The 111702-nt window shown below is 72.8% G+C and carries 99 protein-coding genes, 4 pseudogenes and 1 riboswitch (1 of these 104 only partly in view); of the genes and pseudogenes, 45 read left to right on the plus strand and 58 right to left on the minus strand.

The window, feature by feature from the left end; genetic code table 11:
- Positions 1 to 65 precede the first annotated feature (65 nt).
- A complete protein-coding gene (locus AC5WAM_RS01800; protein WP_495521276.1) occupies positions 66 to 1796 on the plus strand; it encodes a sigma-70 family RNA polymerase sigma factor in 1731 nt (576 codons plus the stop codon).
- 347 nt (positions 1797 to 2143) lie between these two features.
- Positions 2144 to 4222, plus strand: coding sequence for a M6 family metalloprotease domain-containing protein (locus AC5WAM_RS01805; RefSeq protein WP_495521277.1), 2079 nt, complete (start codon positions 2144 to 2146; stop codon positions 4220 to 4222).
- A gap of 113 nt (positions 4223 to 4335) precedes the next feature.
- On the opposite strand, the gene AC5WAM_RS01810 is transcribed toward AC5WAM_RS01805, so the two are convergent.
- On the minus strand, positions 4336 to 4710 hold the full coding sequence (locus AC5WAM_RS01810) for a hypothetical protein (RefSeq protein WP_495521278.1): 375 nt from the start codon (positions 4708 to 4710) through the stop codon (positions 4336 to 4338).
- 256 nt (positions 4711 to 4966) lie between these two features.
- Here AC5WAM_RS01810 and AC5WAM_RS01815 point away from each other — a divergent pair, with 256 nt between their 5' ends.
- Positions 4967 to 6079: a PQQ-dependent sugar dehydrogenase gene (locus tag AC5WAM_RS01815; protein ID WP_366794510.1), complete on the plus strand. Its 1113-nt coding sequence runs from the start codon at positions 4967 to 4969 to the stop codon at positions 6077 to 6079.
- Positions 6080 to 6169: 90 nt separating this feature from the next.
- Here AC5WAM_RS01815 and AC5WAM_RS01820 read toward each other — a convergent pair whose 3' ends face one another.
- The 3 genes from AC5WAM_RS01820 to AC5WAM_RS01830 all read right to left on the minus strand — a co-directional run bounded on the left by AC5WAM_RS01820 (position 6170) and on the right by AC5WAM_RS01830 (position 8969).
- Positions 6170 to 6586, minus strand: coding sequence for a hypothetical protein (locus AC5WAM_RS01820; protein WP_495521279.1), 417 nt, complete (start codon positions 6584 to 6586; stop codon positions 6170 to 6172).
- A gap of 85 nt (positions 6587 to 6671) precedes the next feature.
- On the minus strand, positions 6672 to 8072 hold the full coding sequence (locus AC5WAM_RS01825) for a M28 family metallopeptidase (RefSeq protein ID WP_495521280.1): 1401 nt from the start codon (positions 8070 to 8072) through the stop codon (positions 6672 to 6674).
- 102 nt (positions 8073 to 8174) lie between these two features.
- Positions 8175 to 8969, minus strand: coding sequence for an SAM-dependent methyltransferase (locus AC5WAM_RS01830; RefSeq protein ID WP_495521281.1), 795 nt, complete (start codon positions 8967 to 8969; stop codon positions 8175 to 8177).
- A gap of 373 nt (positions 8970 to 9342) precedes the next feature.
- On the opposite strand from AC5WAM_RS01830, the gene AC5WAM_RS01835 reads away from it, so the two are divergent.
- A complete protein-coding gene (locus AC5WAM_RS01835) occupies positions 9343 to 10209 on the plus strand; it encodes an SAM-dependent methyltransferase (RefSeq protein WP_495521282.1) in 867 nt (288 codons plus the stop codon).
- A 12-nt stretch (positions 10210 to 10221) separates the two neighbouring features.
- On the opposite strand, the gene AC5WAM_RS01840 is transcribed toward AC5WAM_RS01835, so the two are convergent.
- From AC5WAM_RS01840 to uriH, 5 genes are all read right to left on the minus strand, one after another.
- Complete coding sequence (locus AC5WAM_RS01840) at positions 10222 to 10920, minus strand: alpha/beta hydrolase (RefSeq protein WP_366794514.1); 699 nt, start codon at positions 10918 to 10920, stop codon at positions 10222 to 10224.
- Positions 10921 to 11021: 101 nt separating this feature from the next.
- Positions 11022 to 11549 (minus strand): hypothetical protein, encoded by a 528-nt coding sequence (locus AC5WAM_RS01845; RefSeq protein WP_495521283.1) that lies wholly within the window; start codon positions 11547 to 11549, stop codon positions 11022 to 11024.
- Between the two features lie 80 nt (positions 11550 to 11629).
- Positions 11630 to 14446, minus strand: coding sequence for an AAA family ATPase (locus AC5WAM_RS01850; RefSeq protein WP_495521284.1), 2817 nt, complete (start codon positions 14444 to 14446; stop codon positions 11630 to 11632).
- A 160-nt stretch (positions 14447 to 14606) separates the two neighbouring features.
- Positions 14607 to 16052 (minus strand): uridine transporter UriT, encoded by a 1446-nt coding sequence (gene uriT, locus AC5WAM_RS01855; RefSeq protein ID WP_495521285.1) that lies wholly within the window; start codon positions 16050 to 16052, stop codon positions 14607 to 14609.
- Positions 16049 to 16996 (minus strand): uridine-preferring nucleoside hydrolase UriH, encoded by a 948-nt coding sequence (gene uriH / locus AC5WAM_RS01860; protein WP_366794519.1) that lies wholly within the window; start codon positions 16994 to 16996, stop codon positions 16049 to 16051. The genes uriT and uriH overlap by 4 nt, the downstream gene beginning before the upstream one ends.
- A 285-nt stretch (positions 16997 to 17281) precedes the next feature.
- Between uriH and AC5WAM_RS01865 the strand changes: the two genes are divergently transcribed.
- The 3 genes from AC5WAM_RS01865 (at position 17282) to AC5WAM_RS01875 (ending at position 21008) form a co-directional block, all read left to right on the plus strand.
- Entirely contained in the window at positions 17282 to 18286 is a 1005-nt protein-coding gene (locus AC5WAM_RS01865) for a LacI family DNA-binding transcriptional regulator (protein WP_495521286.1), read from the plus strand.
- 156 nt (positions 18287 to 18442) lie between these two features.
- Complete coding sequence (locus tag AC5WAM_RS01870; RefSeq protein WP_495521287.1) at positions 18443 to 20020, plus strand: FAD-dependent monooxygenase; 1578 nt, start codon at positions 18443 to 18445, stop codon at positions 20018 to 20020.
- A 169-nt stretch (positions 20021 to 20189) separates the two neighbouring features.
- Positions 20190 to 21008, plus strand: a complete 819-nt coding sequence (locus tag AC5WAM_RS01875; RefSeq protein WP_495521288.1) for an ATP nucleotide 3'-pyrophosphokinase — start codon at positions 20190 to 20192, stop codon at positions 21006 to 21008.
- Positions 21009 to 21034: 26 nt separating this feature from the next.
- On the opposite strand, the gene AC5WAM_RS01880 is transcribed toward AC5WAM_RS01875, so the two are convergent.
- The 6 genes from AC5WAM_RS01880 to AC5WAM_RS01905 form a co-directional block, all read right to left on the minus strand.
- The gene (locus AC5WAM_RS01880; RefSeq protein WP_495523782.1) at positions 21035 to 21604 is read right to left on the minus strand and encodes a GrpB family protein; all 570 of its coding nucleotides are present in this window, start codon (positions 21602 to 21604) and stop codon (positions 21035 to 21037) included.
- A 208-nt stretch (positions 21605 to 21812) separates the two neighbouring features.
- On the minus strand, positions 21813 to 22400 hold the full coding sequence (locus tag AC5WAM_RS01885; protein WP_495521289.1) for a DoxX family protein: 588 nt from the start codon (positions 22398 to 22400) through the stop codon (positions 21813 to 21815).
- A gap of 135 nt (positions 22401 to 22535) precedes the next feature.
- Complete coding sequence (locus tag AC5WAM_RS01890) at positions 22536 to 22943, minus strand: hypothetical protein (protein ID WP_495521290.1); 408 nt, start codon at positions 22941 to 22943, stop codon at positions 22536 to 22538.
- A gap of 67 nt (positions 22944 to 23010) precedes the next feature.
- On the minus strand, positions 23011 to 23517 hold the full coding sequence (locus AC5WAM_RS01895) for a GNAT family N-acetyltransferase (protein ID WP_495521291.1): 507 nt from the start codon (positions 23515 to 23517) through the stop codon (positions 23011 to 23013).
- Positions 23518 to 23852: 335 nt separating this feature from the next.
- Positions 23853 to 24614 (minus strand): VOC family protein, encoded by a 762-nt coding sequence (locus tag AC5WAM_RS01900; RefSeq protein ID WP_495521292.1) that lies wholly within the window; start codon positions 24612 to 24614, stop codon positions 23853 to 23855.
- Between the two features lie 518 nt (positions 24615 to 25132).
- A complete protein-coding gene (locus tag AC5WAM_RS01905) occupies positions 25133 to 27241 on the minus strand; it encodes an ATP-binding protein (RefSeq protein ID WP_495521293.1) in 2109 nt (702 codons plus the stop codon).
- 571 nt (positions 27242 to 27812) lie between these two features.
- Here AC5WAM_RS01905 and AC5WAM_RS01910 point away from each other — a divergent pair.
- Positions 27813 to 29990, plus strand: coding sequence for an MMPL family transporter (locus AC5WAM_RS01910; protein WP_495521294.1), 2178 nt, complete (start codon positions 27813 to 27815; stop codon positions 29988 to 29990).
- Positions 29991 to 30048: 58 nt separating this feature from the next.
- Here AC5WAM_RS01910 and AC5WAM_RS01915 read toward each other — a convergent pair.
- From AC5WAM_RS01915 to AC5WAM_RS01930, 4 genes and pseudogenes are all read right to left on the minus strand, one after another.
- Positions 30049 to 30693 (minus strand): annotated as a pseudogene (locus tag AC5WAM_RS01915) (transposase family protein); the annotation flags it as partial.
- Between the two features lie 418 nt (positions 30694 to 31111).
- Entirely contained in the window at positions 31112 to 31786 is a 675-nt protein-coding gene (locus AC5WAM_RS01920) for an ANTAR domain-containing protein (RefSeq protein ID WP_366794535.1), read from the minus strand.
- A gap of 70 nt (positions 31787 to 31856) precedes the next feature.
- Entirely contained in the window at positions 31857 to 32597 is a 741-nt protein-coding gene (locus AC5WAM_RS01925) for an ANTAR domain-containing protein (protein ID WP_366794536.1), read from the minus strand.
- Positions 32598 to 33086: 489 nt separating this feature from the next.
- A pseudogene (locus AC5WAM_RS01930) lies at positions 33087 to 34050 on the minus strand (IS701 family transposase).
- A 175-nt stretch (positions 34051 to 34225) separates the two neighbouring features.
- Between AC5WAM_RS01930 and AC5WAM_RS01935 the strand changes: the two are divergent.
- Positions 34226 to 34867: a gamma carbonic anhydrase family protein gene (locus AC5WAM_RS01935; RefSeq protein ID WP_495521295.1), complete on the plus strand. Its 642-nt coding sequence runs from the start codon at positions 34226 to 34228 to the stop codon at positions 34865 to 34867.
- Positions 34868 to 34979: 112 nt separating this feature from the next.
- Positions 34980 to 35153, plus strand: a pseudogene (locus tag AC5WAM_RS01940) (IS630 family transposase); the annotation flags it as partial.
- A 117-nt stretch (positions 35154 to 35270) separates the two neighbouring features.
- Here AC5WAM_RS01940 and nadC read toward each other — a convergent pair.
- Both nadC and AC5WAM_RS01950 read right to left on the minus strand, forming a co-directional pair.
- Positions 35271 to 36359 carry a carboxylating nicotinate-nucleotide diphosphorylase gene (gene nadC / locus AC5WAM_RS01945; protein WP_495521296.1) on the minus strand — a complete coding sequence of 363 codons (1089 nt, stop codon included), beginning with the start codon at positions 36357 to 36359 and terminating at the stop codon, positions 35271 to 35273.
- Between the two features lie 335 nt (positions 36360 to 36694).
- Entirely contained in the window at positions 36695 to 37279 is a 585-nt protein-coding gene (locus AC5WAM_RS01950; protein WP_495521297.1) for a carboxymuconolactone decarboxylase family protein, read from the minus strand.
- A gap of 148 nt (positions 37280 to 37427) precedes the next feature.
- On the opposite strand from AC5WAM_RS01950, the gene AC5WAM_RS01955 reads away from it, so the two are divergent.
- The 3 genes from AC5WAM_RS01955 (at position 37428) to AC5WAM_RS01965 (ending at position 40901) form a co-directional block, all read left to right on the plus strand.
- Entirely contained in the window at positions 37428 to 37724 is a 297-nt protein-coding gene (locus tag AC5WAM_RS01955) for a winged helix-turn-helix transcriptional regulator (RefSeq protein WP_495521298.1), read from the plus strand.
- Positions 37725 to 38967: 1243 nt separating this feature from the next.
- Positions 38968 to 39129: a hypothetical protein gene (locus tag AC5WAM_RS01960; RefSeq protein WP_366794542.1), complete on the plus strand. Its 162-nt coding sequence runs from the start codon at positions 38968 to 38970 to the stop codon at positions 39127 to 39129.
- Positions 39130 to 39779: 650 nt separating this feature from the next.
- On the plus strand, positions 39780 to 40901 hold the full coding sequence (locus AC5WAM_RS01965; RefSeq protein WP_495521299.1) for a hypothetical protein: 1122 nt from the start codon (positions 39780 to 39782) through the stop codon (positions 40899 to 40901).
- A 453-nt stretch (positions 40902 to 41354) separates the two neighbouring features.
- Here AC5WAM_RS01965 and AC5WAM_RS01970 read toward each other — a convergent pair whose 3' ends face one another.
- Both AC5WAM_RS01970 and AC5WAM_RS01975 read right to left on the minus strand, forming a co-directional pair.
- Positions 41355 to 41549, minus strand: a complete 195-nt coding sequence (locus AC5WAM_RS01970; protein ID WP_495521300.1) for a ferredoxin — start codon at positions 41547 to 41549, stop codon at positions 41355 to 41357.
- On the minus strand, positions 41549 to 42775 hold the full coding sequence (locus AC5WAM_RS01975) for a cytochrome P450 (RefSeq protein ID WP_495521301.1): 1227 nt from the start codon (positions 42773 to 42775) through the stop codon (positions 41549 to 41551). Before AC5WAM_RS01975 ends, AC5WAM_RS01970 begins: the two co-directional genes overlap by 1 nt.
- 342 nt (positions 42776 to 43117) lie before the next feature.
- On the opposite strand from AC5WAM_RS01975, the gene AC5WAM_RS01980 reads away from it, so the two are divergent.
- Positions 43118 to 43366, plus strand: coding sequence for a chaplin (locus AC5WAM_RS01980; RefSeq protein ID WP_495521302.1), 249 nt, complete (start codon positions 43118 to 43120; stop codon positions 43364 to 43366).
- 3 nt (positions 43367 to 43369) lie between these two features.
- Here the strand turns inward: AC5WAM_RS01980 and AC5WAM_RS01985 are convergent, their stop codons facing one another.
- Complete coding sequence (locus AC5WAM_RS01985) at positions 43370 to 43903, minus strand: GNAT family N-acetyltransferase (protein WP_399620538.1); 534 nt, start codon at positions 43901 to 43903, stop codon at positions 43370 to 43372.
- A gap of 89 nt (positions 43904 to 43992) precedes the next feature.
- The gene (locus AC5WAM_RS01990) at positions 43993 to 46257 is read right to left on the minus strand and encodes an ATP-binding cassette domain-containing protein (protein ID WP_495521303.1); all 2265 of its coding nucleotides are present in this window, start codon (positions 46255 to 46257) and stop codon (positions 43993 to 43995) included.
- 257 nt (positions 46258 to 46514) lie between these two features.
- On the opposite strand from AC5WAM_RS01990, the gene AC5WAM_RS01995 reads away from it, so the two are divergent.
- Positions 46515 to 46889: a hypothetical protein gene (locus AC5WAM_RS01995; protein ID WP_495521304.1), complete on the plus strand. Its 375-nt coding sequence runs from the start codon at positions 46515 to 46517 to the stop codon at positions 46887 to 46889.
- 83 nt (positions 46890 to 46972) lie between these two features.
- Entirely contained in the window at positions 46973 to 47386 is a 414-nt protein-coding gene (locus AC5WAM_RS02000; protein WP_495521305.1) for a peptidase inhibitor family I36 protein, read from the plus strand.
- A gap of 59 nt (positions 47387 to 47445) precedes the next feature.
- Here AC5WAM_RS02000 and AC5WAM_RS02005 read toward each other — a convergent pair whose 3' ends face one another.
- Positions 47446 to 48582, minus strand: coding sequence for an MFS transporter (locus AC5WAM_RS02005; protein ID WP_495521306.1), 1137 nt, complete (start codon positions 48580 to 48582; stop codon positions 47446 to 47448).
- Positions 48583 to 48769: 187 nt separating this feature from the next.
- A complete protein-coding gene (locus AC5WAM_RS02010; RefSeq protein WP_138965361.1) occupies positions 48770 to 48979 on the minus strand; it encodes a DUF2180 family protein in 210 nt (69 codons plus the stop codon).
- A 270-nt stretch (positions 48980 to 49249) separates the two neighbouring features.
- On the opposite strand from AC5WAM_RS02010, the gene AC5WAM_RS02015 reads away from it, so the two are divergent.
- The 4 genes from AC5WAM_RS02015 to AC5WAM_RS02030 all read left to right on the plus strand — a co-directional run bounded on the left by AC5WAM_RS02015 (position 49250) and on the right by AC5WAM_RS02030 (position 51356).
- On the plus strand, positions 49250 to 49690 hold the full coding sequence (locus tag AC5WAM_RS02015; RefSeq protein ID WP_366794617.1) for a Fur family transcriptional regulator: 441 nt from the start codon (positions 49250 to 49252) through the stop codon (positions 49688 to 49690).
- Between the two features lie 153 nt (positions 49691 to 49843).
- Positions 49844 to 50176: a hypothetical protein gene (locus AC5WAM_RS02020; protein ID WP_495521307.1), complete on the plus strand. Its 333-nt coding sequence runs from the start codon at positions 49844 to 49846 to the stop codon at positions 50174 to 50176.
- Between the two features lie 344 nt (positions 50177 to 50520).
- A complete protein-coding gene (locus tag AC5WAM_RS02025) occupies positions 50521 to 50901 on the plus strand; it encodes an RNHCP domain-containing protein (protein WP_366794615.1) in 381 nt (126 codons plus the stop codon).
- A 26-nt stretch (positions 50902 to 50927) separates the two neighbouring features.
- A complete protein-coding gene (locus AC5WAM_RS02030) occupies positions 50928 to 51356 on the plus strand; it encodes an RNHCP domain-containing protein (protein WP_366794614.1) in 429 nt (142 codons plus the stop codon).
- 59 nt (positions 51357 to 51415) lie between these two features.
- On the opposite strand, the gene AC5WAM_RS02035 is transcribed toward AC5WAM_RS02030, so the two are convergent.
- The 3 genes from AC5WAM_RS02035 to AC5WAM_RS02045 form a co-directional block, all read right to left on the minus strand.
- On the minus strand, positions 51416 to 53140 hold the full coding sequence (locus AC5WAM_RS02035; RefSeq protein WP_495521308.1) for an acyl-CoA dehydrogenase family protein: 1725 nt from the start codon (positions 53138 to 53140) through the stop codon (positions 51416 to 51418).
- Between the two features lie 67 nt (positions 53141 to 53207).
- Positions 53208 to 53765: a PadR family transcriptional regulator gene (locus tag AC5WAM_RS02040; RefSeq protein ID WP_138965352.1), complete on the minus strand. Its 558-nt coding sequence runs from the start codon at positions 53763 to 53765 to the stop codon at positions 53208 to 53210.
- Between the two features lie 102 nt (positions 53766 to 53867).
- Complete coding sequence (locus tag AC5WAM_RS02045) at positions 53868 to 54830, minus strand: SMP-30/gluconolactonase/LRE family protein (RefSeq protein WP_495521309.1); 963 nt, start codon at positions 54828 to 54830, stop codon at positions 53868 to 53870.
- A 136-nt stretch (positions 54831 to 54966) separates the two neighbouring features.
- Here AC5WAM_RS02045 and AC5WAM_RS02050 point away from each other — a divergent pair, with 136 nt between their 5' ends.
- Positions 54967 to 55881 carry a cobalamin-binding protein gene (locus AC5WAM_RS02050; RefSeq protein WP_495521310.1) on the plus strand — a complete coding sequence of 305 codons (915 nt, stop codon included), beginning with the start codon at positions 54967 to 54969 and terminating at the stop codon, positions 55879 to 55881.
- 28 nt (positions 55882 to 55909) lie between these two features.
- Here the strand turns inward: AC5WAM_RS02050 and AC5WAM_RS02055 are convergent, their stop codons facing one another.
- From AC5WAM_RS02055 to AC5WAM_RS02070, 4 genes are all read right to left on the minus strand, one after another.
- Positions 55910 to 56317, minus strand: coding sequence for a (2Fe-2S) ferredoxin domain-containing protein (locus tag AC5WAM_RS02055; protein ID WP_366794610.1), 408 nt, complete (start codon positions 56315 to 56317; stop codon positions 55910 to 55912).
- 63 nt (positions 56318 to 56380) lie between these two features.
- Positions 56381 to 56502, minus strand: a riboswitch (cobalamin riboswitch).
- 80 nt (positions 56503 to 56582) lie between these two features.
- Positions 56583 to 57803 (minus strand): cytochrome P450 family protein, encoded by a 1221-nt coding sequence (locus AC5WAM_RS02060; RefSeq protein WP_495521311.1) that lies wholly within the window; start codon positions 57801 to 57803, stop codon positions 56583 to 56585.
- Positions 57804 to 58058: 255 nt separating this feature from the next.
- Complete coding sequence (locus AC5WAM_RS02065; protein ID WP_495521312.1) at positions 58059 to 59300, minus strand: MFS transporter; 1242 nt, start codon at positions 59298 to 59300, stop codon at positions 58059 to 58061.
- A gap of 182 nt (positions 59301 to 59482) precedes the next feature.
- On the minus strand, positions 59483 to 62713 hold the full coding sequence (locus AC5WAM_RS02070; RefSeq protein WP_495521313.1) for a bifunctional cytochrome P450/NADPH--P450 reductase: 3231 nt from the start codon (positions 62711 to 62713) through the stop codon (positions 59483 to 59485).
- 310 nt (positions 62714 to 63023) lie between these two features.
- Here AC5WAM_RS02070 and AC5WAM_RS02075 point away from each other — a divergent pair, with 310 nt between their 5' ends.
- Both AC5WAM_RS02075 and AC5WAM_RS02080 read left to right on the plus strand, forming a co-directional pair.
- Positions 63024 to 63272: a hypothetical protein gene (locus tag AC5WAM_RS02075; RefSeq protein ID WP_495521314.1), complete on the plus strand. Its 249-nt coding sequence runs from the start codon at positions 63024 to 63026 to the stop codon at positions 63270 to 63272.
- Positions 63269 to 64018, plus strand: coding sequence for a hypothetical protein (locus AC5WAM_RS02080; protein ID WP_495521315.1), 750 nt, complete (start codon positions 63269 to 63271; stop codon positions 64016 to 64018). Before AC5WAM_RS02075 ends, AC5WAM_RS02080 begins: the two co-directional genes overlap by 4 nt.
- Here AC5WAM_RS02080 and AC5WAM_RS02085 read toward each other — a convergent pair.
- The 4 genes from AC5WAM_RS02085 to AC5WAM_RS02100 form a co-directional block, all read right to left on the minus strand.
- Positions 64015 to 65523 (minus strand): hypothetical protein, encoded by a 1509-nt coding sequence (locus AC5WAM_RS02085; protein WP_495521316.1) that lies wholly within the window; start codon positions 65521 to 65523, stop codon positions 64015 to 64017. The two genes, AC5WAM_RS02080 and AC5WAM_RS02085, sit on opposite strands and share 4 nt — an antisense overlap.
- Positions 65524 to 65650: 127 nt before the next feature.
- The gene (locus tag AC5WAM_RS02090; RefSeq protein ID WP_495521317.1) at positions 65651 to 66352 is read right to left on the minus strand and encodes a GNAT family N-acetyltransferase; all 702 of its coding nucleotides are present in this window, start codon (positions 66350 to 66352) and stop codon (positions 65651 to 65653) included.
- A gap of 212 nt (positions 66353 to 66564) precedes the next feature.
- Positions 66565 to 67506, minus strand: coding sequence for an SDR family NAD(P)-dependent oxidoreductase (locus tag AC5WAM_RS02095; RefSeq protein WP_495521318.1), 942 nt, complete (start codon positions 67504 to 67506; stop codon positions 66565 to 66567).
- Between the two features lie 189 nt (positions 67507 to 67695).
- The gene (locus AC5WAM_RS02100) at positions 67696 to 68361 is read right to left on the minus strand and encodes a TetR/AcrR family transcriptional regulator (protein ID WP_495521319.1); all 666 of its coding nucleotides are present in this window, start codon (positions 68359 to 68361) and stop codon (positions 67696 to 67698) included.
- A 279-nt stretch (positions 68362 to 68640) separates the two neighbouring features.
- Between AC5WAM_RS02100 and AC5WAM_RS02105 the strand changes: the two genes are divergently transcribed.
- The 4 genes from AC5WAM_RS02105 to AC5WAM_RS02120 all read left to right on the plus strand — a co-directional run bounded on the left by AC5WAM_RS02105 (position 68641) and on the right by AC5WAM_RS02120 (position 71357).
- On the plus strand, positions 68641 to 69480 hold the full coding sequence (locus tag AC5WAM_RS02105; protein ID WP_495521320.1) for an SDR family oxidoreductase: 840 nt from the start codon (positions 68641 to 68643) through the stop codon (positions 69478 to 69480).
- A 267-nt stretch (positions 69481 to 69747) separates the two neighbouring features.
- Complete coding sequence (locus AC5WAM_RS02110; RefSeq protein ID WP_495521321.1) at positions 69748 to 70503, plus strand: class I SAM-dependent methyltransferase; 756 nt, start codon at positions 69748 to 69750, stop codon at positions 70501 to 70503.
- Between the two features lie 138 nt (positions 70504 to 70641).
- Positions 70642 to 70803, plus strand: coding sequence for a hypothetical protein (locus tag AC5WAM_RS02115; protein WP_366794598.1), 162 nt, complete (start codon positions 70642 to 70644; stop codon positions 70801 to 70803).
- Between the two features lie 143 nt (positions 70804 to 70946).
- The gene (locus AC5WAM_RS02120; RefSeq protein WP_366794597.1) at positions 70947 to 71357 is read left to right on the plus strand and encodes a hypothetical protein; all 411 of its coding nucleotides are present in this window, start codon (positions 70947 to 70949) and stop codon (positions 71355 to 71357) included.
- A 57-nt stretch (positions 71358 to 71414) separates the two neighbouring features.
- Here AC5WAM_RS02120 and AC5WAM_RS02125 read toward each other — a convergent pair whose 3' ends face one another.
- The 7 genes from AC5WAM_RS02125 to AC5WAM_RS02155 all read right to left on the minus strand — a co-directional run bounded on the left by AC5WAM_RS02125 (position 71415) and on the right by AC5WAM_RS02155 (position 80413).
- A complete protein-coding gene (locus AC5WAM_RS02125; protein WP_495521322.1) occupies positions 71415 to 73385 on the minus strand; it encodes a GTP-binding protein in 1971 nt (656 codons plus the stop codon).
- A 164-nt stretch (positions 73386 to 73549) separates the two neighbouring features.
- Positions 73550 to 74203, minus strand: a complete 654-nt coding sequence (locus tag AC5WAM_RS02130) for a DUF5825 family protein (protein ID WP_495521323.1) — start codon at positions 74201 to 74203, stop codon at positions 73550 to 73552.
- Positions 74204 to 74234: 31 nt separating this feature from the next.
- Positions 74235 to 76157: a RiPP maturation radical SAM C-methyltransferase gene (locus tag AC5WAM_RS02135; protein WP_495521324.1), complete on the minus strand. Its 1923-nt coding sequence runs from the start codon at positions 76155 to 76157 to the stop codon at positions 74235 to 74237.
- A gap of 68 nt (positions 76158 to 76225) precedes the next feature.
- Complete coding sequence (locus AC5WAM_RS02140) at positions 76226 to 76354, minus strand: hypothetical protein (protein WP_264081221.1); 129 nt, start codon at positions 76352 to 76354, stop codon at positions 76226 to 76228.
- 12 nt (positions 76355 to 76366) lie between these two features.
- The gene (locus tag AC5WAM_RS02145) at positions 76367 to 78160 is read right to left on the minus strand and encodes an alpha/beta hydrolase family protein (protein WP_495521325.1); all 1794 of its coding nucleotides are present in this window, start codon (positions 78158 to 78160) and stop codon (positions 76367 to 76369) included.
- Positions 78157 to 79434: an MFS transporter gene (locus AC5WAM_RS02150; protein ID WP_495521326.1), complete on the minus strand. Its 1278-nt coding sequence runs from the start codon at positions 79432 to 79434 to the stop codon at positions 78157 to 78159. The genes AC5WAM_RS02145 and AC5WAM_RS02150 overlap by 4 nt, the downstream gene beginning before the upstream one ends.
- 484 nt (positions 79435 to 79918) lie before the next feature.
- Positions 79919 to 80413, minus strand: a complete 495-nt coding sequence (locus AC5WAM_RS02155) for a hypothetical protein (protein ID WP_495521327.1) — start codon at positions 80411 to 80413, stop codon at positions 79919 to 79921.
- A 131-nt stretch (positions 80414 to 80544) separates the two neighbouring features.
- Between AC5WAM_RS02155 and AC5WAM_RS02160 the strand changes: the two are divergent.
- Positions 80545 to 80922 (plus strand): annotated as a pseudogene (locus AC5WAM_RS02160) (transposase); the annotation flags it as partial.
- Positions 80923 to 80968: 46 nt separating this feature from the next.
- Here the strand turns inward: AC5WAM_RS02160 and AC5WAM_RS02165 are convergent.
- The 3 genes from AC5WAM_RS02165 to AC5WAM_RS02175 all read right to left on the minus strand — a co-directional run bounded on the left by AC5WAM_RS02165 (position 80969) and on the right by AC5WAM_RS02175 (position 85326).
- On the minus strand, positions 80969 to 82213 hold the full coding sequence (locus tag AC5WAM_RS02165; RefSeq protein WP_495521328.1) for a cytochrome P450 family protein: 1245 nt from the start codon (positions 82211 to 82213) through the stop codon (positions 80969 to 80971).
- A gap of 367 nt (positions 82214 to 82580) precedes the next feature.
- Positions 82581 to 84089, minus strand: coding sequence for an aspartate ammonia-lyase (aspA, locus tag AC5WAM_RS02170; RefSeq protein WP_366794589.1), 1509 nt, complete (start codon positions 84087 to 84089; stop codon positions 82581 to 82583).
- Positions 84090 to 84276: 187 nt separating this feature from the next.
- On the minus strand, positions 84277 to 85326 hold the full coding sequence (locus AC5WAM_RS02175; RefSeq protein WP_495521329.1) for an asparaginase: 1050 nt from the start codon (positions 85324 to 85326) through the stop codon (positions 84277 to 84279).
- A 180-nt stretch (positions 85327 to 85506) separates the two neighbouring features.
- Between AC5WAM_RS02175 and AC5WAM_RS02180 the strand changes: the two genes are divergently transcribed.
- On the plus strand, positions 85507 to 85974 hold the full coding sequence (locus AC5WAM_RS02180; RefSeq protein WP_366794587.1) for an Lrp/AsnC family transcriptional regulator: 468 nt from the start codon (positions 85507 to 85509) through the stop codon (positions 85972 to 85974).
- Positions 85975 to 86070: 96 nt separating this feature from the next.
- Here AC5WAM_RS02180 and AC5WAM_RS02185 read toward each other — a convergent pair whose 3' ends face one another.
- From AC5WAM_RS02185 to AC5WAM_RS02200, 4 genes are all read right to left on the minus strand, one after another.
- The gene (locus AC5WAM_RS02185) at positions 86071 to 86871 is read right to left on the minus strand and encodes a maleylpyruvate isomerase family mycothiol-dependent enzyme (RefSeq protein ID WP_366794586.1); all 801 of its coding nucleotides are present in this window, start codon (positions 86869 to 86871) and stop codon (positions 86071 to 86073) included.
- Between the two features lie 164 nt (positions 86872 to 87035).
- The gene (locus AC5WAM_RS02190) at positions 87036 to 88775 is read right to left on the minus strand and encodes an ABC transporter ATP-binding protein (protein ID WP_495523484.1); all 1740 of its coding nucleotides are present in this window, start codon (positions 88773 to 88775) and stop codon (positions 87036 to 87038) included.
- A gap of 256 nt (positions 88776 to 89031) precedes the next feature.
- Complete coding sequence (murJ, locus tag AC5WAM_RS02195) at positions 89032 to 90588, minus strand: murein biosynthesis integral membrane protein MurJ (RefSeq protein WP_495521330.1); 1557 nt, start codon at positions 90586 to 90588, stop codon at positions 89032 to 89034.
- Between the two features lie 307 nt (positions 90589 to 90895).
- Complete coding sequence (locus AC5WAM_RS02200) at positions 90896 to 91555, minus strand: NADPH-dependent F420 reductase (protein WP_366794584.1); 660 nt, start codon at positions 91553 to 91555, stop codon at positions 90896 to 90898.
- 225 nt (positions 91556 to 91780) lie between these two features.
- On the opposite strand from AC5WAM_RS02200, the gene AC5WAM_RS02205 reads away from it, so the two are divergent.
- Together AC5WAM_RS02205 and AC5WAM_RS02210 are read left to right on the plus strand one after the other, a co-directional pair.
- Positions 91781 to 92479 (plus strand): type 1 glutamine amidotransferase domain-containing protein, encoded by a 699-nt coding sequence (locus AC5WAM_RS02205; RefSeq protein ID WP_495521331.1) that lies wholly within the window; start codon positions 91781 to 91783, stop codon positions 92477 to 92479.
- Between the two features lie 237 nt (positions 92480 to 92716).
- Positions 92717 to 93589 (plus strand): aldo/keto reductase, encoded by an 873-nt coding sequence (locus AC5WAM_RS02210; protein WP_495521332.1) that lies wholly within the window; start codon positions 92717 to 92719, stop codon positions 93587 to 93589.
- Between the two features lie 9 nt (positions 93590 to 93598).
- Here the strand turns inward: AC5WAM_RS02210 and AC5WAM_RS02215 are convergent, their stop codons facing one another.
- Entirely contained in the window at positions 93599 to 94846 is a 1248-nt protein-coding gene (locus AC5WAM_RS02215) for an MFS transporter (protein WP_495521333.1), read from the minus strand.
- Between the two features lie 468 nt (positions 94847 to 95314).
- Between AC5WAM_RS02215 and AC5WAM_RS02220 the strand changes: the two genes are divergently transcribed.
- Both AC5WAM_RS02220 and AC5WAM_RS02225 read left to right on the plus strand, forming a co-directional pair.
- The gene (locus AC5WAM_RS02220) at positions 95315 to 96838 is read left to right on the plus strand and encodes a methionine--tRNA ligase (protein WP_495521334.1); all 1524 of its coding nucleotides are present in this window, start codon (positions 95315 to 95317) and stop codon (positions 96836 to 96838) included.
- Positions 96839 to 97107: 269 nt separating this feature from the next.
- Positions 97108 to 98460 (plus strand): phosphatase PAP2 family protein, encoded by a 1353-nt coding sequence (locus AC5WAM_RS02225; protein ID WP_495521335.1) that lies wholly within the window; start codon positions 97108 to 97110, stop codon positions 98458 to 98460.
- A 72-nt stretch (positions 98461 to 98532) separates the two neighbouring features.
- Here the strand turns inward: AC5WAM_RS02225 and AC5WAM_RS02230 are convergent, their stop codons facing one another.
- On the minus strand, positions 98533 to 98928 hold the full coding sequence (locus tag AC5WAM_RS02230) for a RidA family protein (RefSeq protein WP_495523485.1): 396 nt from the start codon (positions 98926 to 98928) through the stop codon (positions 98533 to 98535).
- A 111-nt stretch (positions 98929 to 99039) separates the two neighbouring features.
- On the opposite strand from AC5WAM_RS02230, the gene AC5WAM_RS02235 reads away from it, so the two are divergent.
- Complete coding sequence (locus AC5WAM_RS02235; protein WP_495521336.1) at positions 99040 to 99852, plus strand: helix-turn-helix transcriptional regulator; 813 nt, start codon at positions 99040 to 99042, stop codon at positions 99850 to 99852.
- 109 nt (positions 99853 to 99961) lie between these two features.
- Positions 99962 to 100678 carry an HD domain-containing protein gene (locus AC5WAM_RS02240; RefSeq protein WP_495521337.1) on the plus strand — a complete coding sequence of 239 codons (717 nt, stop codon included), beginning with the start codon at positions 99962 to 99964 and terminating at the stop codon, positions 100676 to 100678.
- A gap of 42 nt (positions 100679 to 100720) precedes the next feature.
- Here the strand turns inward: AC5WAM_RS02240 and AC5WAM_RS02245 are convergent, their stop codons facing one another.
- Positions 100721 to 101314, minus strand: coding sequence for a CGNR zinc finger domain-containing protein (locus tag AC5WAM_RS02245; RefSeq protein WP_495523486.1), 594 nt, complete (start codon positions 101312 to 101314; stop codon positions 100721 to 100723).
- Between the two features lie 104 nt (positions 101315 to 101418).
- On the opposite strand from AC5WAM_RS02245, the gene AC5WAM_RS02250 reads away from it, so the two are divergent.
- The 3 genes from AC5WAM_RS02250 to AC5WAM_RS02260 all read left to right on the plus strand — a co-directional run bounded on the left by AC5WAM_RS02250 (position 101419) and on the right by AC5WAM_RS02260 (position 103570).
- Entirely contained in the window at positions 101419 to 102633 is a 1215-nt protein-coding gene (locus AC5WAM_RS02250; RefSeq protein ID WP_495521338.1) for an MFS transporter, read from the plus strand.
- Between the two features lie 108 nt (positions 102634 to 102741).
- Positions 102742 to 103236: a hypothetical protein gene (locus AC5WAM_RS02255; protein ID WP_495521339.1), complete on the plus strand. Its 495-nt coding sequence runs from the start codon at positions 102742 to 102744 to the stop codon at positions 103234 to 103236.
- Positions 103237 to 103354: 118 nt separating this feature from the next.
- Positions 103355 to 103570: a DUF5999 family protein gene (locus tag AC5WAM_RS02260; RefSeq protein ID WP_172382540.1), complete on the plus strand. Its 216-nt coding sequence runs from the start codon at positions 103355 to 103357 to the stop codon at positions 103568 to 103570.
- A 46-nt stretch (positions 103571 to 103616) separates the two neighbouring features.
- On the opposite strand, the gene AC5WAM_RS02265 is transcribed toward AC5WAM_RS02260, so the two are convergent.
- Positions 103617 to 104234, minus strand: a complete 618-nt coding sequence (locus AC5WAM_RS02265; RefSeq protein WP_366794573.1) for a TetR/AcrR family transcriptional regulator — start codon at positions 104232 to 104234, stop codon at positions 103617 to 103619.
- 110 nt (positions 104235 to 104344) lie between these two features.
- Here AC5WAM_RS02265 and AC5WAM_RS02270 point away from each other — a divergent pair, with 110 nt between their 5' ends.
- The 5 genes from AC5WAM_RS02270 to AC5WAM_RS02290 all read left to right on the plus strand — a co-directional run bounded on the left by AC5WAM_RS02270 (position 104345) and on the right by AC5WAM_RS02290 (position 108505).
- Entirely contained in the window at positions 104345 to 105841 is a 1497-nt protein-coding gene (locus AC5WAM_RS02270) for a cytochrome P450 (protein WP_495521340.1), read from the plus strand.
- An 80-nt stretch (positions 105842 to 105921) separates the two neighbouring features.
- On the plus strand, positions 105922 to 106167 hold the full coding sequence (locus AC5WAM_RS02275; RefSeq protein ID WP_138965273.1) for a hypothetical protein: 246 nt from the start codon (positions 105922 to 105924) through the stop codon (positions 106165 to 106167).
- Positions 106164 to 107285 (plus strand): glutathione S-transferase family protein, encoded by a 1122-nt coding sequence (locus AC5WAM_RS02280; RefSeq protein WP_495521341.1) that lies wholly within the window; start codon positions 106164 to 106166, stop codon positions 107283 to 107285. Before AC5WAM_RS02275 ends, AC5WAM_RS02280 begins: the two co-directional genes overlap by 4 nt.
- Before the next feature lie 476 nt (positions 107286 to 107761).
- On the plus strand, positions 107762 to 107932 hold the full coding sequence (gene rpmF, locus AC5WAM_RS02285; protein ID WP_138965267.1) for a 50S ribosomal protein L32: 171 nt from the start codon (positions 107762 to 107764) through the stop codon (positions 107930 to 107932).
- 42 nt (positions 107933 to 107974) lie between these two features.
- The gene (locus AC5WAM_RS02290) at positions 107975 to 108505 is read left to right on the plus strand and encodes a GNAT family N-acetyltransferase (RefSeq protein WP_495521342.1); all 531 of its coding nucleotides are present in this window, start codon (positions 107975 to 107977) and stop codon (positions 108503 to 108505) included.
- A gap of 58 nt (positions 108506 to 108563) precedes the next feature.
- Here AC5WAM_RS02290 and AC5WAM_RS02295 read toward each other — a convergent pair whose 3' ends face one another.
- Positions 108564 to 108809: a hypothetical protein gene (locus AC5WAM_RS02295; RefSeq protein WP_366794569.1), complete on the minus strand. Its 246-nt coding sequence runs from the start codon at positions 108807 to 108809 to the stop codon at positions 108564 to 108566.
- Between the two features lie 19 nt (positions 108810 to 108828).
- Positions 108829 to 109515, minus strand: coding sequence for a TNT domain-containing protein (locus AC5WAM_RS02300; RefSeq protein ID WP_495523487.1), 687 nt, complete (start codon positions 109513 to 109515; stop codon positions 108829 to 108831).
- A gap of 490 nt (positions 109516 to 110005) precedes the next feature.
- On the opposite strand from AC5WAM_RS02300, the gene AC5WAM_RS02305 reads away from it, so the two are divergent.
- Positions 110006 to 110932: an NADP-dependent oxidoreductase gene (locus tag AC5WAM_RS02305; RefSeq protein WP_495521343.1), complete on the plus strand. Its 927-nt coding sequence runs from the start codon at positions 110006 to 110008 to the stop codon at positions 110930 to 110932.
- Positions 110933 to 110988: 56 nt separating this feature from the next.
- Positions 110989 to 111702: the 5' portion of an AraC family transcriptional regulator gene (locus AC5WAM_RS02310; RefSeq protein ID WP_366794567.1), read on the plus strand. 222 nt of this gene lie beyond the right edge of the window; the window shows 714 of its 936 coding nt (coding positions 1-714); its start codon is at positions 110989 to 110991; the stop codon falls past the right edge of the window.

Genomic DNA, 111702 nt, shown 5'->3' on the forward strand with positions numbered 1-111702 from the left:
CCACAGGATCTCCGATGCAGTGGGCGTACTCAGCACCACGCAGCGATCAGGACAGGAGATGTGCCGTGCAGCACGATCAGTGGGAGCCGCAGCAGGGGGACGGCACCGGCCTCACCGCTCTCGTCGTCGCGGGCCGGGCCGGGGACGCGCGGGCCCAGGACGAGCTGGTCGCCGCGTTCCTGCCGCTCGTGTACAACATCGTCGGCCGCGCCCTCAGCGGGCACGCCGACGTCGACGACCTGGTGCAGGACGTCATGGTGCGGATGCTCAGAGGGCTTCCCGGCCTGCGCGACCCGGACTCGTTCCGGTCCTGGCTCGTCGCCATCGCCATGAACGAGACCCGCCGCCACCAGCGGCCCGCGCCGGTCGACAGCGGCCTCCAGGACGCGTACGACGTCCCGGACCCGGGTGGGGACTTCACCGACGTGACGATCCTCAGGCTCGGCCTGTCCGGGGAGCGCAAGGAGGTCGCCCGGGCCACGCGCTGGATGGACGACGACCACCGGGAGCTGCTCGCGCTGTGGTGGCTGGAGGCCGCGGGTGAGCTGTCCCGCGGTGAGGTCGCCGCGGCCCTGGAGCTCACGCCGGAGCACACCGCCGTACGGATACAGCGCATGAAGGCCCAGCTGGAGGCGGCACGCGTGGTCGTGCGCGCCCTGGCCGCCGAGCCGCGCTGCCCCGTGCTCGCCCAGGCGGCGTCGGGCTGGGACGGCAGGCCCTCCGCGCTGTGGCGCAAGCGTCTGGTGCGGCACACCCGTGACTGCGCGGCCTGCGGGGGCCTCGGCGCGCGCCTCACGCCCGCGGAGGGGCTGCTCGCCGGGATCGCTCTCGTGCCGCCGCTGCTGGTCATGGGCGCCGGGCGCTTCTCCGGAACGGGCGCCGGGGCCGACACCACGGCATCCGTCGCGTACGCGGGAGAGGACAGGACGCATACACAAGCCATGTACCAGCACGAAGCGGGACCTTCGGGTGATGTCGGCGCTGGCGCCCCTGACGTGACTCCCCTCTCCCCAGCGGGCGCCCCGGGCTCCCGTGCGCGGCTGCGGCAGGGGCGGCGCAGCGTGCGTCGGCGGCGGCAGGCGGTCGGCGCGGGCGCTGGTGTGGCCGCGATCGCCGCGCTCGCCGGTGTCATGCAGCTCGCCGACGACGCGCCCGGCCCGTCGGACAAGGGCGCGGCGGTGGCGCTGGAGTCGAGCGGGCCCTCCGCGTCGCCGACGGTCACGAAGGAGCCGAGCCGGTCGCCGTCCCCGTCCGCGTCGCCGTCGAAGGCCAAGAAGACCAAGTCCCCCTCGCCGACCGCGAGTCCCTCGCGCGCCAGCAGGAAGAAGACGGCCGAGCCGCCGCGGCCCGCCCCCTCCCGGAAGGCGGCGCCCCGCCCCACGACCAAGAAGCCCGCGCCGCCCGCGCCCTCCGGGTCGAAGGCGCAGCAGGTCCTCAGCCTGGTCAACGCCGAGCGCGCCAAGGCCGGGTGCGGCCCCCTCACCCACAACAGCAAGCTGGCCACGGCCGCGCAGCGCCACTCCGCCGACATGCGGTCGCGCAACTACTTCGACCACACCTCGCCGGACGGCACCGACCCGGGGCAGCGCATCACGGCCGCAGGCTACAAGTGGAGCACGTACGGCGAGAACATCGCGCGCGGCCAGCAGACCGCCGCCTCGGTGATGGATGCCTGGATGAACAGCGAGGGCCACCGCGCCAACATCCTCAACTGCTCCTTCAAGGAGCTGGGCACGGGGGTCGAGGAGGGCGAGGGCGGCCCGTGGTGGACGCAGAACTTCGGGGCGCGGGGCTGATGGTCCGACCTGGCGAGCGGGCGGACGGGCCGCCCCGGCCCGGCGGGCGGTGCGTGGTGGGGCTCGACTGCGCCCACCGTCCCGCCCAGCCGCCCGGCCGGCCTCGGCCCCCTCCCGGCCGCCCTCAAGCCGCCCGGCAGGCCCCGGCCGCCCGGCCGCCCCGGCCGCCGGGCCGATCCGCCCCACCGGGCCTCTCCGCGCCCACGGCGCCCACGGCGCCCAACCGCCCCATCCCACCAGGCAAATCCGTCCCAAAAGACTGTTGACACCCCAAAGGTGCCCGGCGGAGGGTACCGCTGACCGGCTTGTCATGTTCTTGTCCACACCCACCAGGCAAGAGGTGAGCCTTGTTCCTCCGTCGCACCCGTCGTAGAAATGCGCTCGGCGCCAGCACGCGCCGCCTCCCGGTCCGCCGCCTCGGTCTCCTCACGGCGCTCCTGGGACTCACCGCGTCCGCCCTCGCCGTCGGCCCCGCCCGGGCGAACCCCGACCCCACGGGCCGCCCTCCCCTCGTCCAGCCCATCGACCCGCAGCGCTGGCAGAACCCCGACTCCATGACGTGGGCCGACCACAGGGCCGTGCCCGGCACCGACTGGGCCAACCCCGACCTCAAGCCCACCAAGCGCACCTTCAAGGGCGCCCTGGTGCTCCTGGACTACCCCGACGAGGAGTTCACGGTCAGTAAACCGGCCGGATCCAGCCTCTTCGGCAATCCACAGTCGAGCGCCTCCAACATCCCGCGCGCCCAACTGCCGACCTTCTACCGCGACTTCCTCAACAAGCCCGGCGCGCTCAACCGCGGCCACACCATCAACGAGTACTGGATGGAGGACTCCGGCGGCCGCATCGGCGTCGACCTGACCGCCTTCGGCGTCTACCGCATGCCGTACAAGTCCTTCCAGTACGGCATCGAGCCGCAGATGAACCCGGGCGCCTGTCCGCACGGCAGCACCTGCGGCAAGGACATCCGCGCCGACGGCAAGGCCGCCTGGACCGCGGACGTGGGCGGCGGCGAGACCGCCAAGTACGACTTCGTCTTCTTCCTGACCGCGGGGCAGGACGAGTCGTCCGTGTGGCAGGAGTTCGGGCAGATGAAGTTCGCCTCGCCGCAGAGCGTGCCGTCGGCGTGGGGCCCGCCCGCGCCCATCACCTCCGGCGGCAACTCCGCGAGCACCCGCTACGTGCCGTGGACGTCCTGGGCGGCCGCGGCCCGCATCTGGCCCAACGCGAGCGCCGGTTCGTCCACGCAGGCCGAGAGCTCCGGAATGGGCGTGTACGCGCACGAACTCAGCCACATCCTGGGGATCGGCGACAACTACAACAACCCGTACGGCAAACCGCTGCGCCGCGCCTACACCGGCATCTGGAGCATGCTCTCGCGCGGCTCCTTCAACGGCCCCGGCGGCCCGCACACCCGCTGGCAGATACCGGCCACCAGCGGCGGGTCGATGGGCTCCCAGCACATCCTGCGCGACAAGCTCAAGCTGGGCATCGTCGACGAGAAGAACGTGCTGCGCCTGGACCGCGACGCGCTCAAGGGCTCCGGCACCGTCGTGGCCCGGGTGACGGCCCGCTCCGCGCCGCCCGGCGCCAAGGGGCTCAGCGGCGTCAACATCAGCATGAGCCGTGACCTGTCGCGCGCCTGCGACCCGGCCACCGATCCCCTGTGCGACGGCGGCGGCTACCAGAACTACACCGTCGAGGTCGTCGACCGCATGGGCATGGACTCCTTCACTCCGGACAACGGCGTGCTGCTGTCCAAGACGAAGAACCAGGACCAGGCCCCGTTCGCGTGGGTGGTCGACGCGCACCCCGAGGACATCGACATGGTGGACTTCAAGCGCCCCGACGGCACCTCACAGAAGATCACCATGGGCGACTACCGGCAGCTCAGCGACGCCCTGCTGCACGCCGGCGCCGACTCCGGCAGCGAGTACGAGTACGTCGACGAGGCCAACCGGCTGCACTTCTACGTCCTCGACCTGGAGCGCACCCCGAGCGGTGTCCTGTCGTACACGATCGCCGTCAAGTCCCTGGACGGCGCGGGCCCGCAGCGCCGGGGCGTGGCCCTTGACCGCGGGCACGCCAAGGGCAGCGCGGAGCGCCGGGCCGTGTGCTCCTTCGACCTGGCCAACACCGGGCGCGGCACTCCCCCGCGTCCGGGGCACCCCGAGAACGTGGACCGCTATCTGCGCTCCGACGTCTACCGGCTGTCCGCCAAGGCGTCCGGTGACGGCTGGTCCGCGTGGCTGCCCAACCGCCTCGCCACCGCGCGGTCCGGCCAGTCCGTCGAGGTCGACGTGGCCGTGAGCGCGCGGCGCGACGCCGACCGGCACGGCAAGGTGGTGCTCACCGCCCGCTCGGAGAGCGATCCGGGCAAGACCGCGAAGGCCGTCTGCAAGGTGAACAAGGGCGGACACCACTAGGTCCGCCAGGTCCGCTCCGGGTCCGGGGGCGCCGCCGCGTGCGGGGCACCGGAACGACGCGGCGGCCCCCGCACCGGTCCGGCGTCCGGTGCGGGGGCCGCTCGCGCGCGGCGTCAGTTCAGCGGGGCCTTCGGGGGCGTGCCGTAGAACGTCATGCGGGGCCAGCCGCGCTTGGCCGCGACCTCGTTGAGGGCCTCCGCGATCTCCGCGGGCGAGATGTCGTACTGGGCGGGCGACTCCTCGGTCCTGACCGTGAAGGTCATCGACAGCTCGGCGTAGCCGGTGCCGTGCTGGACCCGGCCGCTGAACTCCGTGCCCGGCGCGAAGGCGACCGCCGCCGCCTGCGTCCGCTCGGCGGACTTGCCGGTGTCGACGGCCTGCGCCGCCGTGCCGTCCTCCGCCTGCGCGGTACCGGCCGAGGCGAGCACCGCGCCCGCCGCGGCCGAACCCGAGTAGCCAAGCAGCGATCTTCTGGAGACTCCGGACATGTTTCCCCTCCTGACCATGGCGGCCTCCCCCCTGGAGGCCCGCGGTGATCATAAGGAACGCGGCGGGCCCATGGGGCGGAACAAGATCGTCCATATGGAAGAAGCGGGGCGGCGAGGAGCCTCATCCGAACCCCCGAGAACGGCCGATCGCCCGCGTTGACAGGTACATCACACGCTCCTACGGTGCCCCCACCCAACAGGAAAGCTTCCTGACTGCCAGGGACGTCAACTCCCCCCACTCCCCCTGGAGGACACCGTGTCACGCACCCGACGCCACCCGTCCCGGACCCTGGGCGCGCTGGTGGCCGCGGCCACCGCCGTCTCGCTCTGCGCGACCCTGACCACGGCCGACGCCGCGACGCGGGCCGAGCCGGGCACCCCCGACCCCGGCACCGTCACCCCCCTCGCCAGCGGCCTCGACGTGCCGTGGGGCCTGGCGTTCCTGCCGGACGGCGCCGCGATCTTCACCGAGCGCAACACCTTCAACGTCTACCGCCTGACGAAGACGGGCCAGAAGACGCTCCTCGGCAAGGTGCCCTACTCCCAGACCACCGGCCTCGAAGGCGGCCTGATGGGCCTGGAGATCTCGCCGACCTTCGCCACCGACCACTTCCTGTACTTCCTGCACACCTCGACCGACGGCAACCGCATCGCCCGCATGACGCTGGAGAACAACACCCTCACCGGGTACAAGGTGCTCCTCAGCGGCATGGCCAAGAACCGCGCCCACAACGGCGGAAGGCTGCGCTTCGGCCCCGACGGCAAGCTCTACGCGGGCATGGGCGACGCGCAGAACGGCGCGCTCGCACAGAACAAGAACTCCCTCAACGGCAAGATCCTGCGCATCAACCCCGATGGCTCGATCCCCGCCGACAACCCCTTCGGCAACGCCGTCTGGTCCCTGGGCCACCGCAACCCGCAGGGCCTCGACTTCGACTCCCAGGGACGCCTGTGGCAGGCCGAGTTCGGCAACAACGTGATGGACGAGGTCAACCTCGTCCAGAAGGGCGGCAACTACGGCTGGCCCAACTGCGAGGGCACCAGCGGCAGTTGCTCCGGCACCATCCCGCCGAAGAAGACCTGGCCGGTGGCCTCAGGATCGCCCAGCGGCCTGACCATCATCAACGACCACGTCTTCGTCGCCACCACCCGGGGCCAGCGGGTGTACCGGCTGCGCATCGACGCGAACTCCGGCCTGACCGACCAGCGGACGTACTTCCAGGGCACGTACAACCGGCTGCGCACCGTCGAGGTCGACCCCCAGGGCGACATCTGGCTGACCACGTCCATCGACAGGGACAACTCCCCGGGCAACGACCAGATCCTGCTCGTCGACATCGTGTACTCGGGCGCCGCCGGCCGCCGGTGAGGCGAGGGGCCGGGCCGCACACGCGCGGGGGGGGGCGCCCCGGAGCCGGGTCCGGGGCGCGCCCCCCCCGCGGGCACTTCTCGCGGGGCGCTACTTGCCGACCGGCGAGACCGCGATGCAGCCCGCCACGACGTTCTCGCCGGAGGCCTCCTTGATGACCTCGCCCTTGTAGATCACCTTGCAGGTAAGGTCCGCGCCCGTCGGGTCCGTGGAGATCGGCACGACGGTGGGCGGCATGATCCCGCGCAGCGTCACCGTCTTCTTCCACGGCAGCTCCGGCTTGGCGGCCTTCTCCAGCTCGGGGTTGGCGGCGGAACCCGCACCGGCGGCGAACTCGATCTCGTCGACGTTCTTGCCGGAGACCTCGTAGGTCACCTCGTACTTCTCGTTGACGGCCTTGTCGACGGCGTCGACGGCCTTCTTCTCGGCCTCGGAGCAGGCGCCGAGCGTCAGCGCGAGACCGGCGGCGGCGAGCGCGCACGCGGCGGTGCGGATCGTTCTCTTCATGTGCGCAGACAACAGTAAAGAGCACGCAAAGTCAATCCGCGCCGCCAGGAAACCCCCAGCTCAGCGCGGGGCCGCGGGACGCCCCCTAGCGTTGCGGAGCAGGAAAGGCCACCGGGCTGCGCAGCCCGGCCCGGTTCACCGCGCGCACGCCGAAGAACACGTTGTCCTTGGAGAGGTCGACGGTGTGGCGGGTGGTGTCGCCCACCCGGACCGCATGCGTCCACTCGGGCGAGGTCGTCTCGCGCCACACGACCTCGTACCCGGCCAGGTCCGGCTCGCCGCCGCGCTCCCAGACCAGCTCCGTCGCGTTCGTCAGGGCCGTGGTCACGATCTTCGCGCCGCGGGGCGTGCCCGGGGCCCGGGCCAGGCTCCACAGGGCCGCGGCGTTGACCCGGGCGACACGCGCGACGAACGGGAAGTCGCAGAACTCGGGCAGGTCCCCGTACTGCTTGCCGTCGACGACCCGTACGTCCTGGTGCTGGTGGGCGTAGTCCTCCGCGGGCTCGGTGAACCGGGCCGCGGGGTAGCCGCGTTCGAGGAACGGGATGTGGTCGCCGCCGCGCAGATAGCGGTCGCGGCGGTAGATCACACGGACCTTCATGCCGGTCGCGTCGGGGTGGGCGACCTCGCGCACGAAGCGGGCGAGCTGCCGCGCGGGAGAGTCGTTCTCGCCACCGACGGAGCGCCGCACTTCGGCCTCCTGCGGCGTCTCGGCGGTGGGCACGCCCTCGGCGAAGAGCCGGATGGTGTGCGGGTCGCGGCTGCCGTCGTCGGCGGTGGAGCTGCCCACGATGTCGTTGGTGAACATCCCCTGCACGTCGACCCGTTGATCTTTGTAGCTCTGCGCGAGGTGGGCGGCGCCGTACAGCCCCTGCTCCTCCCCGGCGACGGCGGCGAACACCAGCGTCGCCCCCGTGCGCCGGGTCGCGAGGACGCGGGCCAGCTCCATGACCACGGCGACCCCGGAGGCGTCGTCGTCGGCGCCCGGGGCGTCGCTGGTGTGGTCCATGGGGTCACTGGCACGGGAGTCGTAGTGGCCTGAGACGACGTAGACGCGGTCGGGGGACGTCGTGCCGCGCAGCGTGGCGACGACGTTCGAGATCCGGGTCGGCGCCGGGATGCGCGGCCCCGGCTGCTGCACGTAGGACTGGAGGTCGACGGTCATCCGGCCGCCGGACGCCCGGGCGTACTCCCGCATCCGGGCCAGGATCCAGTCGCGCGCGGCGCCGATGCCGCGCTCCGGGTCGTCCTGGGCGGAGAGGGTGTGCCGGGTGCCGAAGGCGACCAGGCGGCGTACGGTCGCCTCGATGCGGCGGTGGTCGATCTCGCGCAGCAGGGCGCGCAGTTCGCGTGAGGGCGGCTGTGGAGCGAGCCGGATCCGCTCGCCCGCGGCGGCCGGGGCCGCGGCCTGGACGGTGGCGGCGGCCGCGGTGGCGGCGGCGCCGGTGAGGAGGGTGCGCCGAGGGGTGCCCTTCGGATTCGCCATGGACGTATGGTCATGCACACTACAAGCGCCCCGCAAGACGCGCGTCTCCCCGGAAGCCACCCGGGCGCGGGCCCGGCCGCCCCACGACCGCGGCCGGAGACGTCAGGGCTTGCGCGCCACGCCCCCGAAGTCGTCGACCTCCGCGGGCAGCCGGCCCTTGTGCGGCTCGGGCCGCCAGCGCGAGACGGACACCAGGCCGGGCTCCAGGAGGTCCAGGCCCTCGAAGAAGCGGGCGAGCTGCTCGGGGCTGCGGTTGACGCGCGGGTTGTCGCTCGCCTCGTTCCACTGCTCGATCATCTCGCGCATCCGCTGGGGGTCGAGCACCTCGGTGTCGTCGCACAGGACCAGATAGCTGCCGGAGGGCAGGGCGTCCACCAGGCGGCCCACGATGGCGTAGACGGAGTCGTCGGTGATGTGCGCGGTGATCCCGAGCAGCATCAGGGCGACGGGCCGGGTGAAGTCCAGGGTCTCGGCGGCCTGCTCAAGGATCGCGTCCGGGTCGCGCAGGTCGGCGTCGATGTAGCCCGTCGCGCCCTGCGGGGTGCTGGTGAGCAGCGCCTCGGCGTGGGTGAGCACGATCGGGTCGTGGTCGACGTAGACGATCCGCGCGTCGGGGGCGAGGCGCTGGGCGACCTCGTGGGTGTTGTCGGCGGTGGGCAGGCCCGTGCCGACGTCCAGGAACTGGCGGACGCCCGCCTCCTCGACGAGGTGGCTCACGGCGCGCACGAGGAAGAGCCGCTGGGCGCGCGCGATCTCGATGATCCCCGGGTTGGCCGCGCAGATCTGGTCACCCACCTGCCGGTCGACCTCGTAGCAGTCCTTGCCGCCCAGCCAGTAGTTCCAAATGCGCGCGGAGTGCGGCACGTTGCTGTTGATCAGCGTGGGATCGTACGACATGAGGGCCCTCCCGGGGTCGACCGCTGCGGAGCTTAACGCAGCTCCCGGCAGCGGTCGGCGCCGGATACGGCCAGCGTGACGGCGGACTGGACGGGCCCCCGACCAGGCACGGCGGCGCAGTCCGTTCCGCGTCAAGGGCGTCGGCGAGGTCGGCCGGGCGGGCGCCGCCCCGGCCGTCGCCAACGCCGTCCACCACACGACGGGCAGGCCGCTGCGCAAGGCGCCCCTCACGGTCGAGGGCGTCATCGCCGAGCCGCCGTCGGACGGCGCATTCCTGGCTCGACTACGTCCTCACGAACCGCACGGGTGACAGGTGCAATGTCCTTGTACGTGCGGAGGATCGGCATCCGCACCCACCAGGAGGAGACGCACCATGGCAGCGGAGGCACACGGCACGGCTCCCACCCCCGACGAGGTCGGGGCGATGTACGACCAGTACGGCGAACTGCTGGCGCACCTGCTCGGGTCGAGCGCCGTGCACATCGGCATGTTCGTGCCGCACGGCACGCGCGCGCCCGCGACCTCGCTCGTCGACATGGCCGACGTCGCGCAGGACCGGCAGACCGAGTTCCTCATCGACACCTTCGCCCCGGTACCGGGCAGCCGTGTGCTCGACATCGGCTGCGGCACCGGCGCTCCGGCGCTGCGCCTCGCGGAGCGCACCGGGTGCCGCGTCACCGGCATCACGGTGAGCCGGAGCCAGCTGGAGCGGTGCCAGGAGCGGCGCACGGAGCATCCGGCCGCGGACCGCGTGGAGTTCGCGTACGGCAACGCCATGGCTCTGGAGCACGCCGACGCGTCGTTCGACGCCGCCTGGTCCATCGACTGCGTACCGCACCTGTCCGACCGCCCCCTGGGACTCCGGGAGGCCCGGCGCGTGCTGAAGCCGGGCGGCCGCTTCCTGCTGACCGAGTTCACGGTGCACGGCACGCCCAGCGAGGCGGAGATGTCCGCGTACACCACGCTGTGGGCGTGTCCGCCGCTGCGGCCCTTCGCCGCGCTGATCGGCGAGGTCGAGGAGGCCGGGTTCCAGGTGGAGCTGGTGCGGGACATGACCACCAACGCCGTGCTGTGCGCCGAGCTGATGGGCGTGCTCTACCAGGACCGGCGCGAGGAGATCGAGCAGCGGTTCGGCAAGGAGGCGCTCACCCACACCGACCCGCTGATCGGTCCCTTCCGTTCCTTCACCCGCCGGCACACGGACTACCACCTCCTGGTGCTCCGCAAGCCGGCGGACTGAGCGGGCCGGGTCTCAGGCCGCGCCGACCTCGTTGGCCGCCGCCTCGATGAGGTCGGTGACCGGGCCCGGCTGGGAGGCCAGGGAGGCGTGGCTGGCGTCGAGCTCGATGGTCTTGCGCGGGTTCATGCGCTGGGCCATGCGGCGCTCGTTGTCGGGGTGGATCATGCGGTCGGCGGTGGAGACCTGGTACCAGCTCGGCTTGGCGCGCCAGGCCGGTGCGGTGACCGTGTCGCCGAACGTCGAGCCGAGCGGCGCCTTCTGCGTGACGGCCATGACCAGCGCCTCCTCGGGCGTGAGGTCCTGGGCGAAGCTCTCGTGGAAGGCGTCCTGCTTGATCCACAGATAGCCGTCGGAGTCCGGGGCGATGTTGTCGAAGGCGGCCGGGGGCTTCTCCTGGCTGATCTGCCCCGGGCTCTCCCCGGCGTCCGGCGCGAACGCCGCGATGTAGACGAGTCCGGCGACGTTGGGCAGGTCGCCCGCCTCCGTGATGACAGCGCCGCCGTAGGAGTGGCCCACCAGGAGCACGGGGCCGTCGATCTGTCCGACCATCTTGCGGGTGCGCTCGGCGTCGTCGGCGAGGGAGGTCAGCGGGTTCTCCACCGCGTGCAGATCGTCGAAGCCGCGCTTGTTCAGCTCCACGATGACGTTCGCCCAGTGGGCGGCGCCGCCCCAGAACCCGTGCACGAGGACTACGGCCGGTTTGCCTGCCATGGCGATTCCACCTGTTCGTTCCGCGCCCCCCGGTGAGTGATGTGCGCTCTCACGCTAGACAGGCCGTCCCCGGCCCGCGACCGGAGGCGGGACCGCGCGGTTCAGCCGCCGACGGCGGTCAGCTCGTCGACGGCCGCGAGCAGGTCCAGGAACGGGGCCTCGCCCCAGGCGGCGACCGCGAGGGCCGCCGCGAGCACCGCCGTGCCGTGCGCGCCCCCCGCCTCGTCCTGCCAGGAGGTGCGCAGCGCCGCCTCGTCGCGGCCGACCCAGGCCCGGACCGCCCGGGTGGCGGCCGGCTCGTGGTGGGGCGGGCCCGCGGCGGCGAGCCGGTCGGCGGTGCGGACCACGTCGGCCGGGGTGAGGGTGCGCGGGCCCGACAGGACGACGCCGACGACGAGCCGCAGGACGTCACCGGTGACGGACGGCAGCTGGGACCGCACGGCCGGGTCCGGGGTGTCGAGGGCCGCGGCGATCGTCGCGGAGTCGCCTCGGGCGTAGGCACGGACCAGTGCGATGCCCCTGCGCGTCGCCTCCCGGCCCGCGCGGTCGGCGGGTTCGGCGCGCCGCCGGGCCCGGTCGGCCTCCACGAGCGACCCGTGGGAACCGTGCGGTGCGGGGTACGAGGTCATGCCCCGGCTCCTTTCGCGAGACGTGCCGCGATCCTCCGACCTCAAGTGCGGTTGAAGTCAAGCCCAGGGGGCCGCACCGGTCACTCCGGCTTCGGGTAGGTCCCGTCGGCCTTCGGGTACGTCCCGTCGGTCTTCACGTGCGTCCCGTCAGCCTTCGGGTACGTCCCGTCGGTCTCCGCGTACGTCCCGTCGGTGAAGTCCACGCGCGCGAGGTCGGTGCGGGCCGCGACGCCGAGGCGCGCGAGCGCGTCGGTCACGAGGTGGTGGACCGTGCGCGGGCCGAGCAGCAGCTGGGCCGCGATCTCGGCGTCGGTGAGGCCTTCGGCGGCGAGGCGGGCCGCCTGCCACGCGCGCGGCGTGAGCACCGGCCCGCCGCTGGGCTCCGGCGCGGGGCGGCGGATCCCCTCCCCGGCCCGCTCCTGCTCGGCCAGGGCGCGGTCGAGCAGGGGCACGGCGCCGAGCCTGTGGAAGGTCTCGGCCGCCTCCGCGAGCTGCACGAGGGCGTCCGTGCGCCGTCGGGCCCGGCCGAGCCACGCGCCGTACAGCAGACGCGCACGGGCGTGGTCGAACGGGCGCCGGGCCGCGCCGGAGGCCTCCAGGGCCCGGCGGAAGAGCGCCTCGGCCTCGTCCGGGTCCGTGGTGAGGAGTGCGGCGGTGCTGTCGGCCGCGGCCCGCGCCCAGGCCGCGCCGGTGCCGTCGGCCCAGGCGCGCAGCGTCCGCAGGGCGGCTCGCGCGTCGGCCTTGGCACCGGCGCGGAGTGCCGCCTCCGCGGTGTCGGGCGCGGCGAGCAGCGCGAGGGTGGGGTGCGCGGCGGCGTGGCCGGGCTCGGTGAGGCGGCGCAGCCACGCCAGCGCCTCGGTGTCCCGGCCCGCGAACAGAGCGGCCTGGCCCCGGGCCCAGTACGCGGTGGCCGTCAGGTCGCGCGTGCCGCACGGCACCGACCGTTCCAGAACGCGGTCGGTGAGCGCGGTGACGGCGGGCGTCTCGCCGCGCAGCGCGGCGAGGCGGGCGAGGGCGGCGCGGCACAGGGACGCGGCGTGGTCGGCACCGGTCTCCTCCGCGACGCGCAGGGCCTCGGTGGCGTCGGCGGTGGCCTCCGTCCAGTGGCCCCGGGCGATGTCGAGGGGGGCGGTCTGCGGGGCGGTGCGCACGAGCGCGCCGGTGGGGTCGGTCGCGCGCAGGGCGGTGAGCCGGGCGCGCAGGGCGTCGGCGAGGGCGGTCTCCGCGCCCCGGGCCAGGGCGAGCGGGGCGGGCGGGAGCAGCGGCCAGGAGCCGCTGCCGAGCCGGGCGACGGCGTCGCCGGTGAGGGGCGCGGCGGCGGACGTCTCGCGGTCGGTGTCCCACCACTGGTTGAGCGCGGGCAACAGCGCGGCCTCGGGCAGGTCGCCGTCGGTGGCGAGGCCCGCCAGGACGCGCAGGGCCTCGGTCTGCCGGTCGCCGGCGCCCGCGGACCAGGCCGCGCGCACGGCGACGCAGGCCAGCTCGACGGCGCGGCCCCGGTCGGCGACGGCGCGCAGGTCCCGCAGGAGCAGCCGGTGCGCGCTCTCCTGGTCGCCGTGGGCGTGGGCGATGAGGCCGCGCAGGCCACCGCTGATCCCGGCGACGACCTCCTCGGAGGCGTGCCGTTCGGCCTGGTCGAGGAGGTCGCGTGCGGCGGGGACCTGCCCGGCCTCCCAGGCGGCGCGGGCGGCGAGGGCGAGGCGTCGGCCCTTGCCGTGGGGCGCGGTGGTGAGGTCGGCGGCCCGGCGCAGCCCGGCGACGGCCGAGGCGTGGCCGCCGCGCCGTCCGCTCCGCCGGGCGCAGTCCTCCAGTTGGGCGGCGACGTCGTCGTCGGGGCCTTCGGCGGCGGCCGCGCGGTGCCAGGCGCGCAGGTCGGCGCGGTCCTCGCCGGTCAGGACGTCCGCGAGGGCGCGGTGGGCCCGGCGGCACTCGGCGGGCGGAGCGTGGTCGTGGACGACCGTACGGACCGATGGCGCGTGGAAGCGGACGCGGTCGCCCTCGACGTCGAGGAGGCCGGAGTCCAGGGCCTCCTGCCAGGCGGGTTCGGTGGCGCCGAGCAGGGCGGCGGCGGCGCGGACGGCACGCTGGTCGCCTCGGTCCTCGGCGGCGGCGACCAGGAGGAGGCTGCGGGTGGGCGCGGCGAGCTGTGCGACGCGCGCGGCGATGGCCCGGCGCAGCGGCGGACCGGGGGCCGTCTGTCCTTCCGGCCCGTCGACCGCGCCGGAGCCGGGCAGCTCGCGCAGGGCAAGGGGGTTGCCGCCCGCCGCGCACAGGGTGCGGCGGACGGTCTCGGCGTCGGCGTGCGGCGAGGCCTCGCGGACGACGACCGCGGCGGCGGTGTCGTCGAGCCCGCCGATCTCCAGGGCGGTGCCGCCGTCCCAGGGGCCGCCGGGCGTGGGCGCTTCCTGACCCGTGGCGACGAGCAGGGCGACCGGTTCGTTGTCCAGGCGGCGGGCGACGTGGGCGAGGCACGCGGTGGTCGGCCCGTCGAGCCACTGGGCGTCGTCGACGGTGACCAGGAGGGGCCGTTCCGCGGCGAGTTCGGACAGCAGGGTGAGGGTGGCGGCGGCGATGAGGAAGCGGTCGGGGCGCGCGCCGCCGCGGCCGAGCGCCGCGCCCAGGGCCGCCGCCTGGGCCGTGGGCAGTGCGTCGATCCGGTCGGCCACCGGCCGCAGCAGTGCGTGCAGCGCGGCGAAGGCGAGGGGCTCCTCCACGCGGGTGCCGCGACAGGAGAGCGTGGTGAACCCGGTCGCCGTGGCGGCTGCGTGCTCCAGGAGTGCCGTCTTGCCGGAGCCGGGTTCCCCCCACAGCGTGAGCGTCGCGCCGCTGCCCTCGCGCGCTCCTCGCAGGACGCGGGCGAACGTGGCCTTCTCGAAGTCCCGTCCGTGCACGTTCATTTGGTCGAGATCCTAGGGCAGACACAGTCCGTCCTGACAAAGAGTCTCGCTCTTGCCCTTCTCCGGACTGTGTTCGACCGTTTCCCGTCCGTCCACCGTCTCCCGTGCGTCGACCTCGCCGCGCTGTGGGGGGGGTGCCGCCCCTGAGGGGCGCGGGCGGCTAGGCGTGCTCCTCCGCCGTCACCGGCTTCGGGATCAGGAAGGACGTCACGAACGCCGCCGCGATGAGGACGACTCCGGCGATCATGCCCGCCGAGTAGCCCGCCACCGACGTCTTGTCCGCGGGCGCCGCCGCGGTCTGCACGGCGAACAGGACGGCGAAGCTCAGGCCCGCGCCCAGGTTGAACGCGCCCGCATTCAGGCCGGGCAGGACGCCGGGGCCCTCCTTCGGGGACAGGACGATGCCGAGCCCGTTGAGGACGATGTTGGCGACGCCCGCGTACGTGACGCCGATGAGGATCGACGAGACGAGCAGCAGCGGGCGCGAGTCGGCCTGGAGCGTGAGGAGCATCAGGGCGACCGTCGCGGCCGAGCCGACGAGGCCGAAGCGCAGCACCCTGCCGTAGCCGAGGGTCGCGGCGAGGCGTCCCGCGAGGGGGCCCATGGCCAGGCCCGCGAGGGCGTAGGGGGTCAGGGTCCACCAGGCGGACTGCTCGGCGCTCATGCCGAATCCGGCGTCCGCGTTCTGCGCGAACGCGGGGATCATGCCGTTCATCACGGCGAAGACGCCGGTCATGGTGAGCACGGTCGTCAGGAGCAGCGCCCAGGTGGAGCGCTGGCGCAGGTGCCGGGTCGCCACCAGCGGGTGGCTGCTGCGGTCCTCCGCGCGCCAGAACACGGCGAAGGCGGCAGCGGCGACGACGGCGAGGGCGGCCACGAGAGGCCAGTTGGCGGCGCCGAGCTTCCCTGCTTCGTTGAGGGCGATCAGGGCCGCGCCGACGGAGACGACCAGGATGGCCACGCCGGGCCAGTCCATGCGGGTCTCGGCGGCGTTGTCGGCGGTCGACTCGGGGGTGAGCACGGCGACCAGGACGGCGGCGAGAGCGGCGACGACGGCCATCACCCAGAAGACCGAGTGGAAGCCGTAGTGGTCGGCGAGCTTGCCGCCCGCGATGGAGTCGACGCCCGCGATGCCGCCGTTGACGGCGGTGATGACGCCCAGCAGCGTCCCGTACCGCTTGGGCTCGTGGACCTCGTTGCGCAGCATGATCAGGCAGAGCGGGACCGTCGGCCCGGACACGCCCTGGATGACACGCCCTGCGAACAGCATCGGCACGCTCTGCGCGAGCGCGGCCACGACACAGCCCACGGCCATCAGGACCATCATCGCGGCGAGCACCCGGCGGCGGCCGACGAGGTCGCCCAGGCGCGGGAGGAACAGCGAGAACAGCGCGGCCGAGGTGAAGAACGCCGTCTGGGTCAGACCGACCTCGGCGGTGGTCGCGCCGAGGGAGTCCTCGACGTTCTTCAGCGCCGGGCTGAGCATGCTCGCGTTCAGCTGGAAGGCGAAGCACGCCACGAGGAGGGCGGTGACGAGGACCCAGATCCGCACCGGGCGGCTGCCCGGCGCGGTCGCGGTCGCGGACTCGGTGGAGGAGGCGTTCACGCGGGCACCTCGCCGATGCGCTCCAGGGCGTCGACGACGAGGTCCCAGAACCTGCCGTGGTCCAGGTCGACGGCGACCTGGGTGTGGCAGTCGGCGGGGGCGGGCGCGCGGAAGTCGGCCACGGTCATGCCGAGGGTGAGGGTGCCGGTCAGCTCGATGTCCACGGGGGCCTTGCGCACCGTCATGACGCTCGGGTCGATGACGTACGCGACGGCGCACGGGTCGTGCACCGGCGGGTGCTCGAAGCCCTGCTCCCGCAGGTACATGGAGCCGAAGAAGTCCAGGAGCTCGTTCACGAACGCGGCGGGCCGCGTGCCCACGGCGGCGATGCGCTCGACGACCTCGGGGGTGGCGAGCGCCTGGTGCGTCAGGTCGAGGCCGACCATGGTGAGGGGCCAGCGCTCGTTGAAGACGATGTGCGCGGCCTCCGGGTCGATCTTGATGTTGAACTCGGCGACGGCGCTCCAGTTGCCGGTGTGGTAGCCGCCGCCCATGAGGACGACCTCGCGGACGCGCTCGGCGATCCGCGGCTCCTTGCGCACGGCCAGGGCGATGTTGGTCAGACCGGCCGTCGGGACGATGGTGATCTCGCCGGGCTCGTGGGACATCACCGTGTCGATGATGAGGTCGACGGCGTGGCGGCGGTCGAGCTCCAGGGTCGGCTCGGGCAGGACGGGGCCGTCCAGGCCGCTCTCGCCGTGGATCGACTCGGCGACCTCGACCTCGCGCACCAGGGGCCGGGGGCAGCCCGCCGCGAAGGGCACGCCGGTGATGTCGGCGATGCGGGCCACCGACAGGGCGTTGCGGGTGACCTTCTCCAGGGTCTGGTTGCCGACGACGGTGGTGACCGCGACCAGCTCGACGTCCGGATTGCCGTGCGCCAGCAGCATGGCGATCGCGTCGTCATGCCCGGGGTCGCAGTCGAGGATGATCTTTCTGGCCATCGCGGAACCTCTTTGTTCGGCTGAGGCGGCGCTGGCGGGCGTCACCTCGGGAAAACGTTCTCCGAAGACTTTGTGCACGGGTGCGCATTATGTCAACGATCCGGAGCGTCCCCGTCCAGGTGCCCGTCCAAAGCCTCTGAGCTGGTACGACGTCAGGCCTGTACGAGGCGGTACGGGACCCTGCCCCTCTGCGGCACCTCCGGGCGAGCCCTGTGGCCGTTGATAACGTTCTCCGAAACATTGCCGAGAAGGTTCTCCGGACTTTGCCGAGAAGGGGGCACGGGCGTGGCCGACGTGACGCTCCGGGACGTGGCGCGGGCCTCCGGCTGCTCCGTCGCCACCGTCTCGCGGGTCCTCGCCGGAACCCGGCCCGTGGGCGCCGACACCGCCCGCCGCGTCCGGGCGGCCGCGGCGAGCCTCGGCTACCGGCCCAACCACGCGGCCCGCGCCCTGCGCAGCCGCGCCACCGGCACGGTCGGCCTCGTCCTGCCGCAGATCACCAACCCCTTCTACCCGGCCCTGGTCCGCGAGCTGACGCACGCGCTGCAGGCCGAGGGGCGCGCCGTGCTGCTCGCCGACTGCGACGACGACCCCGTGGCGGAGGCGGAGCGCATCGACGACCTGCTCAGCCGCCGTGTCGACGCGCTCCTGGTGATCCCGGCCGACGAGCGGCGCAGCCGGGACGCGGTGGCCGCGGCGGCCGCGCGGGTGCCGCTGGTCCTCCTGGACCGCCGGTGCGGCCCCGGCGTCGCCGACTCCGTGGCCGTGGACAACGCCACGGGCATGGCCCTCGTCCTGGACCACCTCGCGGCCACCGGGCGCCGACGGCCCTGCTTCGTCGGCGCGCACGGCACGGCGTCGGCGGCGGCCGAACGGCGCGCGGCGTACGCGGCCGGTGCCGGCGCGCTCGACCCCCGGGCGCCGCAGCGGGTGGCGCTCGGCGACTTCTCCGTGGCGTGGGGGCGGGCCGCCGTCGACGCCCTGGGGGAAACGCGCCCCGACGCCGTGGTCTGCGCGAACGACCTCATCGCGATCGGGGTGCTCCAGCGGCTGCGGGAGCTGGGCGCGGACGTGCCCGGCGAGGTCGCCGTGACCGGGTTCGACGACATCCCGATGGCGGAGCTCGCGGCCCCCGGCATCACCACGGTCCGCCAGCCGGTCGCCGAACTCGCCGCCGAGGCGACGCGGTTGCTCGGCCACCGCCTCGGCACCGACGGAGCCGGACCGCGGCGGGCCATACGTCTGGCCCCCGACCTGGTGGTACGAGGCTCCAGCCGCTCCCTCTCCTGAGCGGACTCCCGGTCGGCCCGGCCGCCTGGACACGTTCGGGCGCAATCGGCGGCACGGGCGTTGCGGCCCGCCACCGGGTCCGGGAAATTGACCTCATGCCGGCCCGGCCGCCGCCCAGGCCGCCCGCACCGCCGCACCGCCGCCTGAGGAGCCGACATGCCCGCAGTGGACGCCGAGACGGCGGTACTGATCGTCGGAGGCGGCCCCGTCGGGCTCACCGCCCGGGCGCTGCTCGCGCGCTGGGGCGTGCGGACGCTGCTCGTCGAGAAGCGCACCGGCCTCTCGCCCTTCCCCCGGTCCCGGCTCGTCAACGTGCGCTCGATGGAGATCTACCGGGGGCTCGGCCTCGCCGCCCGGATCACGGACCGCGCGTTCGCGCCCGAGTACGGCCGCATCCGCTTCCGCGACACCCTGTACGACCGGGACTTCGCCACGGCCGCGATGGTCGGGGTCGACGCGCCGGTGCCCGAGAGCCCCGTGATCGGCGTGCTCACCTCGCAGGACCGCCTGGAACCCACCCTGCTGGCGGCCGCCGACGCACCGGTGCGCTTCGGGGTCGAACTCGTCGACCTGGTGGAAGAGGCCCAGAGTGTCGTGGCCGTGCTCGCCGCCCACGGCAGCGGCGAGCGGACCCGGGTCCGTGCCCGGTACGTCCTCGCCGCCGACGGCGCGCGCTCCACCCTCCGGGCGCTCCTGGGCATCGCCACCACCGGCCCTGGTGAACTGGGCCGTTTCACCACCGTCGTGTTCGACGCCGACCTCGGCCGCTGGAGCGCCGACCAGCCCGCCGGGGTCTACTTCACCGCGCACGGCTCGTTCGGTCCCGTCCATCCCGAGGGCGGCTGGCTCTGGTTCGGGCTCACACCGGACGACGCCGCGCACACCGACTGGCCCGACCTCGTCTCCCGTGCGCTCGGGCCGCGTGCCGAGGTGCAGCCCGAGGTGCTGCGGGTGCAGCACTGGGTGATGAACGCGTTCGTCGCCGAGCGCCTCCGGCAGGGGCGCGTGGTGCTCGCCGGTGACGCCGTGCACGCGCTGCCCATCACCGGTGGCCTGGGCATGAACACCGGGGTCGCCGACGTGCACAACCTCTGCTGGAAGCTGGCGGGCGTCCTGCGCGGATGGGCGGGACCGGGCCTGCTCGACACCTACGGCACGGAACGCCTGCCCGTCGCCCATCGGACGCTCGACCAGACGGTGGCCGCCACCCGGCTCATGGTCCAGGTGCAGACGCGCCGCAACGAGCAGCTCCGGTCCGGCGCGGCGGCAGCGGACCCGGTCGAACTCCCCTGGTCGGACCGGTACTTCGCGCAGCTCGGCCTGGTGCTCGGCGTCGCCTACCGCTCCGGGGCGGTCCTCGCCGACGCCCCGGCCCCGCCGGCAGCGCCCGACTCCTCCGCGGGGGGCACGGACTACGCCCCCACCCCGGAGCCGGGCCACCGCATGCCCCACCTCTGGCTCGCCCCGGGCCGCTCCACGCTCGACGCCTGCGGCGAGTGGTTCACCCTGCTCACGCCGGACCCGGCCCGGTGGGAGCACCTGCCCACCGCTCCCTGGCCGGTGCGGGTCGAGGCCCTCCCCCGCGCGCACACGGAGCCCTGCGGCCTGGGCCCGCACGGGGCGCTGCTCGTCCGGCCCGACGGCCACATCGCCGCTCGCTGGCCCGCCGCCCCGCCGAGCGACGCCACGCTCCGCCAGGCCCTCGCGGCGGTCACCGGCTCGCCGACCTCCTGACGGCCCCGCGCGATCCGGCCGCCGGGCGGCGCCATCAGGCCATGTTCCACCGCCGGGGCCGCCGCACGGTACTTCTGCCGCGCTCGTCCGTTGTCCCCCTCGACGATCACCGCCCGCCCCGCTCCCCCGGGCGGGCGGTGCCACGCGCGAGAAGGGACACCACCTCCGCATGACCACGCAGCACCGCCTGGGCCGGACGGCCGCCGTACTGGCCGCCGCCCTCACCCTGTCCACGGCCGCCACCGGGCTCACCGCGTACGCCGCCGACTCCTCCGGCAAGACGGGCAAGCACGCCGCCGCCCCGCACGACGGCGCGGCGCAGCGCGACGGCGGGGACGGCTGGGAGCGCGACGGCCTGCGCCTCGACGCCGCGGACAACCGCAAGGTCGACGCGTACGTCGCCCGCGCGCGTGCGGCGGAACCGGCGATCAGCCGCGACGTGCGGGCCGCCGCCGACCTCAGCCGGGCCGAGCTGGTCGGCTTCGACCACCGCCTCAAGTCCCCCGACTCCCTCAAGCGGAAGGTCGCCACGGACCTCAAGGACCATCCGGAGCGGAACGTCGACGACGCCCTGGCCCGGCTGAGCGACGCGGTGCGCTACACCCTCCAGTGGCCCGACGACCGCTACGTCACCGGTGTCACCATCGCCGCGGAGGTGCTGTCCGCCTGGGGCAGCGACACCACGAAGTGGTCCAACACCTGGGGCCGCGAGAAGGGCTACAAAGGACTCAACTCCGGCTGGAGCGCACCCGATTCGCGGCAGCGGTTCGAGGTGCAGTTCCACACCCCGGCGAGCAAGTACGCCCAGGAGGAGACGCACAAGCTGTACGAGGAGCTGCGGCTGCCCTCGACCACCCCTGAGCGCAAGAAGGAGCTGCAGGACCAGCAGGACGCGATCTTCGCCGCGGTGCCCGTCCCGGACGGCGCTCCGGCTCTCGCCGCACCCGCGCCGCTGCCCCGCCGCACGGATCTGACCCCGGCCGCCTGACTCCCGCAGCGCGGCCCCGGCCGTGCTCAGCCCTCCCGCGCCGCCCGCTCCATGATCTCCGCGACCACGTCCGACTTGGCGTCGGCGTAGTTCTGCGTATAGGTCCAGGTGCGGGCGGCGAGTGCTTGCTTGGTGCGGGCGTACAGGTCCCGGTCGCCGGGGTGGGCGCGCAGCCGGTCGCGGAACAGCAGCATGCGGGTCACCTCGGCGCAGCCGCGCGGGAACACGTGCAGGTTCGCCGAATCGGCGCCGGGCCCCAGGTCCTGCTTGCGCAGCACGCGGTGTTCGTACCACTCGGGTTCGCGGATGGCGAGCCGGAATCCGATCCGCTCCAGGGCCGGTACGTACGCCTCCTCGTCGCCGGGGTCGGCGACGGTGAGCACCATGTCGACGATCGGCTTGGCGGTCAGGCCCGGCACCGAGGTGGACCCCGCGTGCTCCAGCTCGTGCGGCGTCGCGTCGAGCGCGGCGCGGATGCGCGCCGCCTCCCGCGCGAAGGCCTCGGGCCAGCGCGGATCGTACTCCCTGAGCGTCACCTGCCCGTCGAGCCGGGGCACTTCGCCGACCGTGGCCGCCGCGATGCTCTCGGCGGTCATCGGCACGCGTGCCGACGCCTAGTCGTGGCTTTCCTGTGCGGACATGACGGCTCCTGGTCGAAGGCGAGGGGTCCGGCGGCGGGCCCCTCCACCCAAAGCGGAGACCGTTCCGCCGTCAAGTACGTTCTCCTCGCGCTGGCCGACGCCGGGGCGGCGCCCGCGGTCGTGTTCCCGCGGGCGCCGCCCCGGTCCTGCTGGGCGTACCGCCTCAGTCGCGCAGGACGACCAGGACGAACGCGGCCGAGAGCGCGCCGAGGGCGACCGCCGCGACGCCCCTGGTGAACCGGTGGTCGCGCAGCCCGGGCAGCAGGTGGTCGGCGGCGACGCGGCCGGGTCCGGTCAGGGCCAGGGCCACGGCGCCGACGAGCAGCACCAGGTCGTACTCGATGCCCTCGGGGGCGAAGAAGCCGCCGCCCCACTTGGTGGCGATGGCGTTGAGCATGATGCCGAGGATGCCCGCGCCCGCGAGCGGGGTGAGCAGGCCGATGGCGAGGCCGAGGCCGCAGAAGGTCTCGGTGAGGGCGGCGACCCAGGCCATCGCCTTGGCGGCCTTGTAACCGTCCGCGGCGAAGTGGTCGGCGGTGCCGTTCAAGCCGCCGCCGTCGAACCAGCCGAACAGCTTCTGCGTGCCGTGACCGGCCATGGTCAAGCCCACGGCGACGCGCAGGAGCAGCAGTCCGAGGTCGGTGCCGGGCTGGAGCGCGGGAGCGCCGGGGACGGCCCGGTACGCAGCCGGCGCGCCGGGCGTGCTCAGGTCCTCGGGCGGGGCGGGGGGACGCGAAGGGGACGAAGACATGCGGGAGCTCTCCTTTGGTGCACAAGGGATGCGGAGGGAGCCGCGCGGCTGGACACCGCGCGGGCGGGGGCGCCCGGTGGAGCGGTCGGACGCCGTGTCCGTGGCGGGGGAAGCGTCGAGGGAGGAGAGGGCCCTCTACGTTCTGATGACGCGGGTTCTGTAGAGATCGACGGTGGTGGCGTCCGCGCAGCCCTTCGGGCTCGGTGCGGTGGCGACGGGCATCGCGTCACCGCTCGTCGGTGCGGACCGGGGATCGGGCGCGCAGGGCTGGTCGGGCCGGGGCAATACCGCGCCACGGGGCGCGTCCTGGGCGTCCCCGTCCTGGCAGCCGCTGGTGTCGGGGCCCACCGAGGCCGCGACGGCCGGGCTGTAGGGGCCCGTCGTGCGCGCGTGGTCAGTCTTCTGTGTGCCCACAGAGGGCGACGCCGCGCCCGAGCCCCAGACGGTGAGCAGACAGACCACGAGCGCCAGCAGGCACAGGCCCGCGCCGCGCGCACCGGTGTGCCGCGCGCCGCGCCGGGTCCTGAGCCGTCGCCCGCTCATGCCGCCCGATCCTAGGCCCGGACCGCGGCGGTACTGAAGACTTCAATGAGCCTGTTGTGCCGCGGCTTCACACCGGGCGCCGCATGCACACCCTCGGCCACCGGTCCAGGCCGTGGGCGGCCTCGTTCCGCCGCACCGCCCGCAGCTGCGGGCCGATCGTCGCCTCGTCGACGGTCTCGAAGCCGCAGCGGGCGTAGTACGGCGCGTTCCACGGCACCTCGGCGAAGGTCGTGAGGGTCAGCGCGGGGAACCCGCCGGCCCTGGCGGTGTCGGCCAGGTGCTCGATGAGGGCACGGCCCACGCCACGCCGCGCGTGGTCGGGGTGCACGGACACCTGCTCGATGTGCAGATCGCCGTCGACGTGGTCCGCCAGGAGGTACGCGACGGGCCGGTCGGCGTCATCGGCCGCGACCCAGGCACGCCCTGCCCGCTGGTACCGCGCGAGCTCTTCGAGCGTGGGCGGCTCGTCATCGGCGATCTCCTGCATGCCGACGTCCCGGAAGGCGCGGCCCGCGGCCCTCTCGATGTCCTGGAGCAGGGGGAATTCGCTGGGATCGACCACTCGTATGTGCATGATCCAATTGTTCCCCAAGCGGTTCGGCCATGCGCCGGGAGGCACCGGGAGGCCAAACAACCTTTCGGAGGATGCCGCGCCCCGCGCGCGAGCGCGGGCCTTCGCCATCTCGAAGGCGTGACGCAGGGTGCTTTTGTTGAGTGGAGTCCAGCGTCGCCTGACCGTGACATCCCTTGCGGCGCTTCCATGCGCCGGTGCGGCAGTGCTGCTGGCCGCGCTGCTCTTCCAGCGGCAGTGAGAGATCACCGACACCCTGGTGGAGCTGCTGAACTCCAAGCGGCAGGTGTTCAAGTCCTCCTACATGGTGGTTACCCCGGCCTGCAGCGCCGGGGGTGTCAGTCGTTCACCACATCAGGCTTGAGGATGGCGAACGGGGCGCCGAACGGGTCGGCGATCCAGGCGATCCGGCCGACCTCCGGTACGTCTGCGGCGGGCGCCAGCACCGAGCCGCCGTGCTCCTGGGACACGGCGACGATCGCGTCAGCATCCTCCACGCCGAAGTACGGCACCCAGCGCGGCTCCTCCTCGTCCCCCTGGAACGGGACGAGGCCGCCGAACGATGCCTCTTGACGGTCACCCTCGGCCGCGGACAGGACACGGTAGGTCCTCTCCCCGACCTCCATCTCCTGGCTCCGCCACCCGAACAGCGAGCGGTAGAAGGCCAAGGCGGCCTCGGGGTCAGCGGTGTGCAGTTCGGCCCAGCACAGGCTGTGGGTCTCGGAGGCCCGCTCCAGCCCCTGGACCGCCCCGGGCTGCCAGACAGCGAACTCGGCGCCGCCCGGGTCGGTGAGACAGGACATCCGCCCCGCGTCCATCACGTCGAACGGCTCCACCCGGACCCTGCCGCCGCCCTGCTTCACGCCCCTGGCCGTGGCCTCGGCGTCGGGCGTCTGGAAGTACACCGTCCAAGTTGGGCTCGCACCCTCCTCGGCCAGCGGGCCCAGGCCCGCCACGGTCCTGCCGTCCAGCTGGAAGAAGCCGTAGCCGCCCGCGTCCGGCCCGGCGGACTGGAGATCCCAACCGAACACCGCGCCGTAGAACTCCGCGGACGCAGCGGTTCGGTATCCCGGGTCGGCTCCCACTCTTCCACCCAGCACCCGCAACTGCCCGCATCACGCCCCCCCCCGGTGTGCTGAGGCACGCAGGAGCGGCCAGGAGCAGGCCGTCAGCCAGTCACCTGGCCGCGGACGGTAACGCCGTGTCATTGCTTTGAGGCAACCGACAGGTCCGCAACCAGTACGATCGCGCTGCCACAACCAGCGCGCATACGTACACGGCGAATGCGGTCAGGCCGATCCAGCCGACCACGAAGACGTCGTCCGGAGAGTGGAAATCGCCGCTCCGCATAGTCACCACGCCCACCGTGGCCAGCGCCGTATAGCCGAGACCGAGCACCCCGTACGGGGCGAGGGTGGCCGCACCGATCAGGGCCGGAGTCAGAGGGAGCCGGCACGGAACGCGCCGACCGCACAAGAACAGCGTCCAACGGGGAAGGCAGCCGTGCCGGCCCAGGCGGCGGGCTGAACCGGCCGGGGTGCAGCGGAGGGGGCCGGGGCGGCGGCCACGGCAGGCGGGGGCGGACGGGGGTCGTGGATGGCCTGTGGTGGGTGCCGCGTCAAGGAGGCGGTGGGGAGGTGGAGTTGAGGACGTGTGCGATGCCGGTGTTCAAGTGGATGGCGCGGCCGTCGTCGAAGGCGTGCCGGTAGGCGTCCTGCCCGAGGGCTTCGAGGGTCCTGCGCTCGCACAGCTCGTGGGCGGCCACCACGGCGGGGATGCCTGCCTGTGGTTGCCCGAGCGTCTCCCACAGCTGCGCGGCGAGGCCGAGGAGCCACGCGGCCTCCGTGCTCCGGCCCGTCGCGAGAGCGGCGCGGGCCAGCGACTCCAGGGCCATACCGGTGCCCACGCCGTCGCGCAGCCGGTGTTTGACCAACAGGGCGGCCCTGGCGTGCTCGCGCGCCTCCTCGCAGCGGCCGAGGGCCAGCTCGGCCTGGGAGCGGACGAAGTCGCCCCAGGCGCGCATGCTGCGCTCGCCGTTCCGCTGGCAGGTGGCACTCAGCTCGTCCAGCCAGACGATGGCCTCCTCGAAGCGTCCCGCGGCGACGAGGTAGTACGTGCCGAAGACCAGGGCGGCCAGAGGGAGCAGGGTGAGGGGCTTCTCGCGCCAGTCCGTGGCGAGTTGAGCTTCGACCCGGGAGACCACCTGTGTCAGCTCGCCGCGCAGTACCGACACCCGCAGCTCGGTGGCGGCCGCGTAACTGCGTTCGGTGGCGCCGAAGCGTGCGGCCAGAGCGGTGCACTCGGCGGCCCGTTCCTCCAGGGCAGGCAGATCGCCGAGGTAGACCAGCACGGGACCGCTGGCGTACAGGGCCTTCACCCGGGCCGGGGTGGGGGCGGTGTCGGCGGCCAGGGCCTGGTCCAGGTAGTGCCGGCCCTCCTTCAGGAACCCGCACCCGTACCAGAAGAACCACAGGGCCGCCGTCATTTCCAGCGCGGCATGGCCCTCGGCTTCGGTCAGGCTGTACTCCAGCGCGGCGCGGAGGTTGTCGTGCTCGGCGGTCATCCGGTCGTACCAGGCGAACTGGTCGGGCCCGATCCAGGCGGCGTCGCCTCTGCGGGCCAAGTCCAGGTAGTGGTCATGGTGGCGGCGCCGCAGTGTGTCGTCCTCGCCGAGGCCGCGCAGCCAGTGGGCTCCGTATTCGCGGATGGTGTCCAGCATCCGATAGCGCTCGCCGGCTCCGGTGGGCTCCCAGATCAGGATCGACTTCTCCACCAGCGCGTGCAGGAGACCGGGGACCCGCTCACCGGAGACGAGCTCGTCGGCGCACAGCTGGCGGGCCCCTTCGATGTCGAAGGGGCCGGCGAAGACCGAAAGGCGGGCCCAGACCAGGCGTTCGGTGGGAGTGCACAGCTGGTGGCTCCAGCCGATCGCGGTACTCAACGCTTGGTGCCAGGGCGGGTCGGCCTCGTAGTCCGTGCCTTCGGTGTTGCCGAGGATGGTGTACCGGTCGTCCAGGCGTTGGTTCAGCTCGGCCACCGGGAGTTCGCGCAGCCGGGCCGCGGCGAGTTCCAGGGCCAGGGGCAGCCCTTCCAGGCGGCGGCACAGGGCGGTCAGATCGGCGCGGTTGGCGTCGGTGACGGCGAACCCGGGCACCACCTTCGCGGCCCGGTCGGCCAGCAGCACTACCGAGTCGGCCATCTCATCCCCGTCGGCATCGTCGGTCCCGGGCACCGGGAGAGGGTCGAGGCCGAGCACCTCCTCCAAGTGCAGGCCGAGCGGGCGGCGACTGGTGGCCAGGATTCGCAGGCCCGGCGCGACGGACAGCAGCATCGACGCCACCTCCCTGCACTCCTCGAAGAGGTGCTCGCAGGTGTCCCACACGAGCAGTGTCTCGCGCCCGGCCAGGTACTCGGCGATCACCTCCAGCATCGGCCGGGTGGTCTGGTCGGCCACCGGCAGCGCCTCGGCGATCGCATACGGCAGCACTCCCCAGGCGGCGGTGAGCGGGGACAGTTCCACCCACCAGGCCCCGTCCGCGAAGCCGGGCTGCAACTCGCTCGCCGCCTGCCGGGCCAGCCGCGTCTTGCCCACTCCCCCGACTCCGGTCACGGTCACCAGCCGCGACCGCCCGCACAGCCGGGCCATCTCGTCGAGCTCGCCCCGCCGCCCGACCAGGCGGCTGGATTCTCCGGGCAGGTTGCCCACCCGCCGCTCCGCCGCCACCATGACAGCCCCTTTCCTGATCCCGCCGCGGCTCTGCGCACGCGGTGACTCGGTGCTATCAACATGCCGGGCCCGCCCGCAGCACTTCGGCTGCTCTGCCCACCGTCCGTCACCCGGAAGTAAAAGCGGGCGTCGCGTCCTGTTACCCGTGCGATCTGGAGGCGAGCCGTGCTCGCCCCTGGAGAAGGAATGTGGTGAGCGGACATGCGGGCCCTACTCAGGCGCTGCCGCCATATCGGAAGGGTACGCAGGGCCCGTACCGCCCAGGCTCGAAGACCGGGAACAGCCGACTTCGGGCAACGACTGAACGTAGCCATTGCTCGCGATCACGCGAAATGCTCGAAGGGTGCTCATGATCGGGTCGGCAACAAGAACTCGCGCACGGAGATCGGGCCGTACCACTTCTTTTTGTACGTGTCCTTCTGCAGGGGGCGAGGGGCGATGCCGCCCGGACAGAGAGTCCCGGAGGCTGCCTCTGTACGCGGCCCCACCACAGGACTGGCCCAGCATGCGCGATTCTAACCGTTTTGAGATATTCATCAGGATATGCATGACTTGATGACCGGAGCATGCCATGGCCACCTTTCTCTACCGTCTCGGAAAGCTCGCGTTCCGGCGCCGCAGGCTGGTTCTCGCGCTGTGGGCGGCGGTGATTGCCGCGGTCGTGGCCGGTCTCGGCGTGGCCGGTGAGGACACCGACGACACGTTCACGATTCCTGGATCGGAGTCCCAGCAGGCCCTCGACACGCTCGGCCGGGTCCATCCGGCGGCCGGGGGCACCAGCGCGCAGATCGTGTTCACCGCCCCCGCAGGAGAGCAGGTCACCGCGCAGAAGTACCAGGCGGGGATCGCCGCGACACTCAAGGAGGCCGCGGCCGCCCCAGAGGTGGCCGGGGTCCTCTCGCCCGAGCAGACCAGGGCCGTGTCCAAGGACGGCCGCGCCGCCCTCGCCCAGGTCCAGTACTCCGTCCCCAACGCGGACCTCAAGGACGGCTCGCTGGGCTCGCTTGAGGACACGATTGCCCCGGCCGAGAAGGCCGGGCTCACGGTGTCGGTGGGCGGTCAGGCGTACAACAGCACCGGTGTCGACATCAGCGCCAAGGAAGTCGTCGGTGTCGTCATCGCCCTGATCATCCTGGTGATCACGTTCGGCTCGCTGCTCGCGGCCGGGATGCCGGTGCTCACCGCCGTCATCGGCGTCGTGATCGGCGCGGGCGGGCTGCTCCTGGTGAGCCATCTGACCGCGATCTCCTCCACGGCACTGACCCTGACGGTCATGTTGGGCCTCGCGGTCGGCATCGACTACACGCTGTTCATCCTGTCCCGCCATCGCGACCAGCTCAAGGCGGGTATGGCGACCGACGAGTCGGCGGCCCGGGCGATCGGGACCTCCGGCAGCGCGGTCGCCTTCGCGGCGCTCACCGTGATCATCGCCATGGTCGGGCTCTCCGTCGTCGGCATTCCCTTCCTGACCGCGATGGGGCTGGCGGGCGCGGGGGGTGTGGCGATCGCCGCGCTCGTCGCCCTCACTCTGCTGCCCGCGCTGCTGGGATTCGCGGGCGAACGCCTGCGGCCCAAGCCGAAGAAGACGTCCGTGCCGGGCGAACGGGCCGAACCGAAGCAGACGCTGGGCGCCCGCTGGGTGCGGGCGGTGACTCGCGTCCCCGCCCTTACCGTCGTTCTGGTGACCGCTGGGCTGCTGGTCGTCGCCTGGCCCGCCCGCGATCTGCAACTGGCCCTGCCCGACAACGGCAGCGCCGCGAAGTCCACCACCCAGCGCGAGACCTACGACACCATCACCAAGGAGTTCGGCCCCGGACTCAACGGCCCGCTGCTGATCCTCATGAACACCGGCGGCGCCAAGGCTTCCTCCGCCCAGGAGCTGACCGGGCAGCTGACCACCGTACGCCAGGACCTGGCCGCCACCAAGGGTGTCGCCCTCGCCTCGGCGGCCCAGCAACTCAACCCCGAGTACGCCCTGTTGACCGTCGTGCCGACCACCGCCTCCGGGGACGAGGCCACCAGCGACCTGGTCAAGGCGCTGCGGGACAAGGAGTCCTCGATCCGGTCCGGCACCGGGGTCTCGTACCAGGTCACCGGGCAGACCGCCGTCAACGTCGACGTGTCCCAGAAGCTCAGCGACTCGCTACTGACCTTCGCCATCGTGGTCGTGGGCCTGTGCCTGCTGATCCTGCTGGTGGTCTTCCGCTCCCTCGTGGTCCCCATCAAGGCGACGGTCGGGTTCCTGCTCTCCGTCGCGGCCTCCTTCGGCGCGGTGGTCGCGGTCTTCCAGTGGGGCTGGGCCGCGGACTTCATCGATGTGGCGAAGACCGGGCCGGTCGTGTCCTTCCTGCCGATCATCCTCATGGCCGTGCTCTTCGGACTCGCCATGGACTACGAGGTGTTCGTCGTCTCCAGCATCCACGAGGAGTACGCGCACGGCGGTGATGCCCGCCGGGCCGTCCTGCAGGGCTCGCCCCTGGCGTTCCGGGTGGTCACCGCCGCCGCGCTGATCATGGTGGCGGTGTTCGCCGGCTTCGTCACGATGCAGGACGCCATCGTGAAGCCGATCGCCTTCGCCCTGGCCTTCGGGGTGCTCGTCGACGCCTTCCTCATCCGGATGACGTTCGTGCCCGCCGTGCTCATGTGGGTCGGCCAGGGCGGATGGTGGCTGCCTCGATGGCTGCGGAAGGTCCTGCCGAACGTCGACATCGAAGGACGCGATCTGCCCAAGTCGGCCACACAGCCCTAAAGCCTGTTCCAGAAGGCCGTGTTCGGGCAGGTCAGGGCCCTTCCTCGACTTGCTCTGATCATGTGGCCAGGGTGAGGTTGCGCAGGTGGGCGATGGCCCGGACGGCGTGGTGGAGGCCGTTGCCGCGTTGTCGGCAGTCACGCAGGATCTTGTAGTTCTTCAGCGCGGCGAAGGTGTGCTCCACCCGGGCCCGCACCCGTCGGTGCTCGGCGTTGTCCGCCTCCTCGCCGGGCAGCAGGGCACGTCGCTGGCGTTTGCGGTGCGGGACCACCAGGCCGGTGTTGACGTACGCGCCGTCGCCGAGCACGGTGACACCTTCGCAGTGCTCAGCAAGACCTGAGCTCCGCCAGATGTGGGCGTCGGCCTTGTCGCCCGGGGCCGGACGGGCGGTGGCCACCACCAGGGGCGTATCAGCGTCGATGATGACCTGCACGTTCGCGGCGAACCGGTAGGTACGGCTGGAGGCGGCAACCCGGTGGTCCCTCAGCGGGATCAAGGTGCCGTCCACGATCCACAGCCGGTCGACAGCGTCCGCCGGAGGCTTGAGCTGCTCCAGCGGCAGCAGCCGTCCCAGCTTCTTGATCACCCGGCAGACCGCTGCCGGCGAGACGCCGAACAGCGGCGCCAGCTGCCGCATCGTCAGGTTGGTGCGGTAGTACACCGCCACCAGCAGCACCCGCTCCGCCAGCGGCAGACACCACGGAGGCGGCCATGGCGGCGATCAAGCGTTGGAGGGTGCGGACGGTGAAGTTGGCCTGGGCTCGGGCGGTCTGTGAGCCGGGCCCCGTCCACAGGGCCACCACTTCGGTGTCAGGGCCGGTGCTGAGGACACCGAGGCTCGCTCCGGCCAGGAGGTCTGGGGAGATGTGAAGCGGTAAGCGGCTCGGACAGGGCGTTGGCTGCGCCTGCCCGTGGACAGGAAGTGCGCGCCTGGCGAGGGAGGAGCGGATCGATGGCTCGTGCCGTGCCGCCTCCCGGGTGTCCCGGAGGACCTTTCCCGCCATGCGGTGCGGCAGCAGGGGGTGCAAGGTGCGCAGGTGGATGTCTCAATCCAGTCCTCGTGTGAGGCGGGAGGTGGCGAGGCGGGCTCACCTGCTGGTGAAGGCGTCGTGGGGCACGCTCTAGTCGTCGAGGGTGAGGCGGCGGGTGAGGATGTCGTGGGCGACCTCGCGCAGGGGGCGGTTGTGGTGCCAGGCGTGGGAGCGCAGCCGCAGGAGGGCTTGGTCGACGGATACCTTGAGGCGGACGCTGAGGTGGCCGGCGGCCTGGTGGACCTCGGCGCGGTGCAGGTCGAGGCTGGCGGCGGAGGTGTGCAGCAGCAGGTCCAGGGCGATGCGGGCGAAGCGGTCGATGTCGTCTCGCTGGCCGGGCGGGAAGGGGCTGGCGCTGGTGCGGTAGCCGGTGAGGATGCCGGGGGTGGTGACGCCCATGCGCAGCGGGGTGGTGATGATGGCGCGGGCGGGGGTGCGGGCGGCGGCGGGGGTGAAGGCGGGCCAGCGGGACTGGGGGTGGCTGGCCAGGTCGGGGACGGTGATGGTGCGTCCGGTGTGGAGGGCGTCCCAGTTCGGTCCCTCGCCCAGGGTGTACTGCAGGTCGTCCAGGGTGGGGCCGAGGGCGTTGGCGGGATCGAACCAGAGCAGTTCGAGGCTGCCCTGGGCAGAGCGCATGCTCAGCGTCAGGGCGTTCAGGTCCAGCAGTGGTGCGACGGCCGCCGCTCGGGCGGCGGAGAGGTCCTGGCCGGCCAGGACCGCGCGGCGCAGGCGGGACAGGAGACGGGTGAGGTCGGTGTCGGACATCACGCACCGCCCAGGAGAGCACGCGAAAGGGCCCTCAGGCCGCAGGGTGCGGTGGTGAGCGGCGGATGCTTCACCGGGTCGGGTCGAGCTCGGTGGGCACGTCGCCCTGGGCGATCCGGGTGGCCAGGACGGTGATCTTCTGTTGCCGGTTGCGGGCGTGGGCGCGCAGCAGGGTGAAGGCCTCGTCGATGCCGATGCCCAGGCGGGCGGAGAGGATGCCTTTGGCCTGTTCGATGACGATGCGGCTGTCCAGCGCGGTCTGGAGCTGGGAGATGACCTTCTGCTTGTCGGCCAGTTCGTTGCGGTGGGACAGGGCGGTCGCGGTGGCGTTCGCGAGGATCTGCGCCAGGCGCAGGTCCTGGGTGCTGACGTAGGGCGGGCCGGTCATGAACAGGTTGAGGGCGCCGAGCTGGAGGTGCGGCAGGCGCAGACTCACCGCGGCCGCCGCCGTGATGCCCATGGCACGGGCGTGCGTCGTGAAGCGCGGCCAGCGCGCCTGGCCGGCTTGGGACAGCAGGGTCAGGGGCAGGAGCTGCTGGGAGCGGGAACTGTCCAGACACGGGCCCTCGTCCAGGTCGAGCTGGGTCTCCACCAGCTGGCGGCACTGTTCGTCGGAGGCGGTGACGTACAGGACCTGGTCGCTGCCGCCCATGGGGTCCAAGACCGTGACGCTGGTCCAGCGCACCGGCAACAGAGCGTGTGTCTGCGCGGTCAAGTCGTGCAGCAGTTCCAGGGGGTCGAAGTCGGTCGAGCGGTGGGCCAGGTCGAGGACGGTCGCGGCGATGCTCAGCTCGTGGTCGGTGGTGGGCATGGGAGCCTGCCGATCGGCTGGCTCCCGACTCCGTAACGGCAGCGGGGACCCGGGTGCGTCCGAAGACGGGAGGAAGGGCCGGCTGCAGGGCCGGAGGTCACGCCCGCTGACGGGAAACGCGTCTTCTCGCCCCACTTCCGGGATAGCCCGTCCAAGCCGCGGTGCTTGCCGGTTCCACCCGGCGACACGGCTTTGCGGTACCGCCGACGAGTACCCCACAGCAGTGCTTTACACGAGCCGCCCCCGAATGCGCCACCAGCACAAGGGAAAGCCTCCTGCCTCCCTCCTCAAGGGCAGCGGGGCCCAGAAGACGGACTCACAGCCGGACCGCCTGAGACCCCAGCAGCCAGCCCCGCACCTCCTTGCTCGATCCGACAGCGTGGCAACCCGTCGGGCACGTCCTAGTAGTACTTCGTCAGGTTCTGGCTCGAGTGAGGGGCTTGCCGCAGGTGGTGCAGGTTCCGGTCCAGCACCGCAGCAGGCCCTGGATCATGTCGAGGGCCTGGTAGAGGGACCGTCCGGCGCGCGGGCTTTGGGGTCGAGCCGCCTGAGGGTGAGGAAGGCCTGGGCGGCGGTGACGAGGGTGACGTGATGGTGCCAGCCGCGCCCGGTCCGGCCTTCGAAGTGGTCCGGTCCCAGGCCGTGTTTGAGTTCGCGGCAATCGTGTTCGATGCGCCGGCGCATCTTGGCCAGCCGCACCAGGTGTTCGATCGGGGTGCTGGCGGGCAGGTCGGAGATCCAGTAGCTGGCTGGCTCCGTCGCCTGTTCGGTCTGCTCAACCAGCAGGGTCCGCCGCGGCAGCGCTCCGTCCCAGGCGTAGTGACCACCACCGCGCTCCTGCGCGTGGCGCAAGGACTGCTTGCCTGCCGGCCGGATCTCCAGGACGGCGAAACGTGAACGCATGGCCCCCTGCTGCCTTGCCGCCAGGACACCTCGCTGAAACCGCCGTGCTCGCCGACCAGTTCAGGCAGTGATACCGGCCGGCTGCGGTACCGGGGCAGGGTCGGTGGACCCAGCCCGCCATAGGCCGGCTGATACGGCCGGGCACGGGCGGCATGGGCCACTTCCTTGGCCTCGACGGCCACCACATAGTCCAGGCCACGGTCTTCGAGTGCGAGACGAAAACCCACCGAGCGGCCACAACCGCAGTCGGCGACCACCACCGGCACAGTCAGATCCCAGGAGGCCAGCCAGTCCAGCAAGTCCAGCGCGAGCTGGGTCTTGGCCGCATAGGTGACGTCGAACGGGACGCCGGCTCTGCGGCGTCCTGCATGTTCCCGTCCCGCAGCCGCTCGGCCATCGGCTGGATCGGCTTACGGCGACCGTCCAGCATCAGACCCCGCAGATAGCACTCACTCCACCGCCGCTGGTCCCTCCGCGGCAAGGAACCGAACACCTCGGTAACGAACTCCGCCACATCACCACGAAGCCGTTCGACCTCACCCGCCCTCATACCGACACCATGCCTCTGGCCAGGCAAGATCGGCACACCTAACGAAGCACCACTAGGGCCGCATCAGGCAACGTTCGCCCTGTAGTGCCTCAGATCGCGGATGGCGAAAGCCCCGGCGAACGCGATGTCGGAAATCCGCCAGCATGCTCGCGGTCGGGCGAGCGAGAATCCGTTCATGATCACTGACGCGCAGGGAATCCGCATCCGGCACCGCGGGCATGAACCGCAGGTCCATCCCACCGCCTACGTCGCCCCGACGGCCACGCTCGTCGGTGATGTCCGCGTGGGGCCGAGGGCACGGGTGATGTACGGCGCGGTGCTCGATGCCGAGGGGTCTCGCATCGAGGTCGGGGAGGCGGCAGTGATCTGCGAGAACGCGGTGTTGCGCGGCTCTGCGGCCGCCGGCGATCAGCCGGTGCTTGTCGGTGACCACGTCTTCGTGGGGCCGCAGGCCACGCTCCTGGGCTGCGAGGTCGGCAGGTGCGTCTATGTGGCGACCGCGGCGACGGTCCTGCAGCGTGCGCGGTTGGGGGCCGGCTCGGTTGTCGCTGTCGGCGCGCTCGTCCATGCGCGCACCGTTCTGCCGGACGAGTACTTCGTGCCGCCGCACACCGTGGCGCTTGACGCGCCGGTGCGGCTGCTGGCCTCTGGCGACCCGGGCCTGGCCGAGGCCGTCGGCCGGGTGGGCTTTGCACAGGTGGCGTTCGGTGTCGACGCGGGGTGGACCGACCGGATCAACCGGTACGAGCACATCGCGGAGGTGCGCGTCGCCGAGTTCGGCGCGCACGCGGATGATGAGGTTCTGAATCTCGGCTAGCGCCGCATCAACGACCCTTGTGCTGTGGTGAGGTGACGCGCCGTCCGGATTCCACTCGGGCGCGCACGGCCGGCAAGCTGCGCCGATGGCAGAGCGAGTGCGCGTCCGTGAGATCGATGCGGACCGGGTCCGGGATGTGATCCACAACTTCACCATTGACGGTTTCGACTCCCTGTACCCGAAGTGCAAAGACGGGCGGCCGAGGACCTTCACCCTGCCGGAGCGCCGGGTGATCAAGAAGATCGCCGAGTCCAGACCAGCCGAGCACGGCCTGCCGTTCTTGACCTTGGGCCGCGCGGCGGCTTCACCGCCAGCCGCGCGGAGCTGACGCCGGGCGAGCGGGCCGCGGTCGAGGCCGTGCGGCGCTCGCTGGTGGACGACCCCTGGTGAGCGGCATCCGCCTCTACGCTTCCCTCTGCGCCGCCGGCGCTTGCGCGCGCAGGTCGAGGCCGATGTCCAGGATCGGGGCGGAGTGCGTGAGGGCCCCGACGGACAGGAAGTTCACGCCCGTCTCGGCGTACGCGCGGGCGGTGGCCAGGGTCAGCCGCCCGGAGGACTCCAGGAGGGCCCGGCCGGCGACGACGGCGACCGCCTCGGCGGTCTCCTCGGGCGTGAAGTTGTCCAGCAGGATCAGGTCCGCACCCGCGGCGAGCGCCTCCCGCAGCTGGTGCGGGGTGTCGACCTCGACCTCGACCGGCAGGTCCGGGAACTCCGCGCGGACCAGCGCGAACGCCCGGGCGACGCCACCGGCCGCGATCACGTGGTTGTCCTTGACCAGGGCGGCGTCCGAGAGCGACATCCGGTAGTTGACGCCGCCGCCGCAGCGCACCGCGTACTTCTCCAGCGACCGCAACCCCGGCGTGGTCTTGCGGGTGTCGCGCACCTGCGCCCTGGTGCCTTCGATCGCCAGCACCCACCTGTGGGTCGCGGTGGCGATGCCGGACAGTCGGCACAGCAGGTTCAACGCGCTGCGCTCGGCGGTCAGCAGGCCCCGGGTGCGGGCGGTGACCGTGAGCAGCCGCTGGCCGGCGGCCACCGGCTCGCCGTCGGCCACGTGCCGCTCGACCGCGAAGTCGTCGCCGCACACCGCCGACAGGACCGTCTCGGCCACTGGTAGCCCGGCCACCACACCGGCCTCGCGGGCGGTGAAGTCGCCCGTCGCGCGGGCGTCCACGGGCACGGTGGCCACCGTGGTCACGTCGGCGCCCTGGTCGAGGTCCTCCTCGATGGCCAGGTGCGCGACGTCCTCGACCGCCACGGGATCCAGCCCGGCAGCGGCCAGCAGCTCGGCCAGCTCCGGGTCCAGGCCGTGCTCCAGCGGGTCGAGCCTGTAGTCGTCGCCGTCGTCCAGTGCCCCGCCACTGCAGCCGCACCCCTCCCCGCACACCCCGGCGCCCCTGCCGTCCACTGCGACGGCGGCGGTCCGGTCCGGCGAGCCGAACTGCGGCAAGGGCAGGATCACGGACTGGGGCGGACGGTCGGGGGTGGTCACGGCTGCTGCTCCTTTGCGGTGGCGCTGTGGTGGGTGTGGGCCCGGGGGGGACCTCGGTGGGGTTGAACTCCGGCCCCGCGGTGGTGCGCAGGGCCAGCGTGCCCTGGGCGGTGAGGCGTCCCACGAGGCGACGGCGCCAGACCGGGCGGCACGGCCCGCAAGGTGATCTATCCGGTGGCCGGGGAGCCGACGCTGAAGGCCTTGGCGGCACGAGGCCCGCTACCGGGCCCGGGTGCGTACGGTGCTGCGGTTGTCGCACTCCAACCACCGCCGGCGGGCCCTAACGACACGCTGAGTCAGTTGTCACTTCGCGGCAGTTTCGGGAGAACGGGGCCTTATCGGTTGATCCCTTTTGTGATGGGGAGGAAGTCGGCGAAGCGAGGTGCGTCGGGCTCGTGCGGCAGGCGCGTGGCGCGCGCGGCGAAGCTGACGGCGTGGTACCACCCGCACAGCAGAAGCAGATCGAGCAGTTGGAGCTCGTCGAAGACCGACGCGAGCCGTGTCCACAGCGCGTCATCGATGTCGGAACGCTCGTGCAGCGCATCGACAGCGAGGATGAGCAGCCGTTCCTCCTCGGACGTCCAGCACTCGTCGGCGGGTCCGCCGTGCACCAGGGATGCCGCCTGCTGGCGGGTGAGTTGGACCCGCTCGGCGAACGTCATCATGTGCACGCCCCACTCGTACTCGCAGCCGCATTGCGCGCACGTCCGGTCGATGACGATCTCGCGTTCCCGCATGGAGAGGGTCAGCTGTCTGCCCAACTCGTAGCGACCCCACCGGTGCATGGCGCCAGCCATGGGGATGTTTCTGGCGAACATCCGGAACAGCCCGATCGGCGGGGCCTGCCCGGGCATCATGCGCGCGAGCAGAGTGCCGGCCTGGTCGGTGTACGGCGGGTCCAGCAGGGCTATCCGCGACATCGGCTCTCCCGTCGAGTTCGTTTCGAAATCAGAAACGCCGCCGAGTGGATGCTAGTGTTTCGAATAACGAAACGCAAGGATGAGGAGGGGCATGCCGACACCGCGCCCAGGAACACCGGTTCGCGGATCGACGACCGGCCGTCCCCTCATGGCCGCGATGGACCTCTTCGGCCGCCGGTGGGCGCTGCGCATTCTCTGGGAACTGCGCGGAGGTCCGCTCGGCGCCCGCGCGCTGCTGGCACGGTGCGAAGGGCTGTCGTCCAGCGTCCTCTACCAGCGGCTCCGTGAACTCGCATCGAGCGGGATCATCTCCCCCTCGGCCGATGGCTACGAACTCACTCGGCTGGGGACAGCACTCGGGGACGCCCTCCGTCCGCTCGACGAATGGGCGATCATCTGGGCGCAAGAGCAAGGACTCAACGACCAGGAGCCCACGGAGACGTGAAGGTCACGCCCGACCAGGTGGAGCGGTGACCTGACGGCCGACCACTCGGGACACGGACCCACGCGGCGTGCGAAAACCCCTCGGCCACCGGCTCCTCGCGCGCAGGGCCCGAGGCTGGACGTCGGCTTCACCTCGCGCGGGATGCCTGCCACCAACGACGATATTAGACCGACCCGAACACGCCACTGACCGCGTGAGATACGGCCCGTACGGCCCGTACAGGTGAGTCGCTCGACAACGCGGAACCGGACTCGGCACCCGGACGCGCGGAAACCAGCGTCCGGATCGCCGCGGTCTGCCGCTCCACCGCCTGCGCGATCGAGGGGTCGACGTGGCTCGCAGGTGCGACGGCCCGGTGCGCAGCGAGCGCCCGGTGGAAGCCGGGCGAGGCCACCTCGCGGGTCCTCACCGGCTCCTGCCATGCGGTCGCCGCAGTGGCCGGGACCTCCGCGGTGCGGGCTGGGGCGCAGGCACGGTGCCGACGGGCCAGGACCCGGATGGTGCGCACCAAGTCGGTACCAACCGTCTGGGCCCTGGAGCACGGCGGCGAAACCCGGACGGCTCCCGGCCGTCCCGTTGCACAGCCCGAGCCGAGTCCACCGCGGGCCCGGGGGCGCTCTGTCCGCGCCGTTTGGCGTCTTCACGAGCGGCGTGCAGCGGGCCCCGGGCGAAGCCGACGCCAGACAACTCCGGTCCGCCGTCAGCAGACCGCTCCGGCCGCCCGAGGGGCGTAGTCGCTCACGCATCTCGGTCTCCTACCGGTGTCCGTACGTCATCGGCGCGCTGGGGGTGCCGCCATCTGCTGCCCGCGGACGAGGCGGTGCCCGAGGCCGCTTCGGACGTGAAGCGGCTGCTCCCCTCCGGCGACGTGCGCCCCTCAGATCCGGTGACACGCCACCCCACTCAGGCGCTGAGGAGGAGGGCCCCGGCCTCCGGCACGCCGAGCTCGACGCCGACCGGCTCTGCCCCGAGCTCCAGGACCTCAAGGCGGCCACCAAGCTCTGACCATGCGTTTCGCCACCCGCGGGGAGCGCGGCAGACGGAGAGGTTCTCCGTTATCACCGATCATGGGAAGATTGTGATATCGCTTTGCTCTGGAAAGCCCAATCGCCTGCCAAGGCCCACCTCTCAAAGGAGAGGTGGGCCTTGCTGCGTGCTGCGGCGAGGTTCAGACAGCGGGCCCGCCGCGGACGCCTCCGTCAGATGCACCGCGGTGAGCCCTAGGACGCACCGGAGTGGCCCCATGGATCCTCGCACGTCGCTGTTGCTTCTCGTTGTTGCCGTCATCGTCGGCTACGCCGCGTACCGCAACCCGCCCCTGGGCTCCGCCGTCAGCGTTGCCGTCGTCGTCGTGGGACTGCTCTACGTCGTGCTCAAGGACGATGACGACAAGCCCACGAAGTAGCGCCGCGTGCGCGGGCCTGGACCGCGCACCGGGCCCACTCCGCATGACCGGCCACCGGCTCCGGCTCCGGGAGGCCGGCAAGCTCCGCGCTCGCATCGGTGCGGTCTGCCGCTCCACCGACTCCGCGATTGGCGGGTCGACTCGGCTCGGGGCGCGGGCGCGGCACCCGGGGGCAGGACCCGCACCGTGCGCACCACCAAGGTGCCGGGCCCTCGTTGGTCGCGGCGATGATCCGCGCGGTGATCAGGCGGAGCTGGGCGGCTTGGGCCAGAGGGTCTGGGCGCAGATCCAGCTGCCCGGTCTCCGGGTGGAACGCGGCGCCGCGACGCGGTGGGGAAGCTGCGGGGCGACGACCGCGGCGATGTCCGGTCAGGCCAGTCCAGGACGCCGCCGACGGCCGGGAGATCCCAGGCCCGGTCGACCGTCAGGCCCTGGAGCACGGCGGCTAACCCGGACGGCTCCCGCCCGTCACGCGGCACGGCCCCGGGCCTGGAGGTGCTGGGGGCAGGCCTCGCCGCTGGGCCCGCCCCGTCGCTCCGCTCAGGGCTGCCGAAGACATCCCGCCTGCCACGCTGCTACACGTGGCCAGTGGCGTTGTCAGTGCCGGGTCGCATACTGCCTTCCAATGAAGAGCGGACAAGGGGGCAGCTGTGCGGACGGTGTACGACGGTGAACTGAGAGTCCACTACGGGCAGTTCTACGTGGAGAGCCGCCTCTACATCTCGCGCGAGGAGGAGATCGCGCACTGCGCCGGTCAGAGCAACGGGCTGTGCGGGGCCGCCAGCCCCGGCAACCTGTTCCTGACCACGGGTCTGCACACAGGCCGTGTGGGCCTGACGGTGGAGGTCCACGAGACTGAGCCGCCCCTGGATGACCAGTGGGAGGAGATCGTCGAGGTCTCCTTCCGCCCGGCGTCCGCGGAGACCGCCGTCGTGCCGTGGGGCGACGGCGCGATCTGCTCGCTCGATCTGCCCGTCACCGACCACCGGGTCCGCTACTGCGGACGAGGCATGGATGTCACCCCGGACGACGAACTCTCCGTCCTGGAGGGCGGCCCTGTCATCGATCACTACCTGCTGCAGTTCTGGCCGGCCAAACCCGCCGCGGACCAGGTAGTCAAGCAGACGACGCGGAGCGCCGCCTACTGGCATGACCACGCCCGCACCCTGCCGCCCCCGCCCGGACCCGAGAAACGCGCCGAGGCCGAGCGCCTTCGACGCGAAGCGGAAGAGACTCTCGTCCGTGAAGCGGAGCGGCAGGCAAAAGCAGACGACTGGGGCGAGCGGGCGCCAAGCCCGACGCTGCGTGCGGTCGGCGGCAACAAATGGGGCCTCATTTCCCTGGACCGGGACCTGGCGGACGCTGTGGACAGCGCCGATGCGGCCACCCAACGAGCCATCGCCCGGTGGGCCGTCAGCTACGCCATGGCCAGGGCCGAGCTCGATACGTTCTCCACCTTCGCGCGCGCCCTCCAGGCCCTGCGGGTCGGCGAGGAATTACCAGTCCCCCTCAGCGACCGGACCCAGGCCTGGGAATGGTTCTTCGCCCAGAAGAACCTCCCGCGCACCTTCATACGCCCTCTTCACGATTCCGAGGGCGAGGTGTTGCAGCAGGCCATAGCGATGATCACGCTGTTCGCCGCCGCACAGGAGGACCCGCTGCGCGCCGCCCTGGACGCCCTGTTCGCGGCCGCCGCCACCTACGGCACCGCCTACCCACATCTCCTGGCAGCCGCGCGCGACGCATTCCCCGACCTGAACTGGCCATCCTGAGACGGTGCTCGCTCCCGCCGTCAGCCACCGGCTCCGGGCAGCGTGCTCACGAGAACCCCCTCCCCACAGCCAGGTCTCGGAGCGTGCCGCCACGGCCGCGACGCGGTCGGGCAGCTGTGGGGCGACGGCGGACGCGGTAGCAGCCTGCTTCGCAGCCGCCCCTGGCCTCGAACCACCAGCCGCACCACTCGACGGCCCAACAGCCACCTCACGTACACCTACGCCGCGGGAACAAGAGCACAACGCGTGCACACCCCCACGGGAACTCCCAAGGCGTGCCAGGTAGAGGCGGGACGTCCTCTTTCACCGACAGGCGCCCCGGAGCCGCCGAACCGCCAGGTCAGAGCCTCGGCAGCAGCCGGGTGAGCGAGAACCAATTGTTCCCGACGGCCCCGGCAGGCGCCGACCCCGCGCGAAGGGGCGGGGACCGCTACCGGTCCCCGCCCGTGTGCGTCACTCGCTCTCAAGGGTGATGGCCTGCACCGGACAGGCGCGTGCCGCCTCCTTCAGCATCGGGTCGTCCGCTCCGTCGGCGCTCTCGGGCAGCAGCGCGCTGAAGCCGTCGTCGTCCTGGGTGAAGACGCCGGGGGCGGTCAGGACGCACTGGCCCGCGCCGATGCAGCGGTCCGTGTCGATCGTGATCCGCATCAGCCGCGCCCCCAGCTGACGGGCAGTTCGATGAGGCCCTGGATGGTGTCGCCGGGCTTGATCGGGACCTCGTCCGGCGGGACGGCGAGCCGCAGGTCGGGGACCCGGGCGAGGAGGGAGGTGAAGGCGATCTCCAGTTCCAGGCGGGCGAGGTTCTGCCCGAGGCACTGGTGGATGCCGAAGCCGAAGGCCAGGTGGTGGCGGGCGCTTCTGCGGACGTCGAGGTCGTCCGGTTCGGGGTAGACGGCGGCGTCGCGGTTGATGGCCGAGGCGGCGAGGAAGACGCCCTCGCCCGCGCGGATGGTCTGCCCGGCCACCTCGATGTCGGCGGTGGCGACCCGCTGGAGCGCGTCGGCGATCGACAGGAAGCGCAGGAGTTCCTCCACCGCGTCGCGGACCAGCTCCGGCTCCGCGCGCAGGGCGTCGAGCTGTTCCGGGTGTTCGAGGAGGGTGAAGGTGCCGAGCGAGATCATGTTGGCGGTCGTCTCGTGCCCGGCCACCAGCAGGATCAGCGCGATCCGCGCCAGTTCCTCGCGGTCGACCTCGCCGGTGTGCAGCCGTTCCCGGACGAGGTCGTCGAGCAGGCCCTCGGTGGGCTCCGCCGCGTCCGCGGGGCGGCTCCCGGCGGCGCGGCTCTTGTGGTCGACCAGCCCCACGAGGTAGTCCATGAGGTCCAGGCGCGCCTCCTCGGCCTCGTCGGCCGTCTTGCCGCGCAGCAGGCGGCGCGAGGCCTCTTCGAAGAAGTCGTGGTCGGCGTACGGCACGCCGAGGAGCTCGCAGATCACCATGGACGGCACCGGAAGGGCGAACGCGGACACCAGGTCCACGGGCGGGCCCTGTTCGAGCATGGCGTCGAGGAGCTGGTCGACGAGGTGCTGGATGCGGGGCCGCATCGCCGCCACCCGTTTCACGCCGAACGGCGGTATGAGCATGCGGCGCTGTCTGTTGTGTTCGGGGTCGTCCACGCCGAGGAGCGCGGTCCGCACGCGGCGCGAGATCTCGAAGCGGGGGGCGATGGAGGGAAAGGCCGGATTCTGCCGGTTCGCGGAGAGCCGGTCGTCGGTGAGCAGCGCCTGGGCCTCGGCGTGCCCGGTGACGACCCAGGCCTCGGTGTGGTCGTAGAGGGTGATGCGGCTGAGCGGGCCCTGTTCGCTCAGCGGGCGGTAGCCGGCGGGCGGGTGGTAGGGACAGGTACGGTCCTGAGGAAAGGGAGCTGCTTGCGTCATGCTGTCTCCGGTTTCGGACGGGCGTGCAGGTCTGCCGGTCCCCCGAGGCGTTCCGCTCCCCACTACATGCCCTCTACAGCGATTTCGATGACGTGTGGTTCGGCCAACTTCGTCGCGCATGTCCCCCACCGTGATGATGAAGGCCGAAAACAGTGCCTTGCGGAGCCGCGCGATCCCGCCCCCACCCCCTCACCATCGATCGACTCCGGGCCCGGACGCCGCGTTCGGCCAACCGAATTGGCTGGTTGTCGCTGTTCATTCCATCGGACTACCAGGACTTTCTCCCGTACCGCACGGCGGCGAGGCTCGGGAGGAACCATTCCTTCGCACCAGGAGGTACCCATGCGCACTCGCCTGCTTCTCGCCTCGGCCGCACTCGCCGTGACGACGCTGGTCGGCGGCGCCACCTCGGCCGCCGCCGACGCCGACGCCGACGGCACGGTGGAGAACTCGCCCGGCGTTCTGAGCGGCAACCTCGTCCAAGTGCCGGTCGACATCCCCGTGAACCTCTGCGGCAACACCGTGAACGTCGTGGGCGTGCTCAACCCCGCCACGGGCAACGAGTGCTCGGACGGCTCCGGCGGGCGCTAGCTCCTACCGCGGCGCGGCGAGGCCCTTGAGGTCGCGGACGTACCAGTTGTGGCACGTCCCGTCCGCCTCCCGGACCTGCTTCATGTACGTGAAGCCCGCGCGCCGCGCCACCGCTTCCGACGCGGCGTTGGCGGGGTCGACCCGGATCACGCCGACGCGTGCGCCCTCGGTCGCCGTGTAGCGGCAGACCAGGTCGACCGCGCGGGTCGCGAGCCCCCGGCCCCGCCAGGCGGGGTAGAGCCCGTAGGCGATGTTGGCCGCGCCGGGGGCGAGGCCCGGGACGGTGAGCCGTACGTCGATGGTGCCCGCGAGGGTCAGCTCGTCACCGGCGCGCACGCCGAAGGCGCGCAGCGTCCCCTCGTCGGCCCACTGGTCCTGGCAGTGGCGCACGTACTCCTCCGTGCTCGCCCGGGTGCTGGGCTCGCCGTTGAGCCAGCGCACGAGGAGGTCGTCCTCGCCCGCCAGATGCGCGTCGACGTCCTCAAGGGTCAAGGGGGACAGGGTGACCACGCCGTCCGACAGCTCGATGTTTCGCACGGGGCGACTGTCGCCCTCCGCCGCCGCAAGGGCAAGCGAATATCGCGGGCGTGCCGTGGGGCGCGGGGCCCGCGCCCCACGGCACGGGTTCAGGAGGCCACGTACTCCCGCAGGTGACGCGCCGTCAGCGTGTCGGCGTCCGCCACTAGTTCGGCGGGCGTGCCGGTGAACACCACCTCGCCGCCGTCGTGTCCGCCGCCCGGGCCGAGGTCGATGATCCAGTCGGCGTGGGCCATGACCGCCTGATGGTGTTCGATGACGACCACCGAATTGCCGTCGTCGACGAGCCGGTCGAGGAGCGCGAGCAGTTTGTCCACGTCGGCGAGGTGCAGTCCGGTCGTCGGCTCGTCCAGGACGTACGTGGACGACTTCTCGGCCATGTGGAGGGCGAGCTTGAGGCGCTGCCGCTCGCCTCCGGAGAGGGTGTTGAGCGGCTGGCCGAGGCGCAGATAGCTCAGCCCGACGTCATCGAGGCGGCCGAGGATGGTGTGCGCCTGGCCCGACGGGAAGAAGGCGTACGCCTCCGCGACCGACATGCCGAGCACCTCGCTGATGTTCTTGCCGCGCAGCGTGTACGTCAGGACCTCGGGCGTGAACCGCTTGCCCGCGCACGCCTCGCACACCGAGGCGACCTGGGCCATCATCGCGAGGTCGGTGTAGACGAGGCCGATGCCGTTGCACTTCGGGCAGGCGCCTTCGGAGTTGGCGCTGAACAGCGCCGCCTTGACGCCGTTGGCCTTGGCGAAGGCGGCGCGGATGGGGCCGAGGAGGTTCGTGTACGTCGCCGGGTTCGAGCGGCGCGAGCCCCGTATCGGCGCCTGGTCGGCGACCACGACCCCGTCCTGCCCCGACAGATAGCCGTGGATCAGGGTGCTCTTGCCGGAGCCCGCGACGCCGGTGACCACGGTGAGCACCCCGAGCGGCACGTCGACCGTCACGTCCTTGAGGTTGTGCCGGTCGGCCCCCTTGATGGAGAGGTGCCCCTGGGGCGTACGGACGCGCGTGCGCAGCGCGGCGCGGTGACCGAGGTGTCGTCCGGTGAGCGTGCCGGACGCGCGCAGGCCCGCGACGTCGCCGGTGTAGCAGATCTCGCCGCCCGCCTCCCCCGCGCCGGGGCCGAGGTCCACGACGTGGTCGGCGATCGCGACGACCTCCGGCTTGTGCTCGACGACGAGCACGGTGTTGCCCTTGTCGCGCAGCCGCAGCAGCAGGCCGTTCATGCGCTGGATGTCGTGCGGGTGCAGGCCGATGGTCGGCTCGTCGAACACGTACGTCACGTCGGTGATGCTGGAGCCGAGGTGGCGCACCATCTTCACGCGCTGCGCCTCGCCGCCGGACAGCGTGCCCGAGGGCCGGTCCAGACTGAGGTAGCCGAGGCCGATCTCCACGAGGGAGTCGAGCAGGTCCCGCAGCCCGGCGAGCAACGGCGCCACGCCGGGCGCGTCGATGCCGCGGACGAACGCCGCCAGGTCGCTGATCTGCATCGCCGAACACTCGGCGATGTTCAGTCCGCCCACCTTCGAGGCGAGTGCGGCCCGGGTGAGGCGGCTGCCCTCGCAGAGCGGGCAGCGGGCGAAGACGACCGCCCGCTCGACGAAGCTCCTGATGTGCGGCTGGAGCGACTCGCGGTCCTTCGCCAGCCAGCTCCGCTGCATCTTGGAGACGAGGCCTTCGTAGGTGAACCCGTTGGCGCCCACCTTCACCTTGACCGGCGCCTTGTGCAGGAGGTCGTCCCACTCCCGCGCGGTGAAGTCCCGCAGCTTCTTGTCGGGGTCGTGGAAGCCGGAGTTGACCATGATCTGCCAGCTCCAGGAGTCCACCGCGTAGTAGGGGACGGTGATGGCGCCCTCGTTCAGCGAGAGGTCGCGGTCCACCAGCTGGTCGACGTCGACGGTGGAGACCTCGCCGGTGCCCTCGCAGTCCGGGCACATGCCCTCGGGCAGATTGAAGCTGAAGGCCCCCGCGGTGCCGATGCCCGGCTGCCCGAGGCGGCTGAAGATGATGCGCAGCATCGTGTAGGCGTCCGTGGCGGTGCCCACCGTGGAGCGCGAGTTGGCGCCCATCCGCTCCTGGTCGACGACGATGGCCGCGCTGAGGTTGCGCAGCTCGTCGACGTCGGGGCGGCCGACGCTCGGCATGAACGACTGGATGAACGCGGCGTACGTCTCGTTGATGAGGCGCTGCGACTCGGCGGCGATCGTGCCGAAGACCAGTGAGGACTTCCCCGAGCCCGAGACTCCGGTGAAGACGGTCAAGCGCCGTTTCGGCAGGTCGAGGGAGACGTTCCGCAAGTTGTTCGCCCGCGCGCTGCGGACCTGGATCACGGTGTGGCTGTCTGCGGGGGTGACGTTCACGAGCGCTCCTCGCACGTTGGTTCGACCGGAAGGATCAGCGTACACCGTACCCAGTCGTACCGAAGGGCTCTTCGCCGCACCCTCTCGACCGGGGCCTTCGCCAAGGCATCACACCCCGCGTCCGAAGAAAGGCTTCTCCTCTCCCATAGGCCCACCATTCGGGTGAATGACCGCATGCCGCCCTCACGCCGGGGGCAGTCTGGCGGTGCCCGCCCACGAGCCTTGGGCAGGGATCCCCCAGCGACGCGAAGGTGTCCATGCTCCGCAAACTCGCCCTGTCGACCGCTGCCCTGGTCACCGCCCTCACCCCCGTGCTCGCGACGGCCCCCGCGTCAGCGGCCGGGCCCGGCGTCGAGCGGGGCCCCGGCGAAGTGTGCTTCTGGACCCAGCCGGGCCAGCACGGCACGGGCTTCTGCTACAGGCCTCCGGGCTACCGGGACCTGCCCGAGTCCCACCACGACAAGACCGCGTCGTTCCGCTCGGACACCAACCAGCACCTGTACGCGATCGACTGGGGGCGGCACACCTGCTACTACCGCCTGATCCGGCCGTACGACTACAGCGACAACTGGTCCTGGGGATCGCGGATCGACGGCGTGTCCGACAAGAACGAGGGCTGCGAGGCGGCCTGACCGGCCCCGCGCCCGCCCCGCGCCAGCCATCCCGGAACACCGAAGCAGTACCGGAGAAGCGAACAGAAAGGCCCCTCCCGCCCATGAGCACGAAGCTCGTCCCCTCCGCCTCCAAGACCCCCGCCAAGCGCGGCCTCTTCGCCGCCGTCGCGGCAGCCGCCCTGCTGATGACGGGCGGTCTGGTCGCGGCCGCGCCCGCCGGTGCCGCCGACTGTCCCAGCGGCGAGTTCTGTACCTGGGAGCACTCCGACTACAAGGGCCAGCGCGCCAACTGGTCCGGTGACGACGGCTGGTGGGAGAGCTGGATCGCCGATAATGACTCCTCCTGGGCCAACCACGGCATCTCGGGCCCCGGCATCAAGGACCACGTCAAGGTGTACTCGCGGGCCTACCAGGGCGGCCACATGACCATCTGCCTCACGCCGGGCCAGGAGGTCAACTACAACGGCGCGGCCAACGACGACGGCGACTCCCACACCTGGGCCATGAGCTGCTAGACCCCGCTCCACGGCGCGGGCCCGCTCCCCTTACCCGGGGCGCGGGCCCGTTCCCGCGTTCAGCGCGGGCGCACGTGTCCGCCGCGCCCGGCGAGCACACCGGTGACGGCCATCGGTACGGCGATGACGACCAGGCCGACCAGGCCCGCGGTCCAGTGCCCGGTCAGGTCCCGCACGGCACCGAAGAGCGTGGGCCCGACGGCGGCCACCAGATAGCCGACGCACTGCGACATCGCCGAGAGCAGCCCGGCCTCCTCGGTGGTGCGGGCCCGCATCGACATATAGGCGATGCCCAGGCTGAGGACGGCCCCGAGGCCGAGGCCGAGCAGCGCGGCCCACAGGGTGGCGGCGCCGGTCGGCGCGGCGGCCAGCCCGAGCAGCGCCACGGCGCACAGCGCGCTGCCGAGCACGGCCAGGTGGCTCTGCCGCCGGGAGCGCTGCGCGGCCACGGGCACCAGCAGGGACGTGAGCATCGCGAAGCCCATGCAGACGGCGAGCAGCACGCCGGCCCGGCCCTCTGAGCAGCCGTGGGAGATGAAGAAGGAGGGCAGCCAGGTGGTGGCCGTGTAGTAGACGAGGGACTGGAACGCGTAGAACAGGGCCACGGCCCAGGCGAGCCGGTCGCGCCACAGCGATCCGCCCGCGCCCGGGGCGGCGTGGGGGCGCCGCACGGGACCGCGGCGCAGGCGCGGCGCCCACACCAGCACCGCGACGAGCGCGAGGACGCCCCACAGGGCGAGCCCTCCGGACCAGTCGAGGCCGAGTCCGTCGCGCAGCGGTACGGTCGCGGCGGCCGCCACGGCGCCGCCGCCGACGAGCATCGCGGAGTGCAGGCCGGACATCAGGCCCACGTGGCGGTGGAAGTCGCGTTTGATCAGTGCCGTCACGACGACGTTGGCCACGGCCACGGCCGCGCCGATCAGGAAGGTCCCGGCGAACAGCGGGGGCAGCGCGGGCACGAGGCGCACGGCGGCTCCGGCCAGGAGGAGCAGGAGCACGGCGACGAGGGTGCGCTCCATACCGTGGCGGCGGGCGAGGCGGGGCGCGAGCGGGGCGAAGACTCCGAAGCAGATCAGCGGCAGCGTGGACAGGACGCCCGCGGCGCCGTTGGACAGGCCGGTGGCGTGCCGGATGTCGTCCAGGAGGGCCGAGACGGCCACGATGACGGGCCGCATGTTCAGGCCGACCAGGAGCACGGCCAGGGCGTACGGGAGCAGGCGGCTGGCCGGGGGCGCTGACGTTCCGGCTGCGGTTGCGGTTAAGGAGTCGGGTCCGGAGGACGTGGTGGCTCCGGGCTCGGCGGAAGAGTTCACGACGCACTTCCTCGAGGGTGACGGGGCGGACCGCCCGGCAGGTCGGGAGGTGACGGCTGGTCAGGCCAGGTCAGGCGGACCGCTCCGCCGCGTAGCACGTGTGGCAGACGACGCGGCGGCCCGGCAGGTCCCGCGTCGCCTTGCCCATGCCGCCGGCCTGGTGGAGGACGAGCGGTGTGACGTGGCCGTGGTCGGTGCAGACGACCAGGTGGCAGCGGCTGCAGATGCCGATGCCCGCGGTGTCGCTCCTGCCGTCGAGGGCGCAGTCGTAGCACTTCATGGGGGTCTCCGTCGGGGTCGCGCGCCGATGGCCGCCCGGTTCGGGGCAGAGAAGTCCCGGGAAACCGGGGGACGGTGCGTCGGAAGAGGGGTGGGGGTCGCGTGCGGCAGCGGCGGTCGCACGCCGAGCCGCGGGGGTGCTCGGCGGTCCGTTGCCGTACGAGACAGTAGCCCGCTAGTTTGGACAGAGTCAATTCTAGGATCGGATCTCGCCTAGGGTGCCCGGGGTGATCCCGTTAGACTTCCGGGACGGAACTGGGGGTGCATCGTCATGGAGCAGCGAGCGGCCGACCTGCTCAGGGCCAAGGGGCTGCGCAGCACGGCGCAGCGTCGCGCGGTGCTGACCGCCCTGCACGGCCACCCGCACTCCACGGCGGCCGAGCTGGAGAGCCGCATCGGCGTCAGCGGCGGCCGGGCGCCCTCCTCCGGAGGCCTGTCCCGGCAGGGTCTGTACAACGTCCTCGAGGACCTCGCGCGAGCGGCGCTGATCCGCTGCATCGAACCGGCGGGCTCCCCCACCCGTTACGAACTCCGCGTCGGGGACAACCACCACCATCTGGTCTGCCGGTCCTGCGGCCGCATCGAGGACGTCGACTGCAGCGTCGGCCACGCCCCCTGCCTGGAGCCCGGGGACGACCGCGGCTTCGCAGTCGACGAGGCGGAGATCATCTGGTGGGGCCTGTGCGCGGACTGCCGACCGGCCCGCGGGTGACGCGGAGCCCCCTCTTCAGCGCTGCCCCCTCCATCGCCGCCCTTCCCGCCTGAACCGGGAACCTTTCCCGGTCCACCCCCGGCACTGCCCCCTATTGCTCGGGATCCTCCCGGCAGCACGCTCTAGAGGCTGTCAGAACAGGGAGGAAACGGCATGAAACCCTCGATCCGCAGGCTCACCACCGTCGGTACCGCGCTCGCCGCCGCCGTGCTGCTCATGGCACCCACCGCCTCCGCCGTCAAACCCGGCGAGACGTTCCGCTACGGCGACCTGGACTGCACCGCCGCGGCGGACCTGAACAAGAACGGCTCGCTGAGCTGTACCGGCACCATGAACGTCACCTGGCGGGCCCAGGTCAAGTGCAAGGCGGGCTTCACGTACTACGGCACGTGGCAGAACAACGCCCAGGGCGGCACCAAGGAGTCCAAGACCGAATCCAAGTGCGTCTTCGCCGTCGACGACGTCATCATCGACCCCATCGTCTGAAGCATCGGCCCCGTCCGGCCCGCATCCGACCGGCCCGCATCCGACCGGCCCGCATCCGACCGGCCCGCATCCGTCCGGCCCGATATTCGATGGCGCACGCCACCGCGCCGTCGCTAGCCTGGCGTTCGCACTGTTGATCGCCGACTGGGCCGTGCGCCCGTAGAGAGGGGTGTCTTGATGCCCCGGGTCGCGCCGAGCGCGCCTCGCCACACCGTCTGACCGTCCGCTTCGCCGCCGCCACGTCCGCGCGGCGGCCGGACACCGGTCGTCGGTGCCTTCCTTCGCCGAAGCCGCTCGGCCTGCTCTTGCTGTCGTTTCCCTTCCCTCAGCAAGGAGTATCCCGGGTGTCCCACACCACCGGAGCTCGTCAGAGCGACGCCCACAACACCCTCAGGATCGGCACGTTCACCTGTGCCTGGTGCGGACTCACCGTGTCCGCCACCGCCGACGGCGTCCCGCGCGACCACTGCCCGTCGTGCCTGCACTCGCAGCACGTCGTCGACCACGTCGAGGGCGGCCCGAGCGGGTGCCGGGGGCGGATGACCCCGATAGCCATCGCCGTCCTGCGGACCGGCGACTGGCGGGTCATCCACCGCTGCGTGCGCTGCGACGAGCTCACGTCGAGCCCCGTCCGCACGGACGACAACCAGCTCATCCTGATGCGCATGGCGGTGCGGCCACTGGCCCAACCGCCCTTCCCGCTCGAAGCGTTCGGCACCCTGTGAGCCGGGCCGAGGGGAAGGACACCACCATGCCGCGACGCAACCGCACCCGCGAGCCGTCATCGGCGCGCCGCCGCCCGCAACGGCACAAGGACGTCCTGCACGGTCGGGGCGGCCACCGCGCCCACGACTTCCGGTGCGTCGAGTGCCGTCTCGACGTACCCCTGGACGCGCCGGGCACCGGGCACCGCAACCACTGCCCGCACTGCCTGGCCAGCCTGCACGTCGACCACCGCGTGCCCGGCGACCGGGCCTCGCCCTGCCGCGGCCGCATGGCGGCGCTGACCATGACCGCGCGTCCGGACGGCGAGTGGATGCTCATCCACGAGTGCCTGACGTGCGGCGAGCTCAGCGCCAACCGTGTCGCGGGTGACGACAACGCACTCGCCCTGGTGCGGCTGGCCCTCAAGCCGCTCCAGGACACCGGGGTCGCTCGCCGGACGCTGCTCACCCTGTGACGACCGGGGCCGCCGTGGCGTCACGGCGGCCCCGCCGCCCCACTGCGTTCCCGAAAGGGTTACGGCGCCATCTCGTACGTCCCGGCCAGCGCCTCGACGCGGGCCCAGACGCGCGCCGAGCGGGCCTCGTCGACGACCGGGCGCCGGACCGCGCCGAGGGCCCAGTCCTGCTGCGCGGCGGTGGCGGAGTCCTTGCCGTGCAGCTCGACGGCGTACCCCGAGAAGTCCCGTACGAGGACGGCGAAGAGCTCGTCCAGCACGTCCTGCTCCAGGCCCGTCAGGCGCGCCTGCTCCAGGATGAGCTGGCCGTGCACGACGAGTGCGAAGAGCTGGCCGACGGCGAGGAGCAGATCGAGGTCGCGGCTCTGCTCCTCGTCCGGGGCGGCCGTGGTGACGAACGCGCAGAGCGCGTCGGCCTGTTCGCGGAAGCGAGCGACGTTGGGCACCTCGGCATACGCGTCGTAGGCGGCGCGCCAGTCGTGGAAGCGGATGGCGCCGAGGCCCCGGGCCGGTCCCTGCTGGAAGAGGAAGGCGTCGTCGGCCGCGTCCAGGCGGGTCGGCACGGGGGCGTACTCGGCCGGGTTCAGCAAGTGGTTGCCCATGAACTTCAGGATCAGGGCCAGGTTGACGTGGACCGTGCCCTCCAGCTTGGGCAGGCCCCGGATCTCGGTGGCGGCCTGGGCGAAGTAGGTGTCCTTCTCGAAGCCCTTGGCCGCGATGACGTCCCACATCAGGTCGATGACCTTCTCGCCCTCCGTGGTCACCTTCATCTTCGTCATCGGGTTGAAGAGGAGGTAGCGGCGGTCGTCGGGCCCGGCCGAGCGGAAGTAGTCCACGGCGCGGTCGCTGAACAGCTTCATCCCGACGAGGCGGACGTAGGCGTCGGTCAGCTCGCGGCGCACGTGCGGGAAGGCGGTGACCGGACGGCCGTACAGGATGCGGTTCTGCGCGTGCGTGACGGCCTCGTACATCGCGTGCTCGCAGATGCCGATCGCACCGGTGCACAGGTTGAACTTGCCGACGTTGACGGTGTTGAGCGCGGCGTCGAAGGCGGCACGGCCGGTGTGCAGGACGTCCTCGGCCCCGACCGGGTAGTCATCGAGGCGGAACTCGCTGACGTACTTCGAGGAGTCCACGACGTTCTTCACCAGGTGGTACGCCTCGTGGCGGCTGTCGGCGGCGAAGAAGACGTACGCGTCCGGGCCCTCCATGTCGGTGCGGCGGCCGAAGACGGAGACGAGGCCCGCGGCGTTGCCGTTGCCGATGTAGTACTTGGAGCCGCTGGCGCGGAAGCCGCCGTTCCCGTCGGGCTCCAGGAGCATGTCGGTGGAGTAGATGTCGGCGCCGTGGCTCTTCTCGGACAAGCCGAAGGCGAACACCTCGCCCTGCGCGAGGAGTTCGGCCGCGCGGGCGCGGGCGGCGGCGTTGTCGCTCTGCCAGACCGGGCCGAGGCCGAGGATGGTGACCTGCCACGCGTACCAGTAGTCGAGGCCGTAGAAGCCGAAGATCTCGTTGAGGGCGGCGATCCGGGCGGTGTCCCAGCGCTTGTCGCCCTCGCCCGCACCGGCGGCGGACGCCGGGGTGAGGAAGGTCGCGAACAGGCCCTCCTTGGCGGAGAACTCCAGGAAGTCCGCGAGCCAGGCGCGGGAGCGGTAGTCCTCGATCAGCCGGCGCTTGCCGCGCGCCTCGAACCAGTCGACGGTCGCACGCAGCAGCCTGCGGGTCTCGGGGTCGAAGTGGGTCGGGTCGTAGGTGTGGGGGTTGAACAGCAGCGCGTCGGCCATGGCCAGTCGCCTTTCCGGCTCGGGGGTCGGGGAGGTCGGGGAAGGGGGCGGGAGAGCTGGGGGTGCGTCAGCGCCGGGCGCCGAGCCGTTCGAGGGTGGCGATCACGTCGTCGAGCCAGGTGAGCGTCATCTGTTCGTACGCGATGCCGCCGCGCAGCACGACGTGCTGGAGCTCCTGCCCGTCGTCGAGCACCGCGGGTGCCTCGGGCCCGGTGAAGTCGCGCCGCTCCCCCGCGCGGTAGTGCGCGAGCCGGTCGGCGTGCGCCTCGCGGTAGCGCCGCACCTCGCGGATCAGCGCGGCCGGGTCGTCGAAGGCAGCGCCGCGGATCTTCACGGCGAGCTCGTGCCGGACGCTCTCGGGCTCGATCGGCTCGTGCAGCCAGCCCGAGAGCGCGGCGCGGCCGAGGGCCGCGACGGAGTACTCCTTCTTGTCGGGCCGGTCCTGCTGCGCCACCGCGCGGGCCTCGATCCAGGCGTCGCTCTCCATGCGCTTGAGGACGCGGTAGATCTGCTGGTGGGTGGCGGTCCAGAAGTATCCGATGGACCGGTCGAACCGCCGGGCCAGCTCATAGCCGGAGCCCGGCTGCTCCAGCAGGGAGACGAGGATCGCGTGCTCAAGCGCCATGCCCGAATCCTTCTATGCAACTCGTTGCATATACAAGCGACGCAGGGCAGGTGAGACACGGCTCACCCGGCCGCGCCGCGTTCCGCGCGGGCGGCGGGCGGGCTACGACGGGTCGGCGCCCGCGGGCACTTCGTAGATCTTCCCGTCGACACCTGCCCGGTAGAGCCTGCCCGCCGAGAAGCCGCGGTCGCCCTGGCCGTAGGTGACCTGGGTGGACAGGTGCAGGCCCGACTCCACGGCGCAGAGGCGGCCGTCCTCGACGCGCCAGATCTGGCCCGCGGCGTGCGTGGCGATCAGCGGTCGCCCCGTGCTGTCGAGGGTGAGCCCGTCCGGCAGGGCGAGGACGTCGGACGGGGCCACCGAGACCCAACGCCTCGGGTGGGCCGGGTCGTCGGCCGCGATGCGGTAGAGGCCGGGGGCCACGGTGGTCTGGATGACGTACACCTGCGTCCCGTCCGGGGACACGGCGATGCCGTTGGGCTGGGGCACCCGGGCCCAGGCGGGGTCGACCCTGCCGTCCGGCGAGACGCGGCCGATGTTCCGCCCGCCCAAGGTCGTGGTGTACACGGTGCCGTCGGGCGCGAGGGCCACGCCGTCGATGCCGCCGAGTCCGGCGGCGTACGTGGTGACCTCGCCGGTGTCCGGGTCCACCAGGAGGAGCTTCGAGGTGGGCAGCGCGTCGCCGGTGAGCGAGTGCACGAGGTCGTTGCCGGTGCCGACGAGGAGGCGGCCGTCCGCACGCACGACGATCCCGCCGTTCGCTCCCACGTCGCCGGTGAGGGGTACGGGGGTGCGGCCCGGCGCGTCGATCCGGTAGACGCGGCCGGTGAAGTACGCGGTGGCGAACATCCGCCCGCGCTCGTCCACGACGATCGACTCGACCCAGTCGGGGATGCGCGCCACCTGGACCGGCGCTCCCCGCCCCGGGGCGGCACAGGCCGGTGCCGCGGACGCGGGGGCGGGTGCGAGCACACCCGCGGCCGCGGCCAGCAGGGCCAGCGACGCGATGCCGCGGCCCGGCCCGCGCAACACTCCGCGCGGCCTCCGGCTCACCTTCAACGTCATCGGTTCTCCTCCGTCGTCGGGTCGTGTGCCGGGCGAAGTATCAGCTCCGGGAGCGGCGAGCACCACCGTCTGGAGGTGTCGGCTCGGGCACACCGGTGGCGGGCGCGGGCGGCGGCGCACGCCGTAGGGTCGGCACATGCGCATCGTGTCCCTGCTCCCCGCCGCCACCGACGTCGTCGCCGAACTCGGCCTGCTGGAGGGGCTCGTCGGGCGCACCCACGAGTGCGACTGGCCGCCCCGGGAGGCGGCGGCCGTCCCCGTGGTGACCGGTGCCGATCTGGACCAGGACGCCTTGAGCAGCCGTGAGATCTCCGACGCGGTGGGCGGGTCGGCGCACTCCGGGTCCTCGCTGTACTCCCTCGACACCGAGGCGCTCGCGGCCCTGCGCCCCGATGTGGTCCTCACCCAGGACCTGTGCGACGTCTGCGCGGTCTCGTACGAGCGGGTCAGCCGCACCGTGCGGCTCCTGGACGCGGACACCCGCGTCCTGAGCCTGGAGCCGCGCACCCTCGACGACGTGCTGGACTGTCTGGTCACGGTCGGGGCCGTGCTCGGGGTGCGGGGGCGCGCCGCGTCGCGCCGGGACGAGCTGCGCGCCCGCCTCGACCGGGTGCGCGCCCTGACCGCGGGGCGTGCGCGGCCCCGGGTGGTCGCGATCGAGTGGCTGGATCCGCTGTGGCCGGCCGGGCACTGGGTGCCCGAGCAGATCGCCGCCGCCGGGGGCGAGCCGCTCCTCGCCGGGCCCGGCGAGCACACCGGGCCCATGACGTGGGACGCGGTGCGCGCGGCCCGGCCCGACGTGCTGCTCGTGCTGCCCTGCGGCTTTCCGCCCGAGCGGACGCTGCGCGAGACGGGCCTGCTCACCCGGCTGCCCGGCTGGTCGAAACTGCTCGCCGTCCGGTCGGGGCGCGTCTGGGTCCTGGACGGGCCCGCGTACTTCAACCGGCCGGGGCCGCGCGTGGTCCGCGGGGCGGAGGTGCTGGCCCACGTCCTGCACGGGGTGGGCGCCGGGGCGGCGGTGACCGCGGGCGAGGCGCGCCCGCTGCCCTGACCCGGGCGCGCCGCCCCGGCGCGGTGGTTCAGGACACCGCGCGGCGTCGCGGCGGGGTGAAGGCGTACAGGTCGAGGATCTCCGGCCGCGGAGCGACGCCGGGGCCCCCGGCGCGGACCCAGGCGACGATGTCCTCGGTCGCGTCCGCGTCGTTGACCAGGCCGAGCCACACCGGCCGGGCACCGGCCGCCCGGCCCTCGGCAGAGGGCTGGACCACGATGACGTTGGCCTGGTCGCACACGTCCAGGCAGGCGGAGACGCGTACGGGTGCCTCGGCCCGCAGGCGCGCGGTCTGTGCGGCGTGGTCGACGCCGGTCACCTTCGGACTGCCGCAGCAGCAGTCTCGGCAGACGACGACCCGGCAGGGCGCCGGTCCTGTGGCCGTGTCATGACTTCCTGCGGTGCCGGACGACTTCCGGGCCGGTCTTGCGGGCATGCCGCGTCCTGCCTCTCTCCGGGGAGATCCGCCCCGGTGTTGTGCGGAGGAGGCGACCGCGTGAGTCTCCTGGCTCTCGGGTCGCCGCTCGTCCCGGCTTTCCCACCCCCTGCGGGGCGGTGGCCGGTCGGGACGCGCTCGCCGATCACAGTGGCGGGACCGCGCCGGATTCACACCGGCTTCCTCGGACCGCCGTCGCCTTGTCGTCCGTCATCATTCCATCCGACTGCCCTCAGCTGCCCGGGGGTCCCGCTCCGGGACCTCGTCAGCCGCCGTACAGGGTCACCGGCAGGGCCTGGACGCTGTTGCTGACGAAGGACGGCAACGGCACCAACTCCGCGCGCGGCACGGCGAGCTCCATGTCCGGGAACCGCCCGAACAGGCCCGGCAGCGCGATGCCCGCCTCCAGACGGGCCAGGCCCGCGCCCAGGCAGTAGTGCGGGCCGTGGCCGAAGGAGAGGTGCTTCGGACGGGGCCGGGCGATATCGAACTCCTCGGCGTCGGGGCCGAATCGGTCGGGGTCCCGGCCCGCGGCCGCGTACGAGGCGAGGATGGCCTCGCCGCGCGGGATCACCACGTTTCCGACGGGGATGTCGTCGAGGGCGTAGCGCAGCGGGAAGTGCGCGACGGGCGGGTCCCACCGCAGGGTCTCCTCCACCACGGCGTCCCACGGCCGTTGCCCGGTGGTGACGGCGGCGCGCTGCTCGGGGTGGGTGAGCAGCGCCGCCGTCGCGTTGGTGATCAGGTTGAGGGTGGTGCCGTGGCCCGCGACGAGGACCAGGGTCAGGGTGCCGATCAGCTCCGGCTCCGAGAGCCGGTCGCCGTCGTCGCGCGCGGCGATCAGATGGCTGGTCAGGTCCTCCCCCGACCGCTTCCGCCGGTCGGCGACGAGGTCGGCGAGGAGTGCGTGCAGGCGTTGTTGGGTGGCGAGGGTCTCTTCGGGCGGGGTGACGCTGCTGGTCAGGCTCGCGGAGAGGTTCCGGAAGTCGTCGAAGCGCTCGTCGGGCACGCCGAGGAGGTCGCCGATCACCGCCATGGGCAGCGGATAGGCGAAGTGGCGGCGCAGGTCCACGGGATCGGTGCCGCCCTCGGCGAGGGCGTCGAGGAGGCTCTGGGTGATCGCCTCGACGCGGGGCCGCATCGCGGTGACGCGCCGCGCGGTGAAGGCCTGCGCGACGAGGTCGCGCAGCCGGCGGTGTTCCTCTCCGTCGGCGGTGGTCATGCCGCGGTTGGTGACCATGCCGATCAGCGGCCAGCCCTCCGGCACCTCCCCCGCCCGCAACGCGGACCAGTGCGCCGGGTCCTTTGCCGTACGGGGGTCCGCCAGGAGTTCCTGGAGGAGTTGGTGGCGGGTGAGGACCCAGGCGGGCAGTCCACCGGGGAGCCGCACGCGCACGGCGGGGCCGATCGCGCGGAGCCTCCGGTTCTCGCCGTGGAGGTCACCGGCGCTCGCGTCGAGGCGGAAGGGAGGGGGTTGGCTGTCCACGGGTCACCTCTGGCTGGGTCGACGAGGGAGCGAGCGTGGAGCGTGTGCGGGGACGGGCGTGGCGCGGGCGTGTGCTGTGCGCACCGTGCGCCGCACGCGGTGTGCGCCGTGCACGGCGTACGCGGGCGCCGTGCGGGGCGGCGTACGCGGAGCGGCCACTGGATCGTACGGTTCCGCGCGAGCCCGGAGAAGAGCGCGCGCGACGCCCGTGCGACGGTCCGTGGGGGCGTGCCCGGCCCGGGGCCTGACGGGTGTTCAGCCCGACGTGGCCGCGGGAGCGGGCTCGGCCTCGGTCTCCGGTTCCGCCTGCCGTGCGCGGTCGGCCGTGGCGCTGGCGACCGTCATCCGCAACGGGGGCAGGGACGCGACGAAGGTGCCGAGGGCCAGCAGGACGCCGAGCACTCCGGCGCCCGCCGTGTCGAGGACGGCGCCGACGGCCAGCGGCCCGATGCCGGTGCCCAGCGCGCTCGCTCCGCTGAGGGAGGCCACCAGGCGTCCGCTCGGGTCGAGGAGCGCGGCGGCCGCGAGGGTCTGTACCAGGACGGCCAGTTGGCAGGCCTGCCACAGGACGGCCGCGACGATGAACAGCACCGGGTCGTGGGTGAGCACCAGGGCGGCCATCGACAGGGCCTGTGCCGTGATGAAGGCGGCCAGGGACCGCGTGCGGCCGAAGCGGCGGGCGGCGGCGGGGCCGAGCACGGCGCCGACGAGGGCCACGACACCGGAGACGGCGAGGACCACCGACACGGCCGAGGGCGACATGCCGGTGTGTTCGCGGCCGAAGACCGAGGCGTACGCCCAGGCCCCCTGGGTGACGGCCCACAGCAGCGCGATCCCGCCCAGCAGGACCCATGAGGGGGTGGCCGCGTCGTTCGGCGTGGCGGCCGGGGCGGGCGCCGCCGGGGCCGCCCCGGGCTGCGCGGTCCCGCTCGTGGTCGGCCCGTCGGGAAGGCCGCCCACCAGGGGCCAGGCGAGCAGGCAGCACAGCGCCATGACCAGGAAGCCGGTGCCCTCCCCCACGCTGTGGTTGGCCGCGGGCACCGCCATGATCAGCAGGGCGGTCACGGCCACCGTGCCCGCGATGGTGGCCGCGGACGCCTTGTCGGCGTCGTCGGTGGCGGCGATCGCCGCCGTGGCCGCGGCGTAGACCGCGCCGAGCCCGCCGCCGATGACGAGATTGGCCAGGATCAGCGTCGGCAGGTCGCTCGCGGCGGTCGCCCCGACGAAGCCCGCGAGGCCGACGGCGAGACCGGTGCGAGCCATGCGGACGCGGCCGGGGCGCGCGGCCCGCGCGGCGAGGCGCAGGGTGACGAGCGCGGTGGCCATGAGCTGGGTGGCGCCGACGAGTCCCGCGCCGGAGTCCCCGAGCGCGAACCGCGAGGAGAAGTCATCGACGAACAGGGGCATCAGATTCGCCCCGCCGTTGCCCAGGGTGGCTCCGGCGATCAGGGCGACGGCGACGCCGAGGGTCAGGGCGGCCGTCCCGCGCGCCTTCACCGACGCCCCCGCGGGGTGCGGTCGGCCACAGGTGCTCGGCGGGTGGTCGGGGGTGCGACAGCCATGGGGTTCCCATCGGTCGGAGGTGCGGGATGAAGGGGTGCGGCCCGGTGGTCACGGGTGCGCCGGGTGGGCGTGCGTGACCACGGAGCGGGGCGGGTGCGGCAGGTGGGGCGGCGGGCTCAGCCGGTCCAGACGTCCTCGACGTAGCGGCCGGACTCGGTGAGCCCGGTGAGCCAGGCGGCGGCCTCGGCGTCGGACGCGCCGGTGTGCTCGCGGTGGACGGCCATGAACGCCTCCCGCACGGCGGGGGCCATCCGGCGGCCGTCGCCGCAGACGTAGACCCGGCCGCCCGCCGTCAGCACGTCCCAGACCTCGGCGCTCTCCCGGGCGATGCGGTCCTGGACGTAGCGGGCGCCGTCCTCGGGAGCCTGGGAGAAGACGGGCCGCATGCTGACGGCGCCGACCGCCTCGGCCGTCTCGAACTCCTCGCGGTGCAGGTAGTCGACCTCGGGGTGGTCGCAGCCGAAGTAGCACAGCAGCGTGCCGGTGGACCCGGTGTGCAGGCGGTCGAGCACGGCTCCGCGGAACGGCGCGAGGCCGGTGCCCGCGCTGACCAGGATGACCGGGACCGCGTCGTCCTCCGGCAGCCGGAAGGACTCGCCGCACGGGAGCACCCTGGCCCGGACGGTGTCCCCGGCCCGCACGGTCTGGACGTAGTGCGAGCCGACGCCCTGGAAGGTGCCCTCGCCCGCGCGGTGGGGCGCGGCGAGCAGCGACACCATCAGGTCGATCTCGCCGGGCGCGGCCTGCGCGGAGGACGAGATGGAGTAGTGGCGCGGGCGCAGCACGGGGAGGAGCTCCAGGAAGCGCTCGAAGGGCAGCTCGCAGGCGCGGTAGCGCTCCAGCAGGTCCAGGACGCTGAGCCCGGTGGCGGTGACCCGCTCGCGGAAGGCGTCGGCGTCGAGTCCGGCGAGTTCGGCCAGGGGGCGGCGCTCGGGCGGGCAGGCGGTGTGCTCGGCGAGGACGGCGACCTGCTCGGGCGTGGCCGGGGTCTGGAGCTCCACGAAGTCGGTGAGCAGCCGGCGCAGGGTCAGCGGCCGGTCGACGGGCAGGGTGTTGCGGGCGCGGCGGCGGGCGCTCAGCCGCACGGTACGCTCCGGGTCGAGGCCGAAGCGGGCGGTGACCCGCTGGACGAGCGCGTCGGGGTTCTGCGGCAGGACGGCCAGGTGGTCGCCGGTGCGGTAGGTGACGCCCATGGGCAGCTGCAGCTTCAGAAAGCGCTTGGAGCGGCCCAGCTCGTGCTCCATGTCGACGAGTTCGTACGCGTCGAGCACGTCCATGGGCTGGACGCCGTGCCGGGCGGCGAGTTCACCGGTGACGCACGCGGTGGCGTCCTGAAGCTCGTACAGGCCCTGCGGCTCCGCGGCGTCGGGCTCGGGGCGCGCGGCCTCGCCGTCGGCGGCGCCGTAGCGGTCGAGCAGGGCCGTCCACAGGTCGGTGCTCCAGCGGTCCACGGTGCCGGCGAAGTCACCGGAGGCGTCCGCGGCGCCGCGCTCCAGGAGCGGGGTGGCACCGGCGGCGGTGAGCCGCTCCTCGATGAGGGTCGGTACGTGCTGGTAGGTGGCGGCCCAGTTGCGGTCGCCGACGCCGAGGACGGCGAACCGCAGGCCGTCGAGGGCGCCGGGCTCCAGGCCCTCCAGCCAGGTGACGAACTCGGCGGCGTCGTCGGTGGGACGGCCGTTGTAGGAGGCGGCGACGATCACCACGGGGCCGTCGGCGGGGCTGAGCCTGCCCGCGCGGTCGTTGAGGGGGGCGACCTCGGTGGTGAAGCCGTGGTCGTCGCCGTCGGCGGCGAGGTCGTGGGCGAGTCCGGCGCAGGTGCCCAGGTTGGAGCCGTGCAGCAGGGTCAGTGCGGTCGCGGTGGCGCGGCGGGCCGCGGGCCGGTCCTCGCTGACGGGCGCGCTGCTCGCGGCGGCGGGCAGGCGCCGCTCGTCGCTGGTGCGCCGGGCCAGCTTGAGGGTGAACGCGTCGGGCTTGAGGGTGAGGGTCTGCTTGATCTCCAGCTGGTAGTCGGTGTGGTCGAGCAGGCGGTAGCGGTGGACCAGCAGGCCGAGGAGCAGGGTGGCCTCGTGCAGGGCGAACTGGCGGCCGATGCAGGCCCGTTCACCGCTGCCGAACGGCTTGAAGAGGTGGACGGGGCGGGCCGCCTCGCGCTCGGGCGTGAACCGGTCGGGGTCGAAGAGGTCGACGTTCTCGCCCCAGGCGGGGTCGCGGTGCAGGGCCGGGGTGAGCACCATCAGTGTCTCGCCCTTGCGCACGGCGTACTTGCCGCCGATGACGGTGTCCTCGATCGGCTCCAGGGCGAAGGCGGGCGCGGTCGGCCACAGCCGCAGGCTCTCGTTGAGCACCTGGCGGAGGTAGCCGAGCTTGCCGATGTCGCCGTACTCGGGCGCGGGCGCGTCCGTGTCGCCCCACAGCGCGTCCACCTCCGCCTGCGCGCGGGCCAGGACCTCGGGGTGCTTGGTCAGGTAGTAGAGGGCGAACGACAGGGCGCCGCTGGTGGTCTCGTGTCCGGCGATGAGGAACGTGATCACCTGGTTGCGGATGTTCACGTCGTCCAGGGGTTCGCCGGTCCGTGCGTCGCGGGTGTGGAGCATGCGGCCCAGGAGGTCGTCCGTGCTGGTGTCGCCCGATGCCCTGCGCTGCCGGATCACCTCGTCGACGAGCTCCGTCATCAGCGCGGCGTCCTTGCGGAACTGCTCGGTCTGCCGCCAGCGGAAGACCTCCGTGCCCGGGATCGACTCGCCCTTGGTCTGGGTGTGGGCGAGCGCCCTGCTCATCGCGTCGACGAAGGGGTGCGCGTCGTCGCGCAGGAACGACTCGAAGTCGTAGCCGAATCCGCAGAGTCCGATGGTGTCGAAGGTCAGCCGGGTCATGTCCTCGGGCACGTCCACCGGGCCCTCGCCGGCCACCCGGTCCCACTTGGCGATCAGCGACCGGGCGACGTCCAGCATCGTCGCGTGGTAGCCGCGCATGGCTCCGAGCGAGAAGGCGGGCATCAGGATGTCGTGCGCCTTCTGCCAGTTGGCCTCGTGGCGGAAGGCCGTGAAGAGGCCGTCCCCGGCGATCTCCCTGATCTCGACGAGGTCACTGTGCACGTTCTTGCGGAACCGGGTCTCGTCCGCCAGCTCGGCCACCAGGTCCAGACCGCCGACCATCACGGTCTCGGAGCCGAAGGCGCGGATCCGGAACACCGGGCCGAACTCCTTGACCTCCTTCATCAGATGGACGAGGCCGTCGGCCCCGCTCGGGATGTCGAGGGCGTGGCCGATCAGGGGGAGCGCCGGACGCTCCGGGATCGCCTCGGCCGTCGCCGTGGAGGTGAGGTCGGGGGTGGACGCGTGAGTCATGAGGGGGCCTTTCGTTCCGCACCGGCAGTCGCTTGATCATTAAGATACACACGACTTTGTCATCTGACCATGTCGCTTGATTGTGTTGAGTGACACGGTCGCTCGGCTGAACTCGGCGGGCGTCGCGGGCGTCGAGGGGTCCTCGCCCGCGCCGGCCCACGCGTAGACCGGCCCGCCCGGGCGCAGGCACGACGTCCGGGCCGTCTGGCGTAGCCCGGTCGCCACCGCCTCCTTCGACTGTGGCGCCGCGCCTACGCTGGCCTCCCGGCGCACCGGCACTCGCGCGGTGCACGCCGGTCAAGGGGGCGCAATGGGGGGCAGGGGCGCGGTGGGCCTGATCGCGGCGGTGATCGGCGCGGTCGGCATGATCGTGGCGGCGTTCATCACGGTGTCGGGGCAGGACGGCGGCGAGCAGCGCGGTCCGGGGACGATCGTCCAGACCAATCAGAACGGCAACAACCAGGCGTGCATCGGCCAGCACGTCGCCTGCGACTCGGGAGCGACATCGAGCGTCTCGACCACGAACCGGCCCGCGTCTCAAGGGAGTTCCGGCGGATGACGGGAGCACCGCGCCGCACCGCCTCGGCGGTGCCGCTGCTCTGTCTGCTCGTCCTCCTCAGCGGCTGCGGCGGCGACCGAGGGGACGCGCAGGGCCAGAGCAACAAGAACGGCAACAACCTCGCCTGCAACGGCCACAACGTCCAGTGCGTCAACGGCACCCTCATCGTGTCGCCGCCGCCCGTGTCACCGTCGTCGTCGCCCTCGGCGTCGCCGTCCCCCTCGGACAGCGCGTCGTCGTCCGCTTCCCCGTCCCCCGACGAGCCCACTCCCAGCCGTACGCGTACGCCGTCGTCCACGGCGGACGACGGCGGGGGCGGCTCCGACGGCGTCGCCGCGCGCCTGGACCGCGCGCCCCGGGCCGTGTTGCAGGGGCCCGGTCTCGGCTCGCTGCGCATCGCCCTGCTCGACGTGGACGCGCCGCAGCCGCGGTGGAGCACCCTGGGCATCGGCGCCCGGCAGCTGCGTGCCGCCGGGGTGGGCGGGGTGCTGTTCCGGTTGCCGTTGCCGGTCCCGGCCACGGTGCACGTCGACACCTCGCAGGCCGCGGACGACGTGGAGTACGTCTTCTTCGACGGCAACGGCCTGCGCCTGGGCACGCAAACGGCCGCCGGGTGCGCGGTGCTGTGCCCCTCTTTGACGCAGAACCTCGTCACCGTCCCGCAGTACCAGCACCTCCTGGTGACGGACGCCGGGCGCAGCGCGGGCTGGCCGCTGGGTCAGCGGTACGTCTACACCAACGGCTAGGGCGTGCCCGCCCCTCCTGGCCTGAGCTCTGCCGCCTGGGTCAGGCCGCCCGCCGCACCGACCAGCCGGACGAGGTCCTCGTGGAACACGTCGTCGTGCGCGCCCCGGGGCGGGCCGCCCGCGCGGATCAGTTCGGACGCGTCGACACCGACGTACCCCGATGACGGCAGCACGCCCTCGGTGAGCGCGTCGGCGAGGGTGAGCGCGGGGCTGCTGTCAATGCCCTGGATCCCGTCGTAGCCGAGCGCGCCCCAGGTCCGGCCGGCGCCGGAGAGGAGGGCTCCGTCGCCGATCCTGCGGCAGGCGAGCGGGAAGAACAGGCCGAGTTCCAGGTCGTGGTGCGAGTAGCAGCACACGACGGGTCCCGTGACGCGCCGGTGCAGGCCCGCCAGCGCTCCCCCGCCGCTCAGTTGGGGCAGGTGCTCGGCGAACGCGAAGTGCGACAGGGCCGCCTGGAACAGGCACAGCGAGGCGACCCGCTCGTCCGGGCCGAGGCCCCGCACGGCGTAGGCCACCAGCCGCGCGCCCGCACCGTGGCCCACGAGGTGGATCCGGGTGTCGGGCAGGCCCTCGCCGAGGGTCCGCAGGAGCGGGGCGAGGGCGCGCTCGCCGATGAGTCCGGCGTGCCTCCTCATCGCGTACGACGTGACCTCGCACAGCAGTTGGTGGGCGCCGTCCCACACCCGGTCCGGCCTGCGCTCGGCGTGCGGGTCGCGCAGGGGGCGCTCGCTCGGCGCGAGGGACTCGGGCCGGGTCAGGCGCTCGGTGGGGTCGTCGGCGGGGCGCGGCCCTGCCGTGCCGGACTCGCTGAGCGTGCCGTGCTCGGAGACGTCGGGTGCGCCGGAGCCGGTGTGTGCCTCCTCGAACCGCTCCGGGCTGCGGTTCTCCACCCGCTCGGTCTCCTGCCGGGCCACGTCGAGGGCCTCGGCGAAGCCCTCGCACACCTGGGTGGGGCTGTCGATGAGCATGGCCGGGTCGGTCTGCGGCAGGACGTTCGCGCCCAGGTCGGTGCCGTAGGCGTGCAGCGGGGTGTCCAGGGGCTGTTCGACGAGGCGGCGCAGGGCGATCCCGACGTCGTCCAGGGCGCCGTTCCTCAGGGGCCGTTCGCCGAGGAGGCCGAGGAGCCCGGTGAGGGTGTCCCCGCCCTCGGGGAAGACGCGGTGCAGCCCGGCGACGTCGGTGTCGGTGAGCCGCCCCGCGCGGCCGTCCTCCGGCCGCGCGAAGCACATGCTGGGCCAGCGCACCCCCACGAGTCCCACGCCGTCCGTGACATCGGCCTGCGCGAACAGGGCGCGGCAGTGCGCGTCGACCCGCTCCGTCAGCTCGGGCTCGTGGTGGGCGGTGTGCGCGAGCACGACCAGGTGGCGCACGTCGGCCTCGCGGGCCGCGCCCGCCACCCGGTCGCCCTGTCGCTCGTCCACGGCGTCGCCGTGCGCGTCGAAGGCGACGTCCCACCACGGAGGCGCCGCTTTGGCCTTGCCCCGTGTCTCCCGCGCTTCCCGCATGGGCCCCCCTGCCGTCCCGCGCCACCGTGACGCGATGTCCCGTGCACGGCGGGTGCCCCTACGGGGCGGGGCTACGCACGGCTGCGCGGGGCGGCGGCGCGCTGGGGGCCGCGGCTCCGGCACCAGGTCACGGGGTGCGGAAGCCCTGGAAGGTCACGGGCCTGCGGGTCGCGAAGCCGAGCCGCTCGTACAGGGCGATCGCGCCGGAGTTCGCCTCCGCCACGTGCAGGAACGGCTGCTCGCCCCGGGCCAGGATGCGGGCGGCCAACGCCCTGACCAGGCGGGCCGCGTGGCCCTGGCCGCGGGCCTCGGGGGCCGTGCACACGGCGCTGATCTCGGTCCAGCCCGGGGGCCGCAGCCGCTCGCCCGCCATCGCCACCAGGGCTCCGTCCACGCGGATCCCCAGGTAGGTGCCGAGTTCGACGGTGCGGGTCCAGAACGGCCCCGGTTCGGTCCGCTTGACGAGGTCGAGCATGTCCGGCACGTCGTCCGGCCCCAGCTCCGCTATCGCGACGTCGGACGCGGCACCCGGCTCACCGGGCGGACGCCCGCCGGGCCAGACCATCTGCCGCCCCTCCAGGACGAAGACCGGCTCCCAGTCCGAGGGCGCGGGCGCCGCGTTGCTGAACATGTCGGCGAAGCCGTCGCTGCCGAGCAGCCGGGCCAGGTCGGCCCAGTCCGCCGGGTCGGGCTCGGTGGGCAGCGCGCAGAAGGTCGTGACCTCCGGCAGGTAGGTGGCGGCCTGCCCGAGCCGTCGGGCCAGATGCGCGTGCGTGCCGAGCAGCGACTCGGCGACGGGGTTGTCGAGCACGGTGGGATCACTGTTCACGCGCCTGATCCTTGCATCCCGGTGCCTCGCGGCCGCATCTAGGTGCTTTCCGGCCGCATGCGGGTGCCGCCTGGCCGCATGCAGCTGCCTCCCCTGTTGGTGCCTCCCGTCCGCGCCTGGGCGCTTCCCCACGCATCGAGGTGGCTCCCCGCCGCATCGAGCTGCCTTCCCGCCGCATCGAGGCCGGGAGCACGGCCCGCTCTCGCGTGCGCTCACGGGCCCGGGTCGACGCCGGTCAGGTCGCGGCTGGCGTCCCACAGCCCGGCCGCGACGGCGGTGTCGGCGAGTTGGCTCCACACCTCTTCCTGCCGAGGGGTGCCGCGCAGGCCGAAGCGGCGCGGCCCCCACAGCTGCCCTCCGCGCACGGCCGGGTCGAGGACCGCCCGCACCGCGGGCCAGGCACCGGCGTGCTTGCCCTGGACGAGCAGGGCGGCGGGCGCCGCGCCGAGGCGCGCCCCGAGGCCGCGCGCGTGGACCGGTGGGCGCGGCGGGGTGAGGGCGTCCAGGGCTCCGCCGGGGTGAACCACCACGCTGCGCACCGGGCTGCCGACGGCGCGCAGGCGCCGGTCGAGTTCGAGCCCGAAGTGCATCTGGGCCAGCTTGGACCGTCCGTAGGCGCGTGCGGCCCGGTAGTCCCGCCGGGACGGGAGGTCGTCCAGGTCGAGGCGTTCCGACTTCGCCGCGAAGCTGCCGACGGTCACGACGCGTGCCGCCGGGGCGGCCGAGAGGAGCGGCAGCAGTCGGCCCGTCAGCGCGAAGTGCCCGAGGTGGTTCGTGCCGAACATCAGCTCATGGCCGTCCGGCGTCTCGCGGCGCGGCGGGTGGTCGAGGGCGACGCCCGCGTTGTGGACCACCGCGTCGAGCGCTTCCACGTCCAGGGAGTCCGCCACCGCGCCGAGCGAGGACAGGTCGGCGAGGTCCAGCCGGACGGCGCGCACCGCCGCGCCGTGCACGCGCGAGCGGATCGAGGTGAGGGCCGCCTCCGCGCGTCGCGGGTCCCGGCTGCCCAGCACGACGGCGGCTCCGGTCGTGGCCAGTTGCTCCGCGATGAAGTACCCGATGCCCGCGTTGCCCCCGGTGACCAGGAAGACGCGGCCCTCGGCACGCGGCGGCCGGTGCACGTCCCAGGGCGGGGCGGAGGGTGTTCCGGTCATGGCGTGAGGCTCCCTGTCGGTCCGACGCGACGTGCTGGTCAGGGCCGTTCCCGAGGGAGTGGCCGACAGTCACCGTGCCAGCGGGCACCGACACATCGCCGACTCCGGCCCCGGGGGCACCGACATTCCGCCGACAGGCGGCGCTTCGGTTCCCGGGTCGGAGCGGCGCCGTGGGGGCGCCGGTGCGATTCAGCGGGTGGGGGTGTGCAGGATGCCGTTGATCAGGACCTCCAGGGCCCAGGTGTCGCGGTCTCCGGGAGAGAACAGGGCCTGCCGCAGGGAGGTGATCATCGGGTACCGGTCGGCGGGCAGGGCGGCGTAGCGGCGGTCGGCCGCGGCGATGGTGGACTCCTCGTCGGAGCCCTTGGTGTGGTACGCGCTCTCTTCGGTGGCGGCCGCGGCGGTGTGGAGCCAGAGGAGGTCGACGGCCCAGGCGGCGGCGGTGTCGTCGAGGCCGGCGTCCTTCAGGAGGGCGAGCATGCGGTCGAGGACCAGCAGGACGTTGTCGCCGGTGGGGATGGCGCCCAGGGCGACGGCGGCCAGGCCCTCGTGGCGGCTCATCGCCTCGACGGCCGCGGCGATCAGCGCCCGCAGCTGTTCCCGCCAGGTGCCCTCCCCGGGCGGCCGGACCTGTCCGAGGGCTTCGTCGAGCATGGCGGCCATGAGGTCGTCGCGGTGGGCGACGTAGACGTAGAGCGAGGCGGGGCCGGTGTCGAGCTCCTTGGCGACGCGGCGCATGGTCAGCGCCTCCAGGCCGTCGCGGTCGAGGATCTTCAGGCCCGTGCGCACGATGACGTCGCGGCTGAGAGGGGCCTTGGCGGGCCGCGCGCGGCGGCTGACGGGCTGCGTGCTCATGGGGAAACCCTAGCCCGAAACGAACACCGTTTGACACGAACGCCGTTCGTTACCTACCTTCGAAGCGAACGGTGTTCGTGACGAATGGCATTCGCCCCGTCTCTCCAGAGCCCCTGCCCTGAGGGCCGCCGCTTTCACCACGGCCTGCGTGCACACCCCCGGCAAGCCCATGGCCGCGATCACCCTGGCCCGCTGCGGCCTGGCGCCCCCGCTACCGCGCGCCGCCCGCCCCGCACACCCCTGACCCACCCCACGAACCAGTACGGAAAAGGCAGAACCATGTTCCTGATCACCGGAGGCCGCGGCGCGGTCGCCACCCATCTGACCACCCTGCTCCACCGCGACGGCCTGCCCGTCCGCGTCGGCTCCGCCCGCCCCGAGGACCTCACGCCGCCCGCCGGAGTCGAGACGGTCCGCCTGGACCTCACCGACCCGGCCACCTTCCCCGCCGCCCTGGAGGGCGTCACCGGCGTCTTCCTCTACGCCTCCGCCGACCGCGCCAGCGACTTCGCCGGCCTGGCCCACCGCGCGGGCGTCACCCACGTCGTGCTGCTCTCCTCCGCCAGCGTCCTCGGCCCCGACCCCGCGGGCGACCCGCTCGCCAAGTCCCACTTCGACGTCGAACAGGCCCTGCTGGCCTCGCCGATCACCACCACGATCCTGCGGCCCGGCTCCTTCGCCTCCAACGCCGGCGGCTGGGCCTGGGCCATCAAATCCGGCAAGCCCGTCAGCCTGCCCTACCCGCACGCCCACAACGACCCCATCCACGAGTACGACGTCGCCGAGGCCGCGCACGCCGTCCTGACCGATCCCCGCCACCGAGGCGGCCGGTTCACCCTCACCGGCCCCGCGTCCCTCACCTTCGCCGAGCAGATCGAGCAGCTCGCCGCCGTCATCGGCCGCCCGATCCCGGTCCACCACGCCACGCGCGAGGAGTGGAAGCGGGAGACAGCCGGCCACATCCCCGCCGTCTACGCCGACACCCTGCTGAACTGGTGGGCATCCCACGACGGCGAGCCCGTACCCCTCACCGACACGGTCGAGCACCTCACCGGCCACCCCGCCCGCCCCTTCACCACCTGGGCCACCGACCGCGCCGCCGCGTTCACCACCACCTGACCTTCCTCACCCTCCTCGACCTGCACAGCCGGAGCACAGGCCGCAGTGACGCCCCGTCACTGCGGCCTGGTGCCATGACGCCTCCGGGCCCGGCCCTCCGCCCCGACGGAACCTCCAAGATCGACAACATAAATGCCCACTAGGTTGGCCGATAAGCCAAGCATTCGCGAGGTTCCTAGGAACATCCATGCGGCATATGCAAGATGGAGGGAATTGTTCGAGGCGCGGACAGGACCGCCCCGGCAGGCCCGAGAAGCGAGGTCACCCATGGTCATGCGCACCTACGACGGCAGCGCCACCGGCCCCGGCCACGCGTCCTTCCGCCGCCCCGACGAGCGCATCGCCCGTGTCGTCGCCCGGGCCCTCGGTGACGCGCACAGCGTCCTCAACGTCGGCGCGGGCACCGGGTCGTACGAGGCAGCGGCCCGCACGGTCACCGCCGTCGAGCCCTCCCCGGCCCTGCGCGCGCGGCGCCCGGCGCGGCTGGCGACCGCCGTCGACGCCGTCGCCGAGGACCTCCCCTTCGCCGACGGGCAGTTCGACGCGGCGATGACCCTCTTCAGCGTCCACCAGTGGTCCGACCCCGAGGCCGGGCTGCGCGAGATGCGACGCGTGACCCGCGGCCCCGTCGTCGTACTGACCTGCGACCCCGCGCGCGTGTGTGACTTCTGGCTCTACGAGTACGCCCCTGACGTGCTGGAGGCCGAAGCCCGCCGCTACCCCGCGCTGCACCGCCTCACGGCCGCGCTCGGCGGGACCACCACCGTCCGGCCCGTGCCCATCCCGCTGGACTGCACCGACGGCTTCAACGAGGCGTACTACGGCCGCCCCGAACTCCTGTTGAACCCCGCCGCCCGTCAGGCCTGCTCCGCCTGGAGCTTCGTCGACGACCGCGCGCGGCAGGACTTCGACGTCTCCCTGCGCCGCGCCCTGGGGTCCGGCATGTGGGACGAAGCCTTCGGCGGGCTGCGCGGCCGCCCGACCTATGACGGATCGCTTGTGCTCCTGCGGGCCACCCCCTGACCAGGGCGAACGACGGAGGCTGACCTCTCTTTCGGACCGGCCCGCGCTGATCGCCGCGCCACCCCCCGCCGCCTCCTGCCGCCGGAGGCGCTTAGTAGGGTGTTGGCCGCGACGACCAGTAGAAACGGACCACAAGACGTGCATGCTCCAGAGACCACCGCGCCCATCTACGACCTGCTGATAGCCGAGCGGGGTGACGTGGTCGCCATCGCCGCCCGCACCGCCGAGGAGACCCAGCGCGAAGCCGACGCCATGCTGGACTTCGGTTCCGTGACCGGCCGCCGGAACGGCGAAGCGTAAGCAGAACCTCCCCGTCCGTCTCCACCTCTTTTGTCCGGCAGGACGTGAGGGGGCTGCCGGACAATTGCGCGGACGGTGGACTGCCGCTCACAGACCCACGGGGGCCTGTGCATGCCATATCGGCAGAACACCGAGGGGACATCATGCGAACCAAGAAGCGCCTCGTACTCGCGACCGGCCTCATCGCGCTCAGCGCGGGCCTCATCACCCCGGCGGCCGTCGCGACGCCGGAGCACCGGGCGCCCGCCGCCTCCTGCCTCGGCGGCGCCTGGAAGTACGACAAGGCACCCGGGGAGATCGACGCCCCGCCCGGCGCGGCCTACTACCGCACCACCAACCGGTGCGCGGACATCCAGGTCAAGCCGAGCAACGGCACGGTGCTCAAGCTGTGCTACCTCAAGAACCACGACCAGAACCAGGTGGTCTGCAAGGACGAGGTCAACGTGCCGGGCGGCAGCTGGAAGGTCCTCGGCACCGACTTCAAGGACGGCGTCGAGTTCTGGCTCCGCTTCAGCAACGCGGGCGCCCACAAGACCGGCCTCGTCGCCGCCTGACGTCTCCGTGACCCGGGAGCCCCACCCGTCTTCGGCGGGTGGGGCTCCCGGCGTCGCTCACATCCGCCGGTGCGCGTGCAGCAGGTACTCCTCCCGGTGCAGCGGGTTGTGGTCGGTCCTGGCCCGGACCCGTGGACGGGGCGTCGCGCGGTAGTGGCCGAAGGACGTCTCCAGGACGCCCTCGCCACCGGTGAGTTCGGGCAGCTCCCGCTCCAGGCCGTGCACGTGGTCGGCGGGCAGGTGACCCTCGACGACGAACGCGTCACCGCGTGCCGTCGGCGTTCCCGGCAGGGCCCGGTGGCGGGCCAGGGCGAGCACCACCTGCGCGTAAGCCTCCTGCGGGACCTCCAGGACGAAGCGGTGCATCGGCTCGTGCACGACCGTCCCGGCCCGGCGCAGCGCCGCCATCAGGACCAACGGCGTCAGCCTGCGGAACGCGCCCGCCGTGCTCGTGATGCTGCAGAAGCCCGAGTGGGTCATCGTGACCACGCAGTCGGGCACCCGCCAGCCGTACAGCCCCTGCTCCAGCGTGGCGTGGACGGTCTCCTCCACGGCCCGCACATAAGCGAGGGGCAGCGAACCCAGCTCGACCGCGAGGCGGAAGACGACACCGCCGCCGACCGGCCCCGGCTCCACCCGCAGCCCCACCGTCGCCCGGAAGGGGTTGTCCTCCTCGCCGAGGACCTCGTGGGCGGCGCCCGTGCCGGTGACGCGCTCGACGCAGATCGGCGTCGTCCGCCGGAAGTCGACCGCCAGGTGCTGTTCGGCCAGGCTCGCCGCGAGGACCTCCTTCTGCACCTCGCCGTAGAGGGACACGGACAGCTCCCGCCCGTCCGGGTCCTGGCGCAGTCCGATCAGGGGGTCCTGTTCGGCGAGCCGCGTCAGGGCCAGGTGCAGCGCGCCCAGATCGGCCGGGTCGACGGGCACCACGACGGTTTCGAGGGAGGGCGGCGCGAAGACGTGGTCGTAGGGGCGGCCGACCGGCGGCGTGCCGATCACGTCCCCGATGCGGACCGCCGCGAGCCCGCGCAGCGTGGCGATCTCCCCGGCGCACGCCGAGGCACGGCGCTCAAGCCCGCCCCGGTCGAAGACGGCCAGGTCCGTGACCTTGGCCGTGGCGGCGCCGACCGCGACGCGCTCGCGGACCGCGAGCCGCCCGGAGAACAGCCGGGCGTACGCGATCTTCTCGCCGCTCTCGCCGCGCTCCACCTTGAACACCCTCCCCGAGAGGGGCCCTTCGGTGTCGGGGTGCTCGGCGGGCAGCAGTTCCTGGATGCCCCGCACGAGTTCCTGGATGCCCGCGCCAGTGATCGCCGAGCCGACGTACACCGGATGCACCCAGCCCTTCCGGGCCTGTGCCACCAGGGCGTCGTGCAGGCGCTCGTACGGAACGGAGGCCTCGTCCGCCACGTACGCGGCGAGCAGGGCGTCGTCCCGGGCGGTCAGGACGTCGAGGAGTCCGCGTGCGAAGGGGCCGTCGTCCCCGGTGAAGGCCGTCACGCGGGCCGTGGGTGTGCCGAGGCCCGCGGTGACGCGCCCCATCGGGACGGTGGGCACGCCGAGCCTGCGCCCGGCCTCGCGCAGGACGCGCGCGTCGTCGGCGCCGCGCCGGTCGGCCTTGTTGATGAAGATAAGGGTGGGGATGCCGAGCCGCTTCAGCGTCCGCATCAGGACGCGCGTCTGCGGCTGTACGCCCTCCACGGCGGAGACGACGAGCACGGCGCCGTCGAGCACGCCGAGGACCCGCTCCACCTCGGCGATGAAGTCGGGGTGGCCGGGTGTGTCGATGAGGTTCACCGAGACGGCCGAACCACCGCTGCCGAGGCGGAAGTTCACCACCGCCGACTTGATGGTGATGCCGCGACGGCGCTCCAGGTCGAGCGAGTCCGTGTGGGTGCTGCCCGCGTCGACGCTGCCGATGGCGTCGATCGCCCCGGCCTCGTACAGGAGCCGCTCGGTCAGGCTCGTCTTGCCGGCGTCAACATGCGCCAGGATCCCCAGGTTCAGCGTGCGGTGCGTGGTGCGCACAGAGCGTCATGTCCTTCAGGTAGATGACTGTTCCTTTCGTCTGGGACATGGACGTTCCGCGCATCGCCGTCTCCTTGATCTCGTGGGCTGCTCCGGCGATGGTCGCACCACGGGCTCGGGGCCGTCGACCGGATTTTCCGGCGCGGCCCCTCCTCCGCTCTCGTTCAGATCGCGATCGACTGCTGCAGCCAGCGGCTCACGCGGTAGGGGATCCACCAGGCGTACGGACCCACGTCCAGGACGAGCTTCTCGCCCCGGAAGTCGTCGAGGGCCGCCCGCGGGACGCTGTCGGCGGGCGCGCCGTAGTCGAGGAGGTCGATGGCCGTCGCGTACTCGGGCTCGTCGGCGGTGAAGCGGCGCAGCTCGCCCCAGCGGCGGTCGCGGATCTGGATGAAGCCGGGCCCCTTGCGCCACAGGCATTTGCACAGGTAGTGGCCGCGCCGCCAGGTGCGCAGGGACGCCTCGGCGTCGGTGGGGCCGTGCAGGGAAGCGGGCGGCTGGAGGTGGCTGAGCACCCGCCAGCTCTCCCCCGCGTCCCGGTCGAGCAGCAGCTCCCACTCCACCATGACGGCGCGCGCGGTCAGGTCCCGCACGAGGCTGAGCCGGTGCAGGGCGGCCGCCGGGTCGGTGGCGGCGGTCAGGTCCACGGGGGCGGGCAGCCGCACCCGGCGCGCGCCCAGCTCCCACAGGCGCGCCGCCTCGCCGCGGGCCGGGCCCGGCAGCGGCACCTCGCCCAGGAACATGCCGGGCAGCGCGCACGCGTCCGGGTCGTAGTCGCGCCAGGCCAGGAGCGTGGGCGAGGTGAGGGTGGCGGTCATCGGGCTCCTCCTGGTCGGTCGTTTAGGCGGGTCAGGCCGGCTCGGGGACGGCTTCGGGGTCGGCCGCGCCGTCCTCCGCGTGGACGTGCCGCATGAAGTCGAGGCGCAGCAGGTCCTCGTTGACCGCGGCCGGGGCGATGTGGACGTACTGGCCGGCGTCCGCGAAGACGATGCCGAGGGCGAGCCAGGAGTCGAGCAGCCGCTGCAGCCGCTCCTCGTCGACGCCGCTTCCGGGGACGCGCGAGGCGGCCTTGCGGGTGAGCGCCTGGAGGGTGTGCGGCTGGTCCAGGAGGCGGAAGACGGCAAGCTCCAGGGGGTCGCTCAGCTCCATGGCGCGCCAGGCGAAGGCGCGCCTGCGGCTGACCAGGACGATGCGGTCGCCGTGGTCGTCGTGGGTGAGGCGGGCGTCCGTGTGGTGCTTCTTCCAGTCGGCGAGGGCCGCGTTGAGGGCGCTGACGGTCTGCTCGCCGATGCCGCGGGCCGGGGCCTCGAAGACGTACGCCATGCCGTACAGCTCTTCTTCGGGCAGGTCGTAGGTGAAGCGGTAGTGCGCCTCGGGGCGCAGGCCGGTGAAGCCGAGTTCGGGCCGCTCGAAGTAGGGGCTGAAGCGTTCGATGGCGATGCGGGCGGAGAGGTCGACCGGCGGGTCGAGGTGTTCCAGGGCGGGGATCTGCGCGACGACCGGGTCGTAGTCCTCGGCGCTCTCGCCGGGGAAGCCGTGCAGGTAGTTCCAGGCGACGGACAGGCCGGTCTCGGCGCCGTCGCGGAGCATCCGGACGTTCTGGCAGCCGCTGACGCCCTTGTCCATCAGGTCAAGGACGCGGCTGTTGAGGCTCTCGATGCCCGGCTGGACGTAGATGAGCCCGGCGTCGGCGAGGGTGCGCAGCTGGCTGCGCTTCATGTTGGCCTTGATCTCGATGTGCAGGCGCAGGTCGTAGCCGCTGTCGATGATGCGGGGCAGCACGGTGGTGAGGTAGCGCATGTCGAGGATGTTGTCGACGACGTACATGTCGAGCACCCGGTGGCGGCGGGCCAGTTCCATGATCTCTTCGTAGAAGGTGTCCGGGCTCTTGGAACGGAACTCCATGAACGAGCCGTTGAGCCCGCAGAAGGTGCAGTGGTGCTTCTCGCCCCACCAGCAGCCGCGGGCGCCCTCGACGACGAGCTTGGGCTCCACCCAGTTGCGGGCCACCGAGGCGGCGAGGCGCTCGAAGTAGCCGCTGTAGTCGGGCGGCAGGATGGCCGCGGGCGGCAGCGGCCGGGTGGCCATCGGGTTGGCGATGCTCGTGCCCGAGGCGTCGCGGCGGCACAGGCCGGGCACGTCGTCGACGGCGGCCTTCTCCTTGAGCGCGGTGAGCAGCTGCGGGAAGGCGCCCTCGCCCTCGCCGCGGACGACGTAGTCGACGAAGGCGAAGTTGCGGTGCACGGCGGCGCCCTGCTCGCCGTCGCAGTTGGCGCCGCCCATGACGGTCACGACGTGCGGGGCGAGTTCCTTGACCCGGCGGGCGGCGGCGAGCGCGGCGGTGTTCTGCTGGAAGGTGGAGGTGAAGCCGACGACGTCGGGCTCCTTCGCCACGATCTGCTGGGCGATCATCTCGACGAACTCGGGGACGACGCGGTGCAGTTCGCGCGTCATCTTCATCCGCGCGGCCTTGAGCTTGCCGGTCATGGTGGCCGTGAACTCCTCGTCCCGCCACTGCGGGTCGTCGTACAGGGCGGAGGAGAAGACCCAGTCTCCGCAGCCCATGAAGTACGAGGAGAGGGCGTAGTACTCGTAGTCGTCACCGGTGAACTCGGTGCGTTCGGTGATCCAGTCGGTGAAGGCGAGGTTGGCGTGCAGCACCTCGGCGGTGGCGCCGGGGACGCGCTCGTCCACGCTCCGTTTGAGGATGCCCAGGGCGAGGGACGGAAGGTCGATGGGCGACCAGGGCATGTTGACCAGCAGTACGCGCATGGGCGCTCCTCCGATGGTGGGGCCGACCGGCCCCCGGGGGGTGCTCCCGGGGGCCGGCCGGTTCGGGATCAGTCCTCGACGCTCTCGTCGCCGTCCTCGGCGTTGCGGAACGGAACGGTGACCGTGATGCCGATGCTCGGCTTCCGGTTCGTCTCGTCCTCCGCGAGCGGGTCGTTGTGGATGACGTCCTTCTGCATGGCTCTCTCCTCTCACTGATGGGCGGTGCGGTGCGCTGACCCCCTTCCGGGCGGAGGGGGGCGTCTGGGTGGGGTGGTGCCGCGGAGCTCCCGGTCGAGGAAGAGCACCGCGCGGCGCAGCACGGCCACGTGGTCGCCGCCGTCGTAGCCGTCGTGCCCGGAGTCCAGCCAGAGGGACTCGTGCCGGGCGCCGATGGCGTGGAGGACGCCGAGGTAGGAACGGACCTGTGCGGCGGGGCATTTGGTGTCGTGCGTGGCGGCCACGACCAGCAGCGGATCCTGTACGTGGACGGCGTACCGGATCGGGGAGCTGTGCGCGTAGCGTGCGGGCACCTGCTCGGGGGTGCCGCCGAACAGCCGCTCGTCCAGGGCGCGCAGGGCCGGGGTGGCCGAGGCGTGGGCGGCGGGGTAGTCGGCCACGGGCTTCACGGCGACGCCCGCCCGCCACAGGCCGGGCCGGGTGCCGAGGGCGAGCAGGACGAGGTAGCCGCCCCAGGAGGTGCCCCAGAGGCCGGTCGCGTCGGGGCGGATCAGGCCGCGCGCGACGAGGTCGGCCCGCACGGCGGTGAGGTCCGCGACCTGGGTGTGGCCGACGCCGTCGCCGAAGGCACGCTGCCAGCGGGGGCCGTAGCCGGTGGAGCCGCGGTAGTTGACCCGGGCGACGGCGAAGCCGGAGGCGACCAGGGAGTGCACGGTGCCGTCGTAGGCGTCGCGGTCGTGATCGGCGGGGCCGCCGTGCACCAGGAAGACGGCGGGGTAGGGGCCGGGGCCGTCCTCCGGGAGGCTGAGCAGGGTGTGCACCGGGCCGTCGGGGCCGGGCGTGCGGATGTCGCGCAGGGTGCCGGGGACGCGGCCCTCGACGGTGCCGAGGGGCGGCAGCGGTGTGCCGGCGGTGGAGGCCATCCGCGGCGGGTGCGACGTGTCGGTCCAGAGGGTGTGCAGGTCGCCGCCGGGGTGCGGGGCGGCGTCCAGGAGGGTGCCGGGTGGTGCGGGCACGGCGTCGAGGGTGCGCCGTTCGAGGTGGGCGCGGTGCAGCAGGGAGCGTCCGTGGCGGTCCTGGCGGATGAGGACGGAGCGTCCGTCGGGGTACCAGCGGGCGGTGATCTGGGTGTCGAAGGCGCACCAGTCGTGCGTCTCGGTGCCGGTGGCGGGGGTCCAGGTCTCCAGCAGATAGCGGTCGTCGCGCTCGCGGACGAGGAGCAGGGTGGCGTCCGGTCCCGCCGGTGCGAAGCCGAGGGCCCACAGCCTGCCGTGCGCGCCGTCCCCGGGCAGGACCGCGGCGTCGTCGCCTTCGGGGGTGAGGACCGTGACGGCGCGGGGCGAGTCGGCGCCGCGCGTGAGGACCAGCAGGTCGCCCGCCGGGGTGAGGCCGGCGAGCGCGGCGGGCCCCTCGACGCGCGTCACCTCGCGGCCGGGGCCGCCCCGGGACCCGATGTGGACGGCGGTGCTGTCGTCCAGGCCGACGCCGACGGCGGCGATGGCGCCGCCGGTCACGGCCAGGCCGCGCGCGGTGCCGTCGGGGACGCCGGCGAGTCCGGGCCGGTCGGGGCCGCCGGTGAAGGGCTGGAACCGCCAGTGGCCGACGCCCCGGGCGTCCTCGGCGAACCACCAGACGCGGGCGTCCCGGTCGATCGCGCCGTGCAGGGTGCCGCCCGGCCTGTCGGTGACCTGCCGGGCCCGGCGGGCGGCCGCGTCCCAGGTGAAGACCTCGCAGCGGCCGTCGGCGTCGGCGGTGAACACCATCCGGCGCGGGTCGGCGGCGCACACCTCGGGCAGCGCGGCCCGGTAGACCTGGAAGCGGCTCACGCGGCGGCCTCCGTGAGGGCGGCCCGCCGGGTGGTGTGCACGGCGAGGAGGGTGAGCAGGGCGGCGCAGCCGAGGGCGGGCGCGGCGGTGTCCACCCGGTCGGCGAACAGGCCCGCGAGGACCGGGGCGAGGGCGGCGGCCGCGCCGGACGCGGTGCCGAGGACCGCGCCGACGCGGGCCTGCACGGCGGGCTCGGCGACGAGCAGCACCCGGGCCTGGAGGACCACGGCGGCCAGCGGGATGACCAGGCAGACCGCGCCGAGCAGCGCGCCGTACTCCCACGGCCCTGTGGCGGTGGCAAGCGCCGCGGTCAGCGGGACGAGCAGCCAGGTCACGGCGATGACGAGCCGGGGGGCGCCGACGCGGACCGCGACCTTCGGCGCGGCGAGCGAACCGGCGAGCCCCGCGCCGCCGGAGACCGCGAGCACGACGCCGAGCGGCAGCGCCCCCGTGCCGGAGCGCTCGAGGGCGAAGACGGCGGCGTAGTAGAGCGCGACGGCGACGCCGTTGACGAGGGCGATCCAGATCAGGACCAGGCGCAGCAGCGGCTGTCGCCGCACCAGCCGAAGGCCCGCCGCGGCCTCGCGGAGCAGGCTGTCGCCGGAGGGCTCCGCCGCAGCCTTCAGGTCGGTGCGCATTCCGCGTACGCAGAGGGCGGCGACGGCGTAGGAGACCGCGTCGGCCAGGAAGGGCAGGGCGCGCGAGAGCTGGTAGGCGGCGCCGCCGAGGGCCGGGCCGAGGATCAGCGCGCCCTGGTCGGCGGCGGCGAGCCGGGCGACCGCGCGGGGCTGTTCGTCGGGCGGGCAGACCAGGGCGACGGTGCCGCGCGAGGCCGCCTCGTGGCAGGCGGTGGCGAACCGCTCGACCAGGACGGCGCCGAGGAGGTGGGCGAGCGTGAGGCGCCCGAGCGCGAGCGTCAGGGCGACGGACCCCATGGCGAGCGCGGAGACGGCGGCGGACCAGAACATGATCGTCTTGCGGGCACCCCGGTCGGCGGGGACCGCGGCGAGCGGGCCGAGCAGGATCCCGGCGGCCAGCGACAGCCCGGCCACGAGCCCGGCCGTCTGCGCGGAGTGGCCGAGTGCGAGGAGCAGCAGCGGCAGGACGACGCCGGAGGCCTGCGTGCCGAGTGCGTCGGCGGCGTTGGCCCACCAGAAGAGGCGGAAGTCGCGGGTGGAGAGCGCATCGGCAGCGGCGCGCGGATCCTGGGGCGGCCGGGGCCGCGATACGTCGCCGTGGCGGTCCGGTGTGTCCGCCTCCGTCTGTGGCTCCACGCAACCCCCTCACAACTGTGAACTACCTGTGCAGAGATGTGCAGAAAGTGAAACGAGAGCGGGATCGTAGCCAGCCTCCGGAGCGCGCTACAAGACGCCGGGGTCGCTGACTGAAAAGCACCGTGGAGGGGCTTACCGGGGGCACATCACCTCGTGAACCAAGGGGAGGAACGAGTTCCGTCAGGTTGCGGGGAACTATCGAGGCGCATGTGACACGAGTGACATGAGGGATGCCGCGGGGAACGTCAACGCCTGGGACGAACGGGGGCCGTGGGGTGTTCGCCGAACGCCAACTTTGCTACGCAGAAAGGCCGTTGATGGTTCCACTCGGTCGAGAGGATGGCCGGTTCCCGACGGTCGGGGAGGCTGCGCCGACGACCAGGAGGCACACCGCCCCTGCGCCCGGGAGGTGTGGAGAACTCGCCGGCTCCGCCAGGGATGGGCGTCGACGACGCAGTCGGCGAGGGTCCAGGAGGGCGACGGGTCAGGCGTCGGGCGGCACGGCCAGGGTCCGCGCGACGTCTTCGTAGGCCCGCAACGTGTCCAGGAAGGTCTCGCGGCCCCAGAGCGCGTGCCCGAGGAGCACGACGAGGACGGCGGTGACGTGGAGGTCGCCGAGCGGGTCGTCGGCGTGGGCGCTGCGGAACGCGTCCTGGTCGCCGCGCGCCCAGGCGCGGACGGCCTGCGTCACGGTGAACTCGTAGGCGGTGGGCGCGGCGGCGGCCACCTCGTCGGCGAGCCGCACCACTTCCCCGGTCCGCAGTTCCCGGCCCGTCACCGCGACGAGGGCCAGCGTGGACCGCAGCAGCCCGCCGAGCACCGCGTACGTCTGCTGCCGTTCGGCCTCGCCGAGGCGGGCCAGGGCCCGGGTCACCGCGGCGGCGTCGCGCGCCGCGTAGCCGCGGACCACGCCGAGGGCGCGGTCCGCGGCCGCGGCGGTCACGTCCCGCCCGTCTGCTCCCCGCTGCCCGTCGCTCATGTTCGCCACGCTAGTTCAGCGCGGTCCGAGCGGACTCCGTCCGGGGTCGTGGCCGGGCTCGGCCGAAAGCACTAGGCACTGTCCGATGGGCCGGGTGACCGGCTGGCGTTCGCGTCGTTCCGCCCGGTGTGGGGCGGGGCGGCAGGCGTCCGCTCGCGTTCGTCATCACGCCAGGCCGTGGGGGCGCTGCCCCACAGCTGATCCCCGTCCTCGAACGTATCCACGTCCCACGGCCCGGCGGCGGTCATCCGCGCCCACGTCCCGATCGCCTGGGCGGCGACAAAGCGTACTCGTCCCGCCGCGATTGCCGATAGCTGCGGCGCCGGCAGATCAAGCACACCGTCCCCGAACGCAAGGACGACCGGGCCAACCGCCGGTGCCGCGGCACAGCGGACGGCAGGCCCGCCGGTTTCGACAAAACGATCCATAAGCGTCACAACGAAGTCGAGCCAACGGTCAATGCCCTCAAGGGCTTCCGCGCCGCAGCCACCCGATTCGCCAAAAGGGCGGGCGCTTCAGTGGGCGGGCGGGGGCGGCCGGGTGCGCGGTCGGCGCTCAGGCCCAGCGGACCGGCAGGCGGCGCGGGCCGCGGAGGAGCATGCCGGTGCGCCACGAGAGCGCCCCGGCATCGGGGTCCAGGGCCAGACCGGGGCAGCGTTCCAGGAGGGCGCGCACGGCGACACGGCCCTCCAGCCGGGCCAGCGGGGCGCCCAGACAGTAGTGGATGCCATGGCCGAAGGCGATATGGCCGCGGCCGTCGCGGGTGATGTCGAAGCGGTTCGGGCCGGGGAAGCGGCCGGGGTCACGGTCCGCGGAGACCACGGAGATCAGCACGAACTGCCGGTCGGGGACGACCGTGCCGGCGATGTCCACAGGACCGTCCGTGAAGCGCCATGTGGCCGACTCGATCGGCCCGTCGTAGCGCAGCATCTCCTCCACGGCCCCCTCCAGAAGGCCGACGTCGGCCCGCAGGGCGGCCAGTTGGTCGGGGTGGTCAAGCAGCGCCCGGACACCGTTGGCGATGAGGCCGACGGTCGCCTCATGGCCGGCGACCAGCAACAGGGAGGCCATGCCGATCAGTTCTTGCCGCGAGAGCCGGTCTGGGGCCGGGCCGCTGCCGTCCCCGTCGCTGCTCCCGTCCCCGCCCCCGTCGCCGCTCCCGTCCGCGGTGTGGACCAGCGCGCTGAGGAGGTCGTCGCCCGGCTCCCGGCGCTTCCGCTCGATCAGGCCGTCGAGGTAGCCGACCATGCCCAGGACGGCGGCCTGGATCGCCTCCTCGCCCGTCGGGGTGACGAGCTCGTTGGACCAGCCGCGGAACTCGGCCCGGTCCATGTCCGGGACGCCCAGCAGCTCGCAGATGACGATGAGCGGGAGCGGGAAGGCGAGCGCCTCGACGAGGTCGGCACGCCCGTCGGGGGCGGCCAGCATCGCGTCCAGCAGCCCGTCGGTGATCTGCTGGACGCGGGGGCGCAGTGCCTCGACCCGGCGGGTGGTGAACTCCCGTGCCACCAGCTTGCGCAGGCGGGTGTGGTGCGGCGGGTCGAGCTCCAGCAGGTTGCTGGACAGCGGGGTCTGCTCCTCGCGCACGTCCCATATGCTGGTGGCACGCCAGTCCTTGGCGAGGCGGGGGTCGGCGAGCGCGGCCCGCGCCGCGTCGTGGCCGACCACCAGCCACACCTCCTTCCCGTCGGGCAGCCGCACTTGGTGCACCGGAGCGCGGTCGCGCAGCTTGGCGTAGTAGGGATACGGATCGGCCGTGAAGTCCTCGCCGTACGCGCCCAGATCAACGATGACGGCCATGCGCTGCCCGCCCTTCCGGCCCGGCCTCCGTCGCGGCGCGGGTCCGCTCTTCCGTCCGACTCGACCGTAACCACCCCGCGCCCGGGCTACATCGGCCGCCAGGAGGAGGCGAACCGCACACAGGACTCATCGCGCCGCCGTCATGATCACGGACGACATGAACACGGGCGACATGCTCACAGATGGCCGATCGGCGGACGGGGCTCAGCATGCGGTGCGCATACGGGACGCCGGGAAGCCGGACCCCGACGCCTCGGTGGAGTTGCGCACTCAGGCCCGGGCCCGGTACTGCGCGGCCGGGGCGTGCCCGCGACCGTGCTCTTCGACCGGTGGAACGTACCGTACTCGTCCGCTGCCGGGACAGCGCCTAGGACCGGCGCGCACGCTGGTCGGCGGCGCCCGCGAGGCGTTCGGGGGTGAGCAGCTCGGCCAGCCGCTCGGCGGGCAGCAGGCCCTTCTCCAAGGTGAGTTCGGCCACGCCCCGGCCCGTCCGCAGGGCCTCCTGGGCGATGGCAGTGGCGGCGGTGTAGCCGATGTGCGGGTTGAGGGCGGTGACCAGGCCGATGGAGTTCTCCACGGAGGCGCGCAGCGCTTCGGTGTTGGCGGTGATGCCGCCGTCAGGGCCCGCGACGCAGCGCTCGGCGAGGGTCAGACAGGCCGCCCGCAGGGACGTGACGCTCTTGGACAGGGCGTGCAGGATGACCGGCTCGAAGGCGTTGAGCTGGAGCTGACCGGCCTCGGCGGCCATCGTGACGGTGAGGTCGTTGCCGATGACCTCGAAGGCGACCTGGTTGACGACCTCGGGGATCACCGGGTTCACCTTGCCCGGCATGATGCTCGAACCGGCCTGGACCGGGGGCAGATTGATCTCGTTGAGCCCCGCGCGCGGCCCCGAGGAGAGCAGCCGCAGGTCGTTGCAGGTCTTGGAGAGCTTCACCGCGATCCGCTTGAGGACGCCGGAGAGCTGCACGAACGCGCCGCAGTCCTGGGTGGCCTCGATGAGGTTCGCGGAGGTCACCAGGGGCAGCCCGGTGATCTCGCACAGATGGCGGCGGGCCGTCTCGGCGTAGCCCGGCGGGGTGTTGAGGCCGGTGCCGATGGCGGTGGCGCCGAGGTTGATCTCGTGCATCAGCTCGACGGCCTCGGACAGGCGGCCCCGGTCCTCCTCCAGCATGACCGCGTACGTGGAGAACTCCTGGCCGAGCGTCATCGGCACGGCGTCCTGGAGCTGGGTGCGCCCCATCTTCAGGACGTCCCTGAACTCCACGGCCTTGGCGGCGAACGCGTCCTGGAGCACGGCCATGGCCTGGAGCAGTCCGTGCACCGCCGTGATCGTCGCGATGCGCAGGGCGGTCGGGTAGGCGTCGTTGGTGGACTGGCTGAGGTTGACGTCCTCGTTGGGGTGCAGGTGCGCGTACTCGCCCTTGGCGTGGCCGAGGAGTTCGAGGCCGCGGTTGGCGACGACCTCGTTGACGTTCATGTTCGTGGAGGTTCCGGCGCCGCCCTGGATGACGTCCACGACGAACTGGTCGTGCAGGTGCCCCGCGCGGATCTCCCGGCAGGCGGCCACGATGGCGCGGGTCTTGTCGGCGGACAGCAGGCCCCGTTCCTCGTTGGCCCGTGCCGCGGCCTCCTTGACGGCGGCGAGCGCGTCGACGAGCTGCGGGTACACGGAGATCGGGACGCCCGTGACGGGGAAGTTCTCCGTGGCGCGCAGCGAGTGGATGCCCCAGTACGCGTCCGCGGGCACCTCGCGCTCACCGAGCAGGTCGTGCTCGCGGCGGGTGCGCGGGGGCCCGGCCGGGGTGTGCGTGGCGACCTCGCCGATCGGACGGTCGGATGCGGCTTCGGCGGCGGGCCGGGCGGGGGCGGTCATGGGGTGGTCCTTTGTGTCCTGTGGTGCGAGGGGGTGGTGCAGGGAGCGTGCGCCAGAACGCGTGCGTGAGCGTGTGCGGGAACGCGTGCGACAACGCGTGCGGGAACGCGGAGGTTGCGAGACGGGAGCGGGGCCGCGTGCGGGGAGCGGGGAGCGCTCGGGGCGAGGGGGCGCGCGGGTTCGCGCGTCAGGCGGCTGAGGCCGACGCCCGGTCCTCGCCCTGGTCCGGGGCGTCCAGGAGCTGTCGCAGCAGCGCGCCCCGCCGCTGGGGTGCGGCGTCCGCGAGCAGCGCGGCGAGGACGGCGATGCGCGCCTGCCCGGCGCGGAGGGTGCCGGTGAGCACGGCGCCCGCGGCGACCAGGTCGACCGCGCCGCCGCCGGTGTAGATCTCGGCGACCGGGCCGGAGTGCACCCGGGTGGTGAGGGCCACCAGGACCCCGCGGTCCACGGCCGCCGCGACGGCATCGGCGAACCTCGGTGTCGCGTTGCCCGCTCCGGTGGCGACGAGCACGATGCCCCGGGCCCCGGCGGCGACCGCGGCGTCCAGGAGCAGCGGGTCGGCGTCGCAGTGGTGCATCACGATGTCGACGCGGGGCAGCGGGTCGGTGCCCACGGGCGCGGGCAGCGGCAGCGGCTCGGGCCGCTCGGGGCGCCGGTCGATGTCCACGCGCCCGAAGCCGAGCCGTCCCACGGGCTGCCCGGACGGGTCGGCGAACGGGTGCGCTGCCAGGGTGCGGGTCTTCACGGTGCCGCGCGCCGCGTGCATCGTGCCGTCGAAGACGACCAGGACCCCCATGTCCCGTACGGTCGCGGCGACTTGCAGGGCGTCGTACACATTGCCCGGGCCGTCGCCGTCGGCGGCGCCCAGCGGACGCTGGGCGCCGGTGAAGACCACCGGGCGCGGGTCGTCGTGGTGCAGGTCGACGAAGAAGGCCGACTCCTCCAGGGTGTCGGTGCCGTGCGTGACGACGACCCCGGCGACGCCGGGGTCACTGAGCGCCTCGTGCACCGCGCGCAGCAGCGTGAGCTGCCGGGCGGAGGTCATGCTGGAGCTGTTCACGTTGAACAGGTCGACGACCTCGACCGTGACGCCGTCCGGCACGGCGGCCTGGGCCAGGACCTCGCCGCCGGAGGCGTCGGCGGCGTACCCGGCGCCCTGCCAGCGGCTGGCGATGGTGCCACCGGTGCTGATGACGACGACCCGCCGCGGGGCCGTCGGGGATGCCAGCTGCGTCATCGGCGCGGGCCTGCCTCTCCATGAGTCCGGAGTACGGCCGGGCGCTGCTCGCCGCGCGGCCGCATCAATCGACGGCCCGAGGTTCACGGACAGTCACACCGCAAGAATAGGCGAGCAGCCGCGCAAGCCGATTGCGACATCAACCCGGAGATGCCGGTTTCAGTAGTGCAGAATTGCGCCATGGACCGAATTGACCTCGATATCTTGCGCGAGCTCCAGAAGGACGGCCGCCTCAGCAACCAGGAGCTGGCCCAGCGCATCGGCCTCAGCGCGTCGCCCTGCCTGCGGCGGGTGCGGCAGCTGGAGCAGGACGGGGTGATCCAGGGCTACCGCGCGGTCGTCGACCCGGAGGCGGTGGGCCGCGGCTTCGAGGTCCTGGTCTCCATCGAGGTCCGCCGGGACCGCGAGACGGTCGAGGCGTTCGAGGCGGCGCTCCAGGACATCCCCGACGTCATCGAGGCGTACCGCCTCTTCGGCAGCCCCGGCTGTCTGCTGCGCATCGCGGTCGCCGACCTGGCCGCCTACGAACGCCTGTGGATCGAGCGGCTCACGACCCTGGACGGGGTCACCGAGGTCAACTCCCAGATCATCATGAAGCGCATCAAGGAACCTCGCGGCCTTCCTGTGGACCGAGTGCCGAAGTCCTGAGCGCTCCCACGCGGAGCGCGAAGCTAAGGGACGCCGAAGGAGAGCGGGCCTCCCGTCGCCCGCCCTCCCCCTCCTGGCCCGTGGACGGGCTCTTCTTCACTTCCGCAGCCAGTGGCTCACCGTCTCGCGCCACTGCTCGAACAAGGCCCGGTCACCGATGACCTCCGGGCCTTCGGTGAGGACCGACTCGCGCTGGTAGAGGGCCAGCAGCAGGGCGGTGGCCGGGCCGCGGACCGCGACCGCGGCCTTCTCGTGCACGGGCCGGGTGGTGATGGCGTCACCGGTGAGGTCGACGAACCACTCCCCCGCGCTCGCGGGCTCGGCGTCGGTGGCGTGGAAGTGGACCGTGCGGCCGGGGCCGAGGAGGGCACGCAGGTGCTCCTCGGACTCGTAGACCTGCGGCAGGACGGTGAACTCCATCCACTCGCCGACGCCGATCAGCGCCACGTCCGGGGCGAGGGTGTACGGGCCGCCGACGGCGACGGCCGCGTCCGCCCGGTGCAGGACCGTCTCGAAGAGCATGCGCCGGGCCCAGAACTCCGGCGTGCCGCCGGGCGCGGGCGTCCACACCGGGGCGTCGGGTCCCGCCTCGCGCAGGGTGTCCGCGAGGCGCGCCGCGCCCTCGACCACCCAGTCCGCGAGCGCGGCGGCGTCGGCGCGGTCGTCCCCGGCGACGTCGTCGACCTGGTCGTGGGGCACCGGCCCGCTCGCCCGGGTGCGCACCACGGCCTCGGCCCAGCGGTGCGCGCCGCCCACGTGCCGCAGGAGGTTGCCGAGGCTCCAGCCGGGGCAGGTCCGCACCGGCACGGCGAGGTCGGCGTCCTTGACCTGGGCTCTCAAGTGCTCGGCCTGCGTGCTGATTTCGGATACGTGACGATCGAAGGTCACCTTGGTCATGGCCTCACGGTAGATCATGCCGTCGGGACGCGGCGCGGGCTTTAATCACGCCACTGGGCGGACCCGTTTCCGCCACCACCCGGGCCCGATCGCGCCATCGCCCCGATCCGGTCCCCGCCCCCGAACGGGCCCGGCCCCGTCGCGGCCCCGTCGCGGCCCGGGCCTCACGAGGCGGTCGCCAGGAACTGCGTGGCCGCGAGCTCGCCGTACAGCGGGTCCGCCGCCACGAGTTCGTCGTGCGTGCCCGTCGCGCGGACCCGGCCCGCGTCCATGACGACGATCTGGTCGGCCAACGTCACCGTCGACAGACGGTGGGCCACGACCAGGACGGTCACCTCGCGGGACACCTCGGCGACGACGTCGCGCAACGCGAGTTCGTTGACCGCGTCGAGCTGCGAGGTGGCCTCGTCCAGGAGCAGCAGCCGGGGCTTGCGCAGCAGGGCGCGGGCGATGGCCACGCGCTGGCGTTCGCCGCCGGAGAGCTTGGAGCCGCGGTGGCCGACCACGGTGTCGAGGCCGTCGGGCAGCCGCTCGACGAGGGCGTCGAGCCGGGCCCGTGCCAGGACGTCGCGCAGGTCGGCCTCAGTGGCGTCCGGGGCGGCGAAGACGAGGTTCTCGCGCAGCGTGCCCGCGAGGACGGGGGCGTCCTGCTCGACGTAGCCGATGGTGGCGCGCAGATCGGCGAGCGGCCAGTCCTGTACGTCTCTGCCGTCGACGAGGACGCGGCCGCCGGTGGCCTCGTAGAACCGCTCGACGAGTCCGAACACGGTGGTCTTGCCCGCGCCGGACGGGCCGACGAACGCGGTCATGCCGGGGCCGGGGACGGTGAAGGTCACACCGTGGTGGACCAGGGGAAGGCCGTCCTGGTAGCGGAAGGTGACGTCGTCGAAGGCCACGGCGGCGGGGGCGCCCCGCGCCCCGGCCAGGCGCGGCGAGGGCGCGGCGAGCTCCTCGGTCTCCATGTGCTCGGCCCGGACGATGCGGGCGACGGCGGCGGAGCCCACCTGGTACTGGGTGACCGCGTCGACGAGCCGGCTCACCGGGTCGATCAGGTAGAAGAGCAGCATCAAGAACGCCACCAGGGTGGCCACGGAGATCGCCTCGGAGGCGACGCGCGCGCCGCCGACGCCGAGCACCGCGAGGAACGACACCTGGATGGCGAAGCCCATGGAGCTCCACGCCACGGCCTGCCACTTGGCGGACTTCACGCCGTACCGCCAGGCCTCGTGGGCGGCCTCCTCCACGGCGGCCGTCTCGCGCCGCTCGGCACCGGAGGCCTTCAGGGTGCGGAAGGCGCCGAACGCGCGCTCCAGCGCGGTCGAGATCATGCCGACGGCTTCCTGGGAGCGCTCGGTCGCCTTGGAGATCTGCGGCATGACGAGGGCGGTGGCACCGCCGATGAGGACGATCACGCCGAGGGTGACGCCGAGGAGCACCGCGTCCATGAAGGCCATCATCACGATGGTCGCGATGACGGTGAGGGCGCCGGAGAACGCCGACACCACCGACTGCGTGGTGACGGCCTGGAGCAGCGTCGTGTCCGAGGTGACGCGGGACATCAGGTCGCCGGGCTGTACGCGCTCGATCTCGCTGACCTTCAGCCGCAGCAGCCGGCGTATCAGGGAGCGCCGGGAGTCCAGGACGACGGACTGGGCGGTGCGTTCCAGGATGTAGCTGCCGACGGACTCGACGGCGGTGCCGATGACGAGGAGCCCGGTCAGCAGGATCAGGATCGAGGAGATCGACTCGTCGTCGGACAGCCGGTTGACGAGTTCCTCGATGGCCACGGGCTGGGCGAGGCCGGTGGCCGCGCCGATGAGGGTGAACAGCGCGCCGAGCGCCACGGCGCCGCGGTGCGGCCGGAAGTGCCGGTAGAGCACGCTCCAGGTCTCCTTGGCGGGCAGCCGCTCGGGTCTGCCCGCCTCGCTCTCGCCCTTCGCCCGCTCCTCACTACTGTGTTCGGTCACGTTTTGCTCAGCCTTGGTCCGCTCGGTCGGGTCTCTCTCGGCAGGGGGCCGCTTGTCGAAGGAGGGGTCTGCACCAGTCACACCTGGCAGGACGCAGCACGGGGGCTCGTTGCCTGACACGCCGCGCCCCCCACCCGACCACCGCTTTCAAGCCACCAGAAGCGCCCCGAGCCACGGCCCGCCCGCACGCCCCTCAGCGCAGCCCCAGGCGCAGCTCACCGACCCGCAGCAGCCGGGCGAGCAGCAGATAGCCGAGGACCATCGCGGCGGCACCGGTGGCGAGCGCGAGCCCGGTCCGCAGCGTGCCCGCGGCCCCTCCGGACCCGAGGCCGTGCGCGACGGCCCAGGCCAGCGCGCCCGCCGGGGCGGCGGCGAGGCCGAGCTTGCCGTAGGTGCGCAGCAGGCGCCTGCCGTCCATGCGACCGCCGAGGCGCCTGCGCAACAGACGTGCGGTGAGCAGCAGTCCCACGGCGTACGACAGCGTGTACGCGCTGGCCATGCCGACGACGGCCCAGCGCGCCGGGAGGAGGAGGTGGCAGGCGGTGGCCAGGGCGATGTTCACGACGGCGATCCACGCGGCCATCCAGAACGGCGTGCGCGTGTCCTCGAAGGCGTAGAAGCCGCGCAGCAGCAGGTACTGGGCGGAGAAGGGGATGAGCCCGAGGCCGAAGGCCTGGAGCATCTGCCCGAGTGGCTGCGTGGCGGCGGCGGTGCCGTGCCCGAACAGCAGGGCCGCCGTCTGCGGGCCGAGCGCGAGGAAGAAGAACCCGGCGGGCACGATGACGACCCCGGTCAGCCGCAGCGCGCGCGACAGCTCACCGCGCAGGTCGTCGGTGCGGCCCTGCGCCGCCGCCGTGCTCAGCCGCGGAAGCAGCGCCGTGACCAGCGAGACCGTGACGATGGACTGCGGCAGCAGCCAGATGGTCTGCGCGTACGAGTACGCCGTGTACCCGGCGCCCGCGGTGGGCAGTCGCTGGTCGGCCGCGTTGGCGTAGTTCGTGACGACGGTGAGCGCGATCTGGTTGACCAGGACGAACAGCAGGGTCCAGCGGGCCGCCCGGGCGCTCTGGCGCAGGCCCGCCCCGCGCCAGTCGAACCGGGGCCGGAAGCGGAAGCCCGCCGCGCGGACGTACGGGACCAGGGCGAGGGCCTGGAGGGCGATGCCGCAGGTGGTGCCCGTACCGAGGAGCCGGACCTGGCTCGCGGTGATGTCCCCGACGCGGTCCGGCGCCGCCATGAGGCTCACATAGGCGCCGAACATGCCGATCAGGACGACGTTGTTGAGGACGGGCGTCCACATCATCGCGCCGAACTTCTCCCGGGCGTTGAGGACCTGCCCCAACATGCCGAACATCCCGTAGAAGAAGATCTGGGGCAGCAGGAACCGCGCGAAGACGACGGTGAGCTCGAACGCCTCGTGGGTGTCCGGGGTGTCCCGCATGTACAGGCCGACGATCTCGGGAGCCGCCCAGACCGCCAGGCCCGTGCCCGCGGCGAGCACGCACAGCACGAGGGTGACCAGGCGCTGCTCGTAGGCCCGGCCGCCGTCGGGGTGCGTCGTCCGGGCCCGGACGAGCTGCGGCACGAGCACGGCGTTGAGCGCGCCGCCGATCAGCAGGGTGTACAGGCCCGTCGGCACGGTGTTCGCCGTGTTGTACGTGCTGGCCAGCAGGCCGGTGCCGAGCGCGGCCGCCTGGAGGACCTGCCGGATGAGGCCCGTGGCGCGGGACACGACAGTGCCCAGCGCCATCAGGAGCGAGGACCGGGCGAGGCCCCCGCTCCTGTCCGGCCGGGCAGCATCCTTCCTCGCCTCGGCTGTGCCTCTCCCCGCCCTGGCTCCGCGCTTCGGCGCGGCGTGCCGTCCCCGTCCGCTGCCCCGTGCCCTTCGCCCGTCCCGCTGCTCGCCGGGCGATAAGTCCGCCGGGATGTTCGTCCTCTCCGTCATCGCGCCAATCTACCCATGGGTGATCATGCGGTGGAGAGCGGAAAGGGGACGCCGGACCGGACCGCCGCGCCTACGCGCGCGCGTACGTCCACGCCTGCCCCTGCACGTACGCCTACGCCCGGAAGTTCTCGGGCCGTTCCGGGCTCGCCGTCGCCAGGGCCTTGGTGACCTCCGCCGTGCCCGCTCGCAGGCCGTAGACGGGGGTGTCGGGCTGCTGGCGCCAGGAGTCGTCGATGCCGCCCGCGTCGACGGTGTCGAAGCCGAGGGCGTCGATGAGATCGCGAACGGTGCGCTTCGCCGTCTGGTCGTCGCCGGCCACGGGCAGGGCCAGGCGGTCGGGGTCGCCGGCGGGCCGGGGCCTGTCGAGGATGTCCTGGGCGTACGTGCCGTTGAACGCCTTGATGACCGGGTGGCCGATGTGCTGCTCGGTCCAGCGGCTCTCGGGCAGGCCGTTCTCGATGGCGTCGATCCTGCCGTCGCGCTCCTTCGGGTAGTAGTTGCCGGTGTCGATCACGGCGAAGCCGTCGGCGGCGCCGTCGAACAGGCCGGACGGCAGGTCGGGGATGTTCTTGAGCGGGATCGTCACGACGACGACCTCGGCGCCGCGCGCCGCCTCGGCCACCGTCACGGGCGTGGCCCCGGTCTCCTTCGCGAGGGCGGTGAGCGTGTGCGGGCCGCGGGAGTTCGCCACGGACACGTCGTGGCCGAGTGCGGTCAGACGGCGGGTGAGGTTCCCGCCGATGTTGCCCGCGCCGATGATGCCGATCCTCATGAGGTCCTCCAGGCCAGGACGCGTCACGGCCCGTTGCCGTCGACGCATGTGTGCCTCCAACCCCCAGGCCGGTCGGTCTATTTCCCTTGTGAACGGAGGATGAACCAGGGCTCGGGCCTACCGTCGCCCGGCGCCGGATATTCCCTTCCCACCCATTGAATGTCCTATGGCAGCGACTTGCTTCCCTATTGGTTTCCTATGGCCGGAGCGGCCTACCTTCGGGGCATGTCGAAGATTCTTTTCGTGATGACCGGCGCCGCCCACTGGACCCTCGCCGACGGCACCCCGCACCCGACGGGCTTCTGGGCCGAGGAGGCAGTGACGCCCTACGCGGCCCTCAAGGCCGCGGGCCACGAGATCGTGGTGGCCACGCCGGGCGGTGTCGTACCGCCCGTGGACCGGGCGAGCCTGGCGCCGGAGGCGAACGGCGGCGAGCAGGGCGCCGCTGACACCGCAGCCGCGCTCGCCGCGTTCACCGAACTCCGCTCCCCCGTCCCGCTGGAGGGCGTGGACCTGGACGCCTACGCCGCCGTCTTCTACCCGGGCGGCCACGGCCCCATGGAGGACCTGGCGGTCCACGCCGCCTCCGGCAGGCTGCTCGCCCGCGCGCTGGAGTCGGGCACCCCGCTCGCCACCGTGTGCCACGCCACGGCGGCGCTGCTCGCCGCCACCACGACCGACGGCGGCAACGCCTTCGCGGGCTACCGCCTCACCGGCTTCACCAACGCCGAGGAGACCCAGGCGGGTCTGGCGGACAAGGCGGCGTGGCTGCTCCAGGACCGCCTCGTCGAGGCGGGCGCCGCCTTCGAGGAGGGCGAACCGTGGGCCCCGTACGTGGTCGTCGACCGCAACCTGATCACCGGTCAGAACCCGGCGTCCTCCGGCGCGGTGGCCGCCGAGCTCCTGAAGCGCCTGGACGGCTGAGGGCCCCTGGCCCGCGGGCCCCGGACCAGGGGTGTCCTGTCCGACGTGACGCCCCACCAGCGCGTGAGGAGCGGTGGCCGGGCTCCGGCCGACGGGCTGCCGGTGCCCGGCCGAAGCCGCTCTTCACGCCTTCTTGCGCATAGGTTCGGTGATGCACACCTTGTGTCACCCATGCCGTGTCGTTCGTACGTTGTGATCCCCATGTCGCGATCCGTACGCCGTGAAAGGACCGCCCCCATGAGCACCCCGAACACCCCACGCCCCGCCGCCGCCTCGGGCACGTTCGCCCTCGGCGGCGACCTGCCCGTCCACCGCCTCGGCTACGGCGCCATGCAGCTGACCGGGCCCGGCGTCTGGGGCGAGCCCGAGGACCGCGACGAAGCCGTACGCGTGCTGCGCCGCGCCGTCGAGCTCGGTGTGACCTTCATCGACACCGCCGACTCCTACGGCCCCTTCGTCAACGAGGTCCTCATCAAGGAGGCGCTGCACCCCTACGCCGACGACCTGGTCATCGCGACCAAGGCCGGTTTCACCCGCTCGGGCCCGGGCGCCTGGCACGCGGTGGGGCGCCCCGAGTACCTGCGCCAGCAGGCCGAGCTGAGCCTGCGCCACCTCGGTCTGGAGCGCATCGACCTGTTCCAGCTGCACCGCATCGACCCGCAGGTGCCGCTCGCCGACCAGCTCGGCGAGCTCGTCCTGCTCCAGCAGGAAGGCAAGATCCGTCACATCGGCCTGTCCGAGGTCACCGTCGAGCAGCTCGTGGCGGCCCGTGAGATCGCGGAGATCGCCTCCGTGCAGAACAAGTACAACCTGGCCGACCGCGCCTCCGAGGACGTCCTGGAGTACGCCGAGCGCGAGAACATCGCGTTCATCCCCTGGTACCCGATGGCCACCGGCGAGCTCGCCCGCCCGGGCGGCCCGCTCGACGCCGCCGCGAAGGAACAGGGCGCGGCCCCCTCGCAGCTCGCCCTCGCCTGGCTGCTGCGCCGCTCCCCCGTGATGCTCCCCATCCCGGGTACGTCCCGGGTGGCGCACCTGGAGCAGAACACGGCGGCCGCCGAGATCACGCTGACCGACGCCCAGTTCGAGGCGCTCGCGGCCGCGGTCTGACCCCTGCCGTCACCGGTTCCGGCGCTCACCGGCCGCGGTGGGCGCCGGGCCGCCCGCCCGGCCCGCGCCCCACGCGAGCAGCACCGCCGCAGCGGCGACCAGACCGCCGCAGACCATCACCGCGGCCGCCGACGCCCGGTCCACCACGGCGCCGCCCGCCAGCGCGCCCAGCGAGAAGGTCGCCTGGAAGGAGGCCGTGAACAGGACCGAGGCCGCCTCCGGCGCGCCGGGCGCCGCGACAGCGAACCAGGTCTGCGAGCACACCGGCACGGCGCCGTACGCGACGCCCCACACGACGAGCAGCGCGACCGCACCGCCCGCCCACCGCCCGGCGACCGGAAGCGCCAGCGTGGCCAGGGCGATCAGCCCCGCAGCGACGGCGAACGCGGTACGCGGCCGACGGGCCGCCACCGCCCCGCCCACGAAGTTCCCGACGACCCCGGCCGCGCCGTACGCCAGCAGGAACAGGGTGACCAGGCCCGGGCTCACCCGCGTCACCTCGGCCAGGAAGGGCGCTACGTACGTATAGGCACCGAAATGCGCGAGCACGACGAGGAACGTCATGAGCAGCGCGAGCCGGGTGCCGGAGCGCCGCAGCAGCCCGCGCAGGACCCTCGGGTGGACGGCTTCGGCGGGCGGCAGCGGAGGCAGCAGCACCAGCATCGCCCCCCACACCGCCACGGTCAGGACCGCCATGGCGGCGAAGGCGGTCCGCCATCCGGCCACGTCCCCGACGAAGGTGGCGAGGGGCACGCCGAGGACCGAACCCAGGGGGACGGCCGAGAAGATGACCGCCTTGGCCCGCCCCACCGACTCCCGGGGCACGAGGCGTTCGGCCAGACCGGCCGCGATCGACCAGAAACCGCCGATGGTGACGCCCACGGCGACGCGGGAGACCAGCACGAGCCAGTAGCCGGGCGCGGCCGCAGCGAGGGCGCTCGCCGCGGCGAGCAGCAGCATGAAGGCGCCGAGCAGCGCGCGCCGGTCCACGCGCGCGGTCGCCACGGTCACGACGGGCGCGGACAGCGCCGCCAGCAGGCCGGGCACGGTCATCATCAGCCCGGCGGTGCCGTCCGTGACCCGGAAGTCACGGCCGATGGCGGGGAGCAGGCCGATGGGCAGGATCTCCACCGTCACGATGGCGAAGATCCCCATCGTGACGGTGACGACGGCGAGCCAGCGAACGAGCGGGGGCCGAGGGGCCGTGGTGGGTCCGTCAGGGGCGGGCAGGGCTGCTGCGGCGGTGGCGGAAGGCATGGGTCCGTCCTGGTGAGGGGCTGATCGCGAGCCTCAGTCCAGCAGGGGTGCGACCTGCGGTCTGGCAGGTACGCGACGCCATGGTCCACGGTCGGCGTCCGGCTGGTCCCGGCCGCACGCCGGGCACGCTGCGTTTCGCGCCCGGGAGTTCGCCGCGCGCCCCGCGCCCCCGCGCCCCGGGAGATCGCCGCGCGCCGCTCAGCCTGCGCGCCGCGTCCGCCCCCGCTCCCCGGGAAGCCGCCGCGCGCCCACCTGCCTGCCGCTCCCCCGCCCCGCCGGATATTCCCCGCCCCCGCCCCACGGCGGCTGCTACCATCCCCACCATGATCACGTCCGAGTATCTCTTCGCCATGATGCCCCCGCAACGGGGCTGCTGATACCGGACGTTCGCGTTTCCGAGGCCCCGAGTCGGGGCCTCGTTCCGTTTCCGAGCGGCTTCGGAGCCCCGCCTCTCCACCGGAGGTTCCGATGACCACACCCCGTACGTACGTCACGACGACGATCCCCTACGTCAACGCCCGCCCGCACCTGGGCTTCGCCCTCGAACTGGTCCAGGCGGACGTCCTCGCCCGCCACCGGCGCCATCGGGGCGACGAGGTCCGGCTCCTGACCGGGACGGACGACAACTCCCTGAAGAACGTCCTGGCCGCCGAGGCCGAGGGCGTGCCCGTGCAGGACTTCGTCGACGCCAACGCGGAGGCCTTCGAGGGGCTGCGCGAACCGCTCGCCCTGTCCTTCGACGACTTCATCCGCACCAGCCGCGACCCGCGCCACCGCGTGGGCGTGGAGCACCTGTGGCGCCAGTGCGCGGCCTCCGGGGATCTGTACCGCAAGCACTACGAGGGCCTGTACTGCGTCGGCTGCGAGCAGTTCTACACCCCGGCCGAACTCGTCGAGGGGCGCTGCGCCGAGCACGGCACCGAGCCGCAGCTCGTCGCGGAGGAGAACTGGTTCTTCCGTCTTTCCCGGTACGCGGACCGGCTGCGCGCGCTGATCTCCTCGGGCGAGCTGCGCGTCGAACCCGCGGCGCGCCGCAACGAGGTGCTCGCCCTCATCGACGGCGGCCTGCACGACTTCTCGGTCTCCCGCTCGCACACGCGCGCCCGAGGCTGGGGCATCCCCGTCCCGGACGACCCGAGCCAGGTCGTGTACGTCTGGTGGGACGCCCTCGGCAACTACGTCACCAGCCTCGGCCACGGCACCGACGATCCCGCGTACACCCGCTGGTGGGAGCGGAGCACCCGCCGCGTGCACCTCGTGGGCAAGGGCGTCGTGCGCTTCCACGCCGTCTACTGGCCGGCCATGCTCCTGTCGGCGGGGCTTCCGCTGCCCACGGACGTCCTCGTCCACGACTACCTCACCGTCGACGGCCGCAAGATCAGCAAGTCCAGCGGCACGACCGTCGACCCGGCGGAGCTGGCCGCGGCCTATGGCACGGACGCGGTGCGCTGGTGGCTGCTGCGGGACGTGCCCCGGGTCGGGGACGCGGACTTCACCCGGGAGCGGCTCGTCGCGCGGGCCGACGCCGACTTCGCCGGGGGCCTCGGGAACCTCGTCAACCGGGTCGTGACGATGGCCCACCGCTTCCGCGACGGCCGCGTCGCCCCCGCGCGGGCCGCCGTCGCGGGCACCGAACGGCTCGACGCGGCCTGTCGCCGCGTCCAGGACGAGGTCGACGCGGCCCTGGCGGACTTCGACTTCCGGCGGGCGACGGGGGCGGTGTGGCGGATCGTGGAGGAGGCCAACCGCTGCGTCGACGCGACGCGCCCCTGGGAGCTGGCCAAGGCCGAGCGCGCCGGGGACCGCCTTGCGGGCGACCGTCTCGATGCGGTGCTCGCCGCCCTGCTGCACGCCTGTCGCACGCTGTCCGACCAGCTCGCCCCCTTCGTCCCGGAGTCGGCGGCCCGCGTCGCGGCGCAGCTGGCCGAAACCGACGGCCGCGTCCCGAAGGCACGCCCCTTGTTCGCCCGGCTCGACGGGCCCGGGGACTGAGATCCGGGCGGACCCGGCTGACGCGTGGTGCTCTCGATGCCCGGGGGTGTCGAGAGTTTCACGATCACCGTTAGGCACTGGACTTTCGAGCACAGGATCGACTTACCTTCTTACAGCCCGTGACCAGGGAAACCCACCCGCGTCACTCCGATAGCATGATCGGACTCACGACCACCCGCTGCCCGCCCCGACCGGAAACCCGTGCCACGCGGCACAAAGAGCGAACCGTTTAGTCAACGTCTATCAAATCGGCCAAACAATTGATATCCATGGTATCGCGGTTGATCTCGCGAATTAACTGCAGAATTTCTTTCGCCGCGTGGCGTCAACCCCGGGTGATCCTGTGGGCCGCCGCGGGTGTGGTGACCCTCGGCTTCCTCATCGCCCTTGAAATCACCGCGCGCCGCTACGGCCTTCCGGGGCCGCTCACCAATCAGGTGCAAGAGGTGATATATCCGCCCGCGTCGGGGCCCCTGCTGTATGCCGGGATGGCTTTGATGATGGTGGTGCTCACCTGGCGGGAAAGGTTTGTCGCGCTCGGCATCGCTGTCGCGATCGATATTCCCTTCTTTCTGGTGCGATGGGCACTCGGCGAGAAGCTGACTTTCGGCAACGGCGCGCTGTGGGTCGTTCTCGGATATGCGGTCTTCGCGGTCACGCGCCGCACCGGCAAGGAGCGCATGCTGCTGCTGAAGGGCGTCGGCCTCGGCCTGCTCCTCGTGGCGGGCCGCAAGACCGGTGACGCCTGGCTGCTCATCACCTCGAAGACCCGGCCGACGGTCCTCGACCAGTACCTGGCGACCGCCGACCACGCGCTGGGCAACCCGTCGTGGCTGGTGGGCCGCGTCGTCAGGGCCACAGGGCCGTTCGGCGAGCACTTCCTGGACTTCGTGTACGTGCAGCTGGCGGTGGCCGCGGTGGTCGTCGCGGCGTACCAGCTGCGGAACGTGGCGGCCGAGCGCCGCTTCCCGCGCCACCACCTGGTGCGCACGTTCCTGGTGATCGGCCTCCTCGGGCCGAGCATCTACATGATCTTCCCGGTGGTCGGGCCGATCTTCGCCTACGGCACGGGCGCCTTCGGCACCGGCGGCGAGCACTGGGCGGTGGCCAACATCTGGCCGGACACGCTGCCGGGCACCACGCCGGGCCCCATGACGTACGACGAGATCACCCCGCGCAACTGCATGCCGAGCCTGCACACCGCGTGGGCCACGATCATCTTCATCCATTCCCGCAAGGCTCCGCGGGCGCTGCGCTACGCGGGCACGTTCTGGCTCGTCGCCACCCTCACGGCGACGCTGGGCTTCGGGTACCACTACGGCGTGGACCTCATTGCCGGTGTGGTGTTCGCCCTCACGGTCGAGGTGGCTGTGCGCTCCTTCGCACTCGGCTGGGACCGGTCCGCGATCCAGCTCGTCGCCCACGGCGCCGCGGTCTTCGCCGCGCTCTTGGTGTCCTATCGGTACGTGGCCGTGGAAATGGCCACATACCCGTGGCTGTTCGGACCGCTCCTCATTCTCGCGATGTCGTCCGTGATCTACGGTTACATACGGACCACCAAACGCTCGGATCCCAAGCCCGCGCGCTCCCTCCAGGCGAAGCCGCAGCCCGAATTGGTGTAATTCATCGGCAGTGGACCGTGAACCACCCCAGAGCCCACCCGCGCCCGGCCGTGCGCGGGTGGGCTCTGTCGTTCACGCGACGGCGGTTCCCTCCAGCTCGACCAGCCGGCCGGGAACGGCCAGCCGCGTCACTTCGAGCATCGTGGTCGTGGGCGCCACCCCGGCGGCGCCACGGCGGGCCGCCAGGACGCCGTAGTGCTGGAGGAGCAGATCGACGTCCGTCGTGTAGACGTTGAGCCGGGCCAGGTCCGGCAGGGCCATGTCGGCCTGGCCGAGCACGGCCTCCACGTTGTCGGTGCTCAGCGCCAGCTGCGCCGCCATGTCCCCGTCGTGCTGGGGCTTGCCGTCCCCATTCATCGCGGTCTGCCCCGAGAAGTACAGGGTGCGGGTGTGTCCGGAGACGACCTCTCCCTGGTTGAACCCCATCTCCACCGACCACGTCACCGGATTGACCGCCGTTCGCTGCACCGTCACATCAGCTCCATTCGACTCACAGGGAGTACGTACGTCCATCGGCTCGGCGACCGCCGACCGGACGTCGCCTCGCGTCCACGAGCCTGCCGACACATCACGACACCCTTGGTGCTGCCGGGTTTCCGGACCGAGCTCACCGGGCTGAACCACGACGAGGCCCTCGCCCTGCTGACCGCCGGACCGGTCCGCGGCGAGCAGGTGTTCGGCCTCGGCTCCGCGCTCGCTTCGGCCATGCAGAAGGTGGTCGACGCGCTGCCCGAGAGCCACCGGGACTCCGCCGGTGACACGGCCCGGCGGTTCCTCGTCGCCCCGGAGACCGGTCTGCTCTCCCGCAGGCTCGGCACCGAGGAGGTGCCCCGCGGCACGATGGCCGAGGTCCGACGCGCGGTGCTCGCCGGGCACAAGCTGCGCATCCACTACGCGGCCACGGGGCAGCCGCCGCGCTGGCGCACGGTGGACCCGATCGGCCTGGTCACCGGGCGCGACCGGGCCTATCTCCTCGCCACGAGGTCCGGAGGGGACCGCACCTACCGCCTCGCGCGGGTCCTGGCCGCCGAGGAGCTGCCCGAACCGGTACAGCGGCCGCCCCGGGTCCACCTGGACCGCGTCTGGCAGGAGCGGTCCGCGCGGTTCCGCTCCGGCGGCGACCACCTCACCGTGCTGGTCCGGGTGAACCCGGCCCGGCGGGAAGAGCTCCTGGACACCGCGCTTGCCGTCCGCGCGGAAGAGCCCCACACAGACGACTGGCTGCGCCTGGAGGTGACCTCCCAGGACTCCCGCCACGCCGAATGGGCCCTGTGGCAGCTCGGCATGGACGCGGAAGCCCTGGCTCCGCCGCCGCTGCGCACCGCCCTGCACGCCCGCGCGAGCGCGCTGGCCGCACGTTACGGAGGCTCGCCCTCCGCAAGGGCTCAGTAGGCGGAGCAACAGAGCGCCCCGGCCCGTCGGGGTGCTCGGCGCACCCATGGCCGGATAGGTGGGCTTCTCGTCATTGCTGACGTCTCAGGCCCGTTGAAGAATTTCCGGCATGACGACACAGCAGAGCACGCAAGCAGCGGCAGAGCACGTTCCGGGCGACAGCACCGGCACGGAGTTCGCGGAATTCGGCCTTCCTGAGAGCGAGTTGGCACGAGAGGCACTGCGGTACACACGGGGCGTCGCGTCGCCGATGCTGTTCCACCACAGCATCCGCACCTATCTGTACGGCCGCTGCGCCGGCGAGGCGCGCGGGGTGGTCCCCGGGCGTGACTACGACGACGAGCTGCTCTTCCTCGGGTGCATGCTCCATGACCTCGGCCTCACCGAGGAGGGCAACGGCGAGCAGCGGTTCGAGGTCGACGGCGCGGACCTGGCCGCCGAGTTCCTCACCGGGCAGGGGGTGTCGCCGGAGCGCGTGGACGTCGTGTGGGACGCGATCGCCCTGCACACGTCCGAGGGCATCGTTTCCCGCAAGCGTCCCGAGATCGCGCTGGTGAGCGCCGGAGCCCGGCTGGACGTCGCGGGCAGCGCCGGTGATCTGCCGCCGGGGTACGCGGACCGTGTGCACGCCGCGCTCCCCCGTCTGCACACGGCCGCGGCCCTGCGCGACGCGATCGTCGCCCAGGCCCTCCTCACACCGGGCAAGGCACCGCTCTTCAGCCTGCCCGGCGCTCTCGTACGCGAGCGGACGGGAGTCGCGCGGCCCACGTGGGAGCAGCTCACACAGGCGCCGGGCTGGAACGACTTCGCGGGGTACGGGGGTTAGCCCCGGCCGACCGGCAGGGCCACACCCTCCGGAGGGGCGGCCTCACACCGCGCCCGCGGCCTTCGTCCGGCGGTGGCTCGCCACGCGCTCCCGCGTGGCGCACCGGCGCGAGCAGTAACGGCGGTCCGCTCCGCCGCCGATCGCGACGTACACGTGCGTACAGCGCGGTGACGCGCACACGCCGCCCGGAGGGCGCTGGCGGTCCCACACGAGCACGGCCAGGGCCATGCAGGACGAGGCGAGGAGCCACTCCGCCCAGGGCGCCTCGTCGTCGCTGTCCAGGTGCGGGTGCCAGGGTGAGCCGCCGCCGTGCGCGGTGAGGCGGAGCGGGCCGCAGCGCTCGGCGAGGATCCGGTTCAGACGGTGCGCGGCGGTGTCGACATCGGGCGCGGCGAAGACGTCGTGCAGGGACGCGGCGGCGGAGCGCATCGCCCGCACGTCATCGGCGGACAGGTCGAGCGGGCCGCTCTCGCCGTACTCGCGCAGCACGGCCTCGACCGCCGCCATCTCCGCCTCCGTCGGCGCGTCCGGCGCCGTGCCGAGGGCGTTGACGAGCGCGGCGGTGCGCCGGGCCGTGCGGAACACGGAGTGCCGGGTCGACCAGTCGTCGTGCGCGTCGCCGTCCGCGTCGTCCATGTCGCCTCCGCCGTCCGTACCGCCCGTGCTGTCCCTTGAAGGTTCCACACCCTCGAATGTAACGCCCTTCCTTAAGAATTACGTTACTGCGTAACGTGCCCATCATGTTCAGGCGTTACAGACTTTCCTTCTATTTGGCGGGCGCCGCGAGCGCCCGTACCGGTGACGAGATGTCGGGGCCCGCCCTGCTGCTCGTCGGGCTCGCCGTGACCGGGTCCGCTTCCGACGCGTCCGCGCTGCTTGCCGGGATCACGTTGTCGGCGGCGGTGGGCGGCCCGGTCATCGGGGCCATGCTGGACCGGGCGGCGCGGCCGGGGCGGCTGCTCGCGGGGGCGCTCGGCGCGTACGCGGCGACGCTCCTCGTGGTCCTGACGAGCCTGGGGCGGATCCCCTTGCCCGTCGTGGTGGCCACCGCCGCGCTCGGCGGGCTGCTCGGCCCCGCGCTCGCCGGTGGCTGGACCGCCCAGCTTCCGTACGTGGCCGCCCCGGACGGTCTGCCGCGCGCCACCGCCCTCGACGCCCTCACCTACAATTTCGCCGCCCTGACCGGACCGGCCCTGGCGGGGCTCGTGGCCCTGCTGGCCGGGGCGCCGACGGGCGTCGTCGCCTCCCTCGCGCTCATCCTGCTGGCGCTGCCCGCGGCATGGAGCCTGCCCGGCCGCGCCGCGGCAACCGGGGGCGGCACCGCGCCGTCGATCGTCGCCGACCTGGCCTCCGGGTTCGTCGCCATCGCCAGCACCCGTCCGCTCGCCCGCGCGACGCTGACGTCCGTCGTGTCGTACGTCGGTGTGGGCGTGCTCGTCGTCTGTACTCCCCTGCTCGGCGCCGAGGCGTTCGGTTCGTCCCACTCCGGCACGGTCCTGCTGACCCTCCTGGCCGCGGCGTCGCTCGCCGCCAACGCCCTGCTGGCGAAGCGGCCGGGGCTGCTGCGGCCCGACGTCACCGTGCTGGTGAGCACGCTGGTCCTCGCCATCGCGTTCGCCCTCGCCGCGACGGCAGCGCCGGTGCCGCTCATCGCCGCGATGGTCATCGCGGGGGTCGCCGAAGGCCCGCAGCTCACGGCCCTGTTCGCGGTCCGGCACCGCGAGGCCCCGGAACGGCTGCGCGGCCAGATCTTCACCACCGGCGCCAGCCTGAAGATCACCGGTTACGCGCTCGGCGCGGGCGTCGGCGGACCGCTCGCCACCTGGTCCCTGCCCGGCGCCCTGCTCGTGGCCGCGGGCTGCGAACTCCTCGCGGCGGTGGGCTACATGGCCTGTACCGCACCCTCGCGTCGACGGCTTCCCTTCTCATGGAGGAGAGCCCGTGCGGGCTCGTGACCAGGAGTACGTCACCCGGACGCGCAGCCGTCATACCTCGGCAACCCGCACGTGTCGCCGTAACGTCCGCATCGCCCTTCACTGCCGCCCCACCCGGAAAGGCCCCCGATGTCCCCCAGAGTGGCGAGCGACGCCGTGGTGCTCCAGGACTACGACCAACACGGCCGGGTGTGGGCGCTGGCCCGGGCCACGGGGCTGCTCGCGCCCGCGTCCGGGCGCTGTCACGGGTTCCTCCACCTCGACGGCGGGTCCGGCGGCGCGGGTGACCTGCCCGTGGCCGCCGCCCTGTACGCCGAGGAGCCGGACCCGGCGGTCCTGTGGCTGCAGTACGGGCCCCGGCGCTGGGACTGCGCCACGGTGACCGTACGGCAGGCGTGCGAGGCGGACGGGCACCGCCTGTTCACGGTCTTCGGGCCGCGCGGGCCGGAGCTCGAACTGCGGTACCCGGCACCGGACCCGGGCCCCGCCGACCCCGCGGACGACTGGATCGCCACGGTCGCCGACGACTTCTTCCTGTGGGTCGCCGAGCGCCTCGGCGACGACACGGAGGGCGCACGGCGCGCACTGCTGGAGCACTTCGGGGCGGGCTTCTCACCCACGTGACTCAACATGCCCTAGTAAGCCCCCGGAGCGATGAATCCGTGAGCGAGCAGGAGTCATTACACGTACTAGAGGGTGCCACTCCAAGCGGCACCGACGTACAGCGACCCGGAGGTGTGCCATGTGCGCCCATCAGCCGCCGTGCCCGTCAGCGCAGGGTTCCGACCGGGACGCCGCGCTGGTCGTCAGCGCCCACCCCGAACAGGGCTGGAGCCTGCTGTGCAACGGCACGATCGTCTTCGACGACACCGGCGAGATCCTGCCGGACGGACGCGTGGTGCCGCCGCTGCGCCCGCTCGCACCCCCGCCGCCTCCGACCCTGGCGATAGCGGCCTGAGCCGCGCGCGGCCGCCGGACCCCACCGACGGATCACGGACCGCCGATCAGGGCAGGATCGCGCCGAGCAGCGCCCGCGCGCACAGGTCCCGCACCTGGTCGCGGCCCAACTCCCCGCTGTCGAGCGCATCGAGCCACTCCAGGCACACGGCGACCATGAAGGCCAGCCAGCCGCGGACGGCGAGGCGCACGGCGGGCAGGTCCTCGCCCAGGTGCGCGGTCCCGGGGTCGGCGGCGAGGGCCGCGAGGATCTGCCGCTCCTGGGCGGCGAGGCCCTCGCGGTAGACCTCGCGCACCACCGGGTCCCCGGCCGCCTCCGCGCTGTGGAAGGCCCGGAAGCCCTGCGCGTGCTGCTCGACGTAGGCGAGGAACGCATCGAGGCCGGAGCTGATCTGCTCCCGGAACGGCAGGCCCGGCTCGGCGGCCGTCAGGCCCAGCATGCGCGCGCTCTCCCGCCGCACGACGGCGGCGAAGAAGTCCCGCTTGGTCGGGAAGTAGTGGTAGAGCAGCCCGCGCGAGACGCCCGCGATCTCGGCGACCTGCTCGATCCAGACCTCGTCGTAGGGATACCGCGCGAAGAGGCGCGCGCCCACCGTGAGCAGCTGTTCCTTGCGCTCCTCCGTGCTGAGTCTGCGGCGGGTGCGCTCCTGGGCGTTCGCGGCCATACGAGCACCTTACTTGACGTCGGTTCAACAGCGGGCGGAGACTGGCTCCGCCTATTGAATCCACGTACAAGAAGGCCGAACTCGGCTTGTTGACAAGGGAGATGGTGGTCGTGGCGCAGACGACGCGGCAGCCGGGCGATGCCACCGCGCTGCCCAAGGGGTTCCGCGGCGCCGAGCTCGGCTGGCCGCGGCTGCCCCGGATCCCGCATCCACCGCGCCGCGTGCCGCTGCTCGGGGACGTGCTCGGCATCGATCCGCGCACGCCCATACAGGACTCGATGCGGATCGGCGCCGACCTCGGGCCGATCTTCCGGCGCAAGGCCTTCGGCAAGGAGATCGTGTTCGTGTGGGGCGCGCGGCTCGCGGGCGAGCTGGCCGACGAGGCGCGGTTCGCCAAGCACGTCGGGCTCGGCGTCGCCAATCTGCGGCCGGTGGCGGGCGACGGCCTGTTCACCGCCTACAACCACGAACCCAACTGGCAGCTCGCGCACGACATCCTCGCCCCGGGCTTCAGCCGGGACGCCATGGCGGGCTACCACCCGCTGATGCTGGACGTGGCCGGGCAACTGATGGCCTGCTGGGACGCCGAAGCGGCGGCCGGGCGGGCCGTCGACGTGCCCGGTGACATGACCAAGCTGACACTGGAGACGATCGCCCGCACGGGCTTCGGGCACGACTTCGGCTCCTTCGAACGCACCCGGCCGCACCCCTTCGTGACCGCCATGGTCGGCACCCTTTCCTACGCCCAGCGCCGCAACGTGGTGCCGTCCGCGCTCGCGCCCGTACTGCTGCGCGGCGCCGAGCGGCGCAACGCAGCCGACATGGCGTACTTGAACCGGACGGTGGACGAGGTCGTGGCGGCCCGCCGCGCGGCGGACGCCTCGGGGGCCCGCGGGGATCTCCTGGACCGGATGCTGGAGGTCGCGCACCCGGAGACCGGCGAGCGCCTGTCGGCCGAGAACATCCGGCGTCAGGTCATCACGTTCCTGGTGGCCGGGCACGAGACGACGTCCGGCGCCCTATCGTTCGCCCTGCACTACCTGGCGCGCCACCCCGACGTGCTCGCCCGCGCGCGGGACGAGGTGGACCAGGTGTGGGGTGACGCGGCAGCACCGGCGTACGAGCAGGTCGCGAAGTTGCGGTACGTGCGCCGGGTGCTCGACGAGTCGCTGCGGCTGTGGCCGACGGCGCCCGCCTTCTCGCGGGAGGCGCGCGACGACACCGTGCTCGGTGGCGTGCATCCGATGCGCCGGGGCGCGTGGGCGGTCGTCCTTGCGGTGATGCTGCACCGGGACCCGGAGGTGTGGGGAGCGCGCCCGGAGGAGTTCGATCCGGAACGGTTCGCACCCGCCGCCGTGCGGGCGCGGCCCGCGCATGCCTTCAAGCCGTTCGGCACGGGCGCGCGTGCCTGCATCGGCCGTCAGTTCGCGCTGCACGAGGCGACGCTGGTGCTCGCGCTCCTGCTGCGCCGCTACGACCTGCTGGCGGAGCCCGACTACCGGCTGCGGGTCACCGAACGCCTCACGCTGATGCCCCGCGGGCTGCGGCTGCGGCTCACCCGCAGAGGGACTCCGGGGCCGTCGGACGCGTACGCGCCGGGTGCTTGAGGGGCAATTGTCAGACCCGTGCGCAAGAGTGGAGGTTGCACCTTCACACATTGGACCCGCGGGTTAAGGAGCCAAGCGACATGACCGGCACGACGTATCCCGAACTGGCCGCGGCCCAGGCCTGCTTGCGGCTGCTGCACACCGCGCGCGCCGCGCTGTCCGATCCCGTGACGCCCCAGACCGCGGCCCTCCTGGCCGTGCCGATCGCGGACGCCGACGAGGCCCTGCGCAGGGCGGGCCTCGCGGGCAACGAGGCGGCGTTGCTGAACCGCATCTACGACCTCGCGCCCCTGCCGGCCCCCGCACGTGCGGAGAGCGTACGGTGACCGGCGACGACAGCGGCCGGACCGAGGCGGCGAGCAGGTCCGGGCACCCCGGGGCGGAGGCAGACGAGGGCACCGACCGGTCCGGAGGGGCGACCGGCGGCGCGGACACGGCGAAGAGCAACGCCGCGTACGGCAAGAAGCCCTTCAAGCGCTCCAAGAGCCACTTCGCCGACCGGATCACGGCGGACGGCCGGGACGGCTGGCCGGTCGAGGCCGGGCGCTACCGCCTGGTGGTCAGTCTCGCCTGCCCGTGGGCCAGCCGCGCGCTCGTCTCCCGTCGCCTGCTCGGCCTGGAGGACGCGCTGTCCCTCGCGGTCGTCGACCCCATCCAGGACGACCGGAGCTGGCGCTTCACCCTGGACCCCGACGGCCGCGACCCAGTGCTCGGCATCCGCTATCTGAGCGAGGCGTACGACGCGCGGGAGACCGGCTATCCGGGCGGCGTGAGCGTGCCCGCCCTGGTGGACACGGACAGCGGCAAGCTGGTCACGAACGACTACCAGCAGCTGACCCTCGACCTGGCCACGGAGTGGCGGGACCTGCACCGGCCGGGCGCGCCCGACCTGTATCCGCAGCCGCTGCGGGACGAGATCGACGACGTCATGGACGGCATCTACCGCGACGTCAACAACGGCGTGTACCGCGCGGGGTTCGCCTCCAGCCAGAGCGAGTACGAGGCCGCGTGCCGGGACGTCTTCCACCGCCTGGAGGAGACCTCGCGGCGGCTCGCGCACCGCCGCTATCTGGTCGGCGACACCCTCACGGAAGCCGACATCCGCCTGTTCACGACCCTGGTGCGCTTCGACGCCGTGTACCACGGCCACTTCAAGTGCAACCGCTGGAAGCTGACCGAGGACCCGGTGCTGTGGGCGTACGCCCGCGACCTCTACCAGACCCCCGGTTTCGGCGACACCGTCGACTTCGACCACATCAAGCGGCACTACTACGAGGTGCACACCGGCATCAACCCGACGGGCATCGTGCCGCTCGGGCCGGATCTCGGCGGGTGGCTGACACCGCATCACCGCGAGCAGCTCGGCGGGCGCCCGTTCGGCGACGGGACGGCACCGGGACCGGTGCCGCAGGGCGAGGAGGTGTCGGCGGCCGGGCGGCCGTGACGGCGAGCGGCCGGAGCGGCCACCGTCCCGGGGCGGCCGGGCGCGGGCTCGCCCTCGGGCCCGCGCGTTGTCGGGTCCGCCCGACGGCAGGCACGCCCGATGGCAGGCGCGCCTGATGCGCTCGGCGGCCTTGAGGCACGGCCCGCCCCGCGACGTCCTCCGTCGCCATCACGCGGGTGGCGGCCTGCGCCGCAGCCGCGTGCGTGCGTGCCTCGCGACCAGCACGGGCGAGGGCGTCGGCACAGCGCTCCGCGGTGAGCTTCTTGAACGGGACGGGGACGGGCTTCCTCGGCTCGATGTGAGACCGCGCCTTCAGTTGACGACACGTCACTCTCACCCTCAGGTTTAGGGTGAGGTTGAGGGTTGGCGGGGTGGTGTGCGGCGGCGTTCGCGCGGGCGGCTTGCCGTTTTGTTAATGGAATCCATTTTCATGTACGGTCGAGGTGTCCGCTCCCCCCATCCCCAGGAGGTTCACCATGGCCGTCCCCAAGCGGAAGATGTCCCGCAGCAACACGCGTCACCGCCGCGCCCAGTGGAAGGCCAGCACCGCTCAGCTGGTCCCGGTCACGGTCGACGGCGTCACCGTTCACGTGCCGCAGCGCCTGGTCAAGGCGTACGAGCGCGGGCTCGTTCCCGTCGAGCGCTGACCCGGCGGGTTCCCTCCCCCGGCGCTGAGGGATCATGCCGGAATGACTGACCACTTGCCCGAACCGGCGACCGCCGTGCGGCTCGCGGAGTACACGCCCGCCGACCAGAACGAGATCCTGGGCGACGGCCCCGACCCCTTCGGCGTCGCGGACACCGGCCTCACCTGGCTCCCCAAGGAGGAGCACTTCGGTGTCCGCCTCGACGGCCGTCTGGTGGCCCACACCGGTCTGCTGCGGCTGCCCATAGCGATAGGCGACACCACGACCGAGGTCGTGGGCGTCGGCGGCGTGGCCGTCGCGCCGGACGTGCGCGGACGCGGTCTCGCCCGCACCGTCGTGACCGCCGCCCTGGACCACGCCCGCACGATGGGGCCGCACCACGGGCTGCTCTTCTGCCGCCCCCCGCTCGTCGCGCTCTACGAGCGCCTCGGCTGGCGCGCGCTCGACCAGGACGTGCACGTCGAACAGGCCGACGGGCCCGTGGTGATGCCGCTGCGCACCATGTGGACGCCGCTGCGGGACGGAGCGGAGTGGTCCGCGGGAGAGGTCCGGCTCCTGTCGTTCCCCATGTGACCGAGGCGGATTCCGCACACGGCCGAGACAGGCCCCCGTGGCCCTGGCGCCGCTCATCTCAGGTCAGGAGCCGCAGCATCCGTCGGCACGCCTCGGCCTCGGCCAGGCCCCGTGCCAGCGGACGCCACTCCCCTCTCTCGTACGTTCCGAGCTCCCACGCCCCTTGTCCGTCAGCGCGCAGATACGCGAAGTCGGGGGGCGTGGGCGCCGGTTCGTGGACGCCCTCGATCCAGTAGTAGCCGTCGGCCACACCGGCGGCGCGCAACGCGGACCGCAGGGCGGACCGCGGTGCGTGGACGTCCACTGTGCGCGCCTGCTCGCCGTCAGGCCTTGGCGGGCTTCAGGTAGTCGTGGTCGAGAAGCCACTTCACGTTCAGGCGCTGCCCCTCGCCCGGGTTGAGGAAGGCGGGGTCGAGCTTGATCTGCTCGCCGCCGCCGGGCTGCTCGAACCAGGGGGCTATCCCGCCCTGCCATACGTCGAACGGCTTGGCCACCTTGTACACGCGATAGTCGCAGGCGTACGCGGCGTCGCGGGTGTTCAGGTTCTGCGGCGGCAGGGCGCGCTCCGCGTAGGAGTCGCCCGCGGGCGCGAGGAAGGAGCCGTACTCGGAGCCGAAGCGGTCCAGGCGCTCGCCCGCCTCCAGGGTCTCGCGGTGCTTGTCGACCTGGCCGTTGACCGTCTCGAAGCCGTCGTTCGGCGGGTACTTCCAGCTACCGGTGTCCGCCGGACCCTCCCAGTACTTCTTCAGGAACGCGGACGGAGTGAGCTTTCCGGTGCGCTTCCAGCCCTTGAGGAGCGGGCCGACCGGCCGCTGCCCCTTCTTCGGCAGCCACTGGGGGCCGAGGCGCGCGTCGTCCTGGAAGGTGCCGGTGCACGGCTCGTGCGGCGCGCCGGCCGACGTCGGCGTCTTCGGCGCCGGAGCCGCGCTCGCGGCGGGGGCCGCCGCCACGGCCGTCGCGAGCGTGGCTGTCACTCCCATCGCGGCCAGGGTCGTACGGATCCGGATCACACGGCTGTGGTCCACTCAGTGGCTCCTCGTCTGCGCTGATGGCTGTTCCCGCACCGCGGTGCGGGAACAAAGGTTCACCCGCACAGGAGACCCATCCGCAGCTCCGAGGGGTCGACTGACCGATATGACATGCCTGGTGACGGCTATTCGGCCAAAACGCATCGGGGCCGGGTCCGGTCGGCGTACGCGCGCCGACGAGCAGGGCCCGGCCGAGCCGGCGGAACGCGGCCCCCGGGCGGGTCGGCGCCGCCCACAGCGGAGCGCTGGCAGCGGCGCCGGGCGGGCACGAACCCGTGCGCCCCACCGGGGAGTCGGCAAGGTCGGTCGGAAGCGTTACGGAGTCCTCCGCACAAGACGACAGGACATCTTTGAGAGCGCGCAGGATATTCATCGGATCGTTCGATCTTCCTAGGGTTGAGCACATCAACAGGCCGGGCGGGGCTGCGGATCACCTCCGCGGCCCGTGCCCCCAGCAGGAGGAGAAACCGACATGCGCGCTGTTATCCAGAAGTCCTTCGGCGGTCCCGAGGTCCTGGAGACCGTGGAGACCGAACGCCCCGCTCCGCTCGGTGGCGAGGTGCTCGTCCGGGTGCACGCCAGCAGCGTGAACCCGGTGGACGTGGCGGTCCGGGCGGGCTTCTACCCGCTGCTCGGCGAGCCGCCGTACGGCGTGGGCTGGGACATCTCCGGCGTCGTGGAGGAGGCGGCCCCGGGCGCCCGGTTCAAGCCCGGTGACGAGGTGTTCGGCATGCCGTTCTTCCCGCGCGCGGCGACCGCGTACGCGGACTACGTCGCCGTGCCCTCGCGCCAGGTGGCCCGCAAGCCCGCCTCCCTCGACCACGTGCACGCGGCCTCGGTGCCGCTCGCCGGGCTCACCGCGTGGCAGGGCCTCGTCGACGCGGCGCGGCTCACCGAGGGCCAGCGCGTGCTGGTCCACCGCGCCGCGGGCGGCGTCGGGCACTTCGCGGTACAGATCGCGAAGGCGCGCGGGGCGCATGTGACCGCCCTGGCGAGCGCCCCCAAGCACGACTTCGTGCGCGGCCTGGGCGCCGACGAGGTCATCGACTACCGCACCACCGACTACACGGAGGTCGTCAAGGACCTCGACGTGGTCTTCGACTCCTCGTCCGACGGCACGCGTTCACTGTCGGTGCTGCGCCCCGGCGGGACCCTGGTGAGCATCATGGAGCACGGGAACCAGGAGCTGGCCACGGCCGTCGAGGAAGCGGGCCGCCGTTTCGCGGGCGTCTCCGTGGAGCCGGACTACGCGTCCCTGGAGGGGATCGCCCAGCTCATCGACGCCGGGCGGATACGGCCGCACGTCTCCGCGACGTTCGACCTCACCGAAGCGGCGAAGGCCCACGAGCTGGTGGGGTCGGGCCGCACGCAGGGCAAGGTGGTGTTGACCGTCGCTTGATCAACGGGCCGTATCGTGGGCAGCCCGATCGTGGACGACGACGAAGGGGCGGGGCGTTGGACATCCTGACCGAGGCGCTGAGCTCGATGCGGACCGGGCATCCCACATCCGTGCGCACCGAGGGGCGCGCCCCCTGGGGCCTGCGCCTCCCCTCCGTGGCGGGTGCCGGGTTCCACGTGGTGCTGCACGGCACGTGCTGGCTGATCCCCGTGGGCGCGCCCCACTTGGCGCCGATCGCCCTCAGCCCGGGCGACGTGGTCTTCCTGCGGGACGGCACCGCGCACGTCCTCGCCGACCACCCCTCGACCCCGGCGGAGGAGGAGCGGGCGGAGCAGTTCAGCCCGGGCTCGCCCATCGGCACGGTCTCGCTCGGCGGCGAAGGGCCGCGCACCAGTCTGCTGTGCGGCAACTACCACTTGGACCAGGGACGGCCGCACCCGCTGGTGGGCCAGCTGCCCGAGGTCGTCCACCTGTCCACCGGGCACGGCCGCCACCCCGAGCTGAGCACCGCCGTCCAGCTCCTCGGCACCGAGCTGGAGCACCCGCGCATCGGCTCGGCCGGGATCGTCCCCGCCCTGATCGACTCGCTCCTGCTCTACATCCTGCGGGCCTGGCTGGAGGAGCAGCCGCCCTCGGCCGCCAAGGGCTGGGCCGCCGCGCTCAGCGACTCCGCGGTCGCCCCGGCCCTCACCGCGATCCACGCGGACCCGGCCAACCAGTGGACCGTCGAGTCGCTGGCCGACCGCGCGGGCCTGTCCCGCGCGGCGTTC

It is taken from the genome of Streptomyces sp. JLYT201 (assembly GCF_059448825.1).

Bases quoted from the DNA above. Each gene is read 5' to 3' on its own strand.
- AC5WAM_RS01810 (WP_495521278.1), bottom strand. From the start codon at position 4,710: ATGTCCGGAGTCTCCAGAAGATCGCTGCTTGGCTACTCGGGTTCGGCC.
- AC5WAM_RS01820 (WP_495521279.1), bottom strand. From the start codon at position 6,586: ATGAAGAGAACGATCCGCACCGCCGCGTGCGCGCTCGCCGCCGCCGGT.
- AC5WAM_RS01825 (WP_495521280.1), bottom strand. From the start codon at position 8,072: ATGGCGAATCCGAAGGGCACCCCTCGGCGCACCCTCCTCACCGGCGCC.
- AC5WAM_RS01830 (WP_495521281.1), bottom strand. From the start codon at position 8,969: ATGTCGTACGATCCCACGCTGATCAACAGCAACGTGCCGCACTCCGCG.
- AC5WAM_RS01835 (WP_495521282.1), top strand. From the start codon at position 9,343: ATGGCAGCGGAGGCACACGGCACGGCTCCCACCCCCGACGAGGTCGGG.
- AC5WAM_RS01840 (WP_366794514.1), bottom strand. From the start codon at position 10,920: ATGGCAGGCAAACCGGCCGTAGTCCTCGTGCACGGGTTCTGGGGCGGC.
- AC5WAM_RS01845 (WP_495521283.1), bottom strand. From the start codon at position 11,549: ATGACCTCGTACCCCGCACCGCACGGTTCCCACGGGTCGCTCGTGGAG.
- AC5WAM_RS01850 (WP_495521284.1), bottom strand. From the start codon at position 14,446: ATGAACGTGCACGGACGGGACTTCGAGAAGGCCACGTTCGCCCGCGTC.
- uriH (WP_366794519.1), bottom strand. From the start codon at position 16,996: ATGGCCAGAAAGATCATCCTCGACTGCGACCCCGGGCATGACGACGCG.
- AC5WAM_RS01870 (WP_495521287.1), top strand. From the start codon at position 18,443: ATGCCCGCAGTGGACGCCGAGACGGCGGTACTGATCGTCGGAGGCGGC.
- AC5WAM_RS01875 (WP_495521288.1), top strand. From the start codon at position 20,190: ATGACCACGCAGCACCGCCTGGGCCGGACGGCCGCCGTACTGGCCGCC.
- AC5WAM_RS01880 (WP_495523782.1), bottom strand. From the start codon at position 21,604: ATGACCGCCGAGAGCATCGCGGCGGCCACGGTCGGCGAAGTGCCCCGG.
- AC5WAM_RS01885 (WP_495521289.1), bottom strand. From the start codon at position 22,400: ATGTCTTCGTCCCCTTCGCGTCCCCCCGCCCCGCCCGAGGACCTGAGC.
- AC5WAM_RS01890 (WP_495521290.1), bottom strand. From the start codon at position 22,943: ATGAGCGGGCGACGGCTCAGGACCCGGCGCGGCGCGCGGCACACCGGT.
- AC5WAM_RS01895 (WP_495521291.1), bottom strand. From the start codon at position 23,517: ATGCACATACGAGTGGTCGATCCCAGCGAATTCCCCCTGCTCCAGGAC.
- AC5WAM_RS01905 (WP_495521293.1), bottom strand. From the start codon at position 27,241: ATGGTGGCGGCGGAGCGGCGGGTGGGCAACCTGCCCGGAGAATCCAGC.
- AC5WAM_RS01910 (WP_495521294.1), top strand. From the start codon at position 27,813: ATGGCCACCTTTCTCTACCGTCTCGGAAAGCTCGCGTTCCGGCGCCGC.
- AC5WAM_RS01920 (WP_366794535.1), bottom strand. From the start codon at position 31,786: ATGTCCGACACCGACCTCACCCGTCTCCTGTCCCGCCTGCGCCGCGCG.
- AC5WAM_RS01925 (WP_366794536.1), bottom strand. From the start codon at position 32,597: ATGCCCACCACCGACCACGAGCTGAGCATCGCCGCGACCGTCCTCGAC.
- AC5WAM_RS01935 (WP_495521295.1), top strand. From the start codon at position 34,226: ATGATCACTGACGCGCAGGGAATCCGCATCCGGCACCGCGGGCATGAA.
- AC5WAM_RS01950 (WP_495521297.1), bottom strand. From the start codon at position 37,279: ATGTCGCGGATAGCCCTGCTGGACCCGCCGTACACCGACCAGGCCGGC.
- AC5WAM_RS01955 (WP_495521298.1), top strand. From the start codon at position 37,428: ATGGCCGCGATGGACCTCTTCGGCCGCCGGTGGGCGCTGCGCATTCTC.
- AC5WAM_RS01960 (WP_366794542.1), top strand. From the start codon at position 38,968: ATGGATCCTCGCACGTCGCTGTTGCTTCTCGTTGTTGCCGTCATCGTC.
- AC5WAM_RS01970 (WP_495521300.1), bottom strand. From the start codon at position 41,549: ATGCGGATCACGATCGACACGGACCGCTGCATCGGCGCGGGCCAGTGC.
- AC5WAM_RS01975 (WP_495521301.1), bottom strand. From the start codon at position 42,775: ATGACGCAAGCAGCTCCCTTTCCTCAGGACCGTACCTGTCCCTACCAC.
- AC5WAM_RS01980 (WP_495521302.1), top strand. From the start codon at position 43,118: ATGCGCACTCGCCTGCTTCTCGCCTCGGCCGCACTCGCCGTGACGACG.
- AC5WAM_RS01995 (WP_495521304.1), top strand. From the start codon at position 46,515: ATGCTCCGCAAACTCGCCCTGTCGACCGCTGCCCTGGTCACCGCCCTC.
- AC5WAM_RS02000 (WP_495521305.1), top strand. From the start codon at position 46,973: ATGAGCACGAAGCTCGTCCCCTCCGCCTCCAAGACCCCCGCCAAGCGC.
- AC5WAM_RS02010 (WP_138965361.1), bottom strand. From the start codon at position 48,979: ATGAAGTGCTACGACTGCGCCCTCGACGGCAGGAGCGACACCGCGGGC.
- AC5WAM_RS02015 (WP_366794617.1), top strand. From the start codon at position 49,250: ATGGAGCAGCGAGCGGCCGACCTGCTCAGGGCCAAGGGGCTGCGCAGC.
- AC5WAM_RS02020 (WP_495521307.1), top strand. From the start codon at position 49,844: ATGAAACCCTCGATCCGCAGGCTCACCACCGTCGGTACCGCGCTCGCC.
- AC5WAM_RS02030 (WP_366794614.1), top strand. From the start codon at position 50,928: ATGCCGCGACGCAACCGCACCCGCGAGCCGTCATCGGCGCGCCGCCGC.
- AC5WAM_RS02035 (WP_495521308.1), bottom strand. From the start codon at position 53,140: ATGGCCGACGCGCTGCTGTTCAACCCCCACACCTACGACCCGACCCAC.
- AC5WAM_RS02040 (WP_138965352.1), bottom strand. From the start codon at position 53,765: ATGGCGCTTGAGCACGCGATCCTCGTCTCCCTGCTGGAGCAGCCGGGC.
- AC5WAM_RS02045 (WP_495521309.1), bottom strand. From the start codon at position 54,830: ATGACGTTGAAGGTGAGCCGGAGGCCGCGCGGAGTGTTGCGCGGGCCG.
- AC5WAM_RS02050 (WP_495521310.1), top strand. From the start codon at position 54,967: ATGCGCATCGTGTCCCTGCTCCCCGCCGCCACCGACGTCGTCGCCGAA.
- AC5WAM_RS02055 (WP_366794610.1), bottom strand. From the start codon at position 56,317: ATGCCCGCAAGACCGGCCCGGAAGTCGTCCGGCACCGCAGGAAGTCAT.
- AC5WAM_RS02070 (WP_495521313.1), bottom strand. From the start codon at position 62,713: ATGACTCACGCGTCCACCCCCGACCTCACCTCCACGGCGACGGCCGAG.
- AC5WAM_RS02075 (WP_495521314.1), top strand. From the start codon at position 63,024: ATGGGGGGCAGGGGCGCGGTGGGCCTGATCGCGGCGGTGATCGGCGCG.
- AC5WAM_RS02080 (WP_495521315.1), top strand. From the start codon at position 63,269: ATGACGGGAGCACCGCGCCGCACCGCCTCGGCGGTGCCGCTGCTCTGT.
- AC5WAM_RS02085 (WP_495521316.1), bottom strand. From the start codon at position 65,523: ATGCGGGAAGCGCGGGAGACACGGGGCAAGGCCAAAGCGGCGCCTCCG.
- AC5WAM_RS02095 (WP_495521318.1), bottom strand. From the start codon at position 67,506: ATGACCGGAACACCCTCCGCCCCGCCCTGGGACGTGCACCGGCCGCCG.
- AC5WAM_RS02100 (WP_495521319.1), bottom strand. From the start codon at position 68,361: ATGAGCACGCAGCCCGTCAGCCGCCGCGCGCGGCCCGCCAAGGCCCCT.
- AC5WAM_RS02105 (WP_495521320.1), top strand. From the start codon at position 68,641: ATGTTCCTGATCACCGGAGGCCGCGGCGCGGTCGCCACCCATCTGACC.
- AC5WAM_RS02110 (WP_495521321.1), top strand. From the start codon at position 69,748: ATGGTCATGCGCACCTACGACGGCAGCGCCACCGGCCCCGGCCACGCG.
- AC5WAM_RS02120 (WP_366794597.1), top strand. From the start codon at position 70,947: ATGCGAACCAAGAAGCGCCTCGTACTCGCGACCGGCCTCATCGCGCTC.
- AC5WAM_RS02130 (WP_495521323.1), bottom strand. From the start codon at position 74,203: ATGACCGCCACCCTCACCTCGCCCACGCTCCTGGCCTGGCGCGACTAC.
- AC5WAM_RS02135 (WP_495521324.1), bottom strand. From the start codon at position 76,157: ATGCGCGTACTGCTGGTCAACATGCCCTGGTCGCCCATCGACCTTCCG.
- AC5WAM_RS02140 (WP_264081221.1), bottom strand. From the start codon at position 76,354: ATGCAGAAGGACGTCATCCACAACGACCCGCTCGCGGAGGACGAGACG.
- AC5WAM_RS02155 (WP_495521327.1), bottom strand. From the start codon at position 80,413: ATGAGCGACGGGCAGCGGGGAGCAGACGGGCGGGACGTGACCGCCGCG.
- AC5WAM_RS02165 (WP_495521328.1), bottom strand. From the start codon at position 82,213: ATGGCCGTCATCGTTGATCTGGGCGCGTACGGCGAGGACTTCACGGCC.
- aspA (WP_366794589.1), bottom strand. From the start codon at position 84,089: ATGACCGCCCCCGCCCGGCCCGCCGCCGAAGCCGCATCCGACCGTCCG.
- AC5WAM_RS02175 (WP_495521329.1), bottom strand. From the start codon at position 85,326: ATGACGCAGCTGGCATCCCCGACGGCCCCGCGGCGGGTCGTCGTCATC.
- AC5WAM_RS02180 (WP_366794587.1), top strand. From the start codon at position 85,507: ATGGACCGAATTGACCTCGATATCTTGCGCGAGCTCCAGAAGGACGGC.
- AC5WAM_RS02185 (WP_366794586.1), bottom strand. From the start codon at position 86,871: ATGACCAAGGTGACCTTCGATCGTCACGTATCCGAAATCAGCACGCAG.
- murJ (WP_495521330.1), bottom strand. From the start codon at position 90,588: ATGGCGCTGGGCACTGTCGTGTCCCGCGCCACGGGCCTCATCCGGCAG.
- AC5WAM_RS02200 (WP_366794584.1), bottom strand. From the start codon at position 91,555: ATGAGGATCGGCATCATCGGCGCGGGCAACATCGGCGGGAACCTCACC.
- AC5WAM_RS02205 (WP_495521331.1), top strand. From the start codon at position 91,781: ATGTCGAAGATTCTTTTCGTGATGACCGGCGCCGCCCACTGGACCCTC.
- AC5WAM_RS02210 (WP_495521332.1), top strand. From the start codon at position 92,717: ATGAGCACCCCGAACACCCCACGCCCCGCCGCCGCCTCGGGCACGTTC.
- AC5WAM_RS02215 (WP_495521333.1), bottom strand. From the start codon at position 94,846: ATGCCTTCCGCCACCGCCGCAGCAGCCCTGCCCGCCCCTGACGGACCC.
- AC5WAM_RS02220 (WP_495521334.1), top strand. From the start codon at position 95,315: ATGACCACACCCCGTACGTACGTCACGACGACGATCCCCTACGTCAAC.
- AC5WAM_RS02225 (WP_495521335.1), top strand. From the start codon at position 97,108: ATGGTATCGCGGTTGATCTCGCGAATTAACTGCAGAATTTCTTTCGCC.
- AC5WAM_RS02240 (WP_495521337.1), top strand. From the start codon at position 99,962: ATGACGACACAGCAGAGCACGCAAGCAGCGGCAGAGCACGTTCCGGGC.
- AC5WAM_RS02245 (WP_495523486.1), bottom strand. From the start codon at position 101,314: ATGGACGACGCGGACGGCGACGCGCACGACGACTGGTCGACCCGGCAC.
- AC5WAM_RS02250 (WP_495521338.1), top strand. From the start codon at position 101,419: ATGTTCAGGCGTTACAGACTTTCCTTCTATTTGGCGGGCGCCGCGAGC.
- AC5WAM_RS02255 (WP_495521339.1), top strand. From the start codon at position 102,742: ATGTCCCCCAGAGTGGCGAGCGACGCCGTGGTGCTCCAGGACTACGAC.
- AC5WAM_RS02260 (WP_172382540.1), top strand. From the start codon at position 103,355: ATGTGCGCCCATCAGCCGCCGTGCCCGTCAGCGCAGGGTTCCGACCGG.
- AC5WAM_RS02265 (WP_366794573.1), bottom strand. From the start codon at position 104,234: ATGGCCGCGAACGCCCAGGAGCGCACCCGCCGCAGACTCAGCACGGAG.
- AC5WAM_RS02275 (WP_138965273.1), top strand. From the start codon at position 105,922: ATGACCGGCACGACGTATCCCGAACTGGCCGCGGCCCAGGCCTGCTTG.
- rpmF (WP_138965267.1), top strand. From the start codon at position 107,762: ATGGCCGTCCCCAAGCGGAAGATGTCCCGCAGCAACACGCGTCACCGC.
- AC5WAM_RS02290 (WP_495521342.1), top strand. From the start codon at position 107,975: ATGACTGACCACTTGCCCGAACCGGCGACCGCCGTGCGGCTCGCGGAG.
- AC5WAM_RS02305 (WP_495521343.1), top strand. From the start codon at position 110,006: ATGCGCGCTGTTATCCAGAAGTCCTTCGGCGGTCCCGAGGTCCTGGAG.